94 protein-coding genes and 1 tRNA gene are annotated in these 110,904 nt (G+C 63.3%); 52 read left to right on the top strand and 43 right to left on the bottom strand.

Going from position 1 to position 110,904, the window contains the following annotated elements; translation table 11 throughout:
- Positions 1-198 precede the first annotated feature (198 nt).
- The 5 genes from ampH to NKJ46_RS22065 form a co-directional block, all read right to left on the bottom strand.
- Positions 199-1,323: a D-alanyl-D-alanine-carboxypeptidase/endopeptidase AmpH gene (gene ampH / locus NKJ46_RS22085; RefSeq protein WP_352667583.1), complete on the bottom strand. Its 1,125-nt coding sequence runs from the start codon at positions 1,321-1,323 to the stop codon at positions 199-201.
- A gap of 376 nt (positions 1,324-1,699) precedes the next feature.
- Positions 1,700-3,199, bottom strand: coding sequence for a helicase HerA domain-containing protein (locus tag NKJ46_RS22080; RefSeq protein WP_352667580.1), 1,500 nt, complete (start codon positions 3,197-3,199; stop codon positions 1,700-1,702).
- A 199-nt stretch (positions 3,200-3,398) separates the two neighbouring features.
- Positions 3,399-4,286: an alpha/beta fold hydrolase gene (locus NKJ46_RS22075; RefSeq protein ID WP_352667577.1), complete on the bottom strand. Its 888-nt coding sequence runs from the start codon at positions 4,284-4,286 to the stop codon at positions 3,399-3,401.
- A gap of 56 nt (positions 4,287-4,342) precedes the next feature.
- Positions 4,343-6,406: a PAS domain-containing hybrid sensor histidine kinase/response regulator gene (locus NKJ46_RS22070; RefSeq protein WP_352667575.1), complete on the bottom strand. Its 2,064-nt coding sequence runs from the start codon at positions 6,404-6,406 to the stop codon at positions 4,343-4,345.
- Positions 6,407-6,458: 52 nt separating this feature from the next.
- The gene (locus NKJ46_RS22065; RefSeq protein WP_352667599.1) at positions 6,459-12,170 is read right to left on the bottom strand and encodes a HAMP domain-containing protein; all 5,712 of its coding nucleotides are present in this window, start codon (positions 12,168-12,170) and stop codon (positions 6,459-6,461) included.
- 288 nt (positions 12,171-12,458) lie between these two features.
- Here NKJ46_RS22065 and NKJ46_RS22060 point away from each other — a divergent pair, with 288 nt between their 5' ends.
- Positions 12,459-12,749 carry a hypothetical protein gene (locus NKJ46_RS22060; RefSeq protein WP_352667573.1) on the top strand — a complete coding sequence of 97 codons (291 nt, stop codon included), beginning with the start codon at positions 12,459-12,461 and terminating at the stop codon, positions 12,747-12,749.
- Between the two features lie 233 nt (positions 12,750-12,982).
- Here NKJ46_RS22060 and NKJ46_RS22055 read toward each other — a convergent pair.
- Positions 12,983-13,058 (bottom strand) — tRNA-Ala (locus tag NKJ46_RS22055).
- A 162-nt stretch (positions 13,059-13,220) separates the two neighbouring features.
- A complete protein-coding gene (locus NKJ46_RS22050) occupies positions 13,221-13,610 on the bottom strand; it encodes a TIGR02300 family protein (RefSeq protein WP_352667570.1) in 390 nt (129 codons plus the stop codon).
- Positions 13,611-13,804: 194 nt separating this feature from the next.
- Here NKJ46_RS22050 and aroA point away from each other — a divergent pair, with 194 nt between their 5' ends.
- The 3 genes from aroA (at position 13,805) to rpsA (ending at position 17,989) form a co-directional block, all read left to right on the top strand.
- Complete coding sequence (gene aroA / locus NKJ46_RS22045; RefSeq protein ID WP_352667567.1) at positions 13,805-15,163, top strand: 3-phosphoshikimate 1-carboxyvinyltransferase; 1,359 nt, start codon at positions 13,805-13,807, stop codon at positions 15,161-15,163.
- 273 nt (positions 15,164-15,436) lie between these two features.
- On the top strand, positions 15,437-16,087 hold the full coding sequence (gene cmk, locus NKJ46_RS22040) for a (d)CMP kinase (protein WP_352667564.1): 651 nt from the start codon (positions 15,437-15,439) through the stop codon (positions 16,085-16,087).
- A gap of 204 nt (positions 16,088-16,291) precedes the next feature.
- On the top strand, positions 16,292-17,989 hold the full coding sequence (rpsA, locus tag NKJ46_RS22035; protein WP_023676278.1) for a 30S ribosomal protein S1: 1,698 nt from the start codon (positions 16,292-16,294) through the stop codon (positions 17,987-17,989).
- Positions 17,990-18,094: 105 nt separating this feature from the next.
- Here the strand turns inward: rpsA and NKJ46_RS22030 are convergent, their stop codons facing one another.
- From NKJ46_RS22030 to NKJ46_RS22020, 3 genes are read right to left on the bottom strand one after another with little or no spacing between them, the layout of a single operon-like run.
- Positions 18,095-18,802, bottom strand: coding sequence for an SDR family NAD(P)-dependent oxidoreductase (locus NKJ46_RS22030; protein WP_352667561.1), 708 nt, complete (start codon positions 18,800-18,802; stop codon positions 18,095-18,097).
- A gap of 57 nt (positions 18,803-18,859) precedes the next feature.
- Positions 18,860-20,440 (bottom strand): 5-guanidino-2-oxopentanoate decarboxylase, encoded by a 1,581-nt coding sequence (locus tag NKJ46_RS22025; RefSeq protein ID WP_352667558.1) that lies wholly within the window; start codon positions 20,438-20,440, stop codon positions 18,860-18,862.
- Complete coding sequence (locus NKJ46_RS22020; protein ID WP_352667597.1) at positions 20,437-21,285, bottom strand: dimethylarginine dimethylaminohydrolase family protein; 849 nt, start codon at positions 21,283-21,285, stop codon at positions 20,437-20,439. Before NKJ46_RS22020 ends, NKJ46_RS22025 begins: the two co-directional genes overlap by 4 nt.
- A 217-nt stretch (positions 21,286-21,502) precedes the next feature.
- Here NKJ46_RS22020 and NKJ46_RS22015 point away from each other — a divergent pair, with 217 nt between their 5' ends.
- From NKJ46_RS22015 to NKJ46_RS21995, 5 genes are all read left to right on the top strand, one after another.
- Positions 21,503-22,312, top strand: a complete 810-nt coding sequence (locus tag NKJ46_RS22015; protein ID WP_352667556.1) for an ABC transporter ATP-binding protein — start codon at positions 21,503-21,505, stop codon at positions 22,310-22,312.
- Positions 22,313-22,363: 51 nt separating this feature from the next.
- On the top strand, positions 22,364-23,158 hold the full coding sequence (locus tag NKJ46_RS22010; RefSeq protein WP_352667553.1) for a transporter substrate-binding domain-containing protein: 795 nt from the start codon (positions 22,364-22,366) through the stop codon (positions 23,156-23,158).
- Positions 23,159-23,370: 212 nt separating this feature from the next.
- Positions 23,371-24,036 carry an ABC transporter permease gene (locus NKJ46_RS22005; protein ID WP_352667594.1) on the top strand — a complete coding sequence of 222 codons (666 nt, stop codon included), beginning with the start codon at positions 23,371-23,373 and terminating at the stop codon, positions 24,034-24,036.
- Entirely contained in the window at positions 24,036-24,860 is an 825-nt protein-coding gene (locus NKJ46_RS22000) for an ABC transporter permease (RefSeq protein WP_502903430.1), read from the top strand. The genes NKJ46_RS22005 and NKJ46_RS22000 overlap by 1 nt, the downstream gene beginning before the upstream one ends.
- 102 nt (positions 24,861-24,962) lie before the next feature.
- Positions 24,963-25,964: an Ldh family oxidoreductase gene (locus NKJ46_RS21995; protein WP_023676270.1), complete on the top strand. Its 1,002-nt coding sequence runs from the start codon at positions 24,963-24,965 to the stop codon at positions 25,962-25,964.
- Between the two features lie 57 nt (positions 25,965-26,021).
- Here NKJ46_RS21995 and NKJ46_RS21990 read toward each other — a convergent pair whose 3' ends face one another.
- On the bottom strand, positions 26,022-26,294 hold the full coding sequence (locus NKJ46_RS21990; protein ID WP_352464468.1) for a hypothetical protein: 273 nt from the start codon (positions 26,292-26,294) through the stop codon (positions 26,022-26,024).
- 231 nt (positions 26,295-26,525) lie between these two features.
- Here NKJ46_RS21990 and NKJ46_RS21985 point away from each other — a divergent pair, with 231 nt between their 5' ends.
- Complete coding sequence (locus tag NKJ46_RS21985; RefSeq protein WP_352667550.1) at positions 26,526-27,500, top strand: complex I NDUFA9 subunit family protein; 975 nt, start codon at positions 26,526-26,528, stop codon at positions 27,498-27,500.
- Positions 27,501-27,522: 22 nt separating this feature from the next.
- Here the strand turns inward: NKJ46_RS21985 and NKJ46_RS21980 are convergent, their stop codons facing one another.
- Positions 27,523-28,896 carry a cytochrome P450 gene (locus NKJ46_RS21980; protein WP_352667548.1) on the bottom strand — a complete coding sequence of 458 codons (1,374 nt, stop codon included), beginning with the start codon at positions 28,894-28,896 and terminating at the stop codon, positions 27,523-27,525.
- Positions 28,897-29,080: 184 nt separating this feature from the next.
- Here NKJ46_RS21980 and NKJ46_RS21975 point away from each other — a divergent pair, with 184 nt between their 5' ends.
- The 4 genes from NKJ46_RS21975 (at position 29,081) to NKJ46_RS21960 (ending at position 36,156) form a co-directional block, all read left to right on the top strand.
- The gene (locus tag NKJ46_RS21975; protein WP_352667545.1) at positions 29,081-29,650 is read left to right on the top strand and encodes an NADPH-dependent FMN reductase; all 570 of its coding nucleotides are present in this window, start codon (positions 29,081-29,083) and stop codon (positions 29,648-29,650) included.
- A gap of 58 nt (positions 29,651-29,708) precedes the next feature.
- Positions 29,709-32,375: a caspase family protein gene (locus tag NKJ46_RS21970; protein WP_352667542.1), complete on the top strand. Its 2,667-nt coding sequence runs from the start codon at positions 29,709-29,711 to the stop codon at positions 32,373-32,375.
- A gap of 146 nt (positions 32,376-32,521) precedes the next feature.
- The gene (gyrB, locus tag NKJ46_RS21965; RefSeq protein ID WP_352667539.1) at positions 32,522-34,993 is read left to right on the top strand and encodes a DNA topoisomerase (ATP-hydrolyzing) subunit B; all 2,472 of its coding nucleotides are present in this window, start codon (positions 32,522-32,524) and stop codon (positions 34,991-34,993) included.
- A gap of 245 nt (positions 34,994-35,238) precedes the next feature.
- Entirely contained in the window at positions 35,239-36,156 is a 918-nt protein-coding gene (locus NKJ46_RS21960) for a hypothetical protein (protein WP_352667535.1), read from the top strand.
- Positions 36,157-36,265: 109 nt separating this feature from the next.
- Here the strand turns inward: NKJ46_RS21960 and NKJ46_RS21955 are convergent, their stop codons facing one another.
- The 11 genes from NKJ46_RS21955 to NKJ46_RS21905 form a co-directional block, all read right to left on the bottom strand.
- Positions 36,266-37,780 carry a hypothetical protein gene (locus tag NKJ46_RS21955; protein ID WP_352667533.1) on the bottom strand — a complete coding sequence of 505 codons (1,515 nt, stop codon included), beginning with the start codon at positions 37,778-37,780 and terminating at the stop codon, positions 36,266-36,268.
- 91 nt (positions 37,781-37,871) lie between these two features.
- Positions 37,872-39,269 carry an NAD(P)(+) transhydrogenase (Re/Si-specific) subunit beta gene (locus NKJ46_RS21950; protein ID WP_352667530.1) on the bottom strand — a complete coding sequence of 466 codons (1,398 nt, stop codon included), beginning with the start codon at positions 39,267-39,269 and terminating at the stop codon, positions 37,872-37,874.
- Positions 39,270-39,275: 6 nt separating this feature from the next.
- Positions 39,276-39,698, bottom strand: coding sequence for an NAD(P) transhydrogenase subunit alpha part 2 (locus NKJ46_RS21945; protein ID WP_502903431.1), 423 nt, complete (start codon positions 39,696-39,698; stop codon positions 39,276-39,278).
- The gene (locus NKJ46_RS21940) at positions 39,698-40,972 is read right to left on the bottom strand and encodes a Re/Si-specific NAD(P)(+) transhydrogenase subunit alpha (protein WP_352667526.1); all 1,275 of its coding nucleotides are present in this window, start codon (positions 40,970-40,972) and stop codon (positions 39,698-39,700) included. The genes NKJ46_RS21945 and NKJ46_RS21940 overlap by 1 nt, the downstream gene beginning before the upstream one ends.
- Before the next feature lie 84 nt (positions 40,973-41,056).
- Entirely contained in the window at positions 41,057-41,281 is a 225-nt protein-coding gene (locus NKJ46_RS21935; RefSeq protein ID WP_352667524.1) for an aa3-type cytochrome c oxidase subunit IV, read from the bottom strand.
- A gap of 173 nt (positions 41,282-41,454) precedes the next feature.
- Positions 41,455-41,604, bottom strand: a complete 150-nt coding sequence (locus NKJ46_RS21930) for a DUF3096 domain-containing protein (RefSeq protein WP_013528205.1) — start codon at positions 41,602-41,604, stop codon at positions 41,455-41,457.
- 119 nt (positions 41,605-41,723) lie between these two features.
- Positions 41,724-42,506 carry an N-acyl amino acid synthase FeeM domain-containing protein gene (locus NKJ46_RS21925; protein WP_023676258.1) on the bottom strand — a complete coding sequence of 261 codons (783 nt, stop codon included), beginning with the start codon at positions 42,504-42,506 and terminating at the stop codon, positions 41,724-41,726.
- A 150-nt stretch (positions 42,507-42,656) separates the two neighbouring features.
- Entirely contained in the window at positions 42,657-44,978 is a 2,322-nt protein-coding gene (locus NKJ46_RS21920) for a putative bifunctional diguanylate cyclase/phosphodiesterase (protein WP_352667521.1), read from the bottom strand.
- 152 nt (positions 44,979-45,130) lie between these two features.
- Positions 45,131-48,607 (bottom strand): indolepyruvate ferredoxin oxidoreductase family protein, encoded by a 3,477-nt coding sequence (locus NKJ46_RS21915; RefSeq protein ID WP_352667518.1) that lies wholly within the window; start codon positions 48,605-48,607, stop codon positions 45,131-45,133.
- A gap of 224 nt (positions 48,608-48,831) precedes the next feature.
- Positions 48,832-49,362, bottom strand: a complete 531-nt coding sequence (locus NKJ46_RS21910; RefSeq protein WP_352667516.1) for a hypothetical protein — start codon at positions 49,360-49,362, stop codon at positions 48,832-48,834.
- Entirely contained in the window at positions 49,355-49,963 is a 609-nt protein-coding gene (locus tag NKJ46_RS21905) for a CGNR zinc finger domain-containing protein (RefSeq protein WP_352667513.1), read from the bottom strand. The genes NKJ46_RS21910 and NKJ46_RS21905 overlap by 8 nt, the downstream gene beginning before the upstream one ends.
- A gap of 141 nt (positions 49,964-50,104) precedes the next feature.
- Between NKJ46_RS21905 and NKJ46_RS21900 the strand changes: the two genes are divergently transcribed.
- From NKJ46_RS21900 to NKJ46_RS21885, 4 genes are all read left to right on the top strand, one after another.
- On the top strand, positions 50,105-51,010 hold the full coding sequence (locus NKJ46_RS21900) for a branched-chain amino acid ABC transporter permease (RefSeq protein ID WP_292658326.1): 906 nt from the start codon (positions 50,105-50,107) through the stop codon (positions 51,008-51,010).
- A gap of 204 nt (positions 51,011-51,214) precedes the next feature.
- A complete protein-coding gene (locus tag NKJ46_RS21895) occupies positions 51,215-51,799 on the top strand; it encodes a TRAP transporter small permease subunit (RefSeq protein WP_352667510.1) in 585 nt (194 codons plus the stop codon).
- On the top strand, positions 51,796-53,577 hold the full coding sequence (locus NKJ46_RS21890) for a TRAP transporter large permease (RefSeq protein WP_502903429.1): 1,782 nt from the start codon (positions 51,796-51,798) through the stop codon (positions 53,575-53,577). The genes NKJ46_RS21895 and NKJ46_RS21890 overlap by 4 nt, the downstream gene beginning before the upstream one ends.
- Positions 53,578-53,593: 16 nt before the next feature.
- Complete coding sequence (locus NKJ46_RS21885) at positions 53,594-54,616, top strand: zinc-dependent alcohol dehydrogenase family protein (protein WP_352667508.1); 1,023 nt, start codon at positions 53,594-53,596, stop codon at positions 54,614-54,616.
- 66 nt (positions 54,617-54,682) lie between these two features.
- Here NKJ46_RS21885 and NKJ46_RS21880 read toward each other — a convergent pair whose 3' ends face one another.
- The gene (locus NKJ46_RS21880; RefSeq protein WP_352667505.1) at positions 54,683-55,792 is read right to left on the bottom strand and encodes a TRAP transporter substrate-binding protein; all 1,110 of its coding nucleotides are present in this window, start codon (positions 55,790-55,792) and stop codon (positions 54,683-54,685) included.
- A 284-nt stretch (positions 55,793-56,076) separates the two neighbouring features.
- On the opposite strand from NKJ46_RS21880, the gene NKJ46_RS21875 reads away from it, so the two are divergent.
- Entirely contained in the window at positions 56,077-56,850 is a 774-nt protein-coding gene (locus NKJ46_RS21875; RefSeq protein WP_352667502.1) for a gamma-glutamyl-gamma-aminobutyrate hydrolase family protein, read from the top strand.
- 14 nt (positions 56,851-56,864) lie between these two features.
- On the opposite strand, the gene NKJ46_RS21870 is transcribed toward NKJ46_RS21875, so the two are convergent.
- The 5 genes from NKJ46_RS21870 to NKJ46_RS21850 all read right to left on the bottom strand — a co-directional run bounded on the left by NKJ46_RS21870 (position 56,865) and on the right by NKJ46_RS21850 (position 60,972).
- Positions 56,865-57,260 carry a hypothetical protein gene (locus tag NKJ46_RS21870; protein ID WP_352667500.1) on the bottom strand — a complete coding sequence of 132 codons (396 nt, stop codon included), beginning with the start codon at positions 57,258-57,260 and terminating at the stop codon, positions 56,865-56,867.
- A 152-nt stretch (positions 57,261-57,412) separates the two neighbouring features.
- The gene (locus tag NKJ46_RS21865) at positions 57,413-58,393 is read right to left on the bottom strand and encodes a 2-hydroxyacid dehydrogenase (RefSeq protein WP_352667497.1); all 981 of its coding nucleotides are present in this window, start codon (positions 58,391-58,393) and stop codon (positions 57,413-57,415) included.
- Complete coding sequence (locus NKJ46_RS21860; RefSeq protein WP_023676245.1) at positions 58,390-59,412, bottom strand: LacI family DNA-binding transcriptional regulator; 1,023 nt, start codon at positions 59,410-59,412, stop codon at positions 58,390-58,392. The genes NKJ46_RS21865 and NKJ46_RS21860 overlap by 4 nt, the downstream gene beginning before the upstream one ends.
- Before the next feature lie 68 nt (positions 59,413-59,480).
- Positions 59,481-60,365, bottom strand: coding sequence for a DMT family transporter (locus tag NKJ46_RS21855; protein ID WP_352667495.1), 885 nt, complete (start codon positions 60,363-60,365; stop codon positions 59,481-59,483).
- A gap of 199 nt (positions 60,366-60,564) precedes the next feature.
- Positions 60,565-60,972 (bottom strand): DUF2000 family protein, encoded by a 408-nt coding sequence (locus NKJ46_RS21850; RefSeq protein ID WP_352667492.1) that lies wholly within the window; start codon positions 60,970-60,972, stop codon positions 60,565-60,567.
- Between the two features lie 53 nt (positions 60,973-61,025).
- On the opposite strand from NKJ46_RS21850, the gene NKJ46_RS21845 reads away from it, so the two are divergent.
- The gene (locus NKJ46_RS21845) at positions 61,026-61,898 is read left to right on the top strand and encodes an AraC family transcriptional regulator (RefSeq protein ID WP_352667489.1); all 873 of its coding nucleotides are present in this window, start codon (positions 61,026-61,028) and stop codon (positions 61,896-61,898) included.
- 1 nt (position 61,899) lies between these two features.
- On the opposite strand, the gene NKJ46_RS21840 is transcribed toward NKJ46_RS21845, so the two are convergent.
- Together NKJ46_RS21840 and NKJ46_RS21835 are read right to left on the bottom strand one after the other, a co-directional pair.
- Positions 61,900-62,382, bottom strand: a complete 483-nt coding sequence (locus NKJ46_RS21840) for a MarR family winged helix-turn-helix transcriptional regulator (RefSeq protein WP_352667486.1) — start codon at positions 62,380-62,382, stop codon at positions 61,900-61,902.
- A gap of 203 nt (positions 62,383-62,585) precedes the next feature.
- A complete protein-coding gene (locus tag NKJ46_RS21835; protein ID WP_352667484.1) occupies positions 62,586-63,308 on the bottom strand; it encodes an intradiol ring-cleavage dioxygenase in 723 nt (240 codons plus the stop codon).
- 200 nt (positions 63,309-63,508) lie between these two features.
- Here NKJ46_RS21835 and NKJ46_RS21830 point away from each other — a divergent pair, with 200 nt between their 5' ends.
- Both NKJ46_RS21830 and NKJ46_RS21825 read left to right on the top strand, forming a co-directional pair.
- Positions 63,509-64,576 (top strand): CobW family GTP-binding protein, encoded by a 1,068-nt coding sequence (locus NKJ46_RS21830; RefSeq protein ID WP_352667481.1) that lies wholly within the window; start codon positions 63,509-63,511, stop codon positions 64,574-64,576.
- A gap of 154 nt (positions 64,577-64,730) precedes the next feature.
- Entirely contained in the window at positions 64,731-65,705 is a 975-nt protein-coding gene (locus NKJ46_RS21825) for a WD40 repeat domain-containing protein (protein ID WP_352667478.1), read from the top strand.
- Between the two features lie 8 nt (positions 65,706-65,713).
- Here the strand turns inward: NKJ46_RS21825 and NKJ46_RS21820 are convergent, their stop codons facing one another.
- Positions 65,714-66,169: a hypothetical protein gene (locus NKJ46_RS21820; protein ID WP_352667475.1), complete on the bottom strand. Its 456-nt coding sequence runs from the start codon at positions 66,167-66,169 to the stop codon at positions 65,714-65,716.
- Positions 66,170-66,326: 157 nt separating this feature from the next.
- Between NKJ46_RS21820 and NKJ46_RS21815 the strand changes: the two genes are divergently transcribed.
- The 3 genes from NKJ46_RS21815 (at position 66,327) to NKJ46_RS21805 (ending at position 69,955) form a co-directional block, all read left to right on the top strand.
- A complete protein-coding gene (locus tag NKJ46_RS21815) occupies positions 66,327-67,709 on the top strand; it encodes an aspartate aminotransferase family protein (RefSeq protein WP_352667472.1) in 1,383 nt (460 codons plus the stop codon).
- A 14-nt stretch (positions 67,710-67,723) separates the two neighbouring features.
- A complete protein-coding gene (locus NKJ46_RS21810) occupies positions 67,724-69,145 on the top strand; it encodes a glutamine synthetase family protein (protein WP_352667469.1) in 1,422 nt (473 codons plus the stop codon).
- A gap of 132 nt (positions 69,146-69,277) precedes the next feature.
- Positions 69,278-69,955, top strand: a complete 678-nt coding sequence (locus NKJ46_RS21805) for a UdgX family uracil-DNA binding protein (RefSeq protein WP_352667467.1) — start codon at positions 69,278-69,280, stop codon at positions 69,953-69,955.
- 1 nt (position 69,956) lies between these two features.
- On the opposite strand, the gene NKJ46_RS21800 is transcribed toward NKJ46_RS21805, so the two are convergent.
- The 4 genes from NKJ46_RS21800 to NKJ46_RS21785 all read right to left on the bottom strand — a co-directional run bounded on the left by NKJ46_RS21800 (position 69,957) and on the right by NKJ46_RS21785 (position 74,329).
- A complete protein-coding gene (locus tag NKJ46_RS21800) occupies positions 69,957-71,222 on the bottom strand; it encodes a glycerate kinase type-2 family protein (protein WP_352667464.1) in 1,266 nt (421 codons plus the stop codon).
- Complete coding sequence (locus NKJ46_RS21795; RefSeq protein ID WP_352667462.1) at positions 71,219-71,722, bottom strand: heme-degrading domain-containing protein; 504 nt, start codon at positions 71,720-71,722, stop codon at positions 71,219-71,221. The genes NKJ46_RS21800 and NKJ46_RS21795 overlap by 4 nt, the downstream gene beginning before the upstream one ends.
- Positions 71,723-71,796: 74 nt before the next feature.
- Positions 71,797-73,110, bottom strand: coding sequence for a guanine deaminase (gene guaD / locus NKJ46_RS21790; RefSeq protein ID WP_352667459.1), 1,314 nt, complete (start codon positions 73,108-73,110; stop codon positions 71,797-71,799).
- A 1-nt stretch (position 73,111) separates the two neighbouring features.
- Positions 73,112-74,329, bottom strand: a complete 1,218-nt coding sequence (locus NKJ46_RS21785; protein WP_352667456.1) for a urate hydroxylase PuuD — start codon at positions 74,327-74,329, stop codon at positions 73,112-73,114.
- Between the two features lie 139 nt (positions 74,330-74,468).
- Between NKJ46_RS21785 and NKJ46_RS21780 the strand changes: the two genes are divergently transcribed.
- The 4 genes from NKJ46_RS21780 (at position 74,469) to dps (ending at position 78,360) form a co-directional block, all read left to right on the top strand.
- Positions 74,469-75,389: a LysR family transcriptional regulator gene (locus NKJ46_RS21780; protein ID WP_352667454.1), complete on the top strand. Its 921-nt coding sequence runs from the start codon at positions 74,469-74,471 to the stop codon at positions 75,387-75,389.
- Positions 75,390-75,464: 75 nt separating this feature from the next.
- Entirely contained in the window at positions 75,465-76,478 is a 1,014-nt protein-coding gene (locus tag NKJ46_RS21775) for an LLM class flavin-dependent oxidoreductase (RefSeq protein ID WP_352667451.1), read from the top strand.
- Positions 76,475-77,728 carry an LLM class flavin-dependent oxidoreductase gene (locus tag NKJ46_RS21770; protein WP_352667448.1) on the top strand — a complete coding sequence of 418 codons (1,254 nt, stop codon included), beginning with the start codon at positions 76,475-76,477 and terminating at the stop codon, positions 77,726-77,728. Before NKJ46_RS21775 ends, NKJ46_RS21770 begins: the two co-directional genes overlap by 4 nt.
- A gap of 143 nt (positions 77,729-77,871) precedes the next feature.
- Positions 77,872-78,360, top strand: a complete 489-nt coding sequence (dps, locus tag NKJ46_RS21765) for a DNA starvation/stationary phase protection protein Dps (protein WP_352590942.1) — start codon at positions 77,872-77,874, stop codon at positions 78,358-78,360.
- A 9-nt stretch (positions 78,361-78,369) separates the two neighbouring features.
- Here dps and xdhC read toward each other — a convergent pair whose 3' ends face one another.
- The 4 genes from xdhC to uraH all read right to left on the bottom strand — a co-directional run bounded on the left by xdhC (position 78,370) and on the right by uraH (position 83,711).
- Positions 78,370-79,440 (bottom strand): xanthine dehydrogenase accessory protein XdhC, encoded by a 1,071-nt coding sequence (gene xdhC, locus NKJ46_RS21760; protein WP_352667586.1) that lies wholly within the window; start codon positions 79,438-79,440, stop codon positions 78,370-78,372.
- A gap of 62 nt (positions 79,441-79,502) precedes the next feature.
- On the bottom strand, positions 79,503-81,854 hold the full coding sequence (gene xdhB / locus NKJ46_RS21755; RefSeq protein WP_352667446.1) for a xanthine dehydrogenase molybdopterin binding subunit: 2,352 nt from the start codon (positions 81,852-81,854) through the stop codon (positions 79,503-79,505).
- A complete protein-coding gene (xdhA, locus tag NKJ46_RS21750; RefSeq protein ID WP_352667444.1) occupies positions 81,854-83,335 on the bottom strand; it encodes a xanthine dehydrogenase small subunit in 1,482 nt (493 codons plus the stop codon). Before xdhA ends, xdhB begins: the two co-directional genes overlap by 1 nt.
- A 1-nt stretch (position 83,336) precedes the next feature.
- Positions 83,337-83,711 (bottom strand): hydroxyisourate hydrolase, encoded by a 375-nt coding sequence (gene uraH / locus NKJ46_RS21745; RefSeq protein ID WP_352667442.1) that lies wholly within the window; start codon positions 83,709-83,711, stop codon positions 83,337-83,339.
- A 173-nt stretch (positions 83,712-83,884) separates the two neighbouring features.
- Here uraH and puuE point away from each other — a divergent pair, with 173 nt between their 5' ends.
- The 17 genes from puuE (at position 83,885) to NKJ46_RS21660 (ending at position 100,291) form a co-directional block, all read left to right on the top strand.
- Positions 83,885-85,318: an allantoinase PuuE gene (gene puuE, locus NKJ46_RS21740; RefSeq protein ID WP_352667439.1), complete on the top strand. Its 1,434-nt coding sequence runs from the start codon at positions 83,885-83,887 to the stop codon at positions 85,316-85,318.
- Between the two features lie 63 nt (positions 85,319-85,381).
- Entirely contained in the window at positions 85,382-86,230 is an 849-nt protein-coding gene (locus NKJ46_RS21735) for a bifunctional allantoicase/(S)-ureidoglycine aminohydrolase (protein ID WP_502903428.1), read from the top strand.
- Positions 86,227-86,730, top strand: a complete 504-nt coding sequence (locus NKJ46_RS21730) for an ureidoglycolate lyase (RefSeq protein WP_352667435.1) — start codon at positions 86,227-86,229, stop codon at positions 86,728-86,730. Before NKJ46_RS21735 ends, NKJ46_RS21730 begins: the two co-directional genes overlap by 4 nt.
- Positions 86,730-87,323, top strand: coding sequence for a nucleoside deaminase (locus NKJ46_RS21725; protein ID WP_352667433.1), 594 nt, complete (start codon positions 86,730-86,732; stop codon positions 87,321-87,323). The genes NKJ46_RS21730 and NKJ46_RS21725 overlap by 1 nt, the downstream gene beginning before the upstream one ends.
- 54 nt (positions 87,324-87,377) lie before the next feature.
- Positions 87,378-87,683 carry a type II toxin-antitoxin system MqsR family toxin gene (locus tag NKJ46_RS21720; protein WP_352667431.1) on the top strand — a complete coding sequence of 102 codons (306 nt, stop codon included), beginning with the start codon at positions 87,378-87,380 and terminating at the stop codon, positions 87,681-87,683.
- Positions 87,684-87,685: 2 nt separating this feature from the next.
- Positions 87,686-88,105: a type II toxin-antitoxin system MqsA family antitoxin gene (locus tag NKJ46_RS21715; protein WP_352667429.1), complete on the top strand. Its 420-nt coding sequence runs from the start codon at positions 87,686-87,688 to the stop codon at positions 88,103-88,105.
- 91 nt (positions 88,106-88,196) lie between these two features.
- A complete protein-coding gene (locus tag NKJ46_RS21710; protein WP_352667427.1) occupies positions 88,197-90,179 on the top strand; it encodes a CocE/NonD family hydrolase in 1,983 nt (660 codons plus the stop codon).
- Between the two features lie 155 nt (positions 90,180-90,334).
- On the top strand, positions 90,335-91,921 hold the full coding sequence (locus NKJ46_RS21705) for an ABC transporter substrate-binding protein (RefSeq protein WP_352667425.1): 1,587 nt from the start codon (positions 90,335-90,337) through the stop codon (positions 91,919-91,921).
- 16 nt (positions 91,922-91,937) lie between these two features.
- A complete protein-coding gene (locus NKJ46_RS21700; RefSeq protein WP_352667423.1) occupies positions 91,938-92,897 on the top strand; it encodes an ABC transporter permease in 960 nt (319 codons plus the stop codon).
- Positions 92,898-92,908: 11 nt separating this feature from the next.
- Positions 92,909-93,736: an ABC transporter permease gene (locus NKJ46_RS21695; protein ID WP_352469848.1), complete on the top strand. Its 828-nt coding sequence runs from the start codon at positions 92,909-92,911 to the stop codon at positions 93,734-93,736.
- Entirely contained in the window at positions 93,736-95,421 is a 1,686-nt protein-coding gene (locus tag NKJ46_RS21690) for an ABC transporter ATP-binding protein (RefSeq protein WP_352667420.1), read from the top strand. The genes NKJ46_RS21695 and NKJ46_RS21690 overlap by 1 nt, the downstream gene beginning before the upstream one ends.
- A 93-nt stretch (positions 95,422-95,514) precedes the next feature.
- A complete protein-coding gene (locus NKJ46_RS21685) occupies positions 95,515-96,354 on the top strand; it encodes an alkaline phosphatase family protein (RefSeq protein ID WP_352667418.1) in 840 nt (279 codons plus the stop codon).
- A 136-nt stretch (positions 96,355-96,490) separates the two neighbouring features.
- Positions 96,491-97,054: a sigma-70 family RNA polymerase sigma factor gene (locus NKJ46_RS21680; RefSeq protein ID WP_352667415.1), complete on the top strand. Its 564-nt coding sequence runs from the start codon at positions 96,491-96,493 to the stop codon at positions 97,052-97,054.
- On the top strand, positions 97,051-97,719 hold the full coding sequence (locus tag NKJ46_RS21675; protein WP_352667412.1) for an anti-sigma factor: 669 nt from the start codon (positions 97,051-97,053) through the stop codon (positions 97,717-97,719). Before NKJ46_RS21680 ends, NKJ46_RS21675 begins: the two co-directional genes overlap by 4 nt.
- Positions 97,709-99,157 (top strand): S8 family serine peptidase, encoded by a 1,449-nt coding sequence (locus NKJ46_RS21670; RefSeq protein WP_352667409.1) that lies wholly within the window; start codon positions 97,709-97,711, stop codon positions 99,155-99,157. Before NKJ46_RS21675 ends, NKJ46_RS21670 begins: the two co-directional genes overlap by 11 nt.
- 415 nt (positions 99,158-99,572) lie before the next feature.
- The gene (locus tag NKJ46_RS21665; protein WP_352667406.1) at positions 99,573-100,010 is read left to right on the top strand and encodes a YybH family protein; all 438 of its coding nucleotides are present in this window, start codon (positions 99,573-99,575) and stop codon (positions 100,008-100,010) included.
- A 140-nt stretch (positions 100,011-100,150) separates the two neighbouring features.
- On the top strand, positions 100,151-100,291 hold the full coding sequence (locus NKJ46_RS21660) for a hypothetical protein (RefSeq protein WP_352667601.1): 141 nt from the start codon (positions 100,151-100,153) through the stop codon (positions 100,289-100,291).
- A 5-nt stretch (positions 100,292-100,296) separates the two neighbouring features.
- On the opposite strand, the gene NKJ46_RS21655 is transcribed toward NKJ46_RS21660, so the two are convergent.
- Both NKJ46_RS21655 and NKJ46_RS21650 read right to left on the bottom strand, forming a co-directional pair.
- On the bottom strand, positions 100,297-100,791 hold the full coding sequence (locus NKJ46_RS21655; protein ID WP_352667403.1) for a DUF8737 domain-containing protein: 495 nt from the start codon (positions 100,789-100,791) through the stop codon (positions 100,297-100,299).
- Positions 100,792-100,814: 23 nt separating this feature from the next.
- The gene (locus tag NKJ46_RS21650) at positions 100,815-101,633 is read right to left on the bottom strand and encodes a class I SAM-dependent methyltransferase (RefSeq protein ID WP_352667401.1); all 819 of its coding nucleotides are present in this window, start codon (positions 101,631-101,633) and stop codon (positions 100,815-100,817) included.
- A 95-nt stretch (positions 101,634-101,728) separates the two neighbouring features.
- On the opposite strand from NKJ46_RS21650, the gene NKJ46_RS21645 reads away from it, so the two are divergent.
- On the top strand, positions 101,729-102,637 hold the full coding sequence (locus tag NKJ46_RS21645) for a LysR family transcriptional regulator (protein WP_352667398.1): 909 nt from the start codon (positions 101,729-101,731) through the stop codon (positions 102,635-102,637).
- Positions 102,638-102,720: 83 nt separating this feature from the next.
- On the opposite strand, the gene NKJ46_RS21640 is transcribed toward NKJ46_RS21645, so the two are convergent.
- A complete protein-coding gene (locus tag NKJ46_RS21640; RefSeq protein WP_352667395.1) occupies positions 102,721-103,743 on the bottom strand; it encodes a substrate-binding domain-containing protein in 1,023 nt (340 codons plus the stop codon).
- A gap of 362 nt (positions 103,744-104,105) precedes the next feature.
- Here NKJ46_RS21640 and NKJ46_RS21635 point away from each other — a divergent pair, with 362 nt between their 5' ends.
- The 5 genes from NKJ46_RS21635 (at position 104,106) to NKJ46_RS21615 (ending at position 110,663) form a co-directional block, all read left to right on the top strand.
- Entirely contained in the window at positions 104,106-105,461 is a 1,356-nt protein-coding gene (locus NKJ46_RS21635; protein ID WP_352452249.1) for an ABC transporter substrate-binding protein, read from the top strand.
- Positions 105,462-105,686: 225 nt separating this feature from the next.
- The gene (locus NKJ46_RS21630; protein ID WP_023680221.1) at positions 105,687-106,700 is read left to right on the top strand and encodes a carbohydrate ABC transporter permease; all 1,014 of its coding nucleotides are present in this window, start codon (positions 105,687-105,689) and stop codon (positions 106,698-106,700) included.
- Between the two features lies 1 nt (position 106,701).
- Entirely contained in the window at positions 106,702-107,856 is a 1,155-nt protein-coding gene (locus NKJ46_RS21625; protein ID WP_352667393.1) for a carbohydrate ABC transporter permease, read from the top strand.
- A 4-nt stretch (positions 107,857-107,860) separates the two neighbouring features.
- Complete coding sequence (gene bglA / locus NKJ46_RS21620; RefSeq protein ID WP_352667392.1) at positions 107,861-109,525, top strand: beta-galactosidase BglA; 1,665 nt, start codon at positions 107,861-107,863, stop codon at positions 109,523-109,525.
- 25 nt (positions 109,526-109,550) lie between these two features.
- Positions 109,551-110,663: an ABC transporter ATP-binding protein gene (locus tag NKJ46_RS21615; protein ID WP_352667390.1), complete on the top strand. Its 1,113-nt coding sequence runs from the start codon at positions 109,551-109,553 to the stop codon at positions 110,661-110,663.
- The last annotated feature ends 241 nt before the right edge of the window (positions 110,664-110,904 follow it).

Below are 110,904 nucleotides of genomic sequence, written 5' to 3'. Positions count from 1 at the left end.
GCCAACCGTCTGCAACGATGTCCGTGCTGCATAAGGGCAATGGACAGTCCGCGTCAGGCTCGCAATTTATGACGCAGTAGTACTAAGCGGTCGGCCGGAAATAGCCGATGTCGCGCTTGCCTTGCCGGGAAATATGCCGTCCGTCAGGCCCCTCCATAGCGTCAATCATCGCGCACGTCCTCCCGATCAGCGCGAAAATCAGCGTGGAGCGATCTCTGCGACGAGATCGTTCGTCGTCTTGACCCCAGCCATGAAGCCGGCGGCATTGAATTCGTTCATGACGAAGAAAGCGCCGACGCCGCGTGTCGGTGCAATCGCAACATAGAGAAACATCCCTTGCAGGCCGCCGCTCTTCTGGAGGATGAGCGGGCGATGCTCGTTGGGGAGCATGATGACCCATCCGAGACCCATGGCGTCCATCGGGCCGCCGTCATCCAGCCCCACCACCGACGCGAGCCCGTCCCGGTACAAAAAAGCCGCGTGGTTCAAAAGGCGCAACTCGGCGTCGGTCGCGGAAGGCTTGTTGTCGACATGCCAGTTCATCCAGCGCAGCAGGTCGGCCGCCGTCGAGTACAATCCACCGGCGCACTCCATGGCTGTGCTCGTCGGCACGATTGGCATGGGGCTGCCGTCGAAGTCATGGCCCTGCATCAGGCGCGGCTCGTCCTCCGGTCTTGGGCTGAAAACCGTGTCTTTCATGCCGAGGGGATCGAGGACACGCTCCCGAAGGACCTCGGCATAAGGCTTTCCAGAGACATTCGCGAGCGCCGCTCCGAGGAGGTCGTATCCGAAGTTCGAATAGAGAACGGCGGTGCCCGGCGCGAACAGCAGCGGATTGTCCTTGAGGGCGGCAATCTGCGCCTCTTTGGTGTTCGTAGAGAAGGGGTCGGAGGGGGGCGCCTCGGCCACTGGCACCTCCCGCGGAAGGCCGGAAGCTTGCGCGACGAGATCGATCAGGCGGAGGGCGCGGCCATCTTTCTCCGGGAGCGTGAGGTCCCAGCCAAGGCGATCCTGCAGCCGGTCGGTGAGCTGTACCTTGCCGTCGATCGCCAGCGAGGAAAGCACACTGCCGCAGAACACTTTGCTCACGGACGCGATGCGGAACATTGTGTCGCCGTCGGGCACTTTTTCACTCCCGTCGGCAATCTTGCCGAAACCGGCCAAGGCCGTCTCGCCGTTGCGCACGGCGCCGAAGATCAGGCCAGGCACCTTGGTAGAGAGATACAGGATCGTACCGTTGAACTGCACCGCTTCCGTCAGCAGCTTGTCCTCGGCATGTCCATAAGAGGGAACGGCTGCGATTGCCGTCAAAGCGATGGCCATAAGTCGGCGCGATCGAGACAAACGCATTGCCAAAATCCTTTGATAAAGCTGCAGAATAAAATCTTCGGAAAAAGGGCCGCCGCGTAGTATCTTACATCTCTCCAGAAGCAGGAGATGTCAACAGAATGAACCGAAGGGTAATCGGCGGAGGTAGCGTAGGTTCGGCGGATATTTGCCCTACAGTCCTGCCGTATTTCTTGTCTTCGTCAGTTGATCGGGGCTGATCTCTTCATTGGCAAACCGACCCGCTGGTAATTTAGAAGATATGTAAAGCGCCGTCGGCAGGAGGGAGTGCTGTAGCGTCGAACAACTTACAATAGCGCTCTGCGTCGCGCCAATCGTCGTCGTATGATGAAGACCGCGCTCGGCCGCCGCCTCACCCCACCGCACTCCCCTGATCCACCTCTCCCGCATTAGGATCCCCCGGCGCCGTCGCCCAGGCCAGTTCCACCAGCGTCACCGTCCGCCGGCCGACCCCGTCGAGCTGACACACGATCAGCCCCTGCTCCTCGATATAGGTCAGCAGCCGCCGGGCGCGGCGTAGCGAGTGCGAGCCGTAGGCGCGGGCGATCGCCGCGTCGCTCGGGCAGGGCCAGCCCTCCTTCGCGGCGCGGGCGATCATCATGAAGACGCCCTGCATGTCTTCCGGCAGCAGCGAGGCGCGCGCCGAGACGTCCTGCCAGGCGTCGTCGCCGGCCATGTCGGAGCCGAGGCCGGCGCGGGCGCGGGTCAGCATGCGGCGGAATTCGGCCAAGTCCGGCACGACCGAGGCGAGGCCCTCGATGCGGCAGCGGACCACGAACTCCTGATAGAGCACGCCGATGACGCGGAAGCCGGCATCGGGCTGCGCCAGCACGGCGCGCAGCACCCGGTCGACGCGCTCGCGCCGCTCCGCCAGATCCTCGGCGCTGATCGGCGGCTCCGCCGGTTCGGGGCGGATTTCCAGCGCCGCCGATTTTGCCGCCATCAGCTGATCGAGCAGGTCCGGCGACGAGCGGCGCTGCGGCCGGACGGTTTCCGGCGGCGGGGCCGCCAGGATGATCGCGCGGGCATCCTCCAGCGCCGCCTCCGGCAGCGGCATCAGGCACGGGGTCGCGTTGCGCGGACTCGTATCGGTCGGGCCGATGCGCAAGCCGAGCGGACGGCGCGACAGCGCCGGGCCGAGCGCCATGAACTGCCCGCGCTCGAGGTCGCGAAAAGCCTCGGCCTGGCGCCGCTCCATGCCGAGAAGGTCGGCGGCGCGCGCCATGTCGATATCGAGAAAGGTCCGGCCCATGAGGAAATTGGAAGCCTCGGCGGCGACGTTCTTGGCGAGCTTGGCCAGCCGCTGGGTGGCGATGATGCCGGCCAGCCCGCGTTTGCGGCCACGGCACATCAAATTGGTCATGGCGCCGAGCGAGAGCTTGCGCGCCTCGTCGGAAACTTCGCCGGCTACTGCCGGCGCGAACAGCTGCGCCTCGTCGACTACCACCAGCATCGGGTACCAGTGGTCGCGGGCGACCTCGAACAGCCCGCCGAGGAAGGCGGCGGCGCGGCGCATCTGGTTCTCGGCGTCGAGCCCTTCGAGATTGAGCACCGTGGAGACGCGATGGACGCGCGCGCGCTCGCCGGCGCTCTGCAGGCCGCGCTCGGTATGCTCCTCGGCATCGATCACCAAATGACCAAACCGGTCGCCCAGCGTCACGAAGTCGCCTTCGGGATCGATGATGGTCTGCTGCACCCAGGGCGCGCTCTGCTCCAGGAGCCGACGCAGCAGATGGGATTTGCCGGAGCCCGAATTGCCCTGCACCAAAAGCCGTGTCGCCAGCAGTTCCTCAAGATCCAGCGCCGCCGGGGCGCCTGCGCTCGTCTGGCCCATCTCGATCGCAACGGTCATTCTTCGACTCTCCTTGGGGAGAGGGCTTATCAACCGCATCACAGCCCGTCGAGCGCGCCATGGCCGGCGCTCGGTGTTGCGCATAGGCTGGATGCTGCCAGGTCAACGATACGAAACGTACCGTTTCGATTCAAGACTGCCACTAAGGAGTGGATTCCTGTCCTTCGCATCGGCTACCGGATAGAGGCGCCCGACGCGGTCATTGACGCGGTGGAGATCGAGCGGCCGAAGCCGATTTTTTGCGGGCATTTGCCCGCTCCTCCAGGTCTCGCCAGAAGCCAAGCACTGTCGCCACGATCGCTTCCGGCGCGTCCTCCTGCATAAGATGCTTCGCGTTCGGCACGACGTGGAAGGAAGCGCTCGAAATGCGGCGCGCGAGCTCGCGACCGTCGGCGATGGGAATCCACTGGTCGTCCTCGCCCCACAGGATGGCAACGGGGCAACGAATCTCACCGTATCGCCACTCGACCTCTTGCGAGTATTTGTCATCCATCTGAGCGACCTGGCGCCAGAAGGCTTTTTGGCCTTCGGCTCCCAGCCACGGCGCGAGGTAAAGCGCCATCTCTTCCTCGCGTAGCGCATTCGCTACGGCGCCGCCGATGTAGGCGCGCAGGATCGCTTCGTGAATGTAGTGCGGGAGGCCGGAAAAGACCGTCTCGTGTTTCTTGGCGGCCTGAACAAGTGGTGAGCCTTGCGGGCTGATTGCGACCGGATCGATCAGAACCAGCGACCGGTAGTCGAGCCCGTTGAGCAAATGACCGCGCAACGCTGTTGAGCCGCCGAGATCATGCGCAACGATATCGGGGTTACGCAGGCCCCAATGATCGTAAAGGGCCGCGAAAAGTTCGTTCTGCATGCCACGGGACACGTCGCTGTCGGGTTTGTCGGATCGACCATAGCCGAGCATGTCAAAGCAATAGATTCGCCTCTGTTGGCCGAGCAAAGGCGCAATTCTACGCCATGCCGACGATGAGAAAGGCGTGCCATGCAGCAATACCGCGGGTGAGCCCTCGCCCATCGCGCCCCAGGCGATCGAGTTCCCTTGAAAGGTGAAGCGTTCAGGAAGAGGCCAGTCCGCTGTCGCCATCAGTCTTTCCTCCGATCCTAACGCAGCTAACGACCTATCCAACGACAACCTGTACGTCAGGTTCCAATGGTCCGCTTCGTCACCGGCTGGGCCTGCTTGGCCCTCTGCGAGCCGGCGCGCGGGGCGGCTGCAAGAATGCTCTCCATCAGGTCCTTTTCGCGCAGCGGTTTGCCGAGCAGCGGCACGTCGGGGGGCCGGTCGGCTATGGCGTCGGCGTCGGCATATCCCGTTATCATCACCGCCGGCCAATCGGCCCGCAGATTGCGGGCGAACCTAATGACCTCGAGGCCCGAGACGAGCGGCATGGCAAAATCGGTGACAATGACATCGAAATCGTATGGCGCCCGCTCGATCATCGCCAGCGCCTCCGCACCGCCCCCGGCGCAGGTCACCGCAAAGCCGTGTTGGCGAAGCGATTGCGCCGTCAGTTCCCGCAGTACATTACTGTCGTCGATCAGCAGGACCGATGGATAGTCCTCGCCGGCATTCACGACGCTGTCGTCGGCATCGGATTTGTCGGCGATTTCGACCGGGCGCTCGATTGAACGCGGCAGCCAGAGCTGGACGGATGTTCCACTGCCGACGGTGCTTTCAATGCGAAGCGTGCCGCCCGATTGCTTGACGAAACCATGCACCGTGCTCAGACCGAGGCCAGTGCCTTTGCCGACCGGTTTTGTGGTGAAGAACGGTTCGACGACCTTGGCGAGAATGTCAGCCGGTATGCCCGACCCCGTGTCCTTGACGGTGACCACGACATAGTCGCCCGCCGAAATATCCTCGGCTGCACTGCCCAGCGTTCGATTTTGCGCCTCCACGATTATCGTGCCGCCGGACGGCATGGCATCGCGTGCGTTGAAGACCAGGTTCATCAGCGCGAGCTCCAGCTGGCTGGCATCGACATGCGCCGGCCACACGGTGTCGTCGACACGCCAATCGAAACGGATCAGGCCGCCCAGGACCGGGGCTACCAATCCGTTCATGGTATCGCCGAGCGCGGCGAGGCGCACGGCCTGCGGCCTCAGTGTCTGGCGACGCGAGAACGCAAGCATGCGGTTGACGAGCTCGGCGCCCTGTTTTGCCGACCGGCGTGTCAGTTCCAGAACCTGCCTGGTCTGTCCATCGAACTCGGCGTGGCGCTCGAGCAATCCCAATCCGCTGAGAATTGCGGCAAGCAGATTGTTGAAATCATGTGCCAGGCCGCCGGTAAGCTTGCCGATCGCGTCGAGGCGCTGCGACTGCAGCAGTTGGTTCTCAAGCTCGCGCCGCTCGGTAATATCCAGCAACGTGCCGAGGATCTCGGGCTTTTGGCCGTCGGAGCCGTTCGACAGGACGCCCTGGTCGAGGAAAATCCGGTAGTTGCCGTCGGCGCATTGCCAGCGGAATTCGCAGGTGTAGGAGCCGGCGGCCTTGGCGTTGAGCAGGGCTTGCCTCACCCTCGGCAGATCGTCGGGATGAACCCGGCTCAGGCCGAAGTCTGGATCGGCGGTCAGCCGTTCGGCAGGAAAGCCGGTCAGGCGTTCGACCCCTTCGGTGACAAAGCTGGCGCCGAACGGCGGCTCCGCCGCCCTTGCGTGGAAGCAGACCGGAAGAGAGCTCAAAATGGCATGCTGCCGCTCCTGGGCGCTGCGCAGCGCTCGCTCGGCCTCGAGCTTTTCCTGCTGCGCCTGCAGTGCCTGGGCCAGCAGCCGTTGCTCGGCAGCCGCCTTTTGCTGGATTTCGAGCGTCTTCTCATGAAGCTCGACGAACACGGCGACCTTGGAGCGCAGCATGGCCGGGTCGAAGGGCTTGAACACGTAATCCACCGCGCCGGCGTCATAGCCGCGCAGCATGTGGGCGTCTTCCTTGTTGATGGCGGTGAGAAAAATTATCGGCGTTCGCCTGGATTGCTCGCGCTGGCGGATCAATCCCGCGGTCTCGTAGCCGTCCAGCCGCGGCATCAGCACATCCAGCAGGATGACGGCGAAGTCCTCCTTCAGCAGCGCGCGCAGCGCCTCTTCGCCCGACTGCACGCAGACGACATCACCGATAGGGGCCAGAACCTCGCCGATCGCCAGCAGATTGCGTTCATCGTCATCCACGGCCAGGATGCGCGCCTTTGCCGGCCCCGCTGCCGGCGCCATGACCTCCAGCTTTCTTGCTCCGTGCCTCGACAGTTTCTGCATCGAGCGGCCGTCAGTTCACTGCCATCAGCGTCTTTTCCTGACCATGGACACGGGATCGCGAGCGGCCGATCCAGACACGCAGCAATGCCAGCAGCAGATCGAGGTCGACAGGCTTGGCGATGTAGTCGGAGGCGCCGGCGTCGAGGCACTTCTGCCGATCGCCCTTCATTGCCTTGGCGGTGACCGAGATCAACGGGATATGGGCGATCGCCGGCATGCCGCGGATCTGCCGCATCGTCTCGTAGCCATCCATCTCCGGCATCATGATATCGATCAGTGCGGCATCGATGTCCGGGCTCTGTTCCAGAAGCGCGATACCTTCCCGGCCGCGCTCCGCATGCAGCACCTGGATGTCATAGGTTTCGAGAACGCTGGTGAGCGAATAGATGTTGCGGATGTCGTCGTCGACGATGAGGACCTTTGCGCCGGCGAGGTCGAATTTGTCCGGCTGTTCGGCTGCCGCACCATCGTTTTCGTGGCCTCGCCCGGGGAGCGTTGCCGACATCAGGAGAGCCAGCTGCGCGAAATTCTCCGCCCGCGGAACATCCGCCAATGCCGGATGCAAGGCGAGCGACTGTTGCAGCGCTTCCGGATGAGGCGCAAAGAACAGCAGCCGCGACACCGATTGTCCGAACAGGACGGCAATCTCGTCCAGCATCTGGGCGTTGTCCTTGGCCGAGCGGCCAAAGCCGAGCACAACGGCATCATAGTTGGCGATGCCGATGTCGTCTGCATTCGCCGCGACGCGGCCGATCGCCGTAACCGAGGTGACGCCGTCGCGGATCGCGTCGATCAGCGAAAGGCGGCGCTCGGGATCGGGATCGGCAACCAGAACGCGGCTCTGGACGCGGAGCTTTCTGGAGTGAATGTCCTGGAAGACCTTCATCAGTTCGTCCGACGACACGGGCTTGGTTGAAATGCTGGAGGCACCCTTGCGGGCAAGCACCTCGATGTCTTCGGCGCCCGAGATGACATGGACGGGAATGTCCTTGGTTTTCGGGTCATGGCGAAGCAGATCGAACAACACCCAGCCGTCGATATCCGACAGTCCGAGATCGAGCGTGATCGCGTCGGGAACCAGCTTGCGGGCCAAAGCCAGCGTGCCGGAGCCGGCGGTCGACAGGACGCCTTTCAGCCCGGCCGAACGCGCGAGGCCGAGCAGCAAACCGCCGAAGGTCGGGTCGTCCTCGACGATCAGCACAACCCGATCTTCCGGCGAGATCGTGTCGCGGTCATCGAGCAATTCGGAAGACGGCGGGCTCGGCTGCGATGTCGTGGCGGCCACTTCCATCGCCGGCAGCAACACCGCTTGCGGGGCCAAGGCCATCCGGGGTCCGTCGAATGGAATGACCAGCGTGAACGTCGAACCCTTGCCCGGCGTGCTCTCGACCCGCAATTCGCCGCCGAGCAGCCGGGCAATCTCCCGGCTGATCGAGAGCCCAAGCCCGGTGCCGCCATATTTGCGGCTAGTGGTGCCGTCGGCCTGCTGGAAGGCCTCGAAGATCAGCTTCTGCTTGTCCTGCGGAATACCGATGCCGGTATCGCTGACCACGATCGCAAGCGCCTCCATCGGTTGCGCCGAACCGTTGTGACGGCCCGTCTTTTCGGCCCGGAAATTCAAGCGGACCTCGCCTTGCGAGGTGAATTTGAACGCGTTCGACAAAAGGTTGAGCACGATTTGCTGCAATCGCTTCTCATCGGTGCGGACGGTCTCCGGAAGCTCGGGGTCGACATTGATGGTGAAGCCAAGTCCCTTGTCGGTCGCCAGTTGCCGGAAGGTTCGCTCCATATGCTGGCGAAGATGCACCACCGGCATGTCGTTGATGTCGATCGAGACGGTGCCCGATTCGATCTTCGACAGGTCGAGGATGTCGTTGATGAGGCTCAAAAGGTCGGTGCCGGCCGAGTTGATGGTGCGCGCGAACTCGACCTGCTTGTCGTTGAGATTGCCTTGCTGGTTGGTTGCGAGCAGGTTTGAAAGGATGAGCAGCGAGTTCAGCGGCGTGCGCAGTTCGTGGCTCATATTGGCGAGGAATTCCGACTTGTATTTCGAGGTAAGTGCCAACTGCTCGGCCTTCTCCTCCAGCGCCCGGCGCGCCATCTCGATTTCGAGATTCTTGTTCTCCACCTGCTTCTTTTCGTTCTCGAGCAACTGCGCTTTTTCCTGCAGCTCCTCATTGGTGGCGTGCAGCTCCTCCTGCTTCTTGGTCAGCTCGGTCTGACGCGCCTGCAATTCCGAGGTCAGCAGTTGCGACTGCTTGAGCAGGCCTTCGGTGCGCATCGTGGCGGCGATGGTGTTGAGAACGATGCCGACGGATTCCATCAGCTGGTTGAGGAACGACTGGTGCGTGTCGCGGAATTCGCTGAACGAGGCGAGTTCGATGACGGCCTTCACCTCGTCCTCGAACAGAGCCGGAAGAATGATCACGTTGGCTGGCACTGCATTGCCAAGGCCGGAGGTGACGCGCAGGAAATTCGGCGGCACATTGTCCAGCATGATGGCGCGCTTGTCGGCGGCACTTTGCCCGACAAGGCCTTCGCGCAGATCGAGGCGTTGCTTGATCTCCGCCTTGCTTTCGGCGCCATAGGAGGCGGCGAGTTCCAGATAGAATTCATCCTCGTCGCGGTTGGTCACGTAGAACACGCCATATTGCGCATTCACCAGCGGGGCGAGTTCGGACATGATCAGACGCGAGACCGTGGCCAGGTCGCGCTCGCCCTGCAGCATGCGCGAGAAGCGGGCGAGATTGGTCTTCAGCCAGTCCTGCTCGGCATTCTTCAGCGTCTGGTCCTTCAAATTGCGGATCATCTCGTTGATGTTGTCTTTCAGCGCTGCCACCTCACCGGAGGCCTGGACGCTGATCGAGCGGGTCAGATCGCCCTTGGTCACCGCCGTCGACACCTCGGCGATGGCGCGCACCTGGGTGGTCAGGTTGGCGGCGAGCTGATTGACGTTGTCGGTCAGGTCGCGCCAAAGGCCGGCCGCGCCGGGCACCCGGGCCTGGCCGCCGAGCTTGCCTTCGATGCCCACTTCGCGGGCGACGTTGGTCACCTGGTCGGCGAAGGTCGCGAGCGTCTCGATCATGCCGTTGATGGTGTCGGCGAGCGAGGCGATCTCGCCTTTGGCATCCACCGTCAGCTTGCGCTTGAGATTGCCTTGCGCGACCGCGGTCACGACATCGGCGATGCCGCGCACCTGGTTGGTCAGGTTCGTCGCCATCAGGTTGACGTTGTCGGTCAGGTCCTTCCAGGTGCCGGCGACGCCCTCGACCCGTGCTTGGCCGCCGAGCTTGCCCTCGGTGCCGACCTCGCGGGCGACACGCGTCACTTCTCCGGCAAAGGAGTTCAGCTGGTCGACCATGGTGTTGATGGTCGATTTCAGCTCCAGGATCTCGCCCTTGACGTCGACGGTGATCTTCTTCGACAGGTCGCCGCGCGCCACAGCCGTAGTCACCTCGGCGATGTTGCGGACCTGGCCGGTCAGGTTCTCGGCCATCGAATTCACATTGTCGGTCAGATCCTTCCAGGTGCCGGCAACGCCGCGCACCTGCGCCTGGCCGCCGAGCTTGCCTTCGGTGCCGACCTCGCGCGCCACGCGCGTCACCTCCGAGGCGAAGGAATTGAGCTGGTCGACCATCGTATTGATGGTGTCCTTCAGCTCGAGGATCTCGCCGCGCACATCGACGGTGATCTTCTTCGACAGGTCGCCCAGCGCCACCGCAGTCGTCACCTCGGCGATGTTGCGCACCTGCCCGGTCAAGTTGGCGGCCATCGCATTGACGTTGTCGGTCAGGTCCTTCCAGGTGCCGGCAACGCCGCGCACCTGTGCCTGGCCGCCGAGCTTGCCGTCCGAACCGACCTCGCGCGCCACGCGCGTCACCTCGGAGGCGAAGGAATTCAGCTGGTCGACCATCGTGTTGATGACGTCCTTGATCTGCAGGATCTCGCCCAATGCATCGACGGTGATCTTCTGGGTCAGGTCGCCGGTCGCAATTGCCGTCGCCACCTTGGAGACGTCGCGCAACTGCACGGTCAGATTGCCCGCCATGGCGTTGACGTTGTCGGTCAGGTCCTTCCAGGTGCCGCCGACGCCCTCGACATGCGCCTGGCCGCCGAGCTTGCCTTCCGAACCCACTTCACGCGCCACACGCGTCACTTCCGAGGCGAAGGAATTGAGCTGGTCGACCATCGTGTTGACGGTATCCTTGAGCTCAAGGATTTCGCCCTTGACGTCGACGGTGATCTTCTTCGACAGGTCGCCGCGGGCAACGGCGGTCGTCACCTCGGCGATGTTGCGGACCTGGCCGGTCAGGTTGGCGGCCATCAGATTGACGTTGTCGGTCAGGTCCTTCCAGGTGCCGCCGACGCCCTTCACCTCGGCCTGGCCACCGAGCTTGCCCTCGGTGCCGACCTCGCGCGCCACGCGCGTCACCTCCGAGGCAAAGGAATTGAGCTGGTCGACCATCGTGTTGATGGTGTCCTTGAGCTCGAGGATTTCGCCCTGCACGGCGACGGTGATCTTCTTCGACAGATCGCCCGAAGCGACGGCGGTCGTCACCTCGGCGATGTTGCGGACCTGGCCGGTCAGGTTCTCGGCCATCGAATTGACATTGTCGGTCAAGTCCTTCCAGGTGCCGGCAACGCCGCGCACCTGAGCCTGGCCGCCGAGCTTGCCCTCGGTGCCGACTTCGCGGGCGACACGCGTCACTTCGCCGGCAAATGAGTTCAGTTGGTCGACCATGGTGTTGATGGTCGATTTCAGCTCGAGGATCTCGCCCTTGACGTCGACCGTGATTTTTTTCGACAGGTCGCCAAGCGCCACGGCCGTGGTCACCTCGGCGATGTTGCGCACCTGGCCGGTCAGGTTTTCGGCCATCAGGTTCACGTTGTCGGTCAGGTCCTTCCAGGTGCCGCCGACACCTTCGACGCGCGCCTGGCCGCCGAGCTTGCCTTCTGTACCGACTTCGCGCGCCACGCGCGTCACTTCCGAGGCGAAGGAATTGAGCTGGTCGACCATCGTGTTGATGGTGTTCTTGAGCTCGAGGATTTCGCCCTTCACGTCGACGGTGATCTTCTTCGACAGGTCGCCGGAAGCGACGGCGGTCGTCACCTCGGCGATGTTGCGCACCTGCCCGGTCAGGTTCGTCGCCATCGCGTTGACGTTGTCGGTCAGGTCCTTCCAGGTCCCGGCCACACCCTTCACGCGGGCCTGGCCGCCGAGCTTGCCTTCGGTGCCGACCTCGCGCGCCACGCGCGTCACCTCCGAGGCGAAGGAGGCCAGTTGCCCGACCATAGTGTTGACGATCTTGCCGATGCGCAGGAATTCGCCGCGCAACGGCCGGCCGTCGATTTCGACCATCATCGTCTGCGACAGGTCGCCCTTGGCGACCGCGCCGATGACGCGCGCCACTTCGGCCGTCGGCTGAACCATGTCCTCGATCAGATCGTTGACGGAACGGACGCTCGATTCCCAGCTGCCGGTGGCGTTGCGGACACGGCCGCGTTCGCCGATCCGGCCATCCTTGCCGACGACCTTGCTGAGGCGTTCGAACTCGCGCGTGACCTGGTCGTTGAGTTCTACGATTTCGTTGAAGGTATCGGCGATCTCGGAATCGAGGCCGGCATAGACATTGTCGATGCGAACGGAGAAATCACCGCTCCGAAAAGCCTTCAGCGCGTTCAGTATTTGACGATGATCCAATTGCCTTGTGGATGCAAGCACGCTCACAGCGCCCCTCCCAGCTCACGGATTTCCTGAATGTCCTGGTGAAACTGTCCCCGGCGGCCGACACAACTCCCCGCAAGCGCAACAACGCGGCATGCTCGATTTGGTTCCAGACGAAAATTGCCGCTATGCGGCAGGAATTTCGCAGCCGCATTCATGAAACGACGAGCAACAAAGATCCATAGTGATTGTATCGATCAATATTTCTACCCAACGGAACATCTCGAAAAAACTGTCGTTGGTATAGATCGCGATAGAGCGATGCAACTCAATGGAGACACTAAGATGATGAAAATTCTCTCTGCATCCATACTTGCTATCGGCCTGGCCACATCTGCCATGGCACAATCGATGGGTTCCGGGACCGGTGGCACCGATGGCAATACCGGCGTCAACACAGGCACTTCCGGCGGCAACACCGCAACTACCCCGAACACGATCGATCCGAACGCAACGAACGCCACGCCGCAGGCAAACGGCATGGAGGACCGCTGCAAGGATACGGCGGGCAACGATGCCGACAACAACACCCCCAGCGGGGCTATGACGTCGGATATGCAGAACTGCAACAAGTAACGGAGTTTTGCTCGGTCCTCATTTCAGCCCGCTGCCTGGTCGAGACCCGGTGCTCACGGTTCAAACTGCGGCCGGAAAAATGCACTGACCGGGCGCGCGCTCACTACTTTTGAATGGAGCGGCGAGCCCAAGCCGGGCGGCCAATCATACTTGTTTATGTCTCAGCTAGGTTCCGCGATAGGCGGCGGCCAGCCCGGTACGGGCGGCCGTTCTGCGATTTTCGCGGAGAGAACTGGTGGAGCCAATCGGAATCGAACCGACGACCTCTTGAATGCCATTCAAGCGCTCTCCCAACTGAGCTATGGCCCCACTCCGGCAGTTCGCCGGCGCCGTTTCCGGCGAAGAGATCCGGCGCGGGTCTAGACCGCGCCGTTAGTGCAGGCGGCTTCTAACCCCGCCTTCAGTCAATATCAAGCCTTCAAGAACCGCTTTTTCTAGGCGGCGCGGCGAAAGCCGGCGAATGCGGTTCGCTCAGACTTCGTCGTCGTCTTCGCCGACGCCGATCATATCGGCAACGTCGTCGTCTTCTTCCTCCTCGTCGGCGAGGAACGTGTCATCCTCATCATCGCCAAGGTCGACGTCGTCCTCGTCGTCGCCGAGATCGGGAAGCTCATCGGCCTTCGCGTCCTCGTCCGCCTCTTCGAGCGGAACGACCTCGACGCCCTCTTCCTCTTCGGCGTCCACTTCCTTCTCGGCAACTTCCTCTTCCTCCTCGAGGGCGGCGATCTTGCCTTCCTCGAAATAGGAGCGCGGATAGCTCTTGCCCGTGTAAGGCGAGACGATCGGGTCCTTGTTCAAGTCATAGAATTTTCGACCCGTCTCCGGGTCGATGCGTTTGGTGCCAAGTTCGGGTTTTGCCACAGCAAGCCTCGTCGATGAAAGTTTGGTCCCCTTAACCAGAGTTTACGGCGCTGTCAAAGCGAAAAGCCGGCGTCTCAAAAAGCTTGAATTCGAAGGCCTTCATACCAAGGGGATGACCATTTCGGTACGCCATGATAGGAGACCCCGCAAACCAGCAGAAAATGGCCGATCGCCGGCATTTCCAGGAAAGAACCATGTCGCACACTGCCGCCCCGAAGCAGGCCACCGCCCGCAAATCATCTGGCCTTTCAGGCGCGGCACGGGTGCCGGGCGACAAGTCGATCTCGCACCGCTCGTTCATGTTCGGGGGCCTGGCCTCCGGCGAAACCCGCATCACCGGGCTGCTGGAAGGCGAGGACGTAATGCGTACGGGCGCTGCCATGAAGGCCATGGGCGCCCATATCGAGAAGCATGGCGCTGAGTGGGTGATCCGCGGCACCGGCAATGGCGCGCTGCTGCAGCCGGAAGGCCCGCTCGATTTCGGCAATGCCGGTACGGGCTCACGCCTCACCATGGGCCTGGTCGGCACCTATGACATGGAAACCACCTTCATCGGCGACGCCTCGCTGTCCGGCCGGCCAATGGGCCGCGTGCTGGAACCACTCCGCCAGATGGGCGTGCAGGTGCTGAGGGCGACGCCCGGCGACCGCATGCCGATCACGCTGCACGGACCCAAGCACGCCGCACCGATCACCTACCGCGTGCCGATGGCCTCGGCGCAGGTCAAATCGGCGGTGCTGCTGGCCGGGCTGAACACGCCGGGCATCACCACCGTCATCGAACCGGTGATGACGCGCGACCACACCGAAAAGATGCTCAAGGGGTTCGGCGCCAATCTGTCGGTCGAGACCGACGAGCGCGGCGTGCGCCACATTTTCATCGAAGGCCAGGGCAAGCTCACCGGCCAGACCATCGCGGTGCCTGGCGACCCCTCCTCGGCCGGCTTTCCGCTGGTGGCGGCACTGATCGTGCCGGGCTCGGACATCACCATCGAAAACGTGCTGATGAACCCGACCCGCACAGGCCTTCTGCTGACGCTGCAGGAAATGGGCGCCCGGATCGACATTCTCGAACGCCGCAATGAAGGCGGCGAAGACGTCGCCGACCTGCGCGTGCGTTACTCCGAGCTGAAAGGCGTCACCGTACCGCCCGAACGGGCGCCGACGATGATCGACGAATATCCGGTGCTCGCCGTGGCGGCCAGCTTCGCCGAGGGCGAAACGCTGATGCTCGGGCTGGAAGAGCTGCGCGTGAAGGAATCCGACCGGCTGTCGGCAGTGGCCGAAGGGCTGAAGCTCAACGGCGTGGACTGTAGCGAAGGCGAGGCCTCGCTTGTCGTGCGCGGAAAACTCGGCGGCAAGGGCCTCGGCCAGCATCCCAACGTACAGGGCACCATCGTCCAGACCCACCTCGACCACCGCATCGCCATGAGCTTCCTGGTGATGGGGCTGGCGACGGAAAAGCCGGTGACCATCGACGACCAGGCAATGATCGCAACAAGCTTTCCGGAGTTCATGGGGCTGATGAAGGGGCTCGGCGCGGAGATCGAGTAGCTTGATGGCAATCAATAGCCTTGGGGGTTGGGGCCAAACTGGAACGTCGGCGGGACAGCGCCGCCCTCTGTCCTGCCGGACATCTCCCCCACAAGGAGGGAGATTGGCAGCTTCGGCGCTCCGCTCAATCCTGCGACGTAGACAATTGGCGAAAGCCGCGATGGCCGCCGATCTCCCCCCAAGTGGGGGAGATGTCCGGCAGGACAGAGGGGGGCGCGAAGGATCGCCACGCCTATCTGGATCATTGCGCTTTTCGATTCCGGTGGGCGGCCAATGAGCCCAACCTTCACCATCGCCATCGACGGACCTGCCGGTGCTGGCAAAGGCACTCTTGCCCGGCGGCTGGCCGATCACTACCGGCTGAACCTGCTCGACACCGGCCTTACCTATCGCGCGGTGGCGCATGCGCTGCTCCGGCTCGGCCTGCCACTCGACAATGTCTCGGCCGCTGAAACGGCGGCTCGCCAGGTCGATCTGGCAAAGCTCGACCGCGCCGTGCTTTCGGCACACGCGGTCGGCGAGGCGGCCTCGAAAGTCGCTGTGTTCCCAACCGTGCGGCGCATCCTGGTGGAAAAGCAGCGCGACTTTGCAAAAACCCCGCCGGGTGCGGTGCTCGACGGCCGCGACATCGGCACTGTTGTGTGTCCCGATGCCGACGTAAAACTCTATGTCACGGCCAGCGCCGAGGTGCGTGCAAAGCGGCGACTGGATGAAATCGAGAGCATCGGCGGCACTGCCAATTTCGATGAAATCCTTGCCGATATCGTGCGCCGCGACGAGCGCGACATGGGCCGCATGGACTCGCCCTTGAAGCCGGCCGCCGATGCGCACTTGCTCGACACGTCGGAAATGGCTATAGAAGCCGCGTTTCTGGCAACTCAGGCGATCATCGACGATGTCCTGGCCAAGAGAAACGAAGCCTGAGCCGGGTTTTCCTGCCGCCGCCGATTGCCGGCGACAAAAGAATTCCCATATTGGGCGTGAACCAGCCTGCCAGCATTCTTCATGCGCCGGAATTGCCGCTCGAGGGCGGCCAAGGGCTTTTTGCCCGGAACGCCGGCAGGCCAACGCAACGCTAACCCACGGCGCCCGCCCCGCGACAGATTGCGGGGCATTCCAGGAGAAACTATGTCAGTTGCAAATCCCACTCGCGATGATTTCGCGAGCCTGCTCGAAGAATCATTTTCCGCCGGCCATTCCGGCGAAGGCCAGGTCGTCAAGGGCATCATCACCGCCATTGAAAAGGACATGGCCATCATCGACGTCGGCCTCAAGGTCGAAGGTCGCGTGCCGCTGAAGGAATTCGGCGTCAAGGGCAAGGACACGACGCTCAAGGTGGGCGACACGGTCGAGGTCTATGTCGAGCGTATCGAGAACGCGCTTGGCGAAGCCATGCTGTCGCGTGAAAAGGCCCGCCGCGAAGAGAGCTGGGTCCGTCTCGAAGAGAAGTTCACCAAGGGCGAGCGCGTCGAAGGCGTCATCTTCAACCAGGTCAAGGGCGGCTTCACCGTCGACCTCGACGGTGCCGTGGCTTTCCTGCCGCGCAGCCAGGTCGACATCCGCCCGATCCGCGACGTCTCGCCGCTGATGCACAACCCGCAGCCCTTCGAGATCCTCAAGATGGATCGCCGCCGCGGCAACATTGTGGTGTCGCGCCGCACCGTGCTCGAGGAAAGCCGCGCCGAACAGCGTTCGGAAATCGTGCAGAACCTCGAAGAAGGCCAGGTGGTCGAAGGCGTCGTCAAGAACATCACCGACTATGGTGCGTTCGTCGACCTCGGCGGCATCGACGGCCTGCTGCACGTCACCGACATGGCATGGCGCCGCGTCAACCATCCGACCGAAATCCTCAATATCGGCCAGACGGTCAAGGTGCAGATCATCCGCATCAACCAGGAAACCCACCGCATCTCGCTCGGCATGAAGCAGCTCGAGAGCGATCCGTGGTCCGAGATCGGCACCAAGTTCCCGATCGGCAAGAAGATCAAGGGTACCGTCACCAACATCACCGACTACGGCGCATTCGTCGAGCTGGAGCCGGGCATCGAAGGCCTCATCCACGTTTCGGAAATGTCGTGGACCAAGAAGAACGTGCATCCCGGCAAGATCCTGTCGACGACGCAGGAAGTCGACGTTGTGGTGCTCGAAGTCGATCCGGCCAAGCGCCGTATCTCGCTCGGCCTCAAGCAGACGCTGGAGAACCCGTGGGAGGCCTTCGCGCGCAGCCATCCGGTCGGCAGCCAGGTTGAGGGCGAGGTCAAGAACAAGACCGAGTTCGGCCTGTTCATCGGCCTCGAAGGCGACGTCGACGGCATGGTCCACCTTTCCGACCTCGACTGGACCCGTCCGGGCGAGCAGGTGATCGAGGAGTACAATCGCGGCGACATGGTCAAGGCGCAGGTGCTCGACGTCGACATCGACAAGGAGCGCATCTCGCTCGGCATCAAGCAGCTGGCAAAGGACACGGTCGGCGAAGCCGCGACGTCAGGCGAACTGCGCAAGAACGCAGTCGTCACCTGCGAGGTTATCGGCGTGAAGGATGGCGGTCTTGAAGTGCGGCTGGTCGACAGCGGCATCGAGACCTTCATCAAGCGCTCCGACCTCAGCCGTGACCGCGACGAGCAGCGCCCGGAGCGCTTCACCGTCGGCCAGAAGGTCGACGCCCGCGTCATCGCCTTCGACAAGAAGACCCGCAAGCTGCAGGTCTCGATCAAGGCGCTGGAAATCGCCGAAGAGAAAGAAGCGGTCGCCCAATACGGTTCGACCGACTCCGGCGCTTCGCTGGGCGATATTTTGGGTGCCGCGCTGAAGAAGCAGGGCAGCTAAGCCAACACCGCGCCTCGCGCGGGTTATAAACGAAACAAAAAGCCCCGCCGGAACGATCCGGCGGGGCTTTTGCTTGTGACTTTTTGCTTGTGACGGACCGCAGGCTCAGGCCCGGCCGTAAAGTGGCACCAGCGTGCCGCTGATGGCCATGTTGGCCGGCGAGGCAAGGTAGGCAATGGCCTCGGCCGCCGCTTCAAGGCTGACCCATCTGCTGAAATCTGCGTTCGGCATGTCAGCCCGGTTGGCCGGCGTGTCGAGCGTCGAGGGCGCCACGGCGTTGACCAGGATGCCGTTGCCCTTCAGCTCTTCGGCGATCGCCACGGTCATCGCGGCGACCGCCGCCTTGGCGGCAGCGTAGGCCACCTTGCCGGAGCCGCGCCGCGGATCGAGCCCGGCTCGCGCGGTGACATTGACGATGCGGCCCGGCACGGAAGATTCCAGCATCGAGCGTATCGCCGCGCGGCAGCACAGGAAGGTGGTGCGGGCGTTGGTGTCCATCATCTCGGCGAAGGAGGCGGGCTCGATCTTCTCGACCGGCGCGGCGGTGAAGCCGCCGGCAAGATGCACCGATGCCCATAAATCTGGAACGCTGGCATAGAAGGCGTCGACCTTGGCAGGGTCGGCGAGGTCGACATTATGCGCCAGCCTGACGCGGTCATGCGCCGGGAAGGGGAAATGCGCAGGCGCGGCAGCGTGGGCGTTGGGCACATGGCAGATGGCGCCCTGCTCCAGCAGTTTTCCTACGACCGCGCCGCCAAGGGCACCGGTGCCGCCGGTCACCACGATATGTCTGCCGTCCAGTGTTTCCGTCATATTCGACCGCTCCGTCATTGCGCGCCGCCGATGCGGAAGGTCGCGCCTTTCGCGCGATCACTCAACCGAAATCTCGATGACGTAAGGTCGTCCAGTCGCCCGCGCGCGCCGTAGCGCGTCCGCCAAGCCGCCGGTGCCGGAAATCCGCTCGGCGGCAATGCCGTAGGCTTCGGCCAATTTGCAGAAATCCGGCGGTGCCGGCGAGACGCCGACCGGCTCGACGCCGACGTCGAGCATCGAGGTTTCGATCTCACGGTAGCCGCGATTGTTCCACACGGTGAAGATCACCGGCGCCGCCGCGTCGAGCGCGGCGCCCAGTTCCGGCAGGGTGAACTGGAAGCCGCCGTCGCCGGTGAGGCAAACGACTGGCGCCTCAGGCCTGGCAAGGGCGGCACCGATCGCCGCCGGCGGGCCATAGCCGAGCGCGCCGAAGCCGGTGGCGGCGTTGAACCAGCCGCCCGGCCGGTCGTGATCGTAGTAGAGGTTGGCGGCGTAGACCGGCTGGGTCGAATCGCCGACGATGATCGCGCCAGGCAGCGCATCACGGATCGTCTCGACGGCGCGCAATTGCGCCTGCATAGCCGGGCCGATCTCGGCAAAGGCCGCTTGCCGCGTCGCGGCGGCGCGAGCGGCGCCGTCGCCTGATTGCGCCTGGCCCGTGCCGAGTTCGGCATGCAGCGCTTCGAGCGCTGCACCGCAATCGGCCTGGATCGAAATCCGCGCAGGCCGGCGGGCAAGCTGGTCGGCGCCAATGTCGATGCGGATCAGATTGACGGGCAGGACAAAACCGCCGTCGCCATAGCCGTCATAGTCGGTCGGACCGAATTCGGTGCCGGCTGCGATCACCAGGTCGGCATCGGCGATCAGCGCACGCACCGCCTTCAGGCCGGGGCTGGCCGGCACGCCAAGCGGATGGCGATAGAGCAGGCCGCGCGCATTGGCGGTCTGGACGACCGGCGCGCGCAACCTCTCGGCCAGGCGCTGCAACGGCGCTTCGGCAGCTTTGGCGCCGCCACCGGCCAGGATAAGCGGCCGTCGGGCAGACGCGCACAGCCTTGCCGCCTCTGCAATCGCCGCCGCATCCGGCCCGGGCGGCGCTGAATTCCGCAGCAGCGGCACGATGCCGTTGGCCGGCATGGTCATGACATCGGTCGGAATCTCGATATGCACCGGACCCGGACGCGAGGATGAGAACAGCGCAAAGGCGCGGGCGAGCACGCCGGGCAGTTCGCCGGCCTCGGTGACACGGTGCGAAAACAGCGCCACCTTCTCCATCATGCCGCGCTGGTCCGGCAGTTCATGCAGATGGCCAAGGCCTTTGCCCAGCGTCGGTGTGGCGTTGACGCCCGAGATTACCAGCATCGGCACCGAATCGGCGCGCGCCTGGCCCATGGCGGTGATGGTGTTGGTCAGCCCCGGCCCGGTGATGACGAAGGCGACGCCCGGCCTGCCGCTGGCGCGCGCATAACCGTCAGCCATGAAGCCGGCGCCCTGCTCGTGGCGCGGCGTGACGTGACGGATCTTCGATCGCGCCAGCCCGCGATAGAGCTCGACCGTATGTACGCCGGGAATGCCGAAGACGATGTCGACGCCGTGCGCTTCGAGCAAGGTGATGAGCGCTTCGCCGATGGTCGTCATTGTCTTAACACCGGGCGTGTGAGGCAGGTCGGGCCGCCCTCGCAGGCAATGCACAGTGCATCGGCCTCGAATGTCGAGACCGTACAGCCAGCGGCCTGCATGGCAGCCGCCGTCTTCGCAAAACCGGCAACGGCGATAACCTGGCGCGGCGCGGTCGGCAGCACGTTCAGGCTGAGCCCATTCGAGGCGAAGAATTCGTCGGCATCGCCCTCGACCAGCCGAATGCCGCGTTCGCGCAGCATCTGGTGGAAGGCGACCGGCAGGAGCGGCGCATAGACCAGCGCCAGATCGTCGGCGAGCGGGCTGATCACCGACATCAGATGCAGGCAGGCCTCCTCGCCTTGCCAGAGCGGCAGGTCGAAGCCATAGACCTGGATGCCCTTGGGTGAAAGCAGGTTGGAGAGCTGCTGGATGCCGTGCTGATTGGTGCGCACGCCGCGGCCGACGGCCAGCGTGTTTGCATCCACCCACACGCAATCGCCGCCCTCGACCTGGCCGGGAGCCTCGATTCGGCCGAGGACGGGGATGCCCATGCGCCCATAGGCTGCCTCGTGCAGGCCGGGCTCGGGCCGGCGCAGCGCCTTGCCCATGGCGAGGATGACCGCGCCGTGGTCGGTCATCAGCGAGGGATCGTGGGTGAAGACCGAATCGGCAAGTCCGTCATCGGCGTCGCTCAGCCATTCGATTTCGGCGCCTGAGACAGAAATCAGCCTGGCCAGCGCTTCATGCTGGGCCGCCGCTTTTTGCGGATCGAAGCCGGGGCCATAGTGCCACTCCGCCGCTTCGGCCCGACGCATGGCGCTGGCGGCGGAGCGCATCAGCACGCGCTGCAGCGTCCCGGCCATCGACTGCGACCCGTATGCTTTGCCCACTAAATTCTCCTGAAACGCGTCCCTCCTGCCAATAGCCACTCGGCAGGCGGTGATCAATGGTCCAAAAACTGCGGTTGACGGAGGCAAGCGGAACGGTCCATCTTGAGAATCGGAACGCTGTCCAGTGACGGGTAATGGGTAAAAAATTCCAGCAAGGACTGCCTCGGCTGCTCCGCGGGGCGCCGCGACGATGACAGCGCCGGCCACCGCCCTGAAGCATATGGCGCAGAACGGCGCTGCCGAAGCCATCCACGTCGAGAACCTGCACAAGAATTTCGGCAAGCTGCATGTATTGAAGGGCGTTTCACTGTCGGCGCGCGATGGCGAGGTGATCGCCATCATCGGCGGCAGCGGCTCGGGCAAATCGACGCTGCTGCGCTGCATCAACTGCCTGGAGAACCCGACCAGCGGCATCATCCGGGTCAATGGCGAAGAGATAAAGCTGAAGGCCGACAGCTACGGCCACACCGTGCCCGCCGACCGCAAGCAGATCGAACGCATCCGCTCCAAACTCGGCATGGTCTTCCAGAACTTCAATCTGTGGAGTCACATGACGTTGATCGAGAACGTCATCGAGGTTCCCGTGCATGTGCTCGGCGTCAAGCGCGATGTGGCGATCGGCGAGGCGGAGAAATTGCTCGCCCGCGTCGGCCTGGCCGAAAAACGCGACGTCTATCCCGCCTATCTGTCGGGCGGCCAACAGCAGCGCGCCGCGATTGCCAGGGCGCTGGCCATCAATCCGCGCGTCATGCTGTTCGATGAGCCGACCTCGGCGCTCGACCCGGAGCTGGTCGGCGAGGTGCTGAAGGTGATCGGCGACCTGGCGCGCGAAGGCCGCACCATGGTGCTGGTCACCCATGAGATGAAGTTTGCCCGCGAGGTCGCGACGCATGTCGTCTACCTCCATAACGGGCTGGTCGAGGAAGAAGGGCCGCCGGAACAGATCTTCGGCGCACCAAAATCCGAAAGGCTGAAGCAGTTCATCCGCAACATCCGTTAAACCGTGGGCGGACGAAAACCGGGAACAACAACAAAACTGGGAGTCATGACGATGAAGATTATTCTCGAGACCTTTGCCGCAGCGCTGCTGCTTGGCGTTGCCGCCATGGGCGTGGCCAAGGCCGATCCGGTCAAGATCGGTGTCGCTGCCGAGCCCTACCCGCCGTTCACATCGCCGGATGCGTCCGGCAAATGGGTCGGTTGGGAAATCGAATTCATCGACGCTGTCTGCGCCGAGGAGAAGCTCGACTGCGTCATCACGCCGGTCGCCTGGGACGGCATCATCCCGGCGTTGACGACCAAGAAGATCGACGTCATCGCCAGCTCGATGTCGATCACCGACGAACGCAAGAAGACGATCGACTTCTCCGACAAATATTACAACACCCCGACCGCGATCATCGGGCCGAAGGACCAGAAGTTCGGCTCGACACCGGAGGACCTCAAGGGCAAGATCATCGGCGTCCAGGTCTCGACCGTACACGCCGACTACGCCAAGAAGCACTTCGCCGACGCGGCGGAAATCAAGGAATACCAGACCCAGGACGAGGCCAACCAGGATCTTGCCGCCGGCCGGGTCGACGCGGTGCAGGCCGATTCCATCGCCCTCGATGCCTTCCTGAAATCGGACCAGGGCAAGCAATGCTGCGATCTGAAAGGCATGGTAGCGCCGGATCTGGCGATTCTCGGGCCCGGCGTCGGCGCCGGCGTCCGCAAGGAAGACACCGAGTTGAAGGAAAAGATCAACGCCGGAATCAAGGCCATCCGCGCCAACGGCAAATATGACGAGATTTCGAAGAAGTACTTCGACTTTGATATTTACGGCTCCGACACGCAGTCGAACTGACGGCCTCATCCATGAGCGATTAACCACGCGGCCCCGATAGACCCGCGTGGTTGGTCGAAATCCATCGACGCGAGCTGCCGCGGGCGGAAATCGCCGGCGGTTTTAGCGCCAGCAATTCGAGGGCGACGCTGATCGACGCATTTGTTCCGGCTTGGGCCGCCTCTGCCATCGCGCTTCTCTCGCCCGTGCCGCCGGGCTGGGGTGGAACGCTCATCGTCGGGCTGCTCCATACGATCGAGATCGCGGTCGGCGCCACCTGTCTGGGCCTTTTGATCGGCATCGGCGGCGCCTCCGGCAAGCTGTATGGTGGTCCGGTGGTGCGCGATCTCCTGGCAGTCTATACGACAGTCGTGCGCGCCGTGCCGGAGCTGGTGCTGATCCTTCTGCTCTATTACGCCGGCACCGACCTGATCAATCAGATGCTGACGGCAATGGGCTATCAGCGCATGGACATTAGCGGGTTGGCGGCCGGCATTGCCGTGCTCGGCTTCGTCCAGGGCGCCTATTCGACCGAGGTGATCCGCGGCGCGATCCTCGCCATTCCGCAGGGCCAGATCGAAGCCGCGCGCGCCTATGGCATGTCTCCCGGCCTGCTGCTGCGGCGCATCACGCTGCCGGCGATGCTGCCGTTCGCCATACCCGGCCTTGCCAATCTCTGGCTGATCGCCACTAAGGACACCGCCCTGCTGGCGGTCGTCGGCTTTTTCGAACTGACATTGGCGACACGGCAGGCGGCCGGCGTAACCAAAGCCTATCTGACATTCTTTATCGCCGCCGGCGCGATCTACCTTCTGTTGACGCTGGTTTCGAATCTGATCATCGGCCGTATCGAGACATGGGCCCGCCGCGGCATGCCGTCGCTCAAGGAGGCCCGGTGATGGCTGACCCGGCGATGACTGGCGAAGCGGCGGCCATCGAGATAGCCGCACGCGCTTCGCTGTGGCTGAAGCCGCATCGTATCGTGCTGATCCTGATCGCGCTGGGACTGGTTTTGGCGGCGGCTGTCTTCATGCGCTGGGACTGGCTGCCGAAATATTACGGGATGGGATTGCTCGGCATCTGGCGCGCGCTGTGGATTCTTGCCGTCACCTGCGCGCTTGGCTTCCTGCTCGCCGTGCCGCTCGGGCTGGCGCAGGCCGCGGGCTCGTTCTGGTTCGCGGCACCGGCCAAGGTCTTCTGCACCGTCATCAGAGGGACGCCGCTGCTGCTGCAGCTCTGGTTGCTCTATTACGGGCTGGGCTCGCTGTTTCCACAATATCCATGGATTCGCGAGTCCTGGATGTGGCCCTATCTGAGGCAAGCATGGCCCTATGGCGTCTTCGGGCTGACGCTGTCCTTCGCCGGTTATGAGGGCGAGGTGATGCGAGGCGCTTTTGCCGGCGTGCCGAAGGGCCAGTTGGAAGCCGCCCGCGCCTTCGGCATGAGCCGCTGGAGGATTTTCCAGCGAATCTGGCTGCCACAGGCCTTCTACCGTGCACTGCCGACACTGACGGGCGAAACGGTGCTGCAGCTGAAATCGACGCCGCTGGTGGCGACCATCAGCGTGATCGACATATTCGCCGTCTCTTCAAAGGTGCGTCAGGATACCTACCTCACCTATGAACCCTTGCTGCTCCTGGCGTTGATCTATATGGCGATCACCGGCATCCTCGTCTTCACCCTGGGCAAGATCGAGGCGCGGATTCCGAACAAGATTGGTTAGGTGAATGGTGAATAGTGAATGGTGAATAGTCAGTGGTGAGTAGCCCGTAGTGGTGCCGGCTAAGTCCCACTCACCATTCCCTCAGATATCATGGCAAGCACAATGCAACTCAGTCTCGACCAGGCGACAGGGCTGTGCCGGATGGCCGCACTTGGCGCTGGCGCCAACGAAGAGGCGGCGCAGTCGCTGGCTGCCTCGATCGTCGCGGCCGAGGCGGAAGGACTGTCGACCGTCGGGCTGTCGCACTTCATCGATTATCTCGAAGCGCTGGAGGCCGGCCGTATCGACGGCAACGCCGATCCGGTGATCACCAGGCCGGCGCTCGCGGTCTATCTCTCCGATGCGCGCGGCGGCTTAGCGCATACCGGTTTCGACCGCACGATCGATGACCTCGCCAAGGCGGCGCGGCTGTTCGGCGTCGCTATCTTTTCGCAGAAGAATGCCTATACGTGCGGCGCGCTCGGCTATTTCACCGGACGGCTGGCCGCGCAGGGATTGGTGTCGTTCGCCGCCACCAACGGCCCGGCCGTGCTTGCCGGCTCGGGTTCGGTCAAGCCGGTCTACTGCACCAACCCGATGTCCTTTGCGGCACCCGCCGCGGACGGGGCGGCGCTGGTCATCGACCAGTCTTCGAGCGCCACCGCCTTCGTCAACATCCGCAAGGCGGCCGAGGACGGCAAGAAGATACCCGAAGGCTGGGCACTGGATGCCAGCGGCAATCCGACCACGGACCCGGCAGCCGCCATGAAAGGCGCCATGCTTGCCTTCGGCGGCCAGCGCGGCGCCAACATCGCGCTGATGGTCGAGGTGCTGGCTGCAGGCCTATCTGGTGCCAATTGGTCGCTCGATGCGCCGTGGTTCAGCGGCGGGCCGGACAGTCCGGGGACCGGCCTGTTCGTGCTCGCCGTCGAGCCAAAGCTGCTCGATCCGGACTTCGAAAAGCGGATGAAGGATCAGCTCGACCGGCTGCGGCGGCGCTATGGCGTGCATGTGCCGGGGCGTGCCCGGGCCGAGGCCGCGGAGAAGGCGGCGGCGCGCGGCATAAGCGCGCCGAAAGCCGTTGTGCAACGCATTTCCGAATTCGCCGCGCGCTATTCGTCCTGAAGAAATTCGTTTGTCCGGTAAGCGGTTGAGGAGGCCGGCCTATCCGGCAGGGCGAGCCTACTTCCCGCAATAATGATCGTTGATGACGTTCGCCGCATTCGCGTCCGGTCCTACCCTGTTGTAGGAGCAGGGTTCGGCGGCCGTCGTGAACAGGTGGTTGTCATAGTAGCGCGGGCCGCCGAACAGAATGTCGATGATGTCGCCGTTGGCCGGAACGTAGCGTTCGGGTTGAGCTTGGTGGTGATGCCGGTTTGCCGCGAATGCCGAGGCACCAATGCTGCAGCCTGTTGCGAAAGCCAGAGCGAAGATCGCAACGCGTTTTGTCGTCATCGGCAATATCCTCCATTCGGAATCAAACCATACATCTAAAATCACCGGCCGGAACAAAGGTTCCTGTCCCGAATGGAGTTACGTCGGCGGCGTTTTCTGCCGTTTCGAACGGATACCGGAAATCATGCTTCAACAATGCCGGGCGACCGATGGTCGCCCTTTGCCTTTGGCGCGAAACCGACTATGAAACGGCTTCAATCAAGCCATCTGGATAGCCCGCCGGAGCCAGCCATGACCGAAATCCTGCAGACCCCAAAGCTCGTCGTCGTGTTCGGCGGCTCCGGCTTTGTCGGTCGTCATGTCGTGCGGGCGCTGGCCAAGCGCGGCTACCGCATCCGGGTCGCCTGCCGTCGGCCCGATCTCGCCGGCCACCTGCAGCCGCTCGGCAATGTCGGGCAGATCCAGCCGGTGCAGGCCAATGTCCGGGTACGCTGGTCGGTCGACCGCGCCGTGCAAGGCGCCGACCACGTCGTCAATCTGGTGGCGATCGCGCATGAGGCCGGCCGGCAGAAATTCACTGCCGTCCACGAGTTCGGCGCGCGCGCTGTTGCCGAAGCGGCACGCGCCGTCGGCGCCGGCCTCACCCACATCTCTGCTCTGGGAGCGGACCTCCACGCGCAATCGGACTACGCGCGTACCAAGGCGCTCGGCGAAAAGGCCGTTCTGGAGACGGTCCCGGACGCCGTGATCTTGCGGCCATCGATCAATTTCGGGCCGGAGGACGGTTTCTTCAACCGCTTTGCCAACATGGCCCGCTTTTCCCCAGTGCTGCCGCTGATCGGCGGCGGGCAGACGAAATTCCAGCCGGTCTATGTCGGCGACGTCGCCGAAGCGGTGGCGCACTCGGTCGACGGCAAGGTCCAGGGCGGCCGGATCTATGAACTCGGCGGGCCGCAGGTGCTTACCTTCAAGGAATGCATGCAAGAGCTGCTTGTCATCATCGAACGCAAGCGGTTTTTGCTGCCCGTGCCATGGTGGCTGGCGAACCTCCAGGCGTCAATTCTAGGGCTCCTGCCCAATCCGTTGTTGACCAAGGACCAGGTCCTGCTGTTGCGCCAGCACAATGTCGTGTCGGATGCCGCCGTCAAGGACAACAGGACGCTCGCCGGCCTCGGAATCCAGCCACGGTCGATCGGAACCATCCTGCCCAGCTATCTCTGGCGCTACCGCGCCGCCGGCCAGTTCCAACGCAAGTCCGCCGCATAATACGGAACGGACGTTCAGTTGCTTACGATGCGCGCCGGGTGACCTGCATCGGAAGCCCGCCTTGCGGCTGCGTCGTCAGCTTCTGCACCGGCCAGGGGTGGGTCTCTGCGGTGGCGTCGAAACGGTAGCGCGACAGCATGATCGCCAACGCAATGATCGCCTCCTGCATGGCGAAGCTGGCGCCGATGCAGACACGAGGCCCGGCGCCGAACGGCAAATACTGGAAACGATCGATCTTTTCGCGGTTTCCCGGATGGAAGCGTTCCGGCATGAAAGCGTTCGGCCGGTCCCACAATTTCCGATGGCGGTGGACGACCCACGGCATCACCAGCACCGCTGCGCGTCGCGGTATGTAGAGGCCGTTCCAGGTTTCGGGCTCGATCGGTTCGCGGTTGATCGACGGCGCCGGCGGATAGAGTCTGAGCGCCTCGTCGAAGGCGGCGCGGGTGAGCGGCATGGCGTCGAGCCATTTCGTCGGGTCGGGCTCACGCGCCAGCACGGCATCGATCTCGTGCTCGATCTTTTCACGCTCCCACGGAGCTTCGGCAAGGCAGTAGAGCGTCCAGCCGAGCGCCCTGGCCGTGGTCTCGTGGCCGGCGCCGATGAAGGTGATGATGTTGTCCTCGACCTCGGCCCGGGTCAGCCCGCCCGGTCCCTCCGCCTTCAACAGCAGCGTGAGAAAATCCTGCGGCACCGTGTCCGGAGCGCGCCTCAGCCGCGCCTCGCGCATCCGCACCGTGTCGGTGACGATCTTGCGGAAGTAGGCCATGGTCTTGCGGCCGCGGATGCGGGTCAGGCGCGGCAGCCAGTCGGGCGCACGCAAAAGGTCGAGCGGATCGACCCGGCCCATCGTCTCGAACAGGCGGTCGATCTCCTTGGCGAAGCTGCCGGGCTCGCCCGATATCTCGCCCGAAAACAGGGTCTCGGCCAGGATGTCGAAAGTGAGCAGCGTCATGTCGTGGGCGATGTCCGAGGTGCCACCTTGCTCGTAACGGGTGACGAATTCGAGTGTGCGTTTCAGCATCGGCTCGGCGAAGCCGAAGATGTGGCGCGGCGTGAACACCGGCGCCATCGCCTTGCGCGAACGCCTCCACACCTCGCCTTCGGCGGTCAGCAGGCCATCGCGCAGAATTGGCCGCAATATCTTCTGACGCACCGTCGCCATCTTGTAGTTCTTGGCATTATCGACAAGCACATGGCGGATGAGGCCCGGATCGTTGGCGATGACCAGCGGCCCACCGACGCCGGTCACCGAAATCCAGGGCTCGTTGTAGGTCGGCTCGCCCCACAGTTCGAGCGGATTGCGATAGACGATGCGGATCATCTCCAGCGTCGAGGGCGGCGCGGTGCGCGGCTTCGGCGCTGGCGGGACAAAGGGGACGGGCTGACTGTCCATGGCTTGCTCCGCTGACACCTCAATGTAGTGGCGGGCAAGGCAGGCGTCCATGTGACCGGACGACAAGGCGAAGCATCCGCTCGCTGGAATTTGACCGGGGCACTGGAAAGTGCCTGCTTGCTGTGTCCGGCCGCGTGCCTTACGTGGCAGCACCACAGATGCCACTAACCGGCGGGAGCCTGCCTTGAAGCACCAGTTGAACGTCATCATCGGCAGCACGCGGCCGGGCCGCGCCGGGCCGGTTTTCGCAAATTGGCTGGAGAGCTTTGCGCGCGAGCACGGGAAATTCGAGCCGGTGCTCACCGACATCGCCGCCTTCAACCTGCCGGTGCTGGACGAGCCGCATCATCCGAGACTCGCCAAATACGAAAACAGCCACACGAAAGCCTGGTCGAAAGCAATCGACGCCGCCGACGCATTCGTCTTCGTAGCGCCGGAATACAACTATTTCGCAGCCCCCGCGATCGTCAACGCGGTCGACTACCTGCTCAGGGAATGGCGATACAAGCCGGCCGCCATCCTCAGCTACGGTGGTGTCTCCGGCGGCTTGCGAGCGGCGCAGGCGGTCAAACCGTTGCTGACCGCCGTCGGCGTCATGCCGATTCCGGAAGGCGTGGCGCTGCCGATGTACCAGAAGCTGCTCGACGAGACCGGCGCCTTCCTGCCCAGCGAGCAGGTGCTCGGCGGGGCCAGGACCATGCTGGACGAGCTGTTCCGCTGGAGCGAAGCGCTGAAGCCGATGCGGGTCGGCTGACAACGCGAACGACCCGGCTGGCCGATTCCGTAACTTGCTCATGCCATAAAGAGATGGAATGCTCCGGCAAATGACCGGGCCGGGGCGGTTCGATTTGCGTTTTCTGTTTGCCTTGCTGCTGATCCTCTCGACGGCCTCCGCTGCCGTAGCGGAGCGGCGGGCTGCGCTGGTCATCGCCGAGAACGACTACCGGCTGATCCGGCCGCTCGCCAATCCCGTCAATGACGGCGAGGTCATGGAAACGGTGCTGAGGAAGCTTGGTTTCGAGGTCTTCCTCGAAACCAACCGCGACCTGCGGCGCATGCGCCGGGCGCTCGACGATTTCCGCGAGGATGCCAAAGGCGCCGACGTGGCACTGGTGTTCTTCTCCGGCCACGGCGTCGAGATAGCCGGCGAGAACCGGCTCCTGCCGGTCGATGCAGACGCGTCGTCGCTCGCTACGCTGGAAAGGACCAGCCTGCCGCTGGAGGAGATTCGCGCGACCGTCGCCGCCACCAGCAAGGTCGGACTGATCGTGCTCGATGCCTGCCGCAGCGATCCATTCGCGGCTACGGGCGGCGAAGGTCGCGGCGCAACGGCGCTGGTAAAAGAGGTCAGCGACAAGGTCCGGCCGGGTCTTGGCCGCATCGGGCGGGCAGAAAACATCCTGTTTGCCTTCTCGGCGGCGCCCGGCGAGACCGCCGCGGATGGGACGGGCCAGAATTCGCCGTTTACCGCGGCGCTGACGAAATACCTCGGTACCGAAGGTCTCGAGATCCGCTCCGTGCTGACGCTCGTGCAGCAGGAGGTCTACGACCTCTCGCGCGGCAGGCAATTGCCCTATGTCGAGAGCGGCCTGCCGCAGCTGTTCTTTGCCGCCTCGGCCAAGGAGAAATTGCCGGAACGCGAACGCTTGTTGCTGGCCATGGCCGAGGTGACGCCCGAGATGCGCGGCGAGGTGGAGAAGATCGCCAGCGACGCCGACATGCCGCTGGCACCGCTCTATGGCGCGTTGATCAGTTCCGATGCCGGCCACCTCTCTGCGGACAGTCTGAACGCCAGGCTGCGTGAGGCAGCCGACGCCTTCGTCAAGGTGCGGAGCGAAATGCAGACGCTCGGATCCGACGATCTCAGAGTGTCGGCGTTGCGCCGGCAGGCCGAAGAGCAGCTTTCGCTGGGAGCGTTCGATGCCGCCCGGAAAAAGCTCGCCGAGGCAGCCGAGATCGACAGTGTCTCTCGCAACGCTTTGAGGGCCAATTTCGTCAGCCGCACGCTCTCCGAGGCCGCAACGCGCTATTTGTCCGGCGGGGCGGCGCGCGCCGACCTCGACTACGCCACAGCCATCAAGGACTATGAGTCCGTGCTCGCGCTTTATGGCGAAGCCGGACAGGTGGTGCTGTCGCTCGACGATGCCGACCGCTTGATCCGCACGCTGGACGAGCTCGGCAAGCTCTATACCACGGTTGGCAATATCGATGCGGCCGGCCGCGCCTTCGAGGCGCTGCAAGCCGATCTCGAACGGCGGTCGCATCATGAAACCGATCCCAACGTGAAGCGCGACTTCGCCGTCAGCCACGTCAAGCTCGGCAATGTGCGGATGGCACAAGGCAATCTGCCGACAGCGCTGCAAAACTATGAGACGGCCAAGACCATTCTGCAGGGCCTGACCGAGGCAGAACCGGATAATCTGGAGTGGTTCGGCGACCTCGCCATGACCGACGACAAGATCGGCAACGTATTGGCGACGCAAGGCGACCTGGCCGGCGCCGCAGAGGTCTACCAGGAAAGCCTGTCGATCAAGAAACAGCTCGCCGCTGGAGAGCCCGACCGTGCCGAACTGCAGCGCGAGCTGACCATCACCTACGATGAGATCGGTCACCTTGCCCATATCGCAGGCCAACTGGACAACGCACAGGCGGCCTATGAAGAGAGCCTGAAGGTGCGGCTGGCGCTGGCCGCGGACAAGCCGGGAGACGCCGACCGACAGCGTGACGTCTCGGTCAGCCATGATACGATAGGCGACCTGCTGCGCGAACGCGGCAACGCCGCGCGGGCGCTGGCCGCCTACAAGGAAGGCCTGGCGATCGTCAAGCAACTGGCGAAACGCGATCCGGACGACACCGAGCTGAAACGCGACCTGTCGGTCGGCAACGCCAAGATCGGCAACGCGCTGAGCGACCAGCAGAATTGGCAGGCGGCACTTTCGGCTTATCGTGAGGCACTTTCGCGGGCCAGCGCGCTCGCCGCCGGCGACCCGAACAACACCGAATGGCAGCGCGACCTGTCCGTATGCATCGAGAAAGTCGCCGGCGTCCTGGCTATACAGGGCGACCACAAGGGCGCGCTGAAAGCCTATCTGGACAGCTACGCGATTGCGCAGCGGCTGGCGAAGCTCGATCCCGCCAATTCCGACAGGCAGCGGGACTTGTCGATAACGCTGTCCGAGATCGCCACGCTGCGCCTCAGGCAGCGCGACGTCAGGGGAGCCCGGCAAGCCCTTCAGGACAGCCTGGCCATTCGTGAGAAACTTGCCCGGTCCGATCCGGACAACGCCACCTGGCAGCGCGACCTGGTGGTCGCCTATATCGACTACGCCCAAGTCGCAAAGGACCCGAAGGCCGTGCTTTCCAAGGCACTCGACATGACGCTCGAGCTCGACCGGACCGGTCGGCTGGCGCCGCGATACAAGTTCATGGTCAAGTTCCTGCGTGAGCGGCTGGCCAGGATCGAAGCCAAGCGCCAGTAGCCGGCCGACGCCACGGTCATTCCGTTCGGAAATGCCTGCAAACCTTGGAAAAACCGCCTTTTGCGCCTATATCTACGACATTAGAAATGCGCGATTCGAAGCCGATTTTTCGCGCTCTGCACACGGCATCAATCAGACAGGTTTTCATGAGCGACCAGACCGACATCGCCAACGGCGTTGAAGCCGAATACGGCGCCGATTCCATCAAGGTTTTGAAGGGCTTGGATGCCGTTCGCAAGCGGCCGGGCATGTATATCGGCGACACCGACGACGGCTCGGGCCTGCACCACATGGTCTATGAGGTCGTCGATAACGCTATCGACGAAGCACTGGCCGGCCATGCCGACCTGGTGACGGTGACGCTCAATCCGGACGGATCGGTGACGGTCATCGACAATGGCCGCGGCATTCCGACCGATATCCACACCGGCGAAGGCATTTCGGCGGCCGAAGTGATCATGACGCAGCTGCATGCCGGCGGCAAGTTCGACCAGAACTCCTACAAGGTGTCGGGCGGCCTGCACGGCGTCGGCGTGTCGGTCGTCAACGCCTTGTCGGCCTGGCTGAAGCTTAAGATCCGCCGTAACGGCCAAATCTACGAGATGAGCTTCACGCATGGCAATGCCGACGCGCCGTTGCGCATCACCGGCAGTTATGAACAGGACAAGGTCCCCGGCACCTATGAAGGCCGCAGCGGCAGCGAAATCACGTTCTTGCCGTCGTCCGAGACCTTCACCATGGTCGAATTCGACTACGGTACGCTGGAGCACCGGCTGCGCGAACTCGCCTTCCTGAACTCCGGCGTGCGCATCGTTTTGACCGATGCCCGCCATGCCGACATCGTGCGCCATGAATTGCACTACGATGGCGGGCTGGAAGAGTTCGTCCGATATCTCGACCGGACGAAGAAGCCGTTGCTCGACAAGCCGATATCGATCCGCGCCGAGCGCGACGGCATCACGGTCGAAGTCGCCATGTGGTGGAACGACAGCTACCATGAAAACGTGCTGGCCTTCACCAACAACATCCCGCAACGCGACGGCGGTACGCATCTGGCAGGCTTCCGCGGTGCGCTGACGCGCCAGATAACCGGCTATGGCGACTCCTCGGGCCTGACCAAGAAGGAAAAGGTCGCGCTGATCGGCGATGATTGCCGCGAAGGGCTGACCGCGGTGCTGTCGGTCAAGGTTCCCGACCCGAAATTCTCCTCGCAGACCAAGGACAAGTTGGTGTCGTCCGAGGTCCGTCCGGTGGTCGAAGGGCTTGTCAACGAAGCGCTCGGCACCTGGCTTGAGGAGCACCCGACCGAGGGCAAGGCGGTCATCGAGAAGGTCATCCAGGCCGCTGCCGCGCGCGAAGCCGCGCGCAAGGCACGCGACATCACCCGCAAGAGTTCGCTCGGCGTCACCTCGTTGCCCGGCAAGCTGGCCGATTGCCAGGAGCGCGATCCGGCGAAATCCGAGATCTTCATCGTCGAGGGCGACAGCGCCGGCGGCTCGGCCAAGGGCGGCCGTTCGCGCCAGAACCAGGCCATTCTTCCGCTGCGCGGCAAGATCCTCAATGTCGAGCGCGCCCGCTTCGACCGCATGCTCGGCTCCGACATGATCGGCACGCTGATCACCGCGCTCGGCACCTCGATCGGCAAGGACGAGTTCAATGCCGACAAGCTGCGCTACCACAAGATCATCCTGATGACCGACGCCGATGTCGACGGTGCCCACATCCGCACCTTGCTACTGACCTTCTTCTTCCGCCAGATGCCGGAACTGATCGAACGCGGCCATCTCTACATCGCGCAGCCGCCGCTGTATAAGGTGACGCGCGGGAAGAGCTCGCAATACATCAAGGACGAAGCCGCCTTCGAGGAATTCCTGATCGGCTCCGGGCTGGAAGAAGCGTCGCTTGCGCTCAGCGCGGGCGAGGTGCGGGCCGGGCAGGACCTGCGCAGCGCCATCGACGACGCCTTGGCTGTCCGCCAGCTCATCAACGGATTGCATACGCGCTATAACAGAGGCGTGGTCGAGCAGGCAGCGATCGCCGGCGCGCTCAACCCGGAGATCTTCACCGACCTCGGCCGCGCCAACGAGACGGCCGAGCGTGTTGCGCGCCGTCTGGATATTATCGCCGAGGACACCGAACGCGGCTGGATCGGCCGCATGTCGACCTCGAACGAGGGCATCGGCGGCTATGTCTTCGAGCGAACAGTGCGCAGCGTCAAGGAGTTCGCACATCTCGACCTGGCGCTGATCAATTCCGCCGACGCACGCCAGCTCGACCGCTATGCGCCACGCCTGGCAGAAGTTTACGGCGAGCCGCCGGTGCTGCGCCGCAAGGATGTCTCAGAAACCATCTCGGGGCCGCTGGCACTGCTTAATGCCGTGTTTGCCACCGGCCGCAAGGGCCTGACCATGCAGCGCTACAAGGGCCTTGGCGAAATGAACGCCGAGCAGCTCTGGGAAACGACGCTTGACCCGAATGTGCGCTCGCTCTTACAGGTCAAGGTCAATGACGCGACCGATGCGGACTCATTGTTTTCACGGCTGATGGGCGACGAGGTCGAGCCAAGGCGCGAATTCATCCAGGAAAACGCGCTGTCGGTTGCCAATCTGGATATCTGAGCCAAGGCCGAGATACCCAGCCAGCAGGCATGAAGTGCATTGGTGCGCCTTGGCGCACCAATGCCAACTGCTACAACGCAACAAAGATCACCAGGACCGCCGGAACGGAAAGGCTTTCAAGGCATTGTAGTCGATCACAATCGCCGCAGGAGGCATCCATGGGACGTGGCATTTTGCTCTGGCTTCTCGGAGTCCCGATTCCGATCATTATTCTGATCATGCTGTTCGCAAGGTAGGGGACTTCGATGCCGTCAACCCTAACGACTGTCGACGTTTCCGCACCGACGGAATCCTCTTCCCCCGCCGTCAGCTGGGGGCCAATCGTCGCCGGGGCCTTTGCTGCCTCGACACTTACGTTCATTCTGATGCTGCTCGGCTCCGGGCTTGGGCTGAGCATGGTGTCGCCATGGTCCGGCTCGGGTGCGTCAGTCACCACTTTCGCCGTTTCCACCGCCGTTTGGCTGATCGTCGTGCAATGGCTGTCGTCGGGCGTCGGCGGCTACCTTGCCGGGCGGCTGCGCACCAAATGGGTCGGCATCCACACCGATGAAGTCTTCTTCCGCGATACCGCTCACGGCTTCCTGGCCTGGGCGCTTGCGACGCTGCTCGTCGCCGGGGTGCTCGGCACGGCTCTTTCGGCCGCGATAGGCACCGGTGTGCAGGCTGCTTCGACTGTGGCATCCGGCGCGGCAATGGGCGCTTCGGCAGGTGCCGCTGCAAACGCTGGTGGCGCCTCGACCGACAACGCCACATCGTATTTCGTCGATACGCTGTTCCGCGCGGCCGATCCGGCAAGGCTCGCTGCCGCCAACCCGGAGAGCGACGCCGCGGCAACGGCGCAGGCATCGCGCATTCTGATCGCGAGTGCCGCAGCAGGCGAAATATCGGCCGAAGACAAGACCTATCTGTCGCGGCTGGTGGCCGCCCGCACAGGTCTGTCCGAAGCCGATGCCACCGCTCGTGTCGATGCGGTAATCGCCAAAGCGCAGGACGCCAAGGTTAAGGCCCAGCAGGCGGCCGACACCGCCAGAAAGGCAGGCGCCACCTTCTCACTGATTGGCGCGCTGTCGCTGGTCGTCGGGGCCTTCATTGCCAGCGCGGCTGCAGCACTTGGCGGCAGGCAGCGCGACGAAGAGGAAGCGATTTTCCTGACCAATCGTTGATCGGTGACTAAGCGAACTCGGTCCGCTTCGGGAAGATTACCCTCGAAGCGGACCTTGCTTTCAACTGCCGGCGCGGCATTGTCGTGCGCTGCATCGCCCGACCGATAGCTCAGTCCTCCAGCTTGCGGCCAAGATCGACCGCATCGCGCAGCACGGCAAGGTGCGAGCGCGGCTGTGCGCCGGCCGGCGCGTTGACCTCGACGCCGCTCGCCGTCAGCGACCAGTAGAGCCTGTGCGTGAAGACGCGGCCGCGCGAGCCGCGCAGCTCGACCTGGATGTTTTCCACGCCGGGACCAAAATTTTCCGTCATCGGCCCGGAAATCGGGTCGCCGGTCAGCCAGCCATTGCCCCTGTCGAAAATGTTGGTCCAGCGCGTCGCTGCAAACACCGCGCCATGATGCACCGCCCGCTGCGGCTTGCCGGAATGGCTGCGCCCTTCCTGGTAGAGCATGGTCGCGCCCGCCGCCCTGTCGGCGATCGGCGGGCATGCCGAGAACAGCCGCTCGGCGATGCCGCGCCTGAATTCGGCGAGGTTGTAGGTCACCAGAAACTCGCTGAGGGTCAGCGGACTGCCGAGCGTGACGAAATCGCTGATCTTCCACGACAGCGGATGATCGGCGTCGCCGACGCGAAGCTGCCGGTAGAGCTCCCATTGGCTGCGCCGGAATGCGGGGAGGTCGTCGAGGCTGTCGGGCCAGGCGGCGGCATCGGCGGCCAGCGTCGCCTTGTCGACGGCGTGGATCGCCTTCAGCCGCGCTCTGTCACGAATGGCTTCCAGCCTTCGAGGCCTGAAATCGGCCCACAATATCTGCAACAGATCATAGGCGATGATCGACCCAAGGCTGTGCGAGACCAGCACGATGCGGTCATAGGCGTCGTCCGTCATAAGACGCTTCAGCAGCTTGAGGCCACGCTCGCGGACCAGCGCCCGCTTCTCGACCGTTGCCGCTTCGGCCCGCACATAGGCGGCGACATCGCCGAAATAAGGTAGGCCAAACTGGTCCACCGACCAGACAACGAATGACGCAACGACGGTGACAACCACGCCGGTCGTCCAGGAGATGTAGCCTTGCCAGGCCGACGTTGCGAGCGCCAGCGCCGCGCCGAGGACGACGATGGTTGCCAAAAGCGTGACGGCGTAGAGTTTGCGCACATCGTGCGGAATATCGGCGGGCCTGCGCCAGAGCAGGGTGGTCACCCAGGCAGCAAGGCGGCTCCGGGTCGTGCCCTGGGTGATGTCGGCCCAGTAAAGCTCGTAGAAATCGGTGCGGCGGCCATCGACATCATAGGGCGTGGTGATCCGGCGAAGCTCGTGCGAATTGGTCCGGCTGTCGGGCGTGATCCAGCTCTGGTTGATTTTCGCGCCCATCGGGTCGGCCGGATCGGCGACATGGGCATAGAACGGAGCACGGGCCGGATCGTGGCTCCATACGGCCTGGACAAATCCCCTCAACGTGTCCATGGGCCGCTGTTCGCCCATTCCGTGCACGACCACCACCGCCTGGCTGCGCTTGCGTGGCGCCTTCTCTGCTGCGGTCAGATCGGCGGCCGGCGATGCAGCAGAACCAGGGTCGGGCACCAGCACCTCCACGATGACGCCGTTAGCAAGACGACGGGTCGGCATCGTAGCTTCAGAACCGGTAACAGCCAAGAAAAAGCCCGGCGCGGAGCCGGGCTGTATTCGACGATCGGCAGTGAGTTGGCAACGACGCCGTTCAGTGATCCATCGCCTTGACGATCTCCTCGGTCATCTTCTTGGCGTCACCGAGCAGCATCATGGTGCCGTCCTTGTAGAACAGCGTGTTGTCGATGCCGGCATAGCCGGAACCGAGCGAGCGCTTGACGAACAGGCAGGTGCGGGCCTTGTCGACGTCGAGGATCGGCATGCCGTAGATCGGTGAGGACTTGTCGTCACGAGCCGAGGGATTGGTGACGTCGTTGGCACCGATGACATAGGCGACGTCGGCCTGCGCGAACTCAGAGTTGATGTCCTCCAGCTCGAACACCTCGTCATAAGGCACATTGGCTTCGGCCAGGAGCACGTTCATGTGGCCGGGCATGCGGCCGGCGACGGGGTGGATGGCGTATTTGACATCGACGCCGTTGGCCTTGAGCTTGTCGGCCATCTCGCGCAGCGCGTGCTGTGCCTGGGCGACGGCCATGCCGTAGCCCGGCACGATGATGACCTTTTGCGCATTCATCATCAGATAGGCGGCATCCTCGGCCGAGCCCTGCTTGACCGTGCGCTCGATGCCGTCGTTGGCAATGGCTGATGTCTCGCCGCCGAAGCCGCCGAGGATGACCGAGATGAACGACCGGTTCATCCCCTTGCACATGATGTAGGACAGGATGGCGCCGGACGAACCGACCAGCGCGCCGGTGATGATCAGCGCCAGATTGCCGAGCGTGAAGCCTAGTGCGGCGGCGGCCCAGCCCGAATAGGAATTCAGCATCGACACGACCACCGGCATGTCGGCGCCACCGATCGGGATGATGAGAAGCACACCCAGCACCAGCGAGGCGGCAACGATCAGCCAGAAGACCAGCTTGGACTCGGTGGTGACGAGCAGCACGATCAGCACGATCAGCGCAATGCCCAGGGCCGCGTTGATGAAGTGGCGGCCACCGATCATGATCGGCTTGCCCGACATGCGGCCGTCGAGCTTCAAGAAGGCGATGACCGAGCCGGTGAAGGTGATGGCGCCGATGCCAACGCCGAGGCTCATCTCGATCAGCGCCTGGGCATGGATATCGGCGACGGTGCCGATGCCGAAGCTTTCCGGTGCATAGATGGCGGCGGCCGCCACCATGACCGCGGCAAGACCGACCAGCGAGTGGAAGGCGGCGACCAGCTGCGGCATCGAGGTCATGGCAATGCGCCGTGCCGTGACCGCACCGACCGAGCCGCCGATGGCTAGCCCGAGCACGATCAGCGCGAAGCGTCCGGCGGAAGGGGTGGCCAGCGCCAGCGTCGTGGCGATGGCAATGCCCATGCCGATCATGCCGTACATATTGCCCTGGCGGCTGGTGGTCGGGTGCGACAGACCGCGCAATGCCAGGATGAACAGGATGCCGGAGACCAGGTAGAGGAAGGAGGCGAAGTTGGCGTTCATAGCGGCCTACTTTTCCTTCTTCTTGTACATGGCCAGCATGCGCTGGGTGACGAGGAAGCCGCCGAAGATGTTGACCGATACCAGCATCAGCGCAACGAAGCCGAAGCCGGTGGCGATGCCCGAGGCCGAGATGCCGACGGCCAGCAACGCGCCGACGACGATGACGGAGGAAATGGCGTTGGTGACCGCCATCAGCGGCGTGTGCAGCGCCGGCGTCACCGACCAGACGACGTAGTAGCCGACGAAGATCGCCAGCACAAAGATGGCGAAGCGGAAGACGAAGGGATCGATCGCGCCGCCGGACAGCGCGTGCGCGGCGTCGCCGGCCGCCTCAGTGCCGGGAGCGACGGCAAGGTTCTGCACGGCGAGCCGCACGGCAGCTGTGGCCTGGTCGAGCTGGTCGAGGGCTTTCTGCAGGGTCTGGTCCATCACGCGATCCCTCCGGTGGTCTTGGGCTTCCTCGAAGCGGCCGGCCTCTTTGCAGCCGGCTTCGCCGAAGCCTCGGCAACCATCGTCTTGGCCGGAATGGCCGGCGGTTCGACATGTTGGCCCTTTGGCGGCTCCTGCTCAGCCCTGACGAAGGCGGGATGCACGACCTTGCCGCCATCGGTCAGCATCGTCGCCTTGACCAGCTCGTCGTCGCGGTTGATGGCAAGCGTCTTCGTCGCCTTGTCGACCAGCGTCTCGAGGAAGGCATAGAGGTTCCTGGCATAGAGCAGCGAGGCCGAGGCGGCGACGCGACCGGGAACGTTGAGATGGCCGACGATCTTTACCCCGTTGCCGGTGGTCACCACCTGCCCGGGCACGGCGCCCTCAACATTGCCGCCGCGCTCGACCGCAAGGTCGACGATCACCGAGCCCGGTTTCATCGAGGCGACCATCGCCGCCGAAACCAGTTTCGGCGCCGGACGGCCGGGTATCAGCGCCGTGGTGATGACGATATCCTGCTTGGCGATGTGCTCGGCGGTCAGCGCCGCCTGCTTGGCCTGGTACTCCTTCGACATTTCCTTGGCGTAGCCGCCGGCCGTCTCGGCCGCCTTGAACTCCTCGTCCTCGACGGCCAGGAATTTTGCGCCGAGCGAGGCGACCTGCTCCTTGGCGGCCGGGCGCACGTCGGTGGCGGTGACGACGGCGCCGAGGCGGCGCGCGGTGGCGATGGCCTGCAGGCCGGCGACGCCGACGCCCATTATGAAGGCCTTCGCTGCCGGTACGGTGCCAGCCGCCGTCATCATCATCGGCAACGCCCGGTCATATTCGGCAGCCGCGTCGATCACCGCCTGATAGCCGGCGAGGTTGGCTTGGCTGGATAGAACGTCCATCGATTGCGCCCGGGTGATACGCGGCATGAACTCCATCGAGAAGGCAGTAACACCGGCCCTGGCAAGGGCTGCGACGGCAGCATCGTTGCCGTAGGGATCCATGATCGCGATCACGGCAGTGCCCGGCCGATACGCTTTCAGCTCGGCGTCGCTCGGCCGGCGCACCTTCAGCACCACATCGGCCTTGGCGACATCGCCGGCCTTACCGATCGCAGCGCCCGCCTTGGCAAACTCCTCGTCGGGAATGCGCGAGGCAGTGCCGGCCCCGCTTTCGACGATTAGGTCGAACCCCAGCCCCGCCAGCCGCTTCACCGTATCCGGCGAGGCAGCAACGCGCGGCTCGTTCGCATCGAGCTCACGAGGGATGAAAACCGTCTGTCCCACCGCATGATCCTTTCGGCTGGAACCTGTCTGCGCAGGACGCCGGCCGGACTTCCGGCGATGTCACGGGCAAGGGTTTTGAAGAATTTACCGGAGAATGAAGGCGCCGACGGCGAGGATCAGAACGAACAGGATAAACCCCGAGAAGAAGCCACCCGCAAAGAAGCCGAAAGCCATTGCCAGAAGCACAGCGAGGCAAAAGAGCGATCCGTATTTCGCGAGCCTGAGGAAGCCCGCATAGGTCCGATCGTGCTCGGCATAGTCCATCTTCGCGCCCAGTTCGACAGGACCGGTCGGCGTGTGTTCAGCCATTGGAATACCCCTTCGAAGACATCTTTCAGGCACATAGCGAAAAGCCGCGTTAAGGGCAATGGCGCTATTGCCGCATCGCCGCAGCCAACAATCTCAAGCAAAACTTGAAATCGCTGCGCGAAGCACGGCGATACCAATCCCAATGGATGGCAGGTCCGCTATTGCCGATGTCGTTAGCCGGCGAGATGTGGGAACAGACCGAGCAGGCCGACAACGATCAGATAAAGCGCGACGATATAATTGAGCAGCCGCGGCATCACCAGGATCAGCACGCCTGCAATCAGCGAGATAAGCGGGGTAAGGGCGAGTGTCGAAATGGTCATATTGGTTCCTTTGATCGGATCGCTATCGAAGCGATGCTTGGCGGATGTCGGCCATGCCAACCAACCACCAGCACCCTTGCCCAGAACGCCGAAGCGACCGGAAGGCTCCATGCGCTCGTTCAGGCGGCTTCGCGAAAATACTTGGCGGTAGGCAGGATGGTCAGCGGGGCGAGTTCGCCGGCACCGGGCGTATCGAACAACATGCGCTGCTCCATTGGCGTCGAACGGAAGAACGGAAAGCGAGCGTAGGTTTCATTCTTGATCGCCAGGACATCGGCTTGATAAAGCAGCGCGAAACAGTTGATCACGCCGGCATAGGGCCGCGCATCGCCAATCGGTCGCGCCCGATAGATGCGCTTGTAGAAAGCCGCATGGTCCTCGCGGATCATGGATATGCAGTAAGGCGCGCCGAAATGGAAGCAAGCCATGCCCGCAAGGCGCAGCGTCACATACGGGATCTGCGGGTAAAGCCGTGACCATTCGGCGTCCACGGCAAAACGGCTCGGGTCGATAAAGACTTCGCCGGCCGCCAGACGCGGCATCAACAAGTCCTTGTAGACGCTGAGCGCTGGTGATGTCGCGTTATCAGCAGACACGTTATGCAGGCGCATTGTGCTGACCAGCCGCCCCTCGATGTAGATTCCGAACGTATGGCAATTGGGCAGTTCGTCAAACTCGTCATGGACCTGACGGGACGCATTCTCGGGCACCAGATCGTTCATCCGATAGGAATTGTAGCGCAGCCTGTAAATACTTTCGAAGTCCTCGCCGCTTTCACAGCGTCGGTACTCCGTCCGGTCAAGCAGCGCATAAACATGTTGCGCGAAGCTGGACATGGTCTCGGACGCGTCTTTCCCACCAGCGCCCGCCGCATGGCCGAGCGAACTCAACTGGGCACACATGAACTCTATTCCCCGCGATTACCGCCACCAGCCGACACTACGGACGGGTCATGAGATGTAAAGATGAAAATAAGTAGGAGCTCGTTTACCGCCCGTTAAGGTTAACAATTAATAAAATTATACTAAAATACGCGGTTTTTCAGCGCGAAGTCAGCGCCGCGGCGCCTTCCTTGCCGTCTGGATCTCCTTGGCGAAGGGCCAGACGGTGCTCGACATCGTCTCGATGCCGGACGCGCTGAGTGCCGACCCGAACAGAAAGCCCTGGACCAGGTCCGGCTTGACCTGCAATGCCAGGATCTTGAGCTGTTCGAAGGTCTCGACACCTTCGACGGTAACCGAAAGTCCCAGCGGCCGTGACAGGTTGACGATGCCCTTGAGCAATTCGAGCGACCGGCTGTTCTGAGTGACATCGATCAGGAACGAGCGATCGATCTTGATTTTGTCGAGCGGCAGTTTGTGGAGATAGCTGAGGCTCGAATACCCGGTACCGAAATCGTCGAGCGCAATGCGCACGCCGAGCCGCTTCAACTCCTCGATATATTGGCGTGTCAGCGACTTGTCGTCGAGCAGCGCCGTCTCGGTGACCTCGATCTCCAGACGTCCGGCGGAGAGACCGGATTCAGCCAGCGCGTCGCGAACCTTCTGGATGACATCACGGTTGCGGAAATCCTTGGCCGAGAGATTGACCGACACGCTGGTCTGGGCCGGCCATTTGGCGCATTCCGTGCAGGCCGCATGCAGGACGAAGGTGCTGATGTCGGAGATAATCCCCATTTCCTCCGCCAGCGGAATGAAGATACCGGGGGAAATCGGCCCGAGATCGGGATGATCCCAGCGGCACAGCGCTTCGCAACTGGCGATACGCATCGTGCTCATCGCCACGATCGGCTGATAGACCACCCGCAATTCGTTGTTTTCCACGGCGCTGCGCAGGTCCGCCTTCATCAGCTGACGGCTGCGGAAGGCAGCATCCATGGAGGCCTCGAACAGCCGCCAACCGTTCTTGCCAAGCTCCTTGGCCTTGTAGAGTGCAAGGTCGGCTTTGACGATCATGGCGTCAACGTCGGTATCCTTGACCCGCGACAGCACCGCGCCGCCGCTGGCCTGGATGCGCAATCCATGGCCGGCAACATCGACCTCGCCCTGCAGGTCGACGAAGATCTCGTCGATCTGGCCGGTCAGGTGGCTTTCATCCTCGACGCGCTCGAAGAAGATCATGAACTCGTCGCCGCCGAAGCGGCTGACGGTGATGCCTGGCCCAGCGACTGCCGCCAGCCGCTCGGCAACGGCGTAGATCAATCCGTCGCCGACCGGATGGCCGAGCGTGTCGTTGACGCTCTTGAAATCGTCGAGATCGAGCACCACCAGCCCGCAGAGACGCTCGGGATCCCCCGAGGCCATGGCTTCCACCACCAACTCGTGGAAGTAGGCGCGGTTGGGCAGGCCGGTGAGACTGTCGTAGCGCGCCATGAAGCGGATCTTGTCTTCCGCCTCGACCCGAGCGGTCACATCCTCGAAAGTGACGACGCCCAGTTCCTGGCTGCCTTCGCGCGCCGAAAATTCATAGTGCTGGCCGTTAGTAAGCGAAACCAGGACCTTACGGTCGCGGCCCTCGCGCAACGCACGCGTCAGCTGGGCTTCGATGTAACGGCAATCCTTCGGCGCCAGCATGCCGCCTGCAGCGCCGCGCATCAGCAGACCGTGAATCGAGCGGCCTAGCAGCGCATCGGCCGATTTGAGCGACATCAGGTGCGCGGCTTCAGCATTGGCCACCGCCACCCGGCCGTCGGGTCCAAGCATGACAAGGCCATGCGACATGGTGTTGAGCGCGCGGTTGAAACGCTGCGCGATGCGGTTCGCCTTCTTTTCCTCCGACAGGGCGGTAAACAGCACTTCGCGGACGATGTCGGCAAACCGCTTGATCGCAAACAGAAAAGGGGCCGACATCAGCCCCAGGATGATGTGGTAGATATCGCCGCGCAGGATAAAGCCAAGCGATATGGGCCATGTCGTGGTTATGATAAAAATCATGACCATGCGCGGCGACCCATAATTGCGGCCGGCAATCGACGTGACCGATGCCAACGTGACGCAGACAGAGGCTATTTCGGCATAGTTGTCGTGGCTGTCATTTGCCAGATAGATACTGACGAAACAGAATGCGCCAAGCATGAAACCATGCATCGAACCGAAAATTATGTAATCGTTTTCACGATCATGGGCTTCTTCCCACGTCGTGGGGGAAGGAAGTCGCCCGTATTTCCGGATGTTGCGAAGGCGCAGAGTACCGACAATGATGAGCCCAGCGGCAACTAGAAGATATGCCAGGTCCATGGTCTTCCAATAGACCAGGATGACGAGGAGTGTCTGCGCAACAAGGCCGATCGACAGCGTGAACCCGTCGCGAAACAGCGTTTCCACGAACGGAATGTAAACGTCGACCGGAATCTCGTTTTTTCGTCTCAGATTCACGCCTGGATCCCAACCCTGGGGAACCCAGCAGTGTCACATTGGCCTTAAGAAAGGTTTAGAGCAGCGGTTCGGGCTCTATTGGCACTCATTGGTGACGCAGCGGAAACAGGGAAACTACAGTTCAGGTAAACAAGGCGTATCACAGCGCTGAATTATTCGGCGGCTTGAAGTTGCGGCCGCAGCGCCGTCGAGAGTCGGTCGAGCAGACGCTGGCGTTCGCCGGCGGCTTTTTCGGCACTGGCCTGCTTGACGTGGCCAAAGCCGCGGATGAGCGCCGGTACGGAAACAAGCGCGGCAGCAGCCTCGATCTTGCCTGGTGCCAGCGCGCCGGCGACAAGCTCCAGGTCGGCTTCATAGAGGGCAAGAAGCTGCCGCTCCATACGCCTCTCGGCGCTGTAGCCGAACAGGTCGAAAGCGGTGCCGCGCAGGCCCTTCATCGCCGCCAGCAGGCGGAACCCGGTCATCATCCACGGGCCAAAGCTCGATTTCTTCGGCTTGCCGTCACTGCCGCGCCTGCCCATGATCGGCGGTGCGAGATGGAATTCAAGCTTGCCGTAGCTCTGGAACTGCTTTGCGAGCTCTGCGGCAAAGGAGCCGTCCGTATAAAGCCGCGCCACCTCGTATTCGTCCTTGATCGCCATCAGCTTGAACAGGTTCTTTGCGGCAGCCTCGGTCACCGCGGTCGAACCGGGCACGGCATTGGTTTCGGCCTTGCGCAGCGCTGCCAGTCTGTCGGCGTAGCGCTTGCCATAGGCGGCGTTCTGATAGGCGGTCAGGAAGGCGACGCGGCGAGCAATCACATCGTCCAGCGTCTCGGCAATGGCGGCAGGCTGCGTGGCCTTGCCCGGCTGGGCGAGAAGGCTGCGGACGAAATCCGGCTGGTGGGCGGCGCGGCGGCCCCAGCGAAATGCCGCGATATTCATCGCTACCGCCTCGCCGTTGAGCTCGATCGCCTTCTCGACCGCCTCCGCCGACAGCGGCAAGCCGCCGTGCTGGAAGGCGAAGCCGAGCATGAACATGTTGGCGCCAAGCGAGCTGCCGAACAGCGCGGTGGCGGTGCGGGTAGCGTCGAAGAAATGCGTCCTGTCGTCGCCCGCGGCAGTTCTTATCGCTTTCTTCAGCCGCTCGACGGGCAGCGAGAAATCGGCCGAACGGGCGAACTCGCCCGGCATGATCTCGGCGGTGTTGGCGAGGAAGATGGTATGGCCTTCGCGCACCGCGGCCAACACCTTCTTGGCACCCGAAACGACGAGATCGCAGCCGAGCACGAGATCGGCCTTGCCGGCCGATACGCGAATGGCGTGGATGTCGTCAGGCGTGCGGGCGATGCGGACATGGGTGAACACAGAGCCGCCCTTCTGGGCGAGGCCGGCCATGTCGATCATGCCGCAGCCCTTGCCTTCCAGGTGCGCGGCCATGCCTAGCACCGCGCCTATGGTGACGACGCCGGTGCCGCCGACACCGTCTATGATCGCCGCCCAGCCTTGTTCACCGAGCGCAAATTGCGCCGGCGCCGGCACACCCGCGAGCGGGTCCGCCACGCCGGCAATGCCTTCGGCTTTCCTGATTTTGGCGCCGTGGACGGTGACGAAGGACGGGCAGAAACCGTTGACACAAGAGAAGTCCTTGTTGCAGCTCGACTGGTCGATCTTACGCTTGCGGCCGAATTCGGTCTCGACCGGCTGGATCGAGACGCAATTCGACTGCACGCCGCAATCGCCGCAGCCTTCGCAGACCAGCTCGTTGATGAAGATACGCTTGTCGGGATCGGGGAAGGTGCCGCGCTTGCGGCGGCGACGCTTCTCGGCGGCGCAGGTCTGGTCGTAGAGCAGCACCGAGACGCCCTTGACCGAACGCAACTCGCGCTGGACAAGATCGAGGTCGTCGCGGTGATGGATGGTGGCGCCGGCGGGAAATTCCACCTTGCCGGTATATTTGTCCGGTTCGTCGGTGACGATGGCGATGCGCTCGACGCCCTCGGCGCGCACCTGCCTGGCGATCATGTCCACCGTCAGGCCGCCCTCGTGCGGCTGCCCGCCGGTCATCGCAACGGCGTCATTGTAGAGGATCTTGTAGGTGATGTTGGCGTCGGTCGACAGCGCGAAGCGGATCGCCAACACACCCGAGTGGTTGTAAGTGCCATCGCCCAGATTCTGGAAGATGTGCTCGCGCTTCGAGAACGGCGCCTGGCCGACCCACTGCGCGCCCTCGCCGCCCATCGCGGTGAAGCCGACGGTGTTGCGGTCCATCCATAACGCCATGAAATGACAGCCGATTCCGGCGGCGGCGAGCGAGCCGTCCGGCACCTTGGTCGAGGAATTGTGCGGGCAGCCGGAGCAGAAGAAGGGCGTGCGCGAGGCGATGTCTGACGTGTCGGCCAGCATCGCCTGGAACTGGCGCAACTTCGCCACCCGCGCAGCGATTTCTTCCGACGGGCCGATCGTTCGCAAAATCCTCTCGCCGAGCGCAATGGCAATCTCGTTGGGGTCGAGCGCGCCCTTGGCCGGGAACAGCCAGTCTCCGCGCTCGTCCTTCTTGCCGACGATGACCGGCTGCGTCGTGGTGCCGTAAAGGTTCTCGCGCAGTTGCACCTCGATCAGCGAGCGTTTCTCTTCGACGACGACGATGGTCTCGAGGCCGCGAGCAAAGTCGGCGATGTGCTGCAGATCGAGCGGCCACGGGCAGCCGACCTTGAACAGCCTGATACCGATACGACTGGCGGCCGCTTCGTCGATGCCGATATCCTCCAGCGCCTGGCGAACGTCGAGATAACTCTTGCCGATGGTGACGATGCCAAGCTTGGCGCTGCTGCCGCCCGAATAGACGATCCGGTTCAGCCCATTGGCGTGGATGAAGGCCGAAGCGGCGGCGCGCTTGTATTCATGCAACCGCTCCTCCTGGCCGAGCATGTCGATCTCGTTACGGATGTTGAGGCCGCCGGGCGGCATGTCGAAGTCCGGGATGACGATATCTAGCCGGTCGAGCGCGGCATCGACCGAGGCCGTCGATTCGATGTTGTCCTTGACGCATTTGATCGCCGCCCAGGTGCCGGCAAAACGCGACATGGCAAAGCCGTAGAGGCCGTAGTCGATGATCTCCTGGACGCCGGCCGGATTAAGGATCGGCACCATGGTGTCGACGAACAGGAACTCGGTGGCATGCGCGTTGGTCGAGGATTCGGCCATGTGGTCGTCACCCATCAGGGCCAGCACGCCGCCATGTTTTGACGACCCGGCGAGATTGGCGTGGCGGAACACGTCGCCGGAGCGGTCGACGCCCGGACCCTTGCCGTACCAGACTGAAAAAACGCCGTCATGGGTACCCTCGCCCAGCAATTCGGCCTGCTGCGAGCCCCAGCAGGCGGTGGCGGCGAGCTCTTCGTTGAGACCGGGCTGGAAGACGATGTCCGACTGAGCGAGCTGGTTCCTGGCCTTCCACAGCTGCATGTCGAGGCCGCCGAGCGGCGAGCCGCGATAGCCGGAGACGAAACCGGCGGTGTTCAAGCCAGCCCGGCGGTCGCGCTCGCGCTGCATCAGAAGCATGCGGATGACTGCCTGGGCACCCGACAGGAAGATGCGCTCCTTTGCCAGGTCGAACTTGTCGTCGAGCGCGACATTGTGCAGCGTCATCAGGCATTTCCTGTGCGGAGGTCGCGCCTGGAGGTGCGCGGCCTACGTCGGAGTCAAGTGCCCACAGTCTTTCTTCCCTTGCCGGGGAGGTCAAACAAAATCGAAGGTGCCAGGCGGTCCGCAACAAATGATCCGTGCGCGGCCAGATGGCGCCACGAAACGCCTGTCGGGGAGGATGGCCGAGCACGAAAATTCCGGCGGCGGTCGGTGCCGCTGGTGACGCATCACGCAGCCTTTGGGCAACTGGGCTTCGGTTCACCGGGCAGCTTGCCGTCGACATGGCCGGCCAAGTCCTTGTTGAGCTCGTAGACTGGCCCGACCACCAGAGGCCGGTCGGGCAGGACCGACTGGTCGAGCGAGGATGTCAGAGTGGTCTCGAAACTCTGCAGCAACTTGCCGCTGGAATCCTCGATGCGGATCGACACCGCATAGGGCCTGTCCTTGACGACGCAGGTGAGCGGCGGGCTGGTGAGCGTCACATGCGGCAGCTTCGGCCATATTTTCTGGGTGACGATGATCGGATCACCACCGGCCGGGTTCTGGAAGGAGACCACAGCGACCTGTCCCTCACCCACCGGCCGCAGCGGATTGAGGGTGATGACATAGGTGGCGATACCCAGCCGGTAGTTGAACTCGAACAGCTTCCCGGAAATGGCGAACAGCTGATCCTTGCCGGAGTCACGGCAGGCGCCGAGCGTGGCCGCCGCGAACAACGCCGCGACGACAATCATCGCGCGCGAACATTTCTTAGACATTGGTGACCTCCCTGGCCGCGGTCCGGCGGCGATAGTATCGGATTGCCTTCTGGCGGTTGCCGCACACCGCCATGTCGCACCAGAGGCGGCTGGAATTGCGGCTTCGGTCGACAAACAGCCAGCTGCAGTTCGGACATATCCTCAGCCTGGCGATGGTGTCGCTGCGCAGCAGCGACAGCGCCGAGACCGCAAGCGCCGCTTCGAAGGCAATCGGCGTCGCCGGATCACCGAACGGTTTTCCAGGCGTGCCGATTTCGGTGCGGCCATGGGCGAGGCCATCGGCGCAGGCTTCCAGGAATTTCGGCATATCGCCGGTCGCGATCGCATCTTTCGACACCGCGCCGCGAAACAGCCGATCGGTCGTCTCCCGGATCGACAGCACCACCGGTGCGATCTTTTCAGGCGCCGGCGCCACGAGCCGCCTGCCGCCGAGCTCGGCGGCGCGAAAGCCGCTCGCGGCTTCGGCAAAGCGGGCGATCTCGGCCGGATCGTCGAAACGGTCGAAGGTTTTCTCCGGATCGTTCCGCAAAACGACGGTGTTCGCCGTGTCGAGCGCCAGCATGCCACCGGTGAAGCGGTGCGGAGTCCAGGATACTGTCATACGGCGAAATCTAACCGATAAATCGCGTTTGACAAGTTAGATTCCGGGTGCAACGCTCCTCACTGAGGTGATCGCCGTATTGAGAATGTCGTTCGCCCCAAACCCCCGCCCCGATTGCGGGGCATGCATCGAGGGTCTTGCATGCTCTATTTCTTCCAGCAGGTTCTGAACGGGCTGCATTCGGGCGCGCTCTACGCATTGCTTGCCTTCGGCTACGTGCTGACCAACGGCATCCTGCACCGTACCAATCTTGCCTATGGCGCGCTGTTCGCCTTTTGCGGGCATACGATGATACTCACCGCGGCGTTCGGCTATCAGGCGCTGTGGCTGACGCTGTTTGCATCGGTCGCGCTCGGCGTAGCGGCGGCATTCCTTTATGCGGCGCTGCTCAGCCATGTCCTGTCGCGAAGCATCTTCGAACCGCTGGCCGACCGCTCGCCCAACGCCATCGTGGTGACGACACTCGGCATATTGCTGGTCTTGTCGGAAGCCAGCCGCATCGCCGCCGATACCCATGACCTATGGTTGCCGCCAATGCTGGCCCAGACCATCGTCTTCGCGCAGAATGCCAGCTTCAAGGCGACGTTGACGCTGATCCAATTGCTCGATTGCGCCGCCGTGCTGGCGGCTATTGCGCTGGCTGCGTGGGGGTTCACGCATTCCAGCTTCGGCCGAAGCTGGCGTGCCGTATCCGACGATCCCAAGGCCGCTGCGATGTGCGGTGTCGATGTCCGCGCGGTGTTCCGGCGTGCGGTGCTTTTCGGCGGCCTTTGCGCGGCACTGGCTGGCGTGCTCGCCGCCTTCTACTACGGCAACATCAGCTTCGGCACAGGGTTGGTCTACGGGTTGAAAATCCTGTTCGTGACCGCAGTGGGCGGCTATCTTTCGCCTTTGCGGGCGGCACTGGGCGCCGCCGCTTTCGGCATGGCCGAATCGCTATGGGCCGGCTATTTCCCGCTCGAATGGCGGGACGGCTGGATGTACCTGTTCCTCGTCGCCATGCTTGTGCTAATCGGCTCCGGCCGCGACCAACAGAAGATCGCCTGAGCCGCATCCGACTTTGGTTGGATGAAAGAGCCGCATGTCCTTGGAGATGCAAAGGACGCGGTAGCATTTTGCCGGGCATCACCTCACAACCGTGTTTATGCGGGCTGTCCCATGTTGACCCGCCGAACCACGCACTGCATACCGTTGGTCCACAGCGACGCGACGGACAGGGAACCGGCGTGCTCTGACACAAGGGAGGAATGCATGGCAGGGCTTCTCGCTCTTTCCAGAGCCATTGATCGTTTGAACGAATTCATCGGCAAGTGGGTATCGTGGCTGATCCTGCTGGCAATCCTGGTAAGCGCCGCCAACGCCGTCATCCGCAAGGTGTTCGACATGTCCTCGAACGCCTGGCTGGAATTGCAATGGTATCTGTTCGGCGCCGCCTTCATGCTGGCCGCCGCCTACACTCTGAAGCAGAACGACCATATCCGCATCGATATCGTCTACGGCATGTTCTCGCGCCGCGTGCAGCACTGGATCGACCTTTTCGGTCACGTCTTCTTCCTGATGCCGTTCGTGACGTTGATGGTGGTCTATTTCGTTCCCTATGTGTCGCTGTCGTATCGCAGCGGGGAGATGTCGAACAATTCCGGCGGGCTGATCATCTGGCCGGCGAAGGCGATCCTGCTGGTCGGCTTTTTCCTGCTCGCGCTGCAGGGCATTTCCGAGATCATCAAGAAGATCGCCATCATGCGCGGTCGGATGGACGATCCCACTCCGTTCATATCGGTGCATGAGCAGGCGGAACTCGAAGCCAAGGCGCTCGTCGAAGAGGTGCGCTCGTGATCGAGTTCATCGCCCAGAACATGGCGCCGATCATGTTCGCCTCGCTGGTCATCTTCCTGCTGATCGGCTACCCCGTCGCCTTCTCGCTCGCCGCCAACGGTCTGATGTTCTTCTTCATCGGCGTGCTTCTGTCGCCCTATTCGGGCGGCTCGATCAATCTCGCCTGGCCGTTGCTGCACGCGTTGCCGGATAATTTCTATGGCAGCCGGGTGATGTCGAACGATACGCTGCTGGCGATCCCGTTCTTCACCTTCATGGGCATCGTGCTCGAACGATCCGGCATGGCCGAAGACCTGCTCGACACGATCGGCCAGTTGTTCGGACCCGTCCGTGGTGGCTTGGCCTACGCTGTGATTTTCGTCGGCGCGCTGCTCGCCGCGACGACCGGCGTGGTGGCAGCTTCCGTCATCGCCATGGGTCTGATTTCGCTGCCGATCATGCTGCGCTACGGCTACGACCGGCGGCTGGCATCCGGCGTCATTGCCGCGTCTGGGACGCTCGCCCAGATCATCCCGCCGTCGCTGGTGCTGATCGTCCTGGCCGACCAGCTCGGCCGCTCGGTCGGCGATATGTACAAGGGCGCGCTGATCCCCGGGCTCATTTTGACCGGCATCTACATGCTCTACATCCTGCTCATGTCGATCTTCCGGCCGAAGTCGATGCCGGCCCTGCCGCTTGAGGCCCGCACGCTGGGTCACGGCGTGCTGTCGCTGCTGGCGGCGCTGCTGGCGACGGTGGTGGTTTCCTATGCGGCGTATCGCTACCTCGCGCCGAACCATGGCGGCAACGCCGATATCCTCGGCGCCAGTATTGGCGTCATCTTCATCTATGTCGTGGCGATCGTCGATCAGCGCCTGAAGATCAACCTGATGTCCAGGCTGGCGCAGCAGGTAATCATCGTGCTGATCCCGCCGCTGGCGCTGATCTTCCTGGTGCTGGGCACCATCTTCCTCGGCATCGCCGCGCCGACGGAAGGCGGCGCCATGGGCGCCGTCGGCGCGCTGGCGATGGCGGCGATGAAGGGGCGGCTGTCGCTCGACGTGATCAAGCAGGCGCTGGCCTCGACGACCAGGCTGTCGTCCTTCGTTCTGTTCATCCTGATCGGCGCGCGGGTGTTCTCGCTGACCTTTTACGGGGTCAATGGCCACATCTGGGTCGAGCACCTGTTGACGTCGCTGCCGGGCGGTGAAGTCGGTTTCCTGATTGGCGTCAACATCCTCGTCTTCGTGCTCGCCTTCTTCCTCGACTTTTTCGAGCTTGCCTTCATCATCGTGCCGCTTTTGGCACCGGCGGCCGATAAGCTCGGCATCGACCTGATCTGGTTCGGCGTGCTTTTAGGCGTCAACATGCAGACCTCCTTCATGCATCCGCCCTTCGGCTTCGCGCTGTTTTATCTGCGCTCGGTCGCCGCGCGCGTGCCCTATCTCGACCGGCTCAGCGGCAAGCAGATCGCGCCGGTCACCACAGGGCAGATCTATTGGGGCGCGGTGCCCTTCGTCTGCATCCAGGTCATCATGATCGGCCTGACCATCGCCTTCCCGCAGATGGTGATGCACTACAAAGGCACCGCCGTCGATCCGGGCACCATCAACTACCAGGTGCCGGAGACGCCTGGCATCCGCTTGTCGCCGCTTGGCGCGCCGCCGGCCAACGGCGGCAATGCCCCGGCCTCACCTTCCACACCGGATTTGTCGCAGCCGCCGAGCTTCGACGAAAAGCCGCCCGCGAAACCGGCGGCACCGGCAATCGATCTGTCGCAACCACCTAGTTTCAACTGAGGAAGGCCCGGCAGCCATGAAGGCGGTGCGACTGGAGCGAGTGGGTGGCCTCGCCGTGTGCGAGGTCGAGAAACCGACCGCCGGGCCGAACGATCTGCTGGTGCGGATCGAGGCGTGCGGCGTCTGCGGCACCGACAGGCATCTTTTCCATGGTGAATTCCCGTGCACGCCGCCGGTGACGCTCGGGCATGAATTCTCCGGCATCGTCGAGGCGATCGGACCTGCCGTATCCGGCTTTTCCGTTGGCGACCGCGTCACCGGCGACCCCAACATTGCCTGTGGCCGGTGCGCACATTGCCAGGCAGGCCGGGTCAATCTCTGCAGCAATCTGCGCGCCATCGGCATCCATCGGGACGGCGGCTTTGCCGAATATCTTGCCTTGCCGCAGAAACAGGCCTTCGTCTTGCCAGGCGATCTGGCGCCGACGCATGGTGCTTTCTGCGAGCCGCTCGGTTGCTGCCTGCATGGCGTGGACCTTGCCGCGATCAAACCAGGCTCGTCGGTCGCGGTGCTCGGCGGCGGCGTGATCGGCCTGCTCACAGTTCAGCTGGCAAAGCTCGCCGGTGCGACGACCATCATCCTGTCGACGCGTCAGGCCTCGCGGCGGGCTCTTGCCGAGCAACTTGGCGCAACGGCGACGGTCGATCCCAGTGCTTCCGACGTCACCGACACGATCGTCGGCCGGTCGGGTTTGATGCCGGGCGGCGTCGACGTGGTGTTCGAATGCGCCGGCGTGAAAGACACTGTTGAGCAGTCGATGCGGCTGGCCAAAGCAGGCGGCACCGTTGTCATCGTCGGCGTGATGCCGCAACGCATGAAAGCGGCGTTCGAACCGTTCGACCTGCTGTTCCGCGAGTTGAAGGTCCTGGGCTCCTTCCTCAACCCCTTTACCCATCGCCGGGCCGCCGATCTTATCGCCTCCGGGGCGATCGAGGTAGACCGGCTTATATCGCGGCAGGTCACGCTTGAAGAGTCAGCTGCAGTGATCGCCAATCCGCCTGCGCCGGGCGAGGTCAAGGTTCTGGTGGTGCCCGGCTGATCGCAAACGGAATGCTCTGCGGCGCCAGCGTCCCGAAGGAACGCCGGCGCCGCAGAGCAGCAAGATTCAGAGCTTGCTGTTGCGCTGCTGGACCATCATGAAGGTGTCGTAGTTGTACTCGGCCACCTGCGCCCAGAGATAATGCTCCTTGCGGAACGCCTTGATCGAGTCCCAGATCTTCTTGAACGGCGCGTTCGAGGCTTCCATCTCGGCATAGACTTCGTTGGCCTTTTCGAAACAGGCGGCCATGATCTCCTGGCTGAATGGGCTCAACTTGGCACCGCCGGCAACCAGCCGCTTAATCGCCGCCGGATTGAGATAGTCGTATTTCTGCAGCATGTTGGCGTCGGCTGCTTGAGCGGCAGTATGCACCAGCGACTTGTAAGCCGGCGAAAGTTCGTCGTATTTCGCCTTGTTGAACATCAGGTGGACAGTCGGGCCACCTTCCCACCAGCCGGGATAGTAGTAATAGGGCGCAACCTTGTAGAAGCCGAGCTTCTCGTCGTCGTAAGGGCCGACCCATTCGGCGGCATCGATCGTGCCTTTTTCCAGCGCCGGATAAATGTCGCCGCCGGCGATCTGCTGAGGAACCACGCCGAGCCTTTGCACCACTTTGCCGGCAAAACCACCGATACGCATCTTGAGGCCGGAAAGGTCGGCGACCGTTTTGATCTCCTTGCGGAACCAGCCACCCATCTGCACGCCGGTATTGCCGCCCGGCAGTCCGAACAGACCCTGCGTCGCCAGGAACTCGTTGAACAGATCGATGCCGCCGCCATGATAGTGCCAGGCGTTGATGCCGCGCGCGTTGAGTGAGAACGGAACCGCCGCTCCCAGCGCCCAGGTCGGGTCCTTGCCCCAGTAATAGTATGCCACCGTATGGCAGGCCTCCACTGTGCCGGCAGTGGTGGCATCGGCGGCCTGCAGGCCGGGAACGAGTTCGCCGGCGGCAAAGACCTGGACCTGGAAGTTGCCGTCGGTCGCCTCCGACAGCATCTTGGAAAACACTTCGGCACCGCCATAGATCGTGTCGAGCGACTTCGGGAAGGACGACGCCAGCCGCCAGGTCACTTTCGGATTGGACTGGGCGATGGCCGGCGCGGCAAGTGTCGCGGCAGCGGCCGCGGCGCCAACGCCGGCGGTGCCGGCCTTGCGGATGAACGAACGACGATCCATGAAGTTCCTCCCTTTTGGATCCACTGACCGACATTCGGGACACTTCGGCGCCCGGATCGGCTTCGAGCCGACAATACACAGGCAAGGAGTCGAGTCCAGCGCGGCAGTCCGGTTTGAGGGGCGCATTTCGGGGAAATTCACGGCGTTGGGGCAGATCTTGCAACTATAGTCTAAGGTCGATTAACTGGCCTACGCGACACGCCGAAACTTGCCATGGAAATGCGCCTTCGGATCGCCTATTTTGCAGGCAGATAATTCGTTGCACCCGATGGGATCCGGACCAAATGCACCAGCCGCTCGTCGCAATATCGACCGACGTCCGCCAGTTCGACAATTACACCTGGCATGCCGCGCCGCAGCAATATCTTGAGGCGGCGCGTTCGGGGGCAGGCGTGTTCCCGCTGCTGGTACCGTCCTTCGGCGACCGGCTCGACTTCGATGAACTGCTTTCCGCAGTCGACGGCGTCATGGTCACCGGTTCCAAATCGAACGTTCATCCCTCGCTGTATGGCGGTGACGCCAGCGAAGCCAATGGTCCTTACGACCCCGCCCGCGACGCCACCACGCTGCCGCTGATCCGCCGGGCGGTGGAGCGCGGGGTGCCGTTGCTCGCCATCTGCCGCGGCATCCAGGAGATGAATGTGGCGCTGGGTGGCACGCTGGCCACCGAAATCCAGGAACGCGCCGGTTCGCTCGATCATCGTGCGCCGGCAAGCGACAATCAGGACGAACGCTTCGCCATCCGCCAGAGCGTGTCGATAAAACCCGGCAGCTGCCTGGCCGGGGTCTTCGGCGCCGGCGACATCATGGTCAATTCGGTGCATCGCCAGGCCATCGACCGGCTTGGCCCAAAGCTCCAGGTCGAAGCGGTCGCGGCCGACGGCACTGTCGAGGCGGTTTCGGTGCGCGATGCACGGGCTTTCGCCGTCGGCGTCCAGTGGCATCCCGAATACTGGGTCAAATCGGACAGCATCTCGGTAAAGATATTTCGCGCATTCGGCGATGCGGTGCGCCTGCATCAGGCGGCGAAATCGGGTGCGCGCGCAGCCGCGGAATAGTCCTGCCGCGCTCGTTAGTTGCCGGCCGACGCCAGCGTCAGCAGCGGTAGCGCCGGCGCGTAGGATTCGTAGCCATCGCCGTCGGCGACTGAGAACATGACGATCGGATCGGTGCCGTTGGCGCTGAAGGTGACCGTACCGTCATCCTGCTCTCGCCAGAACTTCGCCTGCTCGACACCGGGCAACACCCGGCGGCAATTCGCGGCGACCGTCAACAGCGACAGGCCTTGCGAAATCTCGGCGCCGCGGCTGACCGCACAAGAGGCCTCGTCGCCATGGGCTACCAGCCTGTAGTTGCTGGACGAAGGTGTTGACTCACTGGCTGCGCGGCTTTGACCGCTACCGGCGTAAAACAGCTGGACGCTGCCGAACAGCACAGCGACTGCCATCAATGCAGGAAGCGTCTTCATCCTGGTTCTCCGCGCATTTCAAGCGCGCCGCGTTCGAAGAGATCAGGGAGGCGCGCTTCATCTTGCTGTCATGTGCTGTCAGGCGGACATACACTGCGAAGGGCTCAGAATGATTCCCAAGGGTTAAGCTGAAGTTAACAATAAAATGGCGGTCACAGCCTCGCCTTGACGTTTGCCGTCTCCGGCACCGGCGTCAGCGCCTTGCGCTGCGAAAACCACGAAACCAGATTGTCGACGCACAGGTCCGCCATGGCGCGGCGGGTGTGCTGCGAGGCCGAGCCGACATGCGGCAAAAGCGAGGTGTTGGGCGCGGCAAGCAACGCCGCTGGCACATTCGGCTCGTCGGCAAAGACGTCTAGGCCGGCAGCGGCGATGCTGCCGCTGTCAAGTGCGGCGGCAAGGGCTGGTTCGTCGACCGTACTGCCCCGGCCGATATTGACGAAGACGCCGTTCGGCCCGAGAGCCGAGAGGATTTCGGCATTGACGGCCTTTTCCGTCGAAGCCCCGCCGGGCGCCACCGAGATCAGTGTGTCGACCGCCTCAGCGAGACCTTTCAGCGTCGGGTGATAGTCATAGGACAGGCCTTCGACGCGGCGCCGGTTGTGGTAGGCGATTGGCAGCCCGAAAGCGTCGAGCCGGCGGGCAATGGCGAGGCCGATGCGGCCCATGCCAAAGATACCGACATGGCGCCCGCGCAGGGTCAGCCGGCTCAGCGGATAGTTGCCTTTGCGCAGCCAACTTCCGTCGCGCAGCCAGGCCTCGGCGCGCGGCAGTTCGCGGATGGTGTTGATCAGCAAGCCGAGCGCCGTATCGGCGACCTCTTCGGTCAGCACATCCGGGGTGTTGGTGACCATGATGCCGCGCCGTGCGGCGTGGCGGACATCGACCGAATCATAGCCGACACCGAAATTGGCGATGATCTCGAGCTTTGGCAGCGCGTCCATCAACGCGGCGCTTATGCCGCCAAAGGCGGCTATGCCGCGCACCGTACGGCGCATCTCGTCGGTGACCAGCGACGGATCGGCGCGTTCGATACGGACGCGGCTGAACGCCCCCTCGATGCGGCCGACCGCATGATCGTTGAACTGGCCCGGCACCAGAATGGCGACAGCTTGCTGTTCGGTTTTTGTCATGCACGTTCCACCGGTTTGCCGGTCGACTGGCGCACATGCAGTTCCGGCTTGATCAGTTCCTGCGACGGCCGCACCGTCTGTCCGTTGAGTTTGTCGAGCAGCGCGCTGGCGGCCCGGCGGCCAACCTCACGCTGGCCGTTCCAGACCGTGGTCAGCGCCGGTGTCGCGATCGCCGCCTCCTCGAGGTCGTCATAGCCAGTAACGGAGATGTCGATGCCCGGCACCAGACCGGCGCGCGCAATGCCGTTCATCAGCCCGATGGCGACGAGGTCATTCCAGCAGCAGGCCGCGGTCGGCCTGTCCTTCAGCGCCAGGAACTGCCCGGCAGCCTCGAAGCCCGCCTGCTTGGTGCGTGGGCCGGCGATGCGCCAGGATGGCCTGACCTCAAGCCCCGCCGCCTCCATGGCGTTGACATATCCCTGATAGCGGTCGCGGCCGGTCGACGTCTGATCGGTGCCGCCGATCATTGCGATGCGCTTGTGGCCAAGCGAGATCAGATGATTGGTAGCAAGCCCGGTGCCATAGGCATCATCGCCGCGAAACACCGGCACGTCGGCACCTTCGACGGTGCGTGCAATCAGCACTGCCGGGAGACCGTTCTCCTCGGCCATGATTATGTCTTCGGGCGGCGTGCCGATGGCCGGCGACATGATGACGCCGTCAGCGCCGAGCTGCAGAAGCGTGTCGATGAAGGTGCGTTGTTTCTCGAGCTGGTCGTAGTGGTTCGACAAGATGAAGGTTTGCCGGCTGCGGTCGAGTTCGCTCTCGATCGAACGCAATATCTCGGCAAAGAACGGGTTCATGATGTCGTGGACGACGACGCCGACTATGCCCGAGCGCGAGGTGCGCAGGCTGGCGGCGCGGCGGTTGTAGATATAGCCGATGGCGCGGGCATGTTCCTTGATGCGGTCGCGGGTGCCGCCGGCGACCAGCGGGCTGTCACGCAAGGCCAGCGAGACCGTGGCCGTGGACACGCCGAGTGCATCCGCGATGGTCGAAAGCTTGATCTTCTGTGCCAGCGCCCTGCGCTCCCGAAGCAATTTAAACTGTTTAAAGGCCGGCTCTTATGCCATCGATCCTGAGCAAATCAAAGTTTTTTTGCCAGCGCCTCCGCCTCCGCGTCCAGCGTCGCGCGGTTGCGCAAGCGAAGCCGGTGCTCGCGGTGGACGATGTAGAGGCCGCTGGCGACGATGACGGTGGCACCGGCCAGCGTCCAACGATCGGGAAACTGGTTGAAGACGATCAGGCCGGAGACGATCATCCAGATCATTTGCGAATAGGGATAGGGGGCCAGGGCCGTGGTGGTGGCGAGGCGATAGGCCTGCACAAGAAGCCAATGGCCAAGGGCGCCGAAAACGCCAAGCATCAGCAATATGAACCAGTGCCAGCCATCCTGCGGCAGCGAAAGCGAAAACGGCAGTGTCGGCAGCAGCAGGACGGCCGGCGCCAGCGCCGAAAACAGGATGAGGCTTTCCGAGGTTTCCGTCGTCGACATGCGGCGCGTCATGATGACGTAGAAACTGTTCGACAGCATCGAGCCGAGCGCAAAGAGATGGCCGACGCCAAAAACCCCGACGCCCGGCCGGGTGATGATGAGGACGCCGACAAAGCCGCCCATGATCGCCAGCCAGCGCCGCCAGCCGGCCCATTCGCCGAGCAACGGACCGGCAAGCGCGGTGATCACCATCGGGCCGAAGAAGTAGATCGAGGTGGTTTCCGCCAGCTGCAGCGTCCGCAGCGCCAGAATGTTGCATATCGTCGATCCGAACAGGAGCAGACCGCGCGTGAGATGCGCCGGCAGGTTGGCGGGGCGAAAGCGCAGCGGCTCGCGCCATCCGCGCAGAAAGACGCCGACGATCAGCACATGGACCGCGAAGCGGGTCCAGGCGACGATCAGCGCCGAGACGCCGGCCAGGACAAGATATTTGCTGCTGGTGTCGAGGAAGGTGAAAAACACGTAGACGGAAAGCATGCACAGGATCGCCGCCGGCGATGTCGCGCTTTCGTCATGTCTTGGGGGAGCATTCAATTTCAGGCCGGACGGGAAGCAAGGCAGTCCCTCACCAATGCGGCAATTGTCGCCTGCGGGCAAGCCAAAATGGGCTGGCACAACGACAGCCGCCGACAGGCTCAGTTTTTGTTTCTTGGTGGCCGACCCAGTGGCCGACGACTCAGGTGTGCATGCGGGCGCCCTTGGTGATCTTGTCGACGAGCTTCTTTTCGGCGCGAAGCGCGATGCCGACCACCTTGGCATCCTCCGGCGCAAATTCGGCAAAGACGGCACGGTTGGCCAGATCATACCCAGTCGAAAACATTTCCTCGACATAGAGCGAGACCGTCACACCACGCTCCAGCGCCCGCCGCTGGATCGCGCCGAGCGTCTGGCCGTCCGCCGAAAGCACGATGACCGGCTGGATCGACAGCGGGTTGTAGATATTGCCGGCGCGATCACGGTAGGGGTCGCCGATAATGTCGGGAAATTGCGCGACGATGCCGCTGGTCAGAAAGGCGGTGACATTGAGCTTCTGCCAGACGGGAAGGTCATCCTTGAGCACGATTGCAAATTTCGTATCGAACATGCGACAGTTTCCAATCCGAAAAGGGGGTCCAATCCGAGGCTGCGAGTGAAGCGATGCCGCACGATCTAGACCGGGAAGCCTTTCAGGGTCTTGGACGTTTGTGCATGGATGCAGCCGAAAACTGCATCGTACCGGCACCCCGTGCTGCCGGCATGGAACGCATCGAGGCCCGGTTCCACGGCAACGCCTTCGATCTCCATCGCCACGACACCTATGCGATCGGGGTGACGCTTTATGGCGTGCAGCGCTTCCGCTATCGCGGCCAAACGCATCAGAGCCTGCCTGGCCAGATCATTATCCTTCATCCCGACGAACTGCACGATGGCGGTGCTGGCACCGAAGATGGCTTGCGGTACAGAATGCTGTATTTGGAGCCGTCCTTGATGCTCGATTGCCTCGGCGGCGGATCACTGCCATTCGTCGGGAATGCCGTGGTGACAGACCGCGATCTCCGGGCGACGCTGCTTTCGGCGCTCGGGCCGCTGAATCAGGAACTGGACGAGCTGTTTGTCGTCGATTTCATGACGCAGCTTATGCAAAGCCTGGCCCGGCACGCCGGTCAGCCGGCGAAACCGGTAGCGAAAACTGCGTGGCGCGCCGCCAGCCTGGCGCGCGACTATCTGGAGGAAAATGTCGCGCGGATTGTACGTTCGGATGAATTGGAGGCGATAACCGGATTGGACCGGTATGCCCTGTCGCGGCATTTCCGCGCCACCTTCTCCACCAGCCCGCACCGGTTCCTGCTGATGCGCCGGCTTCAACGAGCCCGTCGGATGATCGAAGCCGACGAGCCACTGGCGCAAATCGCCATCGCAGCCGGCTTCAGTGACCAAAGCCATTTCAATCGGCATTTCAAAAAGGCGTTCGGCGTCACACCGGGACGCTGGTCGGCACTCACGCGACGGCCGTCAGTGGCGAACGCGTGAGTTATTCAAGCATCTTGTCTTCGATGTCCAGTTCGTCATCGGGGAGCACCATTTCGCCGTTCGACAGGTTCGCCTCGACACGGGCAAGCAGCTTGAACAGCGCTTTCTGGTCCTTCTTGTCGAGACCCTTCAATGCCTGCTTTTCGGTCTTCTTCACCGATTTCTCGATGGCGTGGATGATTTCGCGGCCGGTGTCGGTGAGGAAGATATGCGCCTGGCGGGCATCGGCGGACGAGGCGCGCTTGTCCAGAAAGCCCTGCGCCTGCAGCCGGTTGATGGTCTTGGTGATGGTCGGCGGACGCACGCCGAGGCGGCCGGCAAGATTGCCGGGCGTCTGCCCGTCCTCGCGGTCGAGCGCCAGCATGATCTGGTCCTGGCCGGCATAGAAGCCATGCGCCAGAAGCCGGGCGGCGAGCGCCGTGCGCGCCAGCCGCGCCGCCGAATGCAGCCGGCTCATTGTTGCAGTCTTGTCCGCCTTGGCCATGCTCATCCCTCCTCGGCCGAACCGGTGCGGGCAGCATAGAAGCAGGCCGCCGATTGGCAATGACGATCGAAAACATTCCGGCTCGGAAAATAGCTTTGCCGGCAAGCTTCGCGGTGTTCGCCGTGGCTAATGCCAGATGTTTATTTCAGTTAGATGACAAACGACTTTCCGCAATGGCTGGATGGGGACGTGACGAGGCGTTCTCAACCGGCCTTCACCGCGACCACCATCAAGGCCTGAAAGGCGTCCGCCATTTCCCGCAGCGCTGCCTGCGACAGCGGCCCGGCCTGCCGCGCAATGCCGTCCCGCGCGTTCGATGTGTCGCGTTTGCCGGGGCGATCTTTATAGGGCGCGACGGTGGCGAATATCTGCTCGCTAAGGCTGTCGGGGAAGAACATCTGGCCGGTCATCACCGAGCGGTCGTCGGGGAAGATCTTGAAATGGATGTGGGTGGTGCGGCCGCGATACCAGCCGGGATAAATGGTGGCGAACGAAGCGATGCCGCTTTCATCGGTTCTCTGCCAGCCGCGGAGAAAGCTCTGGCCGGACGTGTCGATATCCTGCCCGTCGCCCTGTCCGGGATAGCCGGAATAGGCGCCCTGGGCGTCGCAATGCCAGATATCGACGCGTGCGCCGGGAAGCGGCCGGCAGGCGGCGTCGACGATTTGCAGCCGCACATTGAGGGCGATGCCTTTCTTGCCCTCGGTGACGTCGGTGCGTTCAAGCTTCGGGTCGAAATAGAACGGCCCTTCGGTGACCTCGGGCGTGATGGCGCAGACGCCGGCACCGGCTTCGAACAAGGCAAGCCCGGCATAGGGCGAAACCTGCCCGGCCCTTGCACCGGCTGGCAGGAATATGCCGCCAGCGGTAACCGCAACGAGGCGGAGCGCCTGCCGACGGCTTAGTGGCAAGGACTTGTCGGACATCTGGCGCCTCTTCAGTGCGAACAGCCCCTGTAAATGATCCTCGGCCTATCTAGGCCCTACCGCCAGCCCGCGCCAATGAAAGTTCGGCAATGTGAGGAAAGTTCGGCAATACCGGCCTCTCTTTGGCCCACAGGTTTGCCTCGTGCAAAAGCCGAGCACACATCCTATATGGAGCCGACAATCCCTATTCGAGGCACAATATGAGCGACGCACAGACGCAGATCCCCGTAACCGTCCTCACCGGCTATCTCGGCGCCGGCAAGACGACACTGCTCAACCGCATCCTTTCGGAAAACCATGGCAAGCGCTACGCCGTCATCGTCAATGAATTCGGCGAGATCGGCATCGACAACGAGCTGATCGTGGAATCCGACGAGGAAATCTACGAGATGAACAATGGCTGCGTCTGCTGCACGGTGCGCGGCGACCTGATCCGCGTCGTCGAAGGCCTGATGCGCAGACCCGGCCGCTTCGACGCCATCGTCGTCGAGACCACAGGCCTCGCCGATCCCGTGCCGGTAGCGCAAACCTTCTTCATGGACGACGACGTGCGTTCCAAGACCAGGCTCGATGCGGTGGTGGCGCTGGTCGACGCCAAGCACCTGCCGCTGCGTCTGAAGGATTCCCGCGAGGCCGAGGACCAGATCGCCTTTGCCGATGTCGTCGTGCTCAACAAGACCGATCTGGTCACCCCCGAAGAGCTGAGCAAGGTGGAGGCGACGATCCGCGCCATCAACCCGGCGGCACGAATCCATCGCACCACACGCGCCAGCGTGGCGCTGTCCGAGGTGCTCGATCGCGGTGCGTTCGACCTGTCCCGGGCGCTGGAGAACGATCCGCACTTCCTCGAGGCGCATGACGATCACGACCATCATGATCATGATCATGACCACCATCACCATGATCACGACGGCCATGATCACCACGATCATGACGGGCATCATCATGCGCACGCTTCCGACATCCATGACGTGACCGTGCAGTCGGTGTCGCTGCGCGGCGGCGAGATGGACCCGAAAAAGTTCTTCCCGTGGATCGAGAAGGTCACCCAGATGGAAGGCCCGAACATCCTGCGGCTGAAAGGGATCATCGCGCTGAAGGGCGATGAAGAGCGCTATGTCATCCAGGGCGTGCACATGATCATCGAGGGCGATCACCAGCGCGCCTGGAAGGACGGCGAGAAGCACGAGAGCCGGCTGGTGTTCATCGGCCGCGAACTCGACGCCGAGCGGCTTAGGAACAGTTTCGAGGCCTGCCAGGCCGCTTGATTTAGTTGCCCTTTCTTCCTTCTCCCCTTGTGAGAGAAGGAGCAGCCCGCAACGCTGGCGGTCTCTCCTCACGACGATCCGAAGCACGGGTTGAGACCCGCAGCTCAACCCCTTAAGGGTGAGGCAGCAGAAATCTCAAACGGAATGATCTCTCATGCCGACAGTCGCCCCGCTCGATCTCGAAGGCCACTGCCTCGCCGCCGTATTCCTCGGTGACGTGCCGCATTTTGCGCTGGCTGACGGCACAATCCATCGGCTCGACCACGGCCACAAGACGGTGCAGGCCAATGACGGAATGCTCGCCGCCTTCCATGATGCGGCAAACGACCGGCTGATCACCGGTGGTGAGGACGGCAAGATCTTTGCCGTGACCGCAGGCGGCAATACTGCGGAATTGGCAGCCGCGGGCAAAAAATGGATCACCAGCGTCGCCGCCGGGCCGCAAGGCGCTGTTGCCTATGCTTCGGGCAAGATTGCCTATGTGCGCTTTGCCGACAGCAAAACCAGGGAATTCTCGCATCCGCGCTCGGTCGAGGGGCTTGCCTTCTCGCCCAAGGGCATGCGCTTCGGCGTTGCCCGCTACAACGGCGCGACGCTGCATTTCCCGGCCGCCGACGGCAAGCCGGTCGAGCTCGAATGGGCCGGCGCCCACACCGGCATCACCTTCTCGCCGGACGGCGGCTTCGTCGTCACCGCAATGCAGGAAAACGCGCTGCATGGCTGGAAGCTCGCCGACGGCAAGCACATGCGGATGTCCGGCTACCCCGGCAAGGTCAAAAGCCTGTCGTGGAGCGCCAAGGGCAAATGGCTGGCGAGTTCCGGCGCGCCAGCGGCGATCGTCTGGCCGTTTTCCGGCAAGGACGGGCCGATGGGCAAGGCGCCGCTGGAACTCGGCACGCGCGGCAATGCGATGGTCACCTCCGTCGCCTGTCACCCGAGCCAGGACGTCGTTGCCATCGGCTATGATGACGGCATGGTGATGGCGGTGCGCTTCGCCGACGCCAGGGAAGTGCTGTTGCGCCGGCCGGGCAAGGGCGCCATCACCTCGATGATGTGGGACAAGGAAGAGCGCCGCGTCGCCTTCGGCAGCGCTGCGGGCGATTGCGGCGTCATCGATATTTCGGCGTAACCTGTTACTTACTCGGCTCCGCAAGATACTTTGCCGGTCAATTCATCCGGTTTGCCGTCCTTTTCGGCATCAGCCGTAACATCATAGATTGAGAGCAAATAGCGGCCGTCATAGACGCCTTCGTCACTGGCCTTGGTCAGGATCGCCAGTTCGACATAGCCGTAGGCATTTTCGACCTGCCGTTCGTGGTAGACGAGCAGCCGCAATTCCTTGTTGTCGAGCCAATATTGCGTGAGGTTCTGATCCTCGAACACCGTCTTGCGCAGACTGTCGGCAGCCGGCCTGCCCAGAATTTCGAGCTCGCCGCTAAAATTGAAGGTCGGCCCGCCCATGCCTCTGGTGACCCCGGCACCGACCTGAAATTTGACGGCTGCGTCCTCGGCGGAACACCAGATGCCGCCGGACGCCAGAGCCGCTCCAACCGACGACAGCAGCATTACTGCGCAGACGATCGCCCGCACCATCTTGTCCCCTCCAGCCGAAGTGCCATTGGCGCCCGAAGGCGGCTCGTGGTCAAGCGCCTGTTTTCATTCAAATGACCGCTGACCCAACACAGGGCAGCCGCCCGGCCAATTGCGGTGGCGGACGCCGATTGTCTAAAGTGCGACTGAGAGGGCCGCCATGAACGTCATCAACCATGCAAAGACTTCCATCGGCGGCATCGGCCCGGCGCGGATCGCCAAGTTGCGCGCGGTCGAGGCAGAAGTCTTCCGCCGGGCGCGGCCGAAATCGATGGCGAAAATCGGCAATGGCCTGCCCGGCTTCTTCGGCGGCGTGCCGATGCATTGGATGAACGACTGGCCGACGCCGTTCCCGATCCTCGTCGATAGCGCCAGGGGCGCCGTCATCAGCGATATCGACGGCAACCGGCTCGACGATTTCTGCCTTGGCGACACCGGTTCGATGTTCGGTCATTCGCCGCCGCCGGTCGCACGCGCCATCCGCAGGCAGGCCGGACGCGGCCTGACCTACATGCTGCCTGCCGAGGACGCGCTCGCCATCGGGCCGCTGCTGCAGCAGCGTTTCGGTTTGCCGTTGTGGCAGATCGCGACGACGGCGACCGATGCCAACCGCTTCGCGCTGCGGGTTGCCCGCGCCGTTACCGGCCGGGAGAAGATACTGGTCTTCAACGGCTGCTATCATGGCTCGGTCGACGAGACGATGGTGCGGCTGGTCGCCGGGAAGGCGGTGAACCGACCGGGACTGGCCGGCGAGTTTCGCGACCTGACGCGGGCAACCGATATCGTCGAGTTCAACGACCTGCCGGCGCTCGACGCGGCACTCCGGGGTAACGATGTCGCCTGCGTCATCACCGAGCCGGTGCTGACCAATTCCTGCATGGTGCTGCCCGAAGCCGGCTTTCATGATGGCTTGCGGCGTCTCACCCGTGCGACCGGCACGCTGCTTCTAATCGACGAGACGCATACGATCTCGACCGGTCCCGGCGGCTATACCAGCAAATACGGGCTGGAGCCGGACCTGTTCGTGCTGGGCAAGCCGATTGCCGGCGGCATACCGGCGAGCGTCTGGGGCATGAGCGAAGACGTTGCGGCCCGCTATGCCGCTTATATCAGCCGGAAGGAGCCCGGCTATTCCGGCATGGGGACAACGCTGTCGGCCAATCCGCTGCAATTCGCAGCGATGCGCGCCACGCTCGAACACGTCATGACCGACGAGAACTACAGCCATATGGACCATCTGGCGCGGCGGCTCGACGCCGGGCTGACTGCCGTCATCGATCGCTATCGCCTGCCCTGGCATGTTGCCCGCGTCGGTGCCCGCGTCGAGTTCATCTGCGCGCCGGGCCCGCTGAGGAACGGCGGCGAAGCGGAAGCTGCGCACGTGCCGGAGCTCGAGGCGGCAATCCATGTCGCGCTGGTCAATCGCGGCGTGCTGATCGCACCCTTCCACAACATGATGCTGATCTCTCCTGCGACCAGCGCCGCCCAGGTGAACCGGCTGATCACTGCCTTCGGCGCGGTTGCGGCAAAGCTTACGGCGTGAGACAAGCTTGCGGCATGAAACAAGCGCCCAAGCAAAGTTTGAACCTGGTCACGGCATCCCCTTCGGGCTCGACGCCCGCCGAGGCGCAGGCCTTTCTCGACGTCCATCCTGAGATCGAAGCGTTCGACATCGTGCTGACCGACGCCAATGGCGTCGGGCGCGGCAAGATCGTGCGCCGGCATGAGTTGATGAGCATCTTCGAGGGTGGCCGGCACATGCCGATCTCGATCCTCGGCCTCGACATCACCGGCGAGGATGTTCACGAGACCGGGCTGATCTGGACGACCGGCGACGGCGACCTGCGGGCGTGGCCGATCCCCGGCACACTGGTGCCGCTGTTCGGCACCCAGCCGCCGCGCGGCCAGGTGCTGATGGCGATGTACCATCTCGATGGCCAGCCGATGTCGTCCGACCCGCGGCTGGCGCTCGCCCGCCAGGTGGACATCCTCGCGGCCAAGGGCCTGCATCCGGCCGGCGCCTTCGAGCTCGAATTCTTCCTGCTCGCCAACGAGCGCGATGCCGAAGGCAAGGTGCAGCCGGCGCACGCGGTACTCGACGGACGCCGCTCGGCCAAGACGGAGGTCTATTCCGTCGACCATCTGCACGGCATGGAGCCGCTGTTTTCCGACATCTACGCCGCAGCCAAGGTGCAGGGCATCCCGGCCGAGACGGTCATCTCGGAATATGCGCCCGGCCAGTACGAGCTGACGCTCAACTACCGCAAGGACGTGATGCGGGCGGCCGACGATCTCGTCATGCTCAAGCGTCTGGTGCGGGCGCAGGCACGTCGGCATGGTGTCACCGCTTGCTTCATGGCCAAGCCGATCGAGAAGTATGCCGGCTCTGGCATGCATTTTCATGTCTCGCTGCTGGACGATGCCGGCAAGAATGTCTTTGCCGAAGCCGGCGGCGAAAGCTGGTCGCTGCCGCTGCTGCGCGGCCTCGGCGGACTGATCCAGACGATGGCGGAATCGATGCTGGTCTTCGCGCCGCACGCCAACTCATGGCGGCGTTTCGTCTCGCAATCCTATGCGCCGGTGGCGCCGACCTGGGGCGTCAACAACCGTTCGGTGGCACTGCGTGTGCCGGCCGGCGACGCCAAGAACCGCCGCATCGAGCACCGGCCATCGGGCGTCGACGCGAATCCTTATTTGGTGGCAGCAACGGTGCTGGCCGGCATCGTCAAAGGCCTCGACGAAGGCCTCGATCCCGGTCCCGAAACCACCGGCAATGGCTACGAATCGGCCGTCACGCGCACGACGATGCCGGTCGACTGGCGTGCCGCGATCGAGGCGGGAAGGGCGTCGAGTTTCCTCAAGGGTGCATTGGGCGAAGACCTGCACCGGACGTTCGTGGCGATCAAGCAGTCGGAATATCTGCGCGTGGCGCGCACGGTCAGCGAACTGGATTATCACCTCTATCTACACGAGGTGTAGGGTACCGTTCGGCAGAGTCTTCGCCCGACGAAGTTCCGACCGGACCAGTTTTTGAAGGAACCTTCCGGCGGCTTCGCTCATTCCGGTCTGATCACAAAAGCGGACAAGGCCGCCTTAGCCATGATCGCCAGGATGCAGACGACCCCCACGCCGCACCACGCCAAGGTTCAGTCGAGAGGCTTGCCGACCGGCAAATCCCCGGAAACGACAGAAATCGACGCCAGGACGATTCCTGAACTGCGCGAAACGGCCAAGATCTGCCGCCGCTGTCCGCTATGGCACGACGCCACGCAGACCGTGTTCGGTGAGGGCCCTGACAAAGCTAAGGTGATCTTCGTCGGCGAACAGCCGGGCGACCAGGAGGACCTGGCGGGCAAACCTTTCGTCGGTCCGGCCGGCAAGGTGTTCGACGCGATCCTGGACGATGCCGGCGTCGACCGGCTGAAAGTCTACGTCACGAACGCGGTCAAGCATTTCAAGTTCGAGCCGCGCGGCAAGCGGCGCATCCACTCCAAGCCGAACGCCGGCGAGGTGCAGGCTTGCCGCTGGTGGCTCGACAAGGAGATCGATCTGATCAAGCCCAATCTGGCGGTGGCGCTCGGTGCAACGGCGGCGCAGGCGCTGCTCGGCAAGGTGGTGCCGATCATGAAGATGCGCGGGGCGGTCGTAGAGCGCGACGATGGCTTGCGTGTCTTCGTCACCATCCACCCGTCCTTCATCCTGCGCATTCGCGAGCCGGCGGACAAGCAGGCAGAACGCGAGCGGTTCCTGCAGGATATGAGAGCGGTGAAAAAGCTGATGGCCGCCTGAGCTATTTGATCAATATCGCGCGGAGATCGTTAACGTTTGTGCCGGTCGGTCCGGGCGCGAAAAGATCGCCGACGGCGTTAAACGCGGTCCACGCATTGTTGCCGGCAAGCATGGCCTTGGCATCGACGCCCGCCATACGCATCCGCGACACTGTCGAGCCGTCGGCGAAGGCGCCGGCATTGTCTTCCGAACCGTCTATGCCGTCGGTGTCGGCGGCCAGTGCGTAGACGCCCGCCATGCCGCTGATGCCGATGGCGAAGGCGAGCAGGAATTCAGAGTTGCGGCCGCCCTTGCCTTTCGCGCGCAAGGTCACCGTCGTCTCGCCGCCCGACAGGATCAGCACCGGCTTTGCGAATGGCCGGTTGCGCGTCGCCACTTCGCGCGCGATCGCAGCGTGGATGCCGCCGACCTCACGCGCCTCGCCCTCGATGGAATCGGAGAGAATGACCGCTTCGATACCTTGGTACCTGGCTTCGGCCGCAGCCGCTTCCAGCGATACGCCGGCCGAGGCGATCAGATGCACCTCGTTGCGCGAAAAACGCGGGTCGTCCGGATGCGGCGCATCGGCCGCCGGCGAATTGATATGCGCCATGACCGAAACCGGCAGGTTCATGCCATAGGCAGCGATCGATGCCAATGCGTCCTCGCGGCTGCCTACATCCGGCACGGTCGGACCAGAAGCGACCAGAGCCGGATCGTCGCCCGGAATATCAGAAACAACCAACGAGACCACCTTGGCAGGATATGCGGCGGCCGCCAGCCTGCCGCCCTTGATCGAGGACAGATGTTTGCGGATGGTGTTCATCGCGGCGATCGGCGCGCCGGAGGCGAGCAGCGCCTCGTTGACGGCGATCTCATCGGCCCGCGTCAGACCTTCGGCAGGTGACGGCAGCAGCGCCGAACCGCCGCCCGAAATGAGCGCCACGACGAGGTCGTCCGCAGTCAGTCCCTGGACTTTTTCGAGCAGCCGCCGGGAAGCTTCGAGCCCCGCGGCATCCGGCACCGGATGCGCAGCCTCGATGATCTCGATGCGCCGGCAGGCCGCGCCATAGCCGTAGCGGGTGACGACCAGCCCTTCGATCGGCCCGTCCCACACTTTCTCGAAAGCCGCCGCCATCTGCGCCGAGCCTTTTCCTGCACCGATGACGATGGTCCGGCCCTTCGGCCTTGCCGGCAAATGATCCTTGATCGTCCTCTGGGGATCGGCGGCGGCAACGGCGGCGTTGAAGATCGAAATGAGAAAGAGCTTGGGGTCTACCTCTGTCATTGTGCTTCCGCCGGCAATGCCAGCTCGCGCGCATTTATGCCGAGATACTCACAAAGCGCATCGACGACCACGCCATGGTCCCCACGCTCCGGCAGGCCCGAGACGGCGATCACGCCGATGACGCCGGCGCCCTTGACAGTGATGGGAAAGCCGCCGCCGGCCAGCACGTAGTCGGCAATGTCCAGTCCCTCGCCGGGCTTGAAGCTGCGGTCGGGGCGCTGCTGCTCCAGCACCATGCGGTAGGTGCTTTTCAGGAACCGCCGTACCACGTTGATCTTGCGCCGCGCCCAATCGGGATTTGAAGCGTTCGAGCCGGGCATTGCCGCATAGAACAGCGGCCGGTCGAAAGTTCTGATATCGACGATGATCGGCTGGTTTTCCTTGAGAGCCCGGTCGCGGATCGCCGAGCCGATCTCGAAAGCGACGGCTTCATCGAAGGCCGAAAAGACAAGCGTAGCTTCCTGTTTCTCGATCAGAGCGATGTCGTCCGCAACGGCCATGTCGTTCCCCTGTCAATCTCGCCTGTTGCTTTGGCGGATGGCTGCCGCCCGGTCAAGCCGACCGCATCCGACGGCTAAACCGCCATATCCGTCTTGGCCGCGCGGCCGGCGACATAGACCTCGCGCACGGCGCGGTCGTCGCCGAGCGTCTGCAGTAGAAACAATTCCTCGGCGAGCGTGTCTGCCGTCTCCACCCGCAGCCGCATCGCCGGCGTGGCGCGGGCGTCGAGCACGATGATATCGGCGTCGCTGCCTTCCTCCAGGGTGCCGATCTTTTCTGCAAGCGACAGCGCCTCGGCATTGCCGCGGGTCAGTTGCCAGAACGACTGGAACGGATTGAGCTTCTCGCCGTTCAACGCGATCACCTTGTAGCCCTCGTCCATGGTGCGCAGCATCGAATAGTTGGTGCCACCGCCGACATCGGTGGCGGCGGCGATGCGGAGCGGCTTCTCGCGGCGGCGATAGCGCTGATAATCGAACAGGCCCGAGCCGAGAAACAGGTTGGAGGTCGGGCAGAACACCGCCACCGAACCGCTATCGGAAAGCGCATCCGCCTCGCGTTCCGAGAGATGAATGCAATGGCCGAACAGGCTTCTGCGCCCGAGCAGCCCGTAGTGCTCGTAGACATCGGTATAGTCGCGCGCCTGCGGATGAAGCTGCTGCGTGAAGGCGATCTCGGCGTGGTTTTCCGACAGATGCGTCTGCATGTGCAGATCAGGATATTCGCGGCAGAGCGCGCCCGCCATCTCCAATTGCTCGGGCGACGAAGTAATGGCGAAGCGCGGGGTGATGGCATAGTGCTGGCGCCCGTTGCCGTGCCACTCATCGATCAACGCCTTGCTGTCGTCATAGCCCGATTGCGGCGTGTCGAGCACGCCTTCCGGTGCGTTGCGGTCCATCATCACCTTGCCGGCGATGTTGAGCATGTTGCGGTCGTGCGACTCGGCAAAGAACGCTTCAGCAGATTCCTTGTGTACCGAGCAATAGGCCGCGACTGTCGTCGTGCCATGCCGCAATACTTCATCCAGGAACAGCCTGGCGATACGGCGGCCATGCTGGGCGTTCTGGAATTTTGTCTCTTCCGGAAAAGTGTAGGTGTTCAGCCAGTCGAGCAGCTCGGCGCCGAAGGAAGCGATGACCTGCATCTGCGGAAAATGCGCGTGCGCATCGATGAACCCGGGCAGCAGCAGATGCGGCCTGTGGTCGATCTTTTTTGTTCCCTCGCCCGCCTTTTTCTCGACGCCGTCATAGGCGCCCGCGGCAACGATCCTACCGTCGCGGAGCAGCAAGCCGCCATCTTGCTCGTAACGCCAGGCGGAATGGTCGTCGATGGTTTCGGGCCAGCGCAAAAACGACAGCGTGCGGCCGCGCAGCAGCGTGCTGGTCATGCTATTTCCCCGCGCCTTCGAACCATGCCACCAGCAGCGCCCGTTCCTTGTCGGTGATCTGGGTGACGTTGGCGGGCGGCATGGCGTGGCTGCGTCCGGCCTGCAGGTAGATCTCGCGGGCGTGCCCGGCTATGCCGGCATCGGTATCGAGCATCACGTCCTTCGGCGCGTGGTAAATGCCCTCGTAGGACGGCTCCGCCGCGTGGCACATCGAACAGCGGCCAAGTACCGTATCACGCACGGCAGGGAAATGCTCCGAGGCGACGTAGACTTGGGCCGCCGCCGACGCCTTCGCCTCGCCGGTCAGCAGCTTCGGTGCCGTCGACAGCCAGATGATGACGACGAACAGGACGGCGGCCGCCAGCCAGGTCCAGGTCGGATTGCCTTTGCGCGCATGCCTGGTGTTGAAATAGTGCCGGATCAGCACGCCGATGATGAACACCAGCGAGGCGATGACCCAGTTGAACTCTGTCCCGAACGCCAGCGGATAATGGTTCGACAGCATCAGGAACAAAACCGGCAGCGTCAGGTAATTGTTGTGCAGCGAGCGCTGCTTGGCGATCTTGCCGTATTTCGGATCTGGCTTACGGCCGGCGATCAGGTCGGCGACGACGATCTTCTGGTTGGGGATGATGACCATGAAAACGTTGGCCGACATGATCGTCGCGGTGATGGCGCCAAGATGCAGGAAAGCGGCGCGGCCGGTGAACAAGTGGGTCAGTCCCCAGGCCATGAACACCAGCACGCCGTAGAGCACCAGCATCAGACCGGTGTCGCTGTTGCCGAGCGGCGAACGGCACAAGAGATCGTAGACCACCCAGCCGACGCCGATCGTCGCCAGCGACAGCAAGATGCCTGTAGGCACCGACATGGCGAGCACATTGGGATCGATCAGGAACAGGTCCGCCCCGGCATAGTAGACGACGCACAGCATGGCGAAGCCTGACAGCCAGGTGGCGTAGGATTCCCATTTGAACCAGGTCAGGTGCTCGGGCATTTCAGCCGGTGCCACCAGATATTTCTGCACATGATAGAAGCCGCCGCCATGCACCTGCCATTCCTCGCCGAAGGCTCCGGCGGGCATGCCCGGACGCTGGCGCAGGCCGAGGTCGAGCGCGACGAAATAAAAGGACGACCCAATCCAGGCGATACCGGTGACGACGTGCAGCCAGCGCACGGCGAAACTCAGCCAATCCCAGAATATCGCGAAATCCATCATGAAAAATCGTCCCTGCCGACCCACTGACTTTACGGACTGGAGCGCAAACGGAAAGGGCCGAGACGCACGATGACTTTCAAAAAAAATTGGAAAATACTAGGTTGATCATACGCAGCCACATGAGAGCCACGGAAGCCGCATGGCCTATCTCGATAACATCGCCGTTTTTGTCCGCGTCGTCGAGCTTGGCAATTTGTCGGCGGCTGGGCGCGACATGCGCATTTCGCCGGCGGTCGCTTCCAACCGGATCAAGGAGCTCGAGAAGCACCTGGGCGTCAGGCTGTTCAACCGTACGACGCGGCAATTGATGCCGACCGAGCACGGCACGGTGTTCTACTCCGGCGCCAAGCAGGTGCTGGAGGCGGTCACCGAGGCGGAAGCGGCGGTGAGCGCGTTATCCGGCCAGCCGCGCGGCACCATAAAGGTGACAGCGCCGCTCGGCCTCGGGCGGCGGCTGGTGGCATCCGGCATCCCGGATTTCCACGACAGGTACCCAGATATCGAGGTGCGGCTCCGGCTTTCCGATCACAATGTCGATATCATGAAGGAAGGAATCGACGTTGCGTTCCGGCTGGGCATCATCGAGGATTCCAGCCTCAGGATGCGCGGCATCATGGAATGCGAGCGCGTGCTGGTAGCGGCTCCGCAATATCTGGAAGTGCGCGGCGAGCCGACCGAGCCGCAGGAGTTGATCGGCAAGAAACACGATTGCCTGATGCTGCGCTATTCCGGCGCGCGCGAATATGTGTGGACGCTGCAGACGCCGAACGGCCCGCAAAAGTTCGAGGTGCACGGCCCCTACGATACCGATGATGGCGACGTGCTGACCGGCTGGGCGCTGTCCGGCCGCGGCATCATCAACAAGCCGCGCTTCGAGGTCGAGCCGTTTATCCGCGACCACCGGCTGAAGGTGATCCTGAGCAACACGCCGCCGACGCCGGTGCAGTTCGCCGCCGTCTACCCGCACAAGAAGCTGCAGGATCCGAAGGTGCGGCTGCTGCTCGATTTCATGGCCGAGCGCTGCCAGCGGCTGATCAGGGATATTCTGGCCGGCAAATGATCGCCCGCTGGCCGGTTGCTTTCCGTCCAGCCGACGAGATAATTCCCAAGGAATCTCGCTCAACAGGGAAAAGCGATGGCCAACGGCGCCACAATGTGTCTCGCCGTTTCACTGTCTCCGGAAGCCGCCCCTTCCCATCCGCCCGACGCCGGCCCGGACTTCAGTCTGCTGACGCGGTTCGTGCAAGAAGCCGAAGCGGCCGGCCTGGACATGGTGTTGCTCGGCGATTCCGCGCCGGTTGCAGGCGGGCTGAACCGGCAAATGCGCTTCGAAGCAACGACCTTGGCGGCGGCCCTGGCGACGGTGACAAGCAGGATCGGCCTCGTCGCTGCAGCCTCGACGGTCGCCCACCAGCCCTACAATCTCGCGCGCCGTTTCGCTTCGCTCGATATTATCAGCCATGGCCGCGCCGGCTGGAACGCGAGCATGATGCCCGACCCGCGCGAGGCGGCCAATTTCAGCCGACCGGAAGGGTTTTCCGGCGACGATTTCCGCCTGCGCGCCGATGAATTCATCGGCATCGTGCAAGGCTTGTGGAACGGCTGGGACGCAGACGTGCTGCTGTTCGACAAAGTTGGCGGCCGCTTCTTCGATCCCGAGAAGATGCACGTTCTCGACCACAAGGGCGAATATTTTTCCGTGCGCGGGCCGCTCAACGTGGCGCGGTCGCCGCAGGACACTCCGGTGCTGGTCATGTCCGGCCTGTCCGAGCCCGCGATGGATATCGCCGCCCGCACCGCCGGTGCCGTCCTGCTGGATGAGCCATCGATCGGGCCGGCGGAGGCTGGCGATCTGAAGCGCCGTGCGCTTGCCGTCGGGCGCAGGCCGGAGGCGCTGAAAGTGCTGATGAACGTTACCGTCAGCGCCGAAATAACCGCCGCACCGGACCTGTTTGCGGACAGGCTCGAAGAGTACTTTCGCTCGAAAGCCTGCGACGGTTTCAACATCGACACGCCGTTCACATCGGCGCTCGACGATTTCATCGGTCTCGTGCTGCCGGAGCTTCGCCGCCGCGGCCTTGTCCGGTCCGGCTATAGCGCGGCGACACTGCGCGCCCATCTCGGGCTTGCAGGGGAGGATCGGCAATGAGCGCCGGTCGAGGCCAGATGAAGCTCGGCGCCTTCCTGTGGGCGACAGGCCACCATATCGCCGCCTGGCGCCATCCGCAGGCGCATGTCACGGCCGGCATCGAGATCGATCATTACATCCAGCTGGCGCGGACGGCGGAAGCGGCAAAGTTCGACATGATCTTCTGCGAGGACGCCGCCGGTGTGCGCGAGGCCAATGTCAACATCGCCAGCCAAACGTCGCGCTCGATCGGCTTCGAGCCGATCAGCCTGCTTGCCTCGCTCGCCGTCCAGACGGAGCGCATCGGCCTCGTCTCCACGGCGTCGACGAGCTATAACGAGCCTTACGGACTGGCGCGGACCTTCCTGTCGCTCGACCATCTGAGCGGCGGCCGAGCCGGCTGGAACCTTGTCACTTCGGCCAGCCAGATCGAGGCCGCCAATTTCGGCTCGACCGGACTGCGCCCGCATGCGGACCGTTACGGGCGAGCACGCGAATTCGCTGCCGTGGTTACCGGCCTTTGGCGAGGCCAGGGTGGATACGAAGGCAGAAGTTTTTCGGTGCGCGACCCGCTCGATCTGCCGCGCTCGCCACAAGGTGCACCGGTCATGGTTCAGGCGGGAGCGTCGGACGAAGGCCGCGATCTCGCCGCCCGGACCGCCGACGTGGTGTTCACGGCGGCGCAGACATTCGAGGAGGCGAAGGCCTTCTATGACGACCTCAAGGCACGGCTGGCGGCCCATGGGCGCGAGCCGGAGGACGTCAAGATCATGCCCGGCGTCGCGCCGGTCGTCGCGGCAAGCGAAGCGGAAGCCCGGGCAAAACACGATGAACTGCAGGAGCTGATACCGGACGATGTCGGCGTCGCGCTGCTTTCCAGCTATCTCAGCATATCCGATCTCGCGCGCTATCCCATCGACGGACCGCTGCCCGAGCTGCCGGCCAGCGAAGGCATGCAGAGCCGGCAGGCGCTGGTCATCGAGCAATCACGCCGCAACAAGCTGTCCATTCGCCAGCTTGCCCGTCATTTCGCCGGCGCGCGCGGCCATTGGCGCGTCGTCGGAACGCCGGCCCAGATCGCCGACGAGCTCGAGGCACGCTTCGAGGGCGGCGCGGCAGACGGTTTCAACGTCATGCCATCCTATTTTCCCGGCGAACTCGATGCCTTTGCCACACTCGTCGTGCCGGAGCTGCAGCGGCGCGGGCTGTTCCGGAAGGATTATGAAGGCAGCACGCTGCGCGACCATCTGGGCTTGAAAAGGCCGGCGTAAACGACGAGCGGAACGAAAGTCGGAGATCGCCGTTTTGGGATGCTGTGCCGCGGCGATGAGGGCGTCTGCGCGCATATTCGATTGACCTTCCACAAACTTCGCCCTCTTCAAACCACGCGGACGCACCGCCACAGGAGCCGATCATGGATGCCATCGCCACCCGCAACGACCTGCAATCCAATGCTAAGAAAGAGTGTATCGACCTTCTCAATGCCCGCCTCGCCGACGCCATCGATCTGGCCTTGATCACCAAGCAGGCGCACTGGAACGTCAAGGGACCGCAATTCATCGCCATCCATGAGATGCTCGACACGTTCCGCGAGGAGATCGACGGCCATGTCGACACCATTGCCGAGCGCGCCGTACAGCTCGGCGGCACGGCGCTCGGCACATCGCAAGAGGTGTCGAAGGCGAGTATGCTGGAGGCCTATCCGACCGACATCCACAAGACCCGGGATCACCTGGCGGCGCTGATCGACCGGTATGCCGCAACCGCCAAGCGGGCACGCGCGGCAATCGACGAAGCGGCCGGTGCGGGCGACGCCGACACCGCCGACATCTTCACCGCCTATTCGCGCTCGCTCGACAAATTACTGTGGTTCCTGGAGGCGCACACGCAGGAGAAGGAATAACAGGAAACGTCAGCCGGCCATCGCTTTGCCGCGACGAGCTTTGGACGGAGCTGCCGGTGCTATCGCGTGAGCGGCCAACGCCGTCATGATTTCGGCCGCGGCGAGTGCGGCGATCACCTGCGGGCGCTTGTCCTTGACGGCACCGCTGCCGATCGGCGAGACGAGGCGGGCAAATTCCGCCTCGCCTCCGTCCGCCGATTTCAGGAACCAGTTCCGGAACGTCGCCTTCTTGGTTCTGGAGCCGATCATGCCGACATAGGCGGCATCGCGGCGTTTCAGCGCCTCGGCGACGATCAGGAAGTCCAGCGCATGGTCGTGGGTAAGGACGACGAAGGCGGATCCAGCCGGGGCTTCGCGCACCATTGCCTCAGGCATCGGCGTCAGCTTGGTTTCGACCGTATCCGGCATGCCCCCCAGCGCCTCGGCTCGCGTCTCGACAACGACGACACGTACCGGCAGCAAAGCCACCGCCGAGGCCAGCGCATGGCCGACATGGCCGCCGCCGAAGATGTAGACATGCGGCAGTTGCGCCTCCTCGGCCTCCGCCTCCGCAACAAGCTTGGCCTCATGCGCGGCGTTGACCAGCCGGATCAGCAGCTCGACCCTGCCGCCGCAGCATTGGCCGATCTCCGGCCCGAGCGCGATGTCGAGCGTGGCGCGGATATCCCTCCCTCTTGAGGGGAGGGTGGCGGCGAAGCCGCCGGGTGGGGTCGCCGCGGCAGTGCTCGACGCGCTGGCGGTACCTTCTGAGACGACCCCCTCTGGCCGCTCCGCGGCTTGCCCTTCGCTATGGCTCCGGGCGTTCGTCGCTGAAAAAGCCAAATCGTTGGCTTTTTCTCGGCCATTGGCCGACCGCTCCTCACCCCCCTCAAGGGGGGAGAAAAGCATCTGCCGCGCTTTGTCGATCGCCATGTATTCGAGCTGGCCGCCACCGATCGTGCCGAAAGTGGCCGATCCTGAGACGAGCATGAAGGCACCCGTTTCGCGCGGCGTCGAACCTTTTGTCCCGGCCACCTCAACCAGCGCGATGCGGCCGGCACCGGCAAGAAAGGCTTTCAGGCTCTGCACTTTCGCCTCCATCATTCGCGTTCCCTATTGGGAAATATAGAGTTTTTCGGCCTGAATTGCACGTTTTCCGGGATTCAAGTGCCGGTCCTGGCTTCCCGCTTCAGCCGTTCGATCGCCATCAGCACACGCTCCGGCGTGGCCGGCGGGTCGAGGCGCGGGCAGATCTTGTGGCCGGCAACGCTCGCCACTGCGTCCGACAGCGCATGCAGCACCGACATGGCGAGCGGGAAAGGCGGCTCGCCGACCGCCTTGGAGCGGTGCACCGTCGGCTCGCCCGCTTGCGCCCAGTCGGCCAAAGTCACGTTAAAAATCTTCGGCCGGTCCGACGCGAGCGGGATCTTGTAGGTAGATGGCGCATGGGTGCGCAGCCGCCCCTTGTCGTCCCACCACAGTTCCTCCGTCGTCAGCCAGCCCATGCCTTGGATGAAACCGCCCTCGATCTGGCCGAGGTCGATGGCGCGATTCAGCGAGCGGCCGGTTTCGTGCAGGATGTCGGTGCGCTCGACGATATATTCGCCGGTCAGCGTGTCGACAGAGACTTCCGAGCACGCGGCGCCATAGGCGAAATAATAGAAGGGATGGCCCTCGCCCTTGTCGCGGTCCCAATGGATTTTCGGCGTCTTGTAGAAACCCGCCGCCGAAAGCTGGATGCGCGCCATATAGGCCTGCCTGACGAGATCGGCGAAGGCGATCTCCTGGTTGCCGATGCGCACGCGGTTGGGCAGGAACAGCACCTGGTCGCGCGGCACCTGGTATCTCTCGACGGCAAAATTGGTCAACCGGTCCTTGATCTGGCGGGCGGCATTCTGCGCCGCCATGCCGTTGAGATCGGAGCCGGAAGACGCGGCGGTGGCCGAGGTGTTCGGCACCTTGCCGGTCGTCGTCGCGGTGATCTTGACCTGATCGAGGTCGATCTGGAACTCTTCCGCCACGACCTGCGCCACCTTGACATAGAGGCCCTGCCCCATCTCGGTGCCGCCGTGGTTCAGATGCACCGAACCGTCGGTATAGACATGCACCAGCGCGCCGGCCTGGTTGTAGTGGGTGGCGGTGAACGAGATGCCGAACTTGACCGGCGTCAGCGCCAGTCCGTGCTTGATGAAGCGGCTGTTGGCATTGAAAGCATCGATGGTGCGGCGGCGCCTCGCATAGTCGGAACTCGCCTCCAGCTCGGCGACGATGCGGTGGATGATGTTGTCCTCGACCGTCTGGTGGTAGGGCGTGATGTTACGGTCGCTGGTGCCGTAGAAATTCTTCTTGCGGATTTCGAGCGGGTCCTTGCCGACGGCAAACGCGACTTCGTCGATGACGCGCTCGGCGCCGACCATGCCTTGCGGACCGCCGAAGCCGCGAAAGGCGGTGTTCGATACCGTATTGGTGTAGAGCGGCGCCGATTGCGCGTGCACCGCCGGCCAGAAATAGGTGTTGTCGCAATGGAACAGGGCGCGGTCGGTGACCGGGCCGGAGAGGTCGGCCGAGAAGCCGCAGCGCGCCGCGAACATGAAATCTACGCCCAGAATATTACCCTCGTCGTCGAAGCCGACCTCGTAGTCGACGAGGAAATCGTGGCGTTTGCCGGTGGCGATCATGTCGTCGTCGCGGTCGGGCCGGATTTTCACGGCCCGATGATGTTTCTTCGCGGCGATAGCAGCCAATGCCGCAAACTGATTGCCTTGCGTTTCCTTGCCACCGAAAGCGCCGCCCATCCGGCGGATTTCCACCGTCACCGCGTGGCTCGGAACACCTAGCGCATGGCTGACCATGTGCTGGATTTCGCTCGGGTGCTGGGTCGAGGAATAGATGGTGACGTCGTGGTCCTCGCCAGGAATGGCCAAGGCGATATGGCCTTCGAGATAGAAATGCTCCTGGCCGCCTATGCGCATTTTTCCCTTCAGCCGGCGCGGCGCCGCGTTGATCGCAGCCGCTGCATCACCCCGCTTCAACGTCAGCGGCGGCGTGACCAGCTTGTCTTTCCGGGGATCGAGCTCGGCGATATCGGCGACGAACGGCAATTCCTTGTATTCGACCTTGGCCAGCCTCGTCGCGCGGCGCGCCTGCTCGCGGGTTTCGGCAATGACGCAGAAGATCGGCTGGCCAAAGAATTGCACCTTGCCGTCGGCCAGCACCGGCTCGTCGTGACGGCCGGTTGGCGAAATGTCGTTCTCGCCTGGCACGTCGCTCGCCGTCAGCACATCGATGACGCCGGGTGCGGCGCGCACCGCCGAAAGGTCCATGCTGGTGATGGTGGCATGCGTCGCCGTCGAAAGCCCAAGGCAGCCGTGCAGCGTGCCGGCCGGTTCCGGCATGTCGTCGATATAGACGGCCGTGCCACTGACATGCTTGTGCGCGGAATCATGGCGCTGGTCGGTGGCGACGCCGCCGGCGATTTTTTGCGCCTTCAGGTTTGGCGTGGCGTGCTTGTTCATCATGCCGCCTCGTGCCGTGATACCTGGATCGGCGCCCGGGTGCCGGTGGTTTCAGCAAAGAAGCGCAGCAGCAGGTTGCGCGCCGTCAGCGCCCGGTATTCGGCGCTTGCCCGCATGTCGGTCAGCGGGGTGAAATCGCCGGCATACGCGGCCATCGCCGCCTCGACCGTCGCTTCCGTCCAGGGCTTGCCAAGCAATGCCTTTTCGACGCCAAAGGCTCGCTTCGGCGTTGCCGCCATGCCGCCATATGCGATGCGCACGTCCGCCACCTTGCCATCACCGGCGAGCTTCAGGAAAAACGCGCCTAGCGCTGCTGTGATGTCTTCGTCGCGGCGCTTGGTGATCTTGTAGACGGCAAATTTCGTCTCGCTGCCCGGCACCGGAACATGCACGGCCTCGACGAATTCGCCGGATTGCCGGTCCTGCTTGCCATAGGCGATGAAAAACTCCTCGAGCGGGATCGTCCGCCGCTTGTCGCCGCGGCGCAGCGTCAGGCGGGCACCGAGTGCGATCAGCGGCGGCGGCGTGTCGCCGATCGGCGAGCCATTGGCGATATTGCCGCCGATGGTGCCCATGTTGCGCACCTGATCGCCGCCGATGCGATCGAACAGCGGGCCTAGCGCCGGAATGCGTTTCGCCAGCGTCGCGAAGGCTTCGCTATAGGTGACACCGGCGCCGATCGAGACGACGCCCTTGTCCTCGGACATCCCGCACAGACCGTCGAGATTGCCGATAAAAACCGCCGGCGCAATATCGCGCATGTGCTTGGTCACCCAAAGGCCGACATCGGTCGAACCCGCGACGATGGTCGCCCCCGGCTCCTTGACCAGCACGCTGGCCAGATCGTCGGCATTGGCCGGCACGATCAGCCGTTTGTTGCCGGAGCCGATTTCGATGCGCGAACCGTCCTTCATCGCTTCGAGCTTGGCCGTGACGGCCTTGCGCTCTGCCGCCAGCGGGTCCTTGGCCGCCTTGCCGTAGCTGGAGATGGCACGCGCGGCGCGCATGATCGCCTCGTAGCCGGTGCAGCGGCAGAGATTGCCTTGCAGCGCTTTTTCGATGGCGGCGTCCGACGGCTCCGGTGACCGCATCCACAGAGCATAAAGCGACATGACGAAACCCGGCGTGCAGAAGCCGCATTGCGAGCCGTGGAAATCGACCATCGCCTGCTGCACGGGGTGCAGTTTTCCTGCGTCGCCGCGCAGATGCTCGACGCTCACGACATGCGTGCCGTCTAGCGAGCCAAGGAAGCGGATGCAGGCATTGACGCTTTCATAGACCAGTGTTCCACCCGAGAGCCTACCGACCAGCACCGTGCAGGCGCCGCAGTCGCCCTCGGCGCAACCTTCCTTGGTGCCGCGCAGCGAGCGGTCGAGCCGCAGCCAGTCGAGCAGTGTCTGGTCGGGTGCAACCGTGCCGAGCGCGACGTCCTCGCCATTGAGGATGAAGCGGATTTCGTTGCGTGTCTTGATCCCGGCCATCTCAGCTTCCCCGGTAAGTCGAATAGCCATACGGCGACAGAAGCAGCGGCACATGATAGTGCATCAGCTCGGCCATGCCGAAGCGGATCGGCACATGGTCGAGGAAGGCCGGTTCCGGCAGTTTTGTCCCCTGCCGGCGCAGATAATCGCCGGCCGCAAAGATCAGCTCGTATTCGCCGGTACGGAATTCCGCGCCGGCAAGCAGCGGAGCATCGCAACGGCCGTCGTCATTGGTGACCACCGTCTTCAGATGCGTCCGGGCCTGGCCGTCAAGATGATAGAGTTCGATCGACAGACCGGCCGCCGGCTTGCCGGCTGCAGTGTCGAGGACATGGGTCGTCAGGCGCCCGCCTTCGGCTTTCGACGTTTCCGCCACTGGCTGCTCCATTCCCTGCATAGTCGAACACTATTCATGAATTGTGCGCCAATTAAAGGCGATGCATAAGTCCCGGTCGAGCGGAGCGCGACAAAAACACTTTCAAAAATTTCGGGGGAATGCGCAGGCACTCCTTTCGACTATTCTGATCACAATTTCCGGCAGGAGCGAGAATGCGTTACGAACGAGACATGCGCGGCTACGGAGCCAATCCGCCGGATCCGAAATGGCCCGGCGGGGCGCATGTCGCGGTGCAGTTCGTCGTCAATTACGAAGAGGGCGGCGAGAATTGCGTCCTCCACGGCGACAAGGCTTCGGAGGCTTTCCTGTCGGAGATCGTCGGCGCCGCGCCCTGGCCCGGCCAGCGCCACTGGAACATGGAATCGATCTACGAATACGGCGCCCGCGCCGGCTTCTGGCGATTGCTGCGCCTGTTCAGCGAGGCGCAAGTGCCGATCACCTGTTACGGCGTCGCCACGGCCCTGGCGCGTTCGCCCGACCAGGTTGCGGCGATGCAGGAGGCCGGCTGGGAGATCGCTTCGCACGGGCTGAAATGGATCGACTACCGCGACCATACCCCGGAAGAAGAGCGCCGCGACATGGAAGCGGCGATCCGGCTGCATTATGAGGTCACAGGTGCGCGGCCGACCGGCTGGTACACCGGCCGCACCTCGATCAACACCGTGCGGCTGGCAGCGGAAGAGGGTGGCTTCGACTATGTGTCGGACACCTATGATGACGAACTGCCCTACTGGTTCGAGCATGTGGCACCGGATGGGTCGGCGAAGCCGCAGCTGGTCATCCCTTATACGCTCGACGCCAACGACATGCGCTTTGCCACGCCGCAGGGCTTCAACTCGGGCGACCAGTTCTTTGCCTATCTCAGGGATAGTTTCGACACGCTCTATGCCGAGGGCAAGGCAGGGCGGCCGCGCATGATGAATATCGGCCTGCACTGCCGCCTCGTCGGGCGGCCGGGCCGGGTCGCGGCATTGAAGCGCTTCATCGACTACGTCAAATCGCACGACAAGGTCTGGCTGGCACGGCGCATCGACATTGCAAAACACTGGCAGGAGACGCATCCGTTCCGGCTGCCGGCGCTGCGCCCGTCGAAAATGGAATTCGAGCCCTTCGTCCAGGCATTCGGCGGCGTCTTCGAGCATTCGCCGTGGATTGCCGAGCGCGCTTATGAGCTGGAGCTCGGCCCGGCGCATGACAGTGCCGGCGGCCTGCACAATGCGCTCTGCCGCGTCTTTCGCGCGGCAAGCGAGGCCGAGCGGCTTTCCGTGCTCAATGCCCACCCCGATCTTGCCGGAAAACTGGCGCAGGCCAAGCGGCTGACGGCGGAATCGTCGAGGGAACAGGCTTCGGCCGGCCTCGACGCGCTGACCGACAAGGAGCGCGAGCTGTTCGCAAAACTCAATGCCGCCTACGTCACCAGTTTCGGTTTCCCCTTCATTATTGCGGTGAAAGGCAAGACCAAGGGGGAGATCCTGGCCGAGTTCGAGGCGCGTATTGGCAACAGCCACGATGTCGAATTCGAAACCGCCTGCAGACAGGTCGAGCGCATCGCGCTGCTTCGTCTCAAGGACATGCTTCCGCAATAGGCTTTGGCTGCCGCGATGGGCCCTGGCTTCCGCAACAGGCTTGAATTTATGGATATGATGAAAATGGCCGAGCGAACCTATTATGCGCCGCAGGGCGGACATCCCGGCCAGAGCGAATTGCTGACCGGCCGCGCTGTATTCACGCAGGCCTATGCCGTCATCCCCAAAGGCGTGATGCAGGACATCGTCACCAGCGCCTTGCCGTTCTGGGATGGGACACGCGTCTGGGTGCTGTCGCGGCCGCTGTCGGGTTTTGCCGAGACGTTTTCGCAATATATCGTCGAGCTCGCGCCTGGCGGCGGCAGCGACCGCCCTGAGCTTGACGCCGCCGCTGAAGGTGCGCTGTTCGTGGTCGAAGGCGAGCTAAGCGTTTCGCTTGCCGGCAAGAAACATAGCTTGAGGCCGGGCGGCTTTGCCTTCCTGCCGCCGGCGAGCGGGTGGACGGTGCACAATGAAAGCGCCGCCGCCGTCCGCTTCCACTGGATCCGCAAGACTTATGATGCAGTCGACGGCATCGAGCCGCCGCAAGCGTTCTTCGCCAACGAACAGGACATCGCGCCGACGCCGATGCCGGGTACCGAAGGCCGATGGGCGACGACGCGCTTCGTCGATCCTGAAGACATGCGGCACGACATGCATGTCACCATCGTCACGCTCGAGCCGGGTGCGGTCATTCCCTTCGCCGAAACGCATGTCATGGAGCACGGGCTCTATGTGCTGGAGGGCAAGGCGGTCTATCGTCTCAACCAGGACTGGGTAGAAGTCGAGGCTGGCGACTATATGTGGCTGCGCGCCTTCTGCCCGCAGGCTTGTTATGCCGGCGGCCCAGGCAAATTCCGCTATCTCCTCTACAAGGACGTCAACCGCCACGCCAAGCTTGGCAGCGCCGGCGTCGCGAGACCTACACCATGACCCGCATCGTCGCGCGGCCGCTGACCCGCGAGAATTTCGCCGAATTCGGCGACGTTATCGATATGGGCGGCGACAACCATTATCCGATCAATGACGGCAAGGCAGAGCGCTACCACGACCTCGCCACCGCGGAAGCACGAGGGCCGAATGCGCGCGTGCTGATCTCGATGGTGCGTGGCACGCCCTCTGAGCTGCCGTTGAAGCTTACCATGGTGGAGCGCCATCCGTTCGGCAGCCAGGCCTTCATCCCGCTGTCACCACGGCCGTTCCTAGTCGTCGTCTGCCATGATGGCGAGGAAGGCCCGGGCGAGCCGCATGCCTTCATCACTGCGCCCGGGCAAGGTGTCAACTATCCGCGCAATTTGTGGCACGGCGTGCTGACGCCGATCGGCGAGCCGCAGGACTTCCTGATCGTCGATCGTGGCGGCGACGGCTCCAATCTCGAAGAGTGCCATTTCTCGCACGCCTACGAGATCGATCTTCCCGATGGGAGCCGATGATGACCGACATTTCGCTGATCGACCGCCTGCTCGACGTCATCGAGCACGACATCGTGCCGAAGACCGTCGAAGGCGTCGCGCATGGCAACAAGTTGTTCGGCGCGGCGATCCTGCGCAAGGACGACCGTTCGCTGGTGCTGGCCGAAACCAACAATGAGACAGAAAACCCGCTCTGGCACGGCGAGGTGCATTGCCTGAAGCGCTTCTACGAAATGCCGAAGGCCGAGCGCGTCGATACCAGGGATGCGATCTTTCTTGCCACTCACGAACCTTGCTCGCTCTGCCTGTCGGCGATCACCTGGACCGGCTTCGACAATTTCTACTATCTGTTCAGCCACGAGGATTCGCGCGACAGCTTCGACATCCCGCACGATCTGAAGATCCTGAAGGAGGTCTTCACCCTCGACCCCGGCGGCTACAATGCCGAGAACGCCTATTGGAAGAGCCTCTCGATCCGCAAATTGGTGCGGTCGCTGCCCGAGATCGAGCGCCTGCGACTGGAAACGCGGATCGGCAAAATCTCCGCGCGCTACGACGAACTGTCCGGCGCCTACCAGGCTGGCAAGGCCGACAACGACATTCCGCTGAGTTGAATGCAGCAAAGTTCAATGGCTTGAATTGCCACCTTTATGGTGGCATATTGCGTTATGGAGAAACGCAGACCCACTTACGATCTTGATGCAATCAAGGCCGAGTTGGGTTCTGTCGACACGCTGGCAATCACGACGTCCGCCCTGCGGGATGCCATTGGGCTGGGCTTTGATCGCGCCGGTATTGTCGAGGTGATCGGCGGCATCACGCGGAAGATGTTTGTAAAGTCGATGACGACGTTCGCCGACCATCGTGTCTGGCAAGATGTCTATTACGTGCCAGCACGCGACCTGGTTCTTTACGTGAAATTTCAGGCGGACGTGGTGACCGAATTCACAGTCATGTCGTTCAAGGAAAAGTGACCATGGCGATGAAAGAAAATAACGAAACGAATAGCATAATCTCCCCCGAAACAGGAGAAACGCTGACGCGTGGGGTGCGTCCGTTCACTGTGACTTACAAGGGCGAGAGCATGATCGTCGACCTGCCGGGTTATTATCCCTCTTCGGGAAGTGAGGGCGTGCATGTCGGAGACGACATGACCGTCGTCGATGCAGCGCTCCGCATCCTCAAGGAAAAGATCGACGGCGTTCCGGCACCGGCCACCATCCGCCGCGTGCGCACAAAGCTCAAACTGTCGCAGCGCGAGGCAGGATCCTTGTTCAAGGTCGGCGAGAACGCTTTCGACAAATATGAACGGGGTCTGATCGAGCCGAGTGGCCCAACCATTCAGCTGATGACGCTGTTGGAAAGACACCCGGAGTTGGTGGACGAGTTGCGGTAGCCGCGCGGCCTCTCTGACAGGTCGCATAATTTGCTGCTCCAGTCGCGAATAGCGATTGAAAGTCGCCTCGCTGCGGGGCGTTATGCCCCGCATGAAAATCGTCACTGAATTTCCCCGCAAGGTCGTCGAGTTTCCGGACATGGGCATTGTCATGCCGGACGACTGCCGCCTGTCGGCACGGGTGTGGATGCCGGCCGATGCTGCCGACGATCCAGTGCCGGCGATCCTCGAGCACCTGCCCTACCGCAAGCGCGACGGCACGATCTATCGCGATCAGCTGACGCATCCTTATTTCGCTGGCCATGGCTACGCCTCGATCCGCGTCGACATGCGCGGCAATGGCGATTCCGAAGGGCTGATGGACGACGAATATTCCGAGCAAGAGCTGCAGGACGCCTGCGATGTCATCGCCTGGGCTGCGGCCCAGCCCTGGTGCAACGGCAATGTCGGTATGATGGGCATTTCGTGGGGCGGCTTCAATTGCCTGCAGGTGGCAGCCAAGCAGCCGGCGGCGCTGAAGGCGGTCATCAGTCTCTGTTCGACGGTCGACCGCTATGCCGACGACATCCATTACAAGGGCGGCTGCCTGCTGATCGAGAATTTCGGCTGGGCCTCGACCATGCTGTCCTATTCGTCGCGGCCGCCGGATCCGTTGCTGGCCGGCGACAACAGATGGCGCGACCTGTGGCTGACCCGGCTGGAGAACCAGCCCTTCCTGGCGCCGCTGTGGCTGAAGCACCAGCACCGCGACGCCTATTGGAAGCGCGGCTCGATCTGCGAGGACTATTCCGCCATCCACGCCGCCGTGCTGTCGATCGGCGGCTGGCATGACGGCTATCGCAATACGATTTCCCATCTCGCCGCCAATATCGAGGCGCCGGTCAAGGGCATCGTCGGCCCCTGGATCCACAAATACCCGCATTATGCCGCGCCCGAACCGCGCATCGGCTTCCTGCAGGAGGCCTTGCGCTGGTGGGATCGCTGGCTCAAGGACATCGACACCGGCGTCGAGGCCGACCCCGCCTACCGCGCCTATGTCATGGACAGCGTGCGTCCGGCGCGCTGGCATCCCGAGCGGCCGGGCCGCTGGGTCGCTGAATCAGAATGGCCGTCACCCAACATCAAGACGCAAGAGGTTGAGCTTATCGCTGAAGGCAACCACGCTATCGTCGCTTCGCCGCAAAACTGCGGCCTTGCCGGTGGCGAATATTTCCCCTTCACCTTCGGCCCGGAACTGCCGGGTGACCAGCGCCCCGACGATGCGCTGTCGGTGTGCTTCGACCAGCCGGTGCTGATCGAAGCGATCGACATCGTCGGTGCTCCCGAAGTTGTGGTCAGGGTCTCGTCGGACCGGCGCCAGGCGAACATCGCGGTTCGGCTGTGCGACGTCCATCCGGACGGAGCGTCGGAGCTGATCTCGTACGGCGTGCTCAACCTGACGCATCGCAACTCGCACGAATTTCCCGAAGCGCTGGTGCCCGGCGAAACCGTCAGCGCCCGGGTGGCGCTCGACCAATGCGCCTATCGCGTGCCGGCCGGCCACCGCTTGCGTGTTGCCATCTCCAACAGCTATTGGCCGATGATCTGGCCGTCGCCGGAGCCGGTCCGGCTGGAATTGTCGGCCGCGGCGTTGATGCTGCCGCTGCGCCCGCCGGCGACAGGCGACGAGGTCACCTTCCCCGCCCCCGAAGGCGCAACGCCCTGGGCAACCGAAACGGTCCGCGCCGCCAATTCCGAGCGTCGTGTCGACCGCGACGAAAAGACCGGAATGATCACGCTTTCCATCGTCGATGATTTTGGTGAGGTGCGCGACCTGGAGCATGGCCTCGCCAATGGGAGCGTCGCCAGAGAGACATGGTCGATCCATCCCGACAATCCGCTGTCAGCGTCGGGCAAGACGCATTGGACCCAGACGCTGTCGCGAAATGGATGGTCGGTGCGCACCGAAACCTTCGCCGAAATGCGCTCCGACGCGCAAAGCTTCATGGTTAGCGCCAGAATTGAAGCCTATGAAGGCGAGAAACTGGTCTTCGAGCGCAACTTCGAGGAGAAAATCCCGCGCGCACTGCTTTGAGCGCTTATCGCGATTGGTCCAATTGCGACGCACGATTTACGCCACGGCATGTCGCATTCGGTCTTGCTTACCGCTTTCCCTTACGGTCATTATTCTCCCGATCGAAATGAGAAAAAACGACCATAAGGTCGGACCAACAGAGTGAGGAACTTAACATGTCGAACGAACTGGAATATCTGAGCCGGCGCGTTGCGTCCGGCAAGCTGAGCCGTCGCGATTTTCTCGGCCGGGCAGCAGCGCTCGGCGTCACCGCAACCTTCGCCAATTCGCTGCTTTCCAGCGCTTCCCGCGCGGCGGGTCCGGTCAAGGGCGGCACGCTCAAGGCCGGCCTGGTCGGTGGCGAGTCCACCAACAGCCTCGATCCGGCGCTGTTCATGACGCAGGTGCCGTTCGCCTTCGGCAAGATGTGGGGCGAACTGATCGTCGAACTGTCTCCCGAAGGCAAGCTCGAGAACCGCATCGCCGAGGAGATCGGCTCGTCGGACGACGCCAAGACCTGGACGCTGAAGATCCGCGATGGCGTCGAATTCCACAACGGCAAGAAGGTGACCGCAGAGGACGTGGCCGCCACCCTCGAACGCCATTCGGACGAGAAGTCGAAGTCCGGCGCGCTCGGTTACATGAAAGGCATCGAGAGCATCAAGGCCAGCGGCAAGGAAGTGGTGCTGACGCTGAAGGAGCCGAATGCCGACTTGCCCTATCTGCTTAGCGACTATCACCTGATCATCCAGCCGAACGGCGGCAAGGACAAGGCCGATGCCGGTATCTCGGCGGGTCCTTACAAGGTCACCACCAACGAGCCCGGCGTGCGCCACGGCGGCGAGCGCTTCGCCAATTACTGGCAGGGCGACAAGATGGGCCATGCCGACCAGATAGAGATCATCGTCATCAACGACGCCACGGCGCGTACGGCGGCGCTGCAGGGCGGCCAGGTCCACATGATCAACCGCGTCGAGCCGAAGATCGTCGACCTGATCAAGCGCGTGCCCGGCGTCACCATCCGCAACCATTCTGGACCCGGCCACTACGTCTTCATCATGCACTGCGACACCGCGCCGTTCGACAACAACGACTTGCGGATGGCGTTGAAGCTGGCGATCGACCGCGAGGAAATGCTGAACAAGGTGCTGCGTGGCTATGGCTCGCTCGGCAACGACTTCCCGATCAATGCATCGTACCCGCTATTCACCGAGATCGAGCAGCGCAAATACGATCCCGACAAGGCCAAGTTCCACTACAAGAAATCGGGCCATGACGGTGCCGTCCTGCTCCGGACGTCGGACGTCGCCTTCCCCGGTGCCGTCGACGCGGCACAGCTGTTCCAGCAAAGCGCGGCCAAGGCCGGCATCAAGCTGGAGATCAAGCGCGAACCGGGCGACGGCTACTGGTCGGAAGTCTGGAATAAGCAGCCCTTCTGCGCCTCCTACTGGGGCGGCCGGTCGACCCAGGACCAGATGTACTCTACCGCCTATCTGTCGACGGCCGACTGGAACGACACACGGTTCAAGCGTCCGGATTTCGACAAGATGGTGCTGGCGGCTCGCGCCGAGCTCGACGAGGCCAAGCGCAAGGCAATGTACCACGACATGGCTGTGATGGTGCGCGACGAGGGCGGCCTGATCCTGCCGATGTTCAATCAGTTCATCGACGCGACGGGCGCCAATGTTGCCGGCTGGGTGGATGATCCGCATCAGGAGTTGATGAACGGATATGCTCTCGCGAAGTGCTGGCTCGAAGCCTGAGCCCGGCCTTGCGGATATGTCCTCACCCATCGTGAAACTGGTGGCCCAGCGCATTGCGCTGGGCATCATCCTTCTATTGGCCGTTTCGGTCCTGATCTTCGCCGGCACCCAGATCCTGCCCGGCGACGTCGCACAAGCCATTCTCGGACAGTCAGCGACACCGGAGTCGCTCGCCAATCTGCGCGAGCAGCTCGGCCTCAATGATCCCGCTTACATCCGTTATTTTCGCTGGCTCGGCGGCATCCTGACCGGTGATCTCGGCACGGCTATGTCGAGCGGTCAGGATATCGCAACCTCGATCAAGGGAAGGCTGTGGAACACGCTGTTCCTCGCCTTCTGGGCGGCGATCGTCGCGGTGCCGCTGGCGATCATCCTCGGGCTGATCGCGGTGCGCTACCGCAATGGCTGGGTCGACAAGCTGATCTCGGGACTGGCGCTGGCCTCGACGTCCTTCCCGGAATTCTTCGTCGGCTATGTGCTCGTCTTTTTCTTCGCGGTGCAACATCAATGGTTTCCCGCCATTTCCACCGTCTATGACGGGATGCCGTTCGGTGAACGCATCCAGGCCATAGCACTGCCGGCGGCGGCGCTGACCCTGGTGGTGCTCGCCCATATGATGCGCATGACGCGCGCCGCGATCCTCAACGTCATGCAGTCGGCCTATGTCGAAACCGCCGAACTCAAGGGGCTTTCGGCCTTCGCGGTTATCCGCAGGCATGCCTTCCCCAATGCGATTGCGCCGATCATCAACGTCGTCATGCTCAATCTCGCCTATCTCATCGTCGGCGTCGTCGTTGTCGAAGTCATCTTCGTCTATCCGGGTATGGGCCAATATCTCGTCGACCACGTCACCAAGCGTGACGTGCCTGTGGTGCAGGCGGTCGGGCTGATCTTCGCCGCCGTCTATATCAGCCTGAACATCATCGCGGACATAGCGGCGATCGTCGCCAATCCGCGCCTTAGACATCCGAAATGAAGGGGTCGGGTATGCTCGTCATCAAACGCATCCCCATCCCGGCATTGGTCGGCATCGTGCTGACGGCGCTGTTCGTGCTGGCAGCAATTTTTGCGCCGTGGATCGCGCCGCACGGCAATGCCGAGATCGTCAGCGACGTCCCTTGGGAACCGATGTCGGCGGCGCATTGGCTGGGCACCGACAATCTTGGTCGCGATCTGTTGTCGCGCATGATCTACGGCGCCCGCATCACCCTTTTCATCGCGGTGCTGGCGACCGCGCTGTCGTTCTCGCTCGGCGCCATTCTCGGCTTCTCGGCAGCGGTTTTCGGTGGCTGGTTCGACACGCTGCTGTCGCGTCTCGTCGATCTCCTGATGTCGATCCCGACGCTGATCATGGCGCTTGTCGTGCTGTCGGTGCTGCCATCCAATCTGGTGACGCTGATCCTGGTCATGGGCGTTCTGGATTCGACCCGCGTCTACCGCCTGTCGAGGGCGGTCGCCGTCGACATCAACGTCATGGATTACGTCGAGGCGGCCAAATTGCGCGGCGAAGGCAGCGGCTGGATCATCTTCCGCGAAATCCTGCCCAATGCGCTGTCGCCGCTGGTTTCGGAACTCGGCCTTCGCTTCATCTATGCCGTGCTGTTCCTGTCGACGCTTTCCTTCCTCGGGCTTGGCGTGCAGCCGCCGGACGCCGATTGGGGCGGCATGGTCAAGGAAAACAAGGATGGCATCGTCTTCGGCATAGGCGCCGCCCTCATTCCGGCGGCGGCGATCGCAGCGCTGGCGATTTCGGTCAATCTCGTCGCCGACTGGGTGCTCAACCGCACCACAAGCCTGAAGGGAGGACGCGGGTAATGGCTGACAAGCAACCGAAGCCCGGGCAACCGAAGTCCGGGCAACCGAAGTCCGGCGTGCTGCTCGACATCCGCAATCTGCGCATCGAGGCCACCGTATATCCGCCGGGCGAGGCGCCGAAGAACATCGTGCTGGTGCACGACGTCTCGCTGACGCTCGAAAAGGGCAAGGTGCTCGGATTGATCGGCGAGTCCGGCGCCGGCAAGTCGACCATCGGCCTGTCGTCGATGGGCTACGGCCGCGGCGGCGTGCGCATCACCGGCGGCGAGGTCATCCTCAATGGCCGCGACATCCTGAAGAGCGGCAACGAAGGGTTCCGCAAATTGCGCGGCCGCGAGGTCTGCTACGTTGCGCAATCGGCGGCAGCGGCCTTCAATCCGGCGCACAGGCTGATGGACCAGGTGGTCGAGGCAGCACTCCTGCACGGCACGGCGACGCGGGCCGAAGCTGAAAAGCGCGCCGTGGCGCTGTTCAAGAAGCTCAGCCTGCCGAACCCCGAAAGCATCGGCGAGCGCTTCCCCCACCAGGTCTCGGGCGGTCAGCTGCAGCGCGTGATGACGGCAATGGCGCTGTGCTCGGAGCCCGACCTGATCGTCTTCGACGAGCCGACCACTGCGCTCGACGTGACGACGCAGATCGACGTCTTGGCGGCGATCAAGGATGCCATCCGCGACACGCATGTCGCGGCGCTCTACATCACCCATGACCTTGCCGTAGTCGCCCAGGTCTCGGACGAGATCATGGTGCTGCGCCACGGCCGGCTGGTCGAATGGGGCGGCACCCGCCAGATCATCAAGGAGCCGCGCCAGGAATACACCAATGCGCTGGTCTCGGTGCATGAGATCGAACACCAGGAGCAGAAGCCCGGCACGAGCCCGTTCCTGTCGGTCAAGAACATCACCGCCGCCTATGGCCGCAGTCACATCAAGGTGCTGAAGAACGTCTCGGTCGACATTTTCCCCGGCCAGACGCTGGCTGTGGTCGGCGAGTCCGGTTCCGGCAAGTCGACGCTGGCGCGCGCCATCACCGGCCTCTTGCCGCCCGAACAGGGGACCGTCACCTTCGACGGGCGTCCGCTCGCCAACCGGCTTGCCGACCGGCCGAAAGAGGATCTTCGCCAACTGCAGATGATCTACCAGATGGCCGACGTAGCGATGAACCCGCGCCAGACGGTCGGCACTATCATCGGCCGGCCGCTGGAATTCTATTTTGGGATGCGCGGGCGCGAGCGCGACAAACGCGTCGCCGAACTGCTCGACAAGATCGAAATGGGCAAGGGCTATATCGACCGCTACCCGGCCGAGCTTTCGGGCGGCCAGAAGCAGCGCGTCTGCATCGCCCGTTCGCTCGCCGCCAAGCCGAAGCTGATCATCTGCGACGAGGTGACCTCGGCGCTCGACCCGCTGGTGGCCCACGGCATACTGGAGCTGCTGCTCGAGCTGCAGAAGGAGGAAAACGTCGCTTACCTGTTCATCACCCACGACCTGGCGACGGTCAAGTCGATCGCCGATTCGATCGCGGTGATGTATCGCGGCGAGGTGGTGCGCTACGGCGCCAAGAGCAAGGTTCTGACGCCGCCGTTCGATGCCTACACCGATCTTTTGCTGTCGTCGGTGCCAGAAATGGAGATCGGCTGGCTGGAAAAGGCGATCAAGGGACGCCGCATGGCCAGTGCGGGGAACTAGCGGGCCGCCCTTTGGGCCCGACGATCCTGTCGGGGCGTGGATTGAACGGCAGGCCCGCCCTGACTTTTCCGATTAAGCCGCATGGAGGCGCCCTTGGCGCTCAACACAAAACTATTGCTCATCATCCTCGACGGCGTGCCTTACCGGAACTGGCGACGGCTGATGGGCAATCTCGAAGGCTGGGTGCAATCAGGCGAAGCGCGCGTATGGAAGATGCGCTCCGTCCTGCCGTCGACCTCGGCATCCTGCTATGCCTCGATCCACACCGGCGTGCCGCCCCAAGTGCACGGTATCCTGTCGAACGAGAACCGGTTTCGCGTCGAACAGCCGGACATCTTCTCCGAAGTCACCAGGGCCGGCGGCAAGACGGGTGCGGTCACCCATTCCTACTGGTCCGAATTCTTCCGGGCCTATCCGTTCGATCTGGTCGAGGACATGGAGTTCGACCAGCCGGGCAGGCCGATCAGCCATGGCCGGTTCCACACCATGACCGGCTACAATGCCAGGAACCAGATGACGCCGAGCGACGTCGACCTGTTCGCGACGTTGACCATGCTGACCAGGCGCTACGGCATCGACTACGGCATCCTGCACAGCTGCACTCTGGACTCGATGGGCCACCGATTCGGCCATGATTGCCACGAGATGGATCATGCCGTCTATGCAATGGACGCCATGCTCGCCGGCTTCCTGCCGCGCTGGCGGGAGGCCGGCTACGAGGTGATCGTCACCGCCGATCATGGCCAGACCAATCGCGGCCATCATGGCGGCCACGACGAGGAGATGCAGGATTTCGCACTTTACTACTTCGGATCCGGCGAGGGTCCGGAAGCCAATACGCTGCTCGATCAGCTGCAGCTCGCGCCGACAGTGCTTGCGCGCCTCGGCGTGCCGGTGCCGGCGACGATGAAGGCAAAGCCATTTCTGAGCTGAGCGCGCGCCCTCTTCTCCCCTCTGGCAACGTTCCCGCTCTTCGGCTAGCCTCCGCAAAAATCCTCGGGCGGATGCGGTGAACCTTTTGGGGCCGATCAGCGACAGAGCAGGCAGGAGCCGGGCGGCTCGACCGGCGATGACGACCGCGGAGACCGATCGCGCGCTCGTCGAGCGGGTCGCGAAGGGCGACCGTGCCGCCGTGCGGCTCCTGTTCATGCGCCACCACGCGCGGGTCTACCGCTTCGTGGCACGCCAGACGGGATCGGAACTGATGGCCGACGATATTGCGAACGAGGTGTTCCTCGAACTCTGGAGGCAGGCGCCGGCTTTCGAGGGGCGCTCGGAGGTCTCGACATGGCTGCTCGGCATTGCCCGCTTCAAGGCGCTGTCCCTGCTGCGCAAGAAGAAGGAAGACTGGATCGATGACGATGACGCGGCCCAGGTCGCCGACGGTGCCGACACGCCGGAAGTCGTAACGATGAAAGAAGATAAGGCCGCTGCCTTGCGACGCTTTATCGATGCCATGCCGGAAGAGCACCGTACGGTGATCGACCTTGCCTATTATCACGGGCAATCGGTGAGCGAGATCGGCGAGATACTCGGCATCCCGGTCGCCACGGTCAAGACCAGGATGTTCTACGCTCGCAAGAAACTCGGCGAAGCCCTCAAGGCCGCCGGTTACGACAGGGGGTGGCCATGAGCGCCGCTGAAAAAATGTCACGCCGCGACGAAATGGAAATGCTGCTGCCGTTTTATCTGAACGGCTCGCTGGAGGGCACCGAGCTCGAAGCCATCGAGGAATGGCTGGCGAGCGATCCGGCGGCGATGGCCGCACTAGGCGAGGCCGAGGCCGAATTCTCCGGCACCGCTGCCGCAAACGAGGCGATCCGCCCGCCGGCCGATGCGCTCAGCCGCTTTGCCAAGGCGCTCGACGCCGAGGCCGGCCCGCCCCGCGCGCCTGCGGCATCGTCCCGGCTAGCGCAGGCCTGGAGCCGCTTCATGGCGCTGCCCGCCGGCGTCGCCTGGGCGGCGGCCGCGGTGCTGCTGGCCCTGGTCGTCGCGCAATCCTTTGTGCAGACCGGCAACAGAGGCGGCGATTTCGAGATTGCCGGATCGGAAGACGATCTGGCCAAAATGCCGTTTGCCCTTGTGAAGTTCAAACCGGATGCGAAACTGTCCGACATCGTCGCTTTTCTCGACCAGAACCAGTTGAAGATCGCCGGCGGGCCGACCGCCGACGGCGTCTTCCGCCTCGGCGTTCCGGCCAAGACCGCCGCCGACTATCAGAAGCTGCTTGGCCTTATTGCCGCCCAGCCTTTCACCGAAGCTGCGCTGGAGGGAAGGAAACCGGCTGATGGCGGCTAAGGCGGTCATTCGATTGACGGCGGCGATGACAATCTTCGCCGCGTCCGCAATGGCCCAGACCAACGACCCGAACCTCAGCCAGGCTGAGGTCGACTGCCTGAACCGGGGAAGTGCTGCCAACGCCAACTGCGCCAAGGATGGCGGCGCCGTGAAAGATGGTGGCAAAACGCCGGCTCCTGGAACGACGGGCGCAGTGTTTCTTCCGGGCTTGATTGTCGACCTGTTCCCCAATCCTGCCGTAGTCACCGGGGCGCCGATACCTCCTGGCAATACTGCGGCGCCGCCGTCCGCTGCACCCGCAGGTGCCCCGGCAATACAGGCTGCCGTGCCGGGCGGTCCGGTCGTGGCGCCGACCGATCTTGTCGCAACCGTGCCGCCGCGCGCCGTGATCGGCGATTTCGTGCCCGACGAGGTGCTGGTCACCGTCAATGGCGATGCCGGCGCGGTCCAGCAGATCGCCGCCTCATTCGGTCTCGAGATACGCTCGCAACGGCAGTCGCGGCTGCTCGGCAACACACTGGTGCGCTTCGGTATTCCCGATGGCCGCCCGGTTGGCGTCGTGCTGGCGCAGCTTGCCGCCGACGGCCGCACTTTGCGGCGTGAGGCCAATCATGTCTACTCGCTTCAGCAGGCCAGCATCGTCAATTATGCGTTCGAGCGCATCGCACTCGACGCCAACGCGGCCAGCGGCGAGAATGTCCGCATTGGCGTCATCGACACCGGCATCGACGACAGCAACCCGGCGCTTTCCGGCGTTATTGCCGGGCAGTTCGATGCCATGCCCGACGTGCCGATCAAGGCGCGCGACCACGGCACTTCGGTCGACGGCCTGATTGCCGGCACCGGCACGTTCAAAGGCATGGCGCCGGGCGCCAGGATCTATCACGCCCGCGCCTTCGAGGGTGGCAAGTCGACCATGGACGTGATCCTTTCGGCGCTCGACTGGGCGGCGGAGCAGGATGTCCGCATCATCAACATGAGCTTCGTCGGCCCGAAGAACGACCTGCTCGGCATCGCCTGCCGCAATGCGCGCGCGCTTGGCATCGTGCTGGTCGCCGCCGCCGGCAATAACGGGCCGAAAGCGCCCTATGGTTATCCGGCCGCCCTCGACGGGGTGATCGCGGTGACGGCTACCGATGCCAAGGACGGGCTGATGCCACAGGCCAATCGCGGCGCCTACGTCTTCATCTCCGCTCCCGGCGTCGAGATGGTGGCGCCGAGCGGCGCCGGCTCGGATGTGGTGACCGGGACTTCCTTTGCAGCGGCGATCGTGACCGGCGCGATCGCCAATCTGTTGCATGCCGCGCCCGACCGCTCCGCCGACTGGGTCGAGAAAGCACTCGCCGCCACGGCAAAGGATCTCGGCCCCAAGGGGCGCGACAATGATTTCGGCTTTGGCCTGCTGGACACCAAAGCGGCCGAGGCGGCCAAGGACTAAGTCTCGTGTTTGAAGCTTCTGACTTATCAAAGCTCAATCAGTTGGTTGTCGCAAATGGCCGAGAAGGGTGGAGGCCGTGTAAAACTCGACTCTGGCCGATGCTCTAAGAATATTGTTCCTGACCTTTGTATAAACTGAGAACGTTTATGCTTCCCAAGGGCAGCAGCAGCATTATTCGAGAACAGAATTCTACGCTCAGGATATCGCGACGGGTTTCCACCGGCCTCGATGGAGAGCGGCGATTTGCCGAGCCGTCTCACAACGCTGTCGCGAAACTTGTCTCACGCCGTGCTATAATGACCAAGCCAACCTGCACTACGCCGCAGCAGGGAAATGCTTCACCGCTGCGGGCACACAGAATGTAGACCTGTGGTCGCCAGTCTGGATCAGAAATAAAAACGATAGGGAGGATGACGTGTCCCTCGACGCCAGTGACTTCGATCAAGCAGTTGAAAAATACCACCTGGCCCTGGATGAGTTCATGAAAGGAAACCCCGCGCCAGCGGAGAAGCTCTTCTCCCAACGAGACGATGTAACACTGGGCAATCCGTTTGGCCCTTTCGCGCATGGATGGAAACAGGTCGTTGAGACGATGGAGCAAGCGGCATCGAACTACAGGGACGGCGACGCTACCGGCTTCGAGAACATAGCGAAATGTGTGACGTCCGAGCTGGCATACATCGTCGAAGTGGAGCAGCTCAGGTCCAAGGTTGGCGGTCGGAGCGATGTCACGCCTCTTGCGTTACGCGCGACGAGCGTCTTTCGCCCAGAAGATGGTCTGTGGAAGATTGTGCATCGTCATGCCGATCCGATAACGACGGCTCAGCCGGCCGATTCGGTACTCCACCGATAGCGGTTTGGTATGGGGAAGCGATCGATCTCGTTTGCTGCTGCAGCGCGGCTATTCTCCAGTCGTTCTGTGCTAAGGGTTGGCCCGCGTCATCGGGCTCGCAGGGGCGGACGGCCGCTCTGGGTCGAACTCGGTCGCCCGGAGTGATCGGCGATGCGTGCGCCGGCCAGGTGGATCGACGAGCGCGTCGTCGACAATGGCACCGAAAAATTTTCCGGCTTCAGGACTATGATTTCGGCTTTGGCCTGCTGGACGCCAAGGCGGCCGAGGCGGCCAAGAAATAGCCCGCTCAAGTCGCGTTTTGCCGAGGACGCGCCAGAAAATAAAACGCAGTGATGTGCGTGATCATCAGCAGCGGTACGTAGATGATCGGGATCGCGTAGGTTGCGCCCAGTTCCCCCGCGCGTGCAGGAAGCCCGATCTGAATGGCGTGGTAATAGTCGACGATGAGGTCGACCGTCCCTACGACGTTGAAGGCGACGACCAATGGCCAGAAGAGCGGGCGTATCCTCACCGTGAGCAGCGCCAGCATGGCCAGCACCCCAGTCGCGAAATCGCCGTAGGCGGCGAACACGGCGAAATCAGCGGGCAGATTGGGGCTTACGACGCCCGGAACCATGAAGACGAGCCCGAAGAAGCGGAAGCTGTGCAGCGTAGCGATAGCGCGTTGCGCCGCGACCCGGTCCATCGACCTGAGCCACGGCAAACCGTACGCACCGAAGCAGAGCAGCCACGCGACATAGCCCAGAACGAGATGGGTTTGAAACAGCACTTCCGTGGACATCTGACGTCCTCCCAACAGTTGGTTCACACGGCCTCGAACACCGCGGTCAGGACGCCGAGCCGGCCTTGCATGAGATTTCGTCCCAGGTTGGTCGAAAGCTGAGCGAAGTCCGGTCCCATCACCACGCCGAGATTTGGTGAAGGCGGCGGCCCGGATGCGCGCAGTTGCGCGAACCAGGCCTTGGCGGTCTCGGTGTCGTCTTGCCACGCCAGCACGCGGAAGCCGGCCGGTTCGATCGCCTCGCCCGTCGCTTCGGCTGTGAGGAGGAAGCTCGTCGCCGGCGTTCGCGCCCAAGGCAGCGGATAGTGCGGCTCGCCAATGGCCGAGACGACGTCGAAGGTGGCAAACCTGCCGCCTGGTTTCAGCACGCGCCGGATCTCGCCGTAGAGCCGCGCCCGGTCGGAGATGTTCATCGCCACATGCTGCAGCAGCACGACGTCGAAACGGCTATCATCGAATGGAAGCTCCAATGCGCTGGCGGTCTGAAACGACAGCTGTCCGCTTTGTCCCGTGCGCTCAGTCAAATAGCGCGCAGCATCCACGAAAGGCTCGCTGAGGTCCACGCCGGTAACCCGGCAGCCATAGGTTGCAGCCAGAAAGCGCGCCGGCCCGCCGAGGCCCGAGCCGACGTCCAGAACCGACGTGCCGGCCGCGATCCCCGCCAATTGGGCAATCTCGGCGGTCGAGGCAAGCCCACGGGTGTGAAACTGGTCGAGGGTGCCCAATTGCTGGGGCGTAAGAAGCTGATCCTCCGGGCCGAGGGCAGCCAGTACCGTCTTCAGCCGCTCGGTCAGGCCGGTCGCGCGATAATGGTCGCGCACGCCATCAAGTTCATCGGTCATTGCAATATATCTCCTGGGCAAGATGTCTCCTGGCTTGCAGCTCTTACCTAAGCCCGCTTCCATAATCCGACTATCCGCTGTAATCAGAACAACCTATGAAGCAGGACTACACAATCCGGCGTGGTGCACTGGAGGGGGTCGAGGTGTTCCTGGCTGTCGCCAGGCACCGCAATTTCCGCCGTGCCGCCGCCGATCTCGGCGTGACGCCGTCTGCCGTGAGCCAGGCGGTGCGCACGCTGGAAGCCCGCATGGGTGCGGCGCTGTTCGCCCGCACGACGCGGAGCGTCGGTCTGACCGAGGCCGGCCAGCGCTTCCTCGACCGCGCCGGCCCTGCCTTCGAGGAGATCGCCGCGGCCGGCGAGGCTGCGCGCGACGTCGGCCAACGGCCGACCGGGCTGCTGCGCCTGTCCGTGCCCCGCGCCGTCGTGCCATTGATCCTGGAGCCGATGATCGCGTCGTTCTGCCGAGCTTATCCCGAGATCGAACTGGAGATCGCCGCAAGCGACGAGATGGTCGATCTCGCGACCGGCGGGTTCGACGCCGGCATCCGCCTCGGCCAGCTCATCGCCGCCGACATGGTCGCGGTGCGGCTGACCCCGCCGTTCACGTTCGTGGTCGTCGGCAGCCCTGACTATCTCGAGCGCCACGGCTACCCCGAACGTGTCGACGACTTGCGCCACCACGCCTGCCTGCGCTTGCGCCGCTCGAACGGCGCCATCGCGCCCTGGACCTTCGCCGACGGCAACGGTGCTATCGAGGCGATCGTCTCAGGCCCACTGATCGCGCACGACTATCCAACGTTGCTCGGGGCTGCGACAAAGGGCGTTGGGCTGGCGCAGACGCCTCGACCCGTCGCCGAAGGTCCGATAGCCGAAGGAAAACTCAGATCGGTGCTGGACGACATCGCTGCGACGACGCCGGGCGTCTTTCTCTACCATCTTGGCAAGCGCCAAGTCCTGCCGAAGCTGCGCGTCTTTATCGATCACCTCAAGTCCGCGGCCTGAGACATGACGCATGGCGATTGCCTGTGCTGGCCAACAGCCACCCAACGGCGACTTTGGTCGTTCAGAGTGATTGAGTTATGCCCCTAGGCAGGCGCGCTGGCGACCGATCCCCTGACCACCAGGTCGACCGGCCAGACCTCGCCGCGAGCGCCCTCCTCCAGGCCGGAAATCCGCGCCGCCAGCCGTTCGGCGATGCGTGCGCCGGCCAGGCGGATCGACGAACGTGTCGTCGACAGCGGCACCGAAAAATTTTCCGGCTTCAGCCAGGGAAAGACGTCGTCATGGGCGATCAGCGACAGGTCGCCCGGAATGGTCAGGCCGAGATCGCGCACCGCGCGCACCACGCCGAGCGCCATGATCAGGCTGGAGCAGGCGATCGCCGTTGGCGCGTCGCTTTGTTCCAGCAGGCGCCTGGCGGCGCGGTAGCCGTTCTCCTCGGTCATGGTGAGGGAACAGACATGCTGATCACGAAGCACCAGGCCACTTGCCGCAAGCGCGCGGCGCACGCCGCGCTCGCGATGGATGGCGAAGGTCTCGCGATCATCGCCATTGATCAGTGCCAGCCGCCTGTGCCCGAGCTGCACGAGAAGCCGCGCCGCTTCGTGGAAGGCGCCCTCGTTGTCGATGTCGGTGAAGGGGTAGTCAAAATCGAAGCCCTCGCTGCGGCCATGGACGATGAAGGGAATGCCGAGCGTATTGACCAACGCCACCCGCCGGTCGGCCGGCCTCGGCGAGGAGATATAGACCGCGTCGACCTGCCGGTTGGCGACGATGCGGCGGTAGGTCGTCTCCTGGTCGTCGGCATCGGCCGGTGACAGCACAAGGTCGAGCTCGTGCGAACGCGCATAGTCGCCGAGGCCGGACAGGAACTCGACGAAATGCGGGTCGATATCGACGGTCGTTCCCGTCGGCAGCACATAGCCGATCATGCCGGTCTTGCCGGTCGCCAGCCGGCGGGCGCTCGGATTGGGGCGATAGCCGTGACGCTTGGCAGCATCGACCACCCGCCGGCGCGTCTCCTCGTTGACTTCCGGGTAGCCGTTCAATGCGCGGCTCACCGTGGTCTGCGAAAGCGCCAGCATGTGGGAGAGCTGCTTGAGGTTCACCGGAGGCCTCCAAACCTCAAAACGCTTTTAATCTGAATCGATCTGACCGCTACGAACTGCGTTGCCGAGCGCAATGACCATAAGCACGGTTCGGACCGGTTTGAAGCCGAATTTGCTGCTGCACCGCCAGAAAACTGTGCTGCAGCGCACTTTCGCCGGCAATCGGCTGCAGAAATTAAATCGATTAAGCCGGCTCCCTCTTGACTCCGGATTAATTCAGTGGCGTGATCAAAATCACCAAAGCGCTTTGGAAGACTCCACGAAAGGTTGCAGTTCCTTTCCGACTGAGTCACAGTCCTGCAGCGCCGGCGGACGGAATGGAGGTTTCGTTCGGTGTTTGTCACCACTGGGAGGGAATACCGATGAAGAAAATGCTTCTGCTGGGCGCTGCGTTTGCCACGCTCGCCCTGGCCATGCCCGCGCAAGCCGAACTGAAGTTCAAGCCGGGCGAAGATCCCCGTTTCAACTGGGCCAACTACGAAGAGCTCAAGAAGGTCGACCTCAAGGGCGAGACGCTGACGATCTTCGGACCGTGGCGCGGCGAGGACGAAGGGCTGATCCGCACCGTCCTCGATTACTTCTCCGAAGCCACCGGCGCCGAGATCAAGTACTCCTCGTCGGAGAATTACGAGCAGCAGATCGTCATCGACACGCAGGCCGGCAGCCCGCCCAACATCGCCGTGCTGCCGCAGCCGGGCCTGATCCAGGATCTGGCATCGAAGGGCCTTTTGACGCCGCTCGGCGACGACACCGCCAACTGGGTCAAGGACAATTACGGCGCCGGCCAATCCTGGGTCGACCTCGGCACCTTCAAGGACAAGGACGGCAAGCCCGGCTTCTTCGCCTTCCCCTACAAGGCCGACGTGAAATCGCTGGTCTGGTACTCGCCGGATAATTTCGAGGAAGCCGGCTACAAGGTGCCGAAGACGCAGGAAGAGCTTGCCGAGCTCGAAAAGAAGATCATCGCCGACGGCGGCACGCCATGGTGCATCGGGCTCGGTTCGGGCGGCGCCACCGGCTGGCCGGCGACCGACTGGGTCGAAGACATCATGCTGCGCACCCAGACGCCAGAGACCTACGACAAATGGGTGAAGAACGAAATTCCGTTCAACGATCCGGCCGTGGTCAACGCCATCGACATTTTCGGCAAGATCGCGACCGACGACAAAATGGTCGAGGGCGGCGCCAAGGCGGTTGCGGCGACGGATTTCCGCGACAGCCCGAAGGGCCTCTTCTCGGTGCCGCCGAAATGCTATCTGCACCACCAGGCATCCTTCATCCCGACTTTCTTCCCGCAAGGCACCAAGATCGGCGAGGATGCCGACTTCTTCTATTACCCGCCCTACGCCTCCAAGCCCGAGCTGGGCACTCCGGTGCTCGGCGCCGGCACGCTGGCCATGATCACCAAGGATAGCAAGAGTGCCCGCGCGTTCATCGAATTCCTGAAGCTGCCGCTCGCTCATGAGATCTGGATGGCACAGGGCGGCTTCGTGACGCCGTTCAAGTCGGTCAACAAGGACGCCTATGCCAGCGACGCGCTGAAGAAGCAGGGCGAGATCCTGGCCAACGCCTCGACCTTCCGCTTCGACGGGTCCGACCTGATGCCGGGCAAGATCGGCGCCGGTGCGTTCTGGACCGGCATGATCGACCTGGTCGGCGGCAAGTCCGCCCAGGACGTCGCCACCGACATCCAGAAAAGCTGGGATGCGATCAAGTAAGCGGCAGGCTTGAGTTCCCATGTTGCGGTCCGGGCCTCAAAACGGCCCGGACCTTATCCGGTGCTTGGCGTCGCGTCGATTGTCGTGAGCACAACGCATTCCGGCATGACGCGCGCCCAGTGACCTGCTTTTCGGCTGGTCGCGCTCCAGACAACTGAATCGGCGCATGATCCCGTCGCCAAAGCCATTCTCGACTGGCGGATCCGTGCGTAGGGGGAGGGACCCATGGCGGCTCAGATTTTTTCGGCGATATTCGTCATCATCATCGGCGTGGGCGGCTGCGTCGCCTATTTCTGGGGCGCCAACAAGGCACTCGACACGATCTTTCCGGCACGCGGCGTTTCCGGCAAGGCGGCGATTAACAATCTGCGCCGGCAGGGGGTGATCAGGCCCTGGCTGTTCGTCGGCCCGGCGATGATCATCCTCACTATCTACCTGATCTACCCGGTGGTGGAGACACTGAGGCTGTCGTTCCTCGATCGCGGCGGCGCCCATTTCGTCGGCTTGGCCAACTATCAATGGGCGTTCGGCGACCGCGAGTTCCGCAACTCGATCCTCAACAACATCATCTGGCTGGCGGTGGTGCCGGCCGCCTGCACCTTCCTCGGGCTGATCATCGCCGTGCTCACCGACAAGATCTGGTGGGGCACCATCGCCAAGAGCCTGATCTTCCTGCCGCTGGCGATCTCCTTCGTCGGCGCCAGCGTCATCTGGAAATTCATCTACGAGTATCGCGGCGACGGGCAGACGCAGATCGGCCTGCTCAACGCCATCATCCAGTATTTCGGCGGCCAGCCGCAGGTCTGGATATCGCTGCCGTTCTGGAACAATTTCTTCCTGATGGTCATCCTGATCTGGATCCAGACCGGCTTTGCCATGGTCATCCTGTCGTCGGCCTTGCGCGGCATTCCAGAAGAGACGCTGGAAGCCGCCGTCATCGACGGCGCCAACCCTTTCCAGATCTTCTGGAAGATCATGGTGCCGCAGATCTGGGGCACCATCGCCGTCGTCTGGACCACCATCACCATCCTGGTGCTGAAGGTTTTCGACATCGTGCTGACCATGACCAACGGCCAGTGGAACAGCCAGGTGCTGGCCAATCTGATGTTCGATTGGATGTTCCGCGGCGGCGGCGATTTCGGCCGCGGCGCCACCATCGCCATCATCATCATGATCGCGGTCATTCCGATCATGGTCTGGAACATCCGCCAGGCGAACAAAGAGACGGAAGGGCATTGAGATGACTGTCTCGACCGGAAAGTCCTTTGTCAGCCGTTTCGGCGTTCATATCGCCGTCTTCATCTTCGTTGCGATCTGGACGATCCCGACGCTCGGCATTCTGGTCTCGTCGCTGCGCGACAAGGACCAGATCATCGCTTCGGGCTGGTGGAACTCGTTCACCAGTTCCAGCCAGACGGAAGCCGGACGGCTGCCACCCGCCTCGGCGCAGGTCGAGAAGGACGGCAAGTTCGTCCTGCAAGGCAATATCTTCGGCGACGGCCCGGCCCGCAACATCAGCGCCTTCGGCGTCAAGTCGGCAGCGCCGACGCAATATCCCGCCGGCACGACAGCCGATCTCGGCGACGGCGTGACCTTGCAGCTCAATGCCGACGGCAGTTTCGTCATGACCTCGCCGAAGGCTTTCGAAAGCGAACGCGGCCAGCGCGTCTATTACGCCTCGTCGGCGCCGCCGAAATTCACCACCGACAATTACGACACGGTGCTGTTTTCGGAAGGCATCGGCCGCTCCTTCATGAACTCGCTGACCGTCACCATTCCGGCCACCGTCATTCCAATCCTGATCGCCGCGTTCGCCGCCTACGCGCTGGCCTGGATGCGCTTTCCAGGCCGAGCGCTGCTCATCGCCGTCATCATCGGCCTCCTGGTCGTGCCGCTGCAGATGTCGCTGATCCCGCTGTTGAAGCTCTATAACGGCGTCGGCAGCTTCTTCGGCGTGCCATCGAAGACCTACCTCGGCATCTGGCTGGCGCATACCGGCTTCGGCCTGCCTTTCGCCATCTATCTCCTGAGGAGCTATATTGCCGGCCTGCCACGCGAGATCATGGAATCGGCGCGCATCGACGGCGCCAGCGATTTCGAGATCTTCGTCAAGATCGTGCTGCCATTGTCGTTCCCGGTGCTGGCCTCGTTCGCCATCTTCCAGTTTCTCTGGGTGTGGAACGATCTGCTGGTGGCGATGGTTTTCCTCGGTACCGAGGGCGACCAGATCGTGCTGACCGCCAAGCTCAATGCGTTGCTCGGCTCGCGCGGCGGCGACTGGGAGATCCTGACGACATCGGCCTTCGTCACCATCATCGTGCCGCTGATCGTGTTCTTCTCGCTGCAGCGCTATTTCGTCCGCGGGCTGCTTGCCGGCTCGGTGAAAGGAGGTTGAGATCATGCAATCCGCTTTGAAGGCCACCCCGAAGCCCGATCTCGCCATCGATCGCGACTGGTGGCGAGGTGCGGTGATCTACCAGATCTACCCGCGCAGCTATCAGGATTCGAACGGCGACGGCATCGGCGACCTCAGGGGCATTATCGGCCGGCTGGCCTACATCGCCGCGCTCGGTGTCGACGCCATCTGGATCTCGCCATTCTTCAAATCGCCGATGAAGGATTTTGGCTACGACGTGTCGGATTATTGCGATGTCGATCCGATGTTCGGCACGCTGGCCGACTTCGACGCGCTGGCCGCAGAGGCGCATCGGCTTGGGCTCAAGGTGATGATCGACGAGGTGCTGTCGCACACCGCCGACATCCATCCGTGGTTCAAGGAGAGCCGGTCGAGCCGCAGCAATCCAAAAGCCGACTGGTATGTCTGGGCGGATGCCAAGCCGGACGGCACGCCGCCCAACAACTGGCTGTCGATCTTCGGCGGCTCGGCCTGGCAGTGGGACACCAGCCGCCAGCAATACTATCTGCATAATTTCCTGGCCGAACAGCCCGACCTCAACTTCCACAGCCGCGCCGTCCAGGACGCGCTGCTCGACGTCACCCGCTTCTGGCTGGAGCGCGGCGTCGATGGCTTCCGCCTCGATACCATCAATTTCTATTTCCACAGCCAAGGCCTGGAAGACAATCCGCCGCTGCCGCCCGAGCAGCGCAACGACCAGACGGCGCCGGCGGTGAACCCCTACAACTACCAGGACCATCTCTACGACAAGAGCCGGCCTGAAAACCTCGGCTTCCTCGAACGCTTCCGCGCCTTGCTCGACGAATATCCGGCGACGGCCGCGGTTGGCGAGGTCGGCGATTCGCAGCGTGGGCTGGAAGTGGTGGCGGCCTATACGGCCGGCGGCAAGCGCGTGCATATGTGCTACTCCTTCGACTTCCTGGCGCCGGAGAAGATCAGCGCGGCAAAGGTGCGTTCGGTGCTGGAAACCTTCGGCAAGGTGGCCAGCGACGGCTGGTCGTGCTGGGCCTTCTCCAACCATGACGTGATGCGCCCTGCCTCGCGCTGGGCAGCCGGCGAGCCCGACCCGACCGCCTATCTCAAGGTCATCTCGGCGCTGCTGATGTCGTTGCGCGGCTCGGTCTGCATCTATCAGGGCGAGGAGCTCGGGCTCAGCGAGGCCGAACTCAGCTTCGAGGATCTGCAGGACCCATACGGCATCCGCTTCTGGCCGGAATTCAAGGGCCGCGACGGCTGCCGCACGCCGATGGTTTGGGACGGTGCTGCCCGCAATGGCGGCTTCTCGACAGCGAAGCCCTGGCTGCCGGTGCCCAGCAAGCACCTTGCGCAAGCCGTCAATGTGCAGCAAGGCGACGACGGCTCGCTGCTCGAGCACTACCGGCGCTTCCTGGCTTTCCGCCGCGCTCATCCGGCACTGGCCAAGGGTGATATCGAGTTCATCGAAAGCGAGGGCGACACCGTCGCCTTCACGCGCCGCGAAGGCAACGAGCAGATCGTCTGCGCCTTCAATCTCGGAGCAAAGCCGGCCGAGGTCGATCTTGGCGGCCGCTCACTGCAGCCCTTGCCGGGACACGGGTTTTCGGGACAGACTGGCGCCGGCACTATCCGCCTCGGCGGCTACGGCGCCTGGTTCGGGCGTATCGACTGAATTCAAGGAAGAACTGGAGGGTACCATGGCCGATGTCACGCTAAGGCAAGTGAGGAAATCATATGGCAATCTCAACATTCTGCACGGCGTCGACCTCGACATAAAGTCGGGCGAATTCATCGTCTTCGTCGGCCCCTCTGGTTGCGGCAAGTCGACCTTGCTGCGCTGCATCGCCGGGCTGGAGGAGATCACCTCGGGCGAGCTCAAGATCGACGGCGAGATCGTCAACGACGTGCCGCCGTCGAAGCGCGGCATCGCCATGGTGTTCCAGTCCTATGCGCTCTATCCGCACATGACCGTCTACGACAACATGGCCTTCTCGATGAAGATCGGTAAGGAAAGCAAGGCCGAGATCGACAAGCGGGTGCGCCAGGCGGCCGAGATCCTGCAGCTGACCAAATATCTCGACCGTCTGCCCAAGGCGATGTCGGGTGGCCAGCGCCAGCGCGTCGCCATCGGCCGCGCCATCGTGCGCAATCCCAAGGTCTTCCTGTTCGACGAGCCGCTATCCAACCTCGACGCGGCGCTGCGTGTCGCCACCCGCATCGAGATCGCCAAGCTCAAGGAATCGATGCCGGCCACAACGATGATCTACGTCACCCACGACCAGGTCGAGGCGATGACGCTGGCTGACCGCATCGTGGTGCTGAAGGAAGGCCATATCGAACAGGTCGGCACGCCGATGGAGCTCTACAAGCGGCCCGGCAATCTGTTCGTCGCCCAGTTCATCGGCTCGCCGGCGATGAACATCCTGCCGGCGACGATCGACAGGACCGGCAACCCGACGGTCGTCAGCCATGTCGGCGGCCGCAAGGCGACGGTGCCGATCGCAACGCCTGCCTCGGCGAAAGGCGCTGCGGTGAGCTTCGGCGTGCGGCCGGAGGATCTGATGATTGCCACCGGCGCCGACTATTTGTTCGAAGGCACGGTCGATTATGTCGAGCAACTCGGCGAGGTCCAACTCGTCTATGTCGACATCGGCCGCGCCGACCTGCCGCTGGTGACCAAGCTGCCGGGCAATGTCGAGGTCAAGCGCGGGGCGACGCTGCGGCTGACGGCGGACGCCGGCGACCTGCATATTTTCGACGCGGACGGGCGCTCTTTCGCGCTCCATGAAGCAGAAGCAAAGGCGGCCTGAGGCGGGCGTCTTTGGTATGCAAAAAACAAGAGCGGCGGGCATGGCCCGCCGCTCTTGTCTGGAATTCCAGTTCGGCTGTTAGTTATTGCCGAAGAGGTTTGGGGGGGGGGGGGGGGGGGGGGGGCCCCGCGGGGGGGGGAGGCCCCCGGCCGGGGGGGGGGGGGGGAGCGGGCCCCCCCGCGGGTGGGGGGGGGGGGGGGGGGGGGGGGCGGCCGCGGCCCCGGCGGGGGGGGGGGGGGCG

The organism is Mesorhizobium sp. M0166, assembly GCF_040322255.1.
GTDB lineage: Bacteria > Pseudomonadota > Alphaproteobacteria > Rhizobiales > Rhizobiaceae > Mesorhizobium.
This window is presented reverse-complemented; position numbering and strand designations above follow the sequence as displayed.

What these genes read in the sequence shown, in the direction of transcription:
- ampH (WP_352667583.1), bottom strand. Translation starts at nt 1,323, where the DNA reads ATGGCCATCGCTTTGACGGCAATCGCAGCCGTTCCCTCTTATGGACAT.
- NKJ46_RS22080 (WP_352667580.1), bottom strand. Translation starts at nt 3,199, where the DNA reads ATGACCGTTGCGATCGAGATGGGCCAGACGAGCGCAGGCGCCCCGGCG.
- NKJ46_RS22075 (WP_352667577.1), bottom strand. Translation starts at nt 4,286, where the DNA reads ATGGCGACAGCGGACTGGCCTCTTCCTGAACGCTTCACCTTTCAAGGG.
- NKJ46_RS22070 (WP_352667575.1), bottom strand. Translation starts at nt 6,406, where the DNA reads ATGGCGCCGGCAGCGGGGCCGGCAAAGGCGCGCATCCTGGCCGTGGAT.
- NKJ46_RS22060 (WP_352667573.1), top strand. Translation starts at nt 12,459, where the DNA reads ATGATGAAAATTCTCTCTGCATCCATACTTGCTATCGGCCTGGCCACA.
- aroA (WP_352667567.1), top strand. Translation starts at nt 13,805, where the DNA reads ATGTCGCACACTGCCGCCCCGAAGCAGGCCACCGCCCGCAAATCATCT.
- cmk (WP_352667564.1), top strand. Translation starts at nt 15,437, where the DNA reads ATGAGCCCAACCTTCACCATCGCCATCGACGGACCTGCCGGTGCTGGC.
- rpsA (WP_023676278.1), top strand. Translation starts at nt 16,292, where the DNA reads ATGTCAGTTGCAAATCCCACTCGCGATGATTTCGCGAGCCTGCTCGAA.
- NKJ46_RS22030 (WP_352667561.1), bottom strand. Translation starts at nt 18,802, where the DNA reads ATGACGGAAACACTGGACGGCAGACATATCGTGGTGACCGGCGGCACC.
- NKJ46_RS22025 (WP_352667558.1), bottom strand. Translation starts at nt 20,440, where the DNA reads ATGACGACCATCGGCGAAGCGCTCATCACCTTGCTCGAAGCGCACGGC.
- NKJ46_RS22020 (WP_352667597.1), bottom strand. Translation starts at nt 21,285, where the DNA reads ATGGCCGGGACGCTGCAGCGCGTGCTGATGCGCTCCGCCGCCAGCGCC.
- NKJ46_RS22015 (WP_352667556.1), top strand. Translation starts at nt 21,503, where the DNA reads ATGACAGCGCCGGCCACCGCCCTGAAGCATATGGCGCAGAACGGCGCT.
- NKJ46_RS22010 (WP_352667553.1), top strand. Translation starts at nt 22,364, where the DNA reads ATGAAGATTATTCTCGAGACCTTTGCCGCAGCGCTGCTGCTTGGCGTT.
- NKJ46_RS22000 (WP_502903430.1), top strand. Translation starts at nt 24,036, where the DNA reads ATGGCTGACCCGGCGATGACTGGCGAAGCGGCGGCCATCGAGATAGCC.
- NKJ46_RS21995 (WP_023676270.1), top strand. Translation starts at nt 24,963, where the DNA reads ATGCAACTCAGTCTCGACCAGGCGACAGGGCTGTGCCGGATGGCCGCA.
- NKJ46_RS21990 (WP_352464468.1), bottom strand. Translation starts at nt 26,294, where the DNA reads ATGACGACAAAACGCGTTGCGATCTTCGCTCTGGCTTTCGCAACAGGC.
- NKJ46_RS21985 (WP_352667550.1), top strand. Translation starts at nt 26,526, where the DNA reads ATGACCGAAATCCTGCAGACCCCAAAGCTCGTCGTCGTGTTCGGCGGC.
- NKJ46_RS21980 (WP_352667548.1), bottom strand. Translation starts at nt 28,896, where the DNA reads ATGGACAGTCAGCCCGTCCCCTTTGTCCCGCCAGCGCCGAAGCCGCGC.
- NKJ46_RS21970 (WP_352667542.1), top strand. Translation starts at nt 29,709, where the DNA reads ATGCTCCGGCAAATGACCGGGCCGGGGCGGTTCGATTTGCGTTTTCTG.
- gyrB (WP_352667539.1), top strand. Translation starts at nt 32,522, where the DNA reads ATGAGCGACCAGACCGACATCGCCAACGGCGTTGAAGCCGAATACGGC.
- NKJ46_RS21960 (WP_352667535.1), top strand. Translation starts at nt 35,239, where the DNA reads ATGCCGTCAACCCTAACGACTGTCGACGTTTCCGCACCGACGGAATCC.
- NKJ46_RS21955 (WP_352667533.1), bottom strand. Translation starts at nt 37,780, where the DNA reads ATGCCGACCCGTCGTCTTGCTAACGGCGTCATCGTGGAGGTGCTGGTG.
- NKJ46_RS21950 (WP_352667530.1), bottom strand. Translation starts at nt 39,269, where the DNA reads ATGAACGCCAACTTCGCCTCCTTCCTCTACCTGGTCTCCGGCATCCTG.
- NKJ46_RS21945 (WP_502903431.1), bottom strand. Translation starts at nt 39,698, where the DNA reads ATGGACCAGACCCTGCAGAAAGCCCTCGACCAGCTCGACCAGGCCACA.
- NKJ46_RS21935 (WP_352667524.1), bottom strand. Translation starts at nt 41,281, where the DNA reads ATGGCTGAACACACGCCGACCGGTCCTGTCGAACTGGGCGCGAAGATG.
- NKJ46_RS21930 (WP_013528205.1), bottom strand. Translation starts at nt 41,604, where the DNA reads ATGACCATTTCGACACTCGCCCTTACCCCGCTTATCTCGCTGATTGCA.
- NKJ46_RS21925 (WP_023676258.1), bottom strand. Translation starts at nt 42,506, where the DNA reads ATGTGTGCCCAGTTGAGTTCGCTCGGCCATGCGGCGGGCGCTGGTGGG.
- NKJ46_RS21915 (WP_352667518.1), bottom strand. Translation starts at nt 48,607, where the DNA reads ATGACGCTGCACAATGTCGCGCTCGACGACAAGTTCGACCTGGCAAAG.
- NKJ46_RS21910 (WP_352667516.1), bottom strand. Translation starts at nt 49,362, where the DNA reads ATGTCTAAGAAATGTTCGCGCGCGATGATTGTCGTCGCGGCGTTGTTC.
- NKJ46_RS21905 (WP_352667513.1), bottom strand. Translation starts at nt 49,963, where the DNA reads ATGACAGTATCCTGGACTCCGCACCGCTTCACCGGTGGCATGCTGGCG.
- NKJ46_RS21900 (WP_292658326.1), top strand. Translation starts at nt 50,105, where the DNA reads ATGCTCTATTTCTTCCAGCAGGTTCTGAACGGGCTGCATTCGGGCGCG.
- NKJ46_RS21895 (WP_352667510.1), top strand. Translation starts at nt 51,215, where the DNA reads ATGGCAGGGCTTCTCGCTCTTTCCAGAGCCATTGATCGTTTGAACGAA.
- NKJ46_RS21885 (WP_352667508.1), top strand. Translation starts at nt 53,594, where the DNA reads ATGAAGGCGGTGCGACTGGAGCGAGTGGGTGGCCTCGCCGTGTGCGAG.
- NKJ46_RS21880 (WP_352667505.1), bottom strand. Translation starts at nt 55,792, where the DNA reads ATGGATCGTCGTTCGTTCATCCGCAAGGCCGGCACCGCCGGCGTTGGC.
- NKJ46_RS21875 (WP_352667502.1), top strand. Translation starts at nt 56,077, where the DNA reads ATGCACCAGCCGCTCGTCGCAATATCGACCGACGTCCGCCAGTTCGAC.
- NKJ46_RS21870 (WP_352667500.1), bottom strand. Translation starts at nt 57,260, where the DNA reads ATGAAGACGCTTCCTGCATTGATGGCAGTCGCTGTGCTGTTCGGCAGC.
- NKJ46_RS21865 (WP_352667497.1), bottom strand. Translation starts at nt 58,393, where the DNA reads ATGACAAAAACCGAACAGCAAGCTGTCGCCATTCTGGTGCCGGGCCAG.
- NKJ46_RS21855 (WP_352667495.1), bottom strand. Translation starts at nt 60,365, where the DNA reads ATGCTTTCCGTCTACGTGTTTTTCACCTTCCTCGACACCAGCAGCAAA.
- NKJ46_RS21850 (WP_352667492.1), bottom strand. Translation starts at nt 60,972, where the DNA reads ATGTTCGATACGAAATTTGCAATCGTGCTCAAGGATGACCTTCCCGTC.
- NKJ46_RS21845 (WP_352667489.1), top strand. Translation starts at nt 61,026, where the DNA reads ATGCCGCACGATCTAGACCGGGAAGCCTTTCAGGGTCTTGGACGTTTG.
- NKJ46_RS21840 (WP_352667486.1), bottom strand. Translation starts at nt 62,382, where the DNA reads ATGGCCAAGGCGGACAAGACTGCAACAATGAGCCGGCTGCATTCGGCG.
- NKJ46_RS21835 (WP_352667484.1), bottom strand. Translation starts at nt 63,308, where the DNA reads ATGTCCGACAAGTCCTTGCCACTAAGCCGTCGGCAGGCGCTCCGCCTC.
- NKJ46_RS21830 (WP_352667481.1), top strand. Translation starts at nt 63,509, where the DNA reads ATGAGCGACGCACAGACGCAGATCCCCGTAACCGTCCTCACCGGCTAT.
- NKJ46_RS21825 (WP_352667478.1), top strand. Translation starts at nt 64,731, where the DNA reads ATGCCGACAGTCGCCCCGCTCGATCTCGAAGGCCACTGCCTCGCCGCC.
- NKJ46_RS21820 (WP_352667475.1), bottom strand. Translation starts at nt 66,169, where the DNA reads ATGGTGCGGGCGATCGTCTGCGCAGTAATGCTGCTGTCGTCGGTTGGA.
- NKJ46_RS21815 (WP_352667472.1), top strand. Translation starts at nt 66,327, where the DNA reads ATGAACGTCATCAACCATGCAAAGACTTCCATCGGCGGCATCGGCCCG.
- NKJ46_RS21810 (WP_352667469.1), top strand. Translation starts at nt 67,724, where the DNA reads ATGAAACAAGCGCCCAAGCAAAGTTTGAACCTGGTCACGGCATCCCCT.
- NKJ46_RS21805 (WP_352667467.1), top strand. Translation starts at nt 69,278, where the DNA reads ATGCAGACGACCCCCACGCCGCACCACGCCAAGGTTCAGTCGAGAGGC.
- NKJ46_RS21800 (WP_352667464.1), bottom strand. Translation starts at nt 71,222, where the DNA reads ATGACAGAGGTAGACCCCAAGCTCTTTCTCATTTCGATCTTCAACGCC.
- NKJ46_RS21795 (WP_352667462.1), bottom strand. Translation starts at nt 71,722, where the DNA reads ATGGCCGTTGCGGACGACATCGCTCTGATCGAGAAACAGGAAGCTACG.
- guaD (WP_352667459.1), bottom strand. Translation starts at nt 73,110, where the DNA reads ATGACCAGCACGCTGCTGCGCGGCCGCACGCTGTCGTTTTTGCGCTGG.
- NKJ46_RS21785 (WP_352667456.1), bottom strand. Translation starts at nt 74,329, where the DNA reads ATGATGGATTTCGCGATATTCTGGGATTGGCTGAGTTTCGCCGTGCGC.
- NKJ46_RS21780 (WP_352667454.1), top strand. Translation starts at nt 74,469, where the DNA reads ATGGCCTATCTCGATAACATCGCCGTTTTTGTCCGCGTCGTCGAGCTT.
- NKJ46_RS21775 (WP_352667451.1), top strand. Translation starts at nt 75,465, where the DNA reads ATGGCCAACGGCGCCACAATGTGTCTCGCCGTTTCACTGTCTCCGGAA.
- NKJ46_RS21770 (WP_352667448.1), top strand. Translation starts at nt 76,475, where the DNA reads ATGAGCGCCGGTCGAGGCCAGATGAAGCTCGGCGCCTTCCTGTGGGCG.
- dps (WP_352590942.1), top strand. Translation starts at nt 77,872, where the DNA reads ATGGATGCCATCGCCACCCGCAACGACCTGCAATCCAATGCTAAGAAA.
- xdhC (WP_352667586.1), bottom strand. Translation starts at nt 79,440, where the DNA reads ATGGAGGCGAAAGTGCAGAGCCTGAAAGCCTTTCTTGCCGGTGCCGGC.
- xdhB (WP_352667446.1), bottom strand. Translation starts at nt 81,854, where the DNA reads ATGAACAAGCACGCCACGCCAAACCTGAAGGCGCAAAAAATCGCCGGC.
- xdhA (WP_352667444.1), bottom strand. Translation starts at nt 83,335, where the DNA reads ATGGCCGGGATCAAGACACGCAACGAAATCCGCTTCATCCTCAATGGC.
- puuE (WP_352667439.1), top strand. Translation starts at nt 83,885, where the DNA reads ATGCGTTACGAACGAGACATGCGCGGCTACGGAGCCAATCCGCCGGAT.
- NKJ46_RS21735 (WP_502903428.1), top strand. Translation starts at nt 85,382, where the DNA reads ATGGCCGAGCGAACCTATTATGCGCCGCAGGGCGGACATCCCGGCCAG.
- NKJ46_RS21730 (WP_352667435.1), top strand. Translation starts at nt 86,227, where the DNA reads ATGACCCGCATCGTCGCGCGGCCGCTGACCCGCGAGAATTTCGCCGAA.
- NKJ46_RS21725 (WP_352667433.1), top strand. Translation starts at nt 86,730, where the DNA reads ATGACCGACATTTCGCTGATCGACCGCCTGCTCGACGTCATCGAGCAC.
- NKJ46_RS21720 (WP_352667431.1), top strand. Translation starts at nt 87,378, where the DNA reads ATGGAGAAACGCAGACCCACTTACGATCTTGATGCAATCAAGGCCGAG.
- NKJ46_RS21715 (WP_352667429.1), top strand. Translation starts at nt 87,686, where the DNA reads ATGGCGATGAAAGAAAATAACGAAACGAATAGCATAATCTCCCCCGAA.
- NKJ46_RS21710 (WP_352667427.1), top strand. Translation starts at nt 88,197, where the DNA reads ATGAAAATCGTCACTGAATTTCCCCGCAAGGTCGTCGAGTTTCCGGAC.
- NKJ46_RS21705 (WP_352667425.1), top strand. Translation starts at nt 90,335, where the DNA reads ATGTCGAACGAACTGGAATATCTGAGCCGGCGCGTTGCGTCCGGCAAG.
- NKJ46_RS21700 (WP_352667423.1), top strand. Translation starts at nt 91,938, where the DNA reads ATGTCCTCACCCATCGTGAAACTGGTGGCCCAGCGCATTGCGCTGGGC.
- NKJ46_RS21695 (WP_352469848.1), top strand. Translation starts at nt 92,909, where the DNA reads ATGCTCGTCATCAAACGCATCCCCATCCCGGCATTGGTCGGCATCGTG.
- NKJ46_RS21690 (WP_352667420.1), top strand. Translation starts at nt 93,736, where the DNA reads ATGGCTGACAAGCAACCGAAGCCCGGGCAACCGAAGTCCGGGCAACCG.
- NKJ46_RS21680 (WP_352667415.1), top strand. Translation starts at nt 96,491, where the DNA reads ATGACGACCGCGGAGACCGATCGCGCGCTCGTCGAGCGGGTCGCGAAG.
- NKJ46_RS21675 (WP_352667412.1), top strand. Translation starts at nt 97,051, where the DNA reads ATGAGCGCCGCTGAAAAAATGTCACGCCGCGACGAAATGGAAATGCTG.
- NKJ46_RS21670 (WP_352667409.1), top strand. Translation starts at nt 97,709, where the DNA reads ATGGCGGCTAAGGCGGTCATTCGATTGACGGCGGCGATGACAATCTTC.
- NKJ46_RS21655 (WP_352667403.1), bottom strand. Translation starts at nt 100,791, where the DNA reads ATGTCCACGGAAGTGCTGTTTCAAACCCATCTCGTTCTGGGCTATGTC.
- NKJ46_RS21650 (WP_352667401.1), bottom strand. Translation starts at nt 101,633, where the DNA reads ATGACCGATGAACTTGATGGCGTGCGCGACCATTATCGCGCGACCGGC.
- NKJ46_RS21645 (WP_352667398.1), top strand. Translation starts at nt 101,729, where the DNA reads ATGAAGCAGGACTACACAATCCGGCGTGGTGCACTGGAGGGGGTCGAG.
- NKJ46_RS21635 (WP_352452249.1), top strand. Translation starts at nt 104,106, where the DNA reads ATGAAGAAAATGCTTCTGCTGGGCGCTGCGTTTGCCACGCTCGCCCTG.
- NKJ46_RS21630 (WP_023680221.1), top strand. Translation starts at nt 105,687, where the DNA reads ATGGCGGCTCAGATTTTTTCGGCGATATTCGTCATCATCATCGGCGTG.
- NKJ46_RS21625 (WP_352667393.1), top strand. Translation starts at nt 106,702, where the DNA reads ATGACTGTCTCGACCGGAAAGTCCTTTGTCAGCCGTTTCGGCGTTCAT.
- bglA (WP_352667392.1), top strand. Translation starts at nt 107,861, where the DNA reads ATGCAATCCGCTTTGAAGGCCACCCCGAAGCCCGATCTCGCCATCGAT.
- NKJ46_RS21615 (WP_352667390.1), top strand. Translation starts at nt 109,551, where the DNA reads ATGGCCGATGTCACGCTAAGGCAAGTGAGGAAATCATATGGCAATCTC.